111 protein-coding genes, 20 tRNA genes, 3 rRNA genes, 3 pseudogenes and 4 riboswitches (2 of these 141 cut by a window edge) are annotated in these 115,343 nt (G+C 38.2%); of the genes and pseudogenes, 102 read left to right on the top strand and 35 right to left on the bottom strand.

The genetic code is table 11. The features are described from left to right. From LZP85_RS17810 to LZP85_RS17700, 23 genes are all read left to right on the top strand, one after another. Positions 1 to 1,176, top strand: the 3' portion of a protein-coding gene (locus LZP85_RS17810) for an acetyl-CoA C-acetyltransferase (protein WP_061785066.1). 3 nt of this gene lie to the left of the window's left edge; the window shows 1,176 of its 1,179 coding nt (coding positions 4-1,179); its start codon lies off the left edge, out of view; it ends in the stop codon at positions 1,174 to 1,176. Between the two features lie 21 nt (positions 1,177 to 1,197). Next, positions 1,198 to 2,982, top strand: coding sequence for an acyl-CoA dehydrogenase family protein (locus LZP85_RS17805; protein WP_119543960.1), 1,785 nt, complete (start codon positions 1,198 to 1,200; stop codon positions 2,980 to 2,982). Between the two features lie 155 nt (positions 2,983 to 3,137). Beyond that, on the top strand, positions 3,138 to 3,494 hold the full coding sequence (locus LZP85_RS17800) for an arsenate reductase family protein (protein ID WP_119543959.1): 357 nt from the start codon (positions 3,138 to 3,140) through the stop codon (positions 3,492 to 3,494). 113 nt (positions 3,495 to 3,607) lie between these two features. After that, positions 3,608 to 3,991, top strand: coding sequence for a glycine cleavage system protein GcvH (gene gcvH, locus LZP85_RS17795; protein WP_076512334.1), 384 nt, complete (start codon positions 3,608 to 3,610; stop codon positions 3,989 to 3,991). Between the two features lie 108 nt (positions 3,992 to 4,099). Then, complete coding sequence (locus LZP85_RS17790) at positions 4,100 to 4,342, top strand: YusG family protein (RefSeq protein WP_119543958.1); 243 nt, start codon at positions 4,100 to 4,102, stop codon at positions 4,340 to 4,342. 230 nt (positions 4,343 to 4,572) lie between these two features. Further along, the gene (locus LZP85_RS17785; RefSeq protein WP_025909441.1) at positions 4,573 to 4,923 is read left to right on the top strand and encodes a toprim domain-containing protein; all 351 of its coding nucleotides are present in this window, start codon (positions 4,573 to 4,575) and stop codon (positions 4,921 to 4,923) included. A gap of 13 nt (positions 4,924 to 4,936) precedes the next feature. Next, complete coding sequence (locus LZP85_RS17780; RefSeq protein ID WP_061785062.1) at positions 4,937 to 5,236, top strand: thioredoxin family protein; 300 nt, start codon at positions 4,937 to 4,939, stop codon at positions 5,234 to 5,236. Between the two features lie 144 nt (positions 5,237 to 5,380). Then, positions 5,381 to 5,487: riboswitch (SAM riboswitch) on the top strand. Positions 5,488 to 5,597: 110 nt separating this feature from the next. After that, entirely contained in the window at positions 5,598 to 6,626 is a 1,029-nt protein-coding gene (locus LZP85_RS17775) for a methionine ABC transporter ATP-binding protein (protein ID WP_025909439.1), read from the top strand. Beyond that, complete coding sequence (locus LZP85_RS17770; RefSeq protein ID WP_025909438.1) at positions 6,616 to 7,284, top strand: methionine ABC transporter permease; 669 nt, start codon at positions 6,616 to 6,618, stop codon at positions 7,282 to 7,284. The genes LZP85_RS17775 and LZP85_RS17770 overlap by 11 nt, the downstream gene beginning before the upstream one ends. A 16-nt stretch (positions 7,285 to 7,300) precedes the next feature. Continuing rightward, entirely contained in the window at positions 7,301 to 8,143 is an 843-nt protein-coding gene (locus LZP85_RS17765; protein WP_119543957.1) for a MetQ/NlpA family ABC transporter substrate-binding protein, read from the top strand. A 124-nt stretch (positions 8,144 to 8,267) separates the two neighbouring features. Next, on the top strand, positions 8,268 to 8,633 hold the full coding sequence (locus LZP85_RS17760) for a carboxymuconolactone decarboxylase family protein (RefSeq protein WP_119543956.1): 366 nt from the start codon (positions 8,268 to 8,270) through the stop codon (positions 8,631 to 8,633). Between the two features lie 225 nt (positions 8,634 to 8,858). Further along, positions 8,859 to 9,644 (top strand): Fe-S cluster assembly ATPase SufC, encoded by a 786-nt coding sequence (gene sufC, locus LZP85_RS17755; RefSeq protein WP_025909435.1) that lies wholly within the window; start codon positions 8,859 to 8,861, stop codon positions 9,642 to 9,644. A 17-nt stretch (positions 9,645 to 9,661) separates the two neighbouring features. Beyond that, on the top strand, positions 9,662 to 10,969 hold the full coding sequence (gene sufD, locus LZP85_RS17750; protein ID WP_025909434.1) for a Fe-S cluster assembly protein SufD: 1,308 nt from the start codon (positions 9,662 to 9,664) through the stop codon (positions 10,967 to 10,969). Then, positions 10,969 to 12,189 carry a cysteine desulfurase gene (locus LZP85_RS17745; protein WP_025909433.1) on the top strand — a complete coding sequence of 407 codons (1,221 nt, stop codon included), beginning with the start codon at positions 10,969 to 10,971 and terminating at the stop codon, positions 12,187 to 12,189. Before sufD ends, LZP85_RS17745 begins: the two co-directional genes overlap by 1 nt. After that, positions 12,179 to 12,613, top strand: a complete 435-nt coding sequence (sufU, locus tag LZP85_RS17740; protein ID WP_061785058.1) for a Fe-S cluster assembly sulfur transfer protein SufU — start codon at positions 12,179 to 12,181, stop codon at positions 12,611 to 12,613. Before LZP85_RS17745 ends, sufU begins: the two co-directional genes overlap by 11 nt. Before the next feature lie 54 nt (positions 12,614 to 12,667). Then, the gene (gene sufB, locus LZP85_RS17735) at positions 12,668 to 14,065 is read left to right on the top strand and encodes a Fe-S cluster assembly protein SufB (RefSeq protein ID WP_025909431.1); all 1,398 of its coding nucleotides are present in this window, start codon (positions 12,668 to 12,670) and stop codon (positions 14,063 to 14,065) included. 102 nt (positions 14,066 to 14,167) lie between these two features. Continuing rightward, on the top strand, positions 14,168 to 15,016 hold the full coding sequence (locus LZP85_RS17730) for a DUF72 domain-containing protein (RefSeq protein ID WP_119543955.1): 849 nt from the start codon (positions 14,168 to 14,170) through the stop codon (positions 15,014 to 15,016). 148 nt (positions 15,017 to 15,164) lie between these two features. Further along, positions 15,165 to 15,467 (top strand): YunC family protein, encoded by a 303-nt coding sequence (locus tag LZP85_RS17725; protein ID WP_025909429.1) that lies wholly within the window; start codon positions 15,165 to 15,167, stop codon positions 15,465 to 15,467. Positions 15,468 to 15,582: 115 nt separating this feature from the next. Next, a complete protein-coding gene (locus tag LZP85_RS17720; protein ID WP_119543954.1) occupies positions 15,583 to 16,680 on the top strand; it encodes an HD-GYP domain-containing protein in 1,098 nt (365 codons plus the stop codon). A 69-nt stretch (positions 16,681 to 16,749) separates the two neighbouring features. Next, positions 16,750 to 17,505, top strand: a complete 756-nt coding sequence (gene yunB / locus LZP85_RS17715) for a sporulation protein YunB (RefSeq protein ID WP_078989126.1) — start codon at positions 16,750 to 16,752, stop codon at positions 17,503 to 17,505. 70 nt (positions 17,506 to 17,575) lie between these two features. Further along, positions 17,576 to 17,764, top strand: a riboswitch (Lysine riboswitch). Positions 17,765 to 17,888: 124 nt separating this feature from the next. Then, entirely contained in the window at positions 17,889 to 19,469 is a 1,581-nt protein-coding gene (locus LZP85_RS17710; protein WP_119543953.1) for a Na+/H+ antiporter NhaC family protein, read from the top strand. Positions 19,470 to 19,696: 227 nt separating this feature from the next. Next, a complete protein-coding gene (locus LZP85_RS17705) occupies positions 19,697 to 21,211 on the top strand; it encodes a sodium-dependent transporter (RefSeq protein WP_206782935.1) in 1,515 nt (504 codons plus the stop codon). Further along, a complete protein-coding gene (locus tag LZP85_RS17700; protein WP_076512338.1) occupies positions 21,201 to 21,311 on the top strand; it encodes a methionine/alanine import family NSS transporter small subunit in 111 nt (36 codons plus the stop codon). Before LZP85_RS17705 ends, LZP85_RS17700 begins: the two co-directional genes overlap by 11 nt. Positions 21,312 to 21,380: 69 nt before the next feature. Here the strand turns inward: LZP85_RS17700 and LZP85_RS17695 are convergent, their stop codons facing one another. Continuing rightward, the gene (locus tag LZP85_RS17695; protein WP_374955927.1) at positions 21,381 to 22,358 is read right to left on the bottom strand and encodes a M23 family metallopeptidase; all 978 of its coding nucleotides are present in this window, start codon (positions 22,356 to 22,358) and stop codon (positions 21,381 to 21,383) included. Positions 22,359 to 22,667: 309 nt separating this feature from the next. Between LZP85_RS17695 and lipA the strand changes: the two genes are divergently transcribed. Beyond that, a complete protein-coding gene (gene lipA, locus LZP85_RS17690; RefSeq protein WP_025909423.1) occupies positions 22,668 to 23,564 on the top strand; it encodes a lipoyl synthase in 897 nt (298 codons plus the stop codon). Positions 23,565 to 23,695: 131 nt separating this feature from the next. Here the strand turns inward: lipA and LZP85_RS17685 are convergent. Both LZP85_RS17685 and LZP85_RS17680 read right to left on the bottom strand, forming a co-directional pair. Continuing rightward, positions 23,696 to 25,068 (bottom strand): annotated as a pseudogene (locus tag LZP85_RS17685) (IS1182 family transposase); the annotation flags it as partial. A gap of 124 nt (positions 25,069 to 25,192) precedes the next feature. Then, positions 25,193 to 25,831, bottom strand: coding sequence for a YhcN/YlaJ family sporulation lipoprotein (locus LZP85_RS17680; protein ID WP_224840083.1), 639 nt, complete (start codon positions 25,829 to 25,831; stop codon positions 25,193 to 25,195). 147 nt (positions 25,832 to 25,978) lie between these two features. Here LZP85_RS17680 and LZP85_RS17675 point away from each other — a divergent pair, with 147 nt between their 5' ends. Continuing rightward, the gene (locus LZP85_RS17675) at positions 25,979 to 26,254 is read left to right on the top strand and encodes a YutD family protein (protein WP_025909421.1); all 276 of its coding nucleotides are present in this window, start codon (positions 25,979 to 25,981) and stop codon (positions 26,252 to 26,254) included. 44 nt (positions 26,255 to 26,298) lie between these two features. On the opposite strand, the gene LZP85_RS17670 is transcribed toward LZP85_RS17675, so the two are convergent. Further along, on the bottom strand, positions 26,299 to 26,565 hold the full coding sequence (locus tag LZP85_RS17670) for a DUF3055 domain-containing protein (protein WP_025909420.1): 267 nt from the start codon (positions 26,563 to 26,565) through the stop codon (positions 26,299 to 26,301). A 109-nt stretch (positions 26,566 to 26,674) separates the two neighbouring features. Between LZP85_RS17670 and LZP85_RS17665 the strand changes: the two genes are divergently transcribed. Together LZP85_RS17665 and LZP85_RS17660 are read left to right on the top strand one after the other, a co-directional pair. Continuing rightward, positions 26,675 to 27,112: a DUF86 domain-containing protein gene (locus LZP85_RS17665; protein ID WP_025909419.1), complete on the top strand. Its 438-nt coding sequence runs from the start codon at positions 26,675 to 26,677 to the stop codon at positions 27,110 to 27,112. A gap of 126 nt (positions 27,113 to 27,238) precedes the next feature. Further along, a complete protein-coding gene (locus LZP85_RS17660) occupies positions 27,239 to 28,009 on the top strand; it encodes a TIGR01457 family HAD-type hydrolase (RefSeq protein ID WP_025909418.1) in 771 nt (256 codons plus the stop codon). A 42-nt stretch (positions 28,010 to 28,051) separates the two neighbouring features. Here LZP85_RS17660 and LZP85_RS17655 read toward each other — a convergent pair whose 3' ends face one another. Continuing rightward, entirely contained in the window at positions 28,052 to 28,525 is a 474-nt protein-coding gene (locus LZP85_RS17655) for a phosphatidylglycerophosphatase A family protein (protein WP_076512354.1), read from the bottom strand. A 268-nt stretch (positions 28,526 to 28,793) separates the two neighbouring features. On the opposite strand from LZP85_RS17655, the gene yutH reads away from it, so the two are divergent. The 5 genes from yutH to thrB all read left to right on the top strand — a co-directional run bounded on the left by yutH (position 28,794) and on the right by thrB (position 34,397). Continuing rightward, positions 28,794 to 29,804, top strand: a complete 1,011-nt coding sequence (gene yutH, locus LZP85_RS17650; protein ID WP_119543950.1) for a spore coat putative kinase YutH — start codon at positions 28,794 to 28,796, stop codon at positions 29,802 to 29,804. Between the two features lie 108 nt (positions 29,805 to 29,912). Next, positions 29,913 to 30,899: a 2-hydroxyacid dehydrogenase gene (locus tag LZP85_RS17645; protein ID WP_025909415.1), complete on the top strand. Its 987-nt coding sequence runs from the start codon at positions 29,913 to 29,915 to the stop codon at positions 30,897 to 30,899. Between the two features lie 227 nt (positions 30,900 to 31,126). After that, positions 31,127 to 32,428, top strand: coding sequence for a homoserine dehydrogenase (locus LZP85_RS17640; RefSeq protein ID WP_025909414.1), 1,302 nt, complete (start codon positions 31,127 to 31,129; stop codon positions 32,426 to 32,428). After that, positions 32,428 to 33,489, top strand: coding sequence for a threonine synthase (thrC, locus tag LZP85_RS17635; RefSeq protein ID WP_025909413.1), 1,062 nt, complete (start codon positions 32,428 to 32,430; stop codon positions 33,487 to 33,489). Before LZP85_RS17640 ends, thrC begins: the two co-directional genes overlap by 1 nt. Continuing rightward, on the top strand, positions 33,483 to 34,397 hold the full coding sequence (gene thrB, locus LZP85_RS17630; RefSeq protein WP_119543949.1) for a homoserine kinase: 915 nt from the start codon (positions 33,483 to 33,485) through the stop codon (positions 34,395 to 34,397). Before thrC ends, thrB begins: the two co-directional genes overlap by 7 nt. A 48-nt stretch (positions 34,398 to 34,445) precedes the next feature. Here the strand turns inward: thrB and LZP85_RS17625 are convergent, their stop codons facing one another. Next, positions 34,446 to 34,682, bottom strand: a complete 237-nt coding sequence (locus LZP85_RS17625) for a NifU family protein (protein ID WP_025909412.1) — start codon at positions 34,680 to 34,682, stop codon at positions 34,446 to 34,448. A gap of 195 nt (positions 34,683 to 34,877) precedes the next feature. Between LZP85_RS17625 and LZP85_RS17620 the strand changes: the two genes are divergently transcribed. Beyond that, positions 34,878 to 35,207: a YuzD family protein gene (locus LZP85_RS17620; protein ID WP_025909411.1), complete on the top strand. Its 330-nt coding sequence runs from the start codon at positions 34,878 to 34,880 to the stop codon at positions 35,205 to 35,207. A 26-nt stretch (positions 35,208 to 35,233) separates the two neighbouring features. Here the strand turns inward: LZP85_RS17620 and LZP85_RS17615 are convergent, their stop codons facing one another. Next, positions 35,234 to 36,301 carry an NAD(P)/FAD-dependent oxidoreductase gene (locus LZP85_RS17615; protein ID WP_226639780.1) on the bottom strand — a complete coding sequence of 356 codons (1,068 nt, stop codon included), beginning with the start codon at positions 36,299 to 36,301 and terminating at the stop codon, positions 35,234 to 35,236. A 298-nt stretch (positions 36,302 to 36,599) separates the two neighbouring features. Between LZP85_RS17615 and LZP85_RS17610 the strand changes: the two genes are divergently transcribed. Continuing rightward, positions 36,600 to 36,839 (top strand): YuzB family protein, encoded by a 240-nt coding sequence (locus LZP85_RS17610; protein ID WP_025909409.1) that lies wholly within the window; start codon positions 36,600 to 36,602, stop codon positions 36,837 to 36,839. Between the two features lie 54 nt (positions 36,840 to 36,893). Here LZP85_RS17610 and LZP85_RS17605 read toward each other — a convergent pair whose 3' ends face one another. Continuing rightward, positions 36,894 to 37,571, bottom strand: coding sequence for a DUF2225 domain-containing protein (locus LZP85_RS17605; RefSeq protein WP_061785053.1), 678 nt, complete (start codon positions 37,569 to 37,571; stop codon positions 36,894 to 36,896). A gap of 212 nt (positions 37,572 to 37,783) precedes the next feature. Here LZP85_RS17605 and dapF point away from each other — a divergent pair, with 212 nt between their 5' ends. From dapF to LZP85_RS17590, 3 genes are all read left to right on the top strand, one after another. Then, entirely contained in the window at positions 37,784 to 38,638 is an 855-nt protein-coding gene (gene dapF / locus LZP85_RS17600) for a diaminopimelate epimerase (protein ID WP_025909408.1), read from the top strand. A gap of 73 nt (positions 38,639 to 38,711) precedes the next feature. Beyond that, positions 38,712 to 39,077 (top strand): HesB/IscA family protein, encoded by a 366-nt coding sequence (locus tag LZP85_RS17595; protein ID WP_119543948.1) that lies wholly within the window; start codon positions 38,712 to 38,714, stop codon positions 39,075 to 39,077. 349 nt (positions 39,078 to 39,426) lie between these two features. After that, positions 39,427 to 39,879 carry a hypothetical protein gene (locus tag LZP85_RS17590; protein ID WP_025908059.1) on the top strand — a complete coding sequence of 151 codons (453 nt, stop codon included), beginning with the start codon at positions 39,427 to 39,429 and terminating at the stop codon, positions 39,877 to 39,879. Positions 39,880 to 39,905: 26 nt separating this feature from the next. Here the strand turns inward: LZP85_RS17590 and LZP85_RS17585 are convergent, their stop codons facing one another. Continuing rightward, positions 39,906 to 40,898, bottom strand: coding sequence for an NAD(P)/FAD-dependent oxidoreductase (locus tag LZP85_RS17585; protein WP_078989144.1), 993 nt, complete (start codon positions 40,896 to 40,898; stop codon positions 39,906 to 39,908). A 466-nt stretch (positions 40,899 to 41,364) separates the two neighbouring features. Here LZP85_RS17585 and LZP85_RS17580 point away from each other — a divergent pair, with 466 nt between their 5' ends. Then, the gene (locus LZP85_RS17580) at positions 41,365 to 42,579 is read left to right on the top strand and encodes an NAD(P)/FAD-dependent oxidoreductase (RefSeq protein WP_078989145.1); all 1,215 of its coding nucleotides are present in this window, start codon (positions 41,365 to 41,367) and stop codon (positions 42,577 to 42,579) included. Between the two features lie 138 nt (positions 42,580 to 42,717). Here LZP85_RS17580 and LZP85_RS17575 read toward each other — a convergent pair. Beyond that, positions 42,718 to 44,090: pseudogene (locus LZP85_RS17575) on the bottom strand (IS1182 family transposase); the annotation flags it as partial. Positions 44,091 to 44,304: 214 nt separating this feature from the next. On the opposite strand from LZP85_RS17575, the gene LZP85_RS17570 reads away from it, so the two are divergent. From LZP85_RS17570 to LZP85_RS17555, 4 genes are all read left to right on the top strand, one after another. After that, positions 44,305 to 44,628 (top strand): YuiB family protein, encoded by a 324-nt coding sequence (locus tag LZP85_RS17570; protein ID WP_025908062.1) that lies wholly within the window; start codon positions 44,305 to 44,307, stop codon positions 44,626 to 44,628. 117 nt (positions 44,629 to 44,745) lie between these two features. Next, positions 44,746 to 45,363, top strand: a complete 618-nt coding sequence (locus tag LZP85_RS17565; RefSeq protein WP_119543947.1) for a 3D domain-containing protein — start codon at positions 44,746 to 44,748, stop codon at positions 45,361 to 45,363. Between the two features lie 148 nt (positions 45,364 to 45,511). Continuing rightward, positions 45,512 to 46,993, top strand: coding sequence for a leucyl aminopeptidase (locus LZP85_RS17560; protein WP_076512343.1), 1,482 nt, complete (start codon positions 45,512 to 45,514; stop codon positions 46,991 to 46,993). Positions 46,994 to 47,175: 182 nt separating this feature from the next. Next, positions 47,176 to 48,504: a Na+/H+ antiporter family protein gene (locus LZP85_RS17555; protein WP_119543946.1), complete on the top strand. Its 1,329-nt coding sequence runs from the start codon at positions 47,176 to 47,178 to the stop codon at positions 48,502 to 48,504. A gap of 41 nt (positions 48,505 to 48,545) precedes the next feature. On the opposite strand, the gene LZP85_RS17550 is transcribed toward LZP85_RS17555, so the two are convergent. Together LZP85_RS17550 and LZP85_RS17545 are read right to left on the bottom strand one after the other, a co-directional pair. Further along, positions 48,546 to 48,737, bottom strand: a complete 192-nt coding sequence (locus tag LZP85_RS17550; protein ID WP_025908066.1) for a hypothetical protein — start codon at positions 48,735 to 48,737, stop codon at positions 48,546 to 48,548. Between the two features lie 118 nt (positions 48,738 to 48,855). Further along, positions 48,856 to 49,392 (bottom strand): HD domain-containing protein, encoded by a 537-nt coding sequence (locus tag LZP85_RS17545; RefSeq protein WP_094911236.1) that lies wholly within the window; start codon positions 49,390 to 49,392, stop codon positions 48,856 to 48,858. 279 nt (positions 49,393 to 49,671) lie between these two features. Here LZP85_RS17545 and LZP85_RS17540 point away from each other — a divergent pair, with 279 nt between their 5' ends. Further along, positions 49,672 to 50,055, top strand: a complete 384-nt coding sequence (locus LZP85_RS17540; RefSeq protein ID WP_119543944.1) for a hotdog fold thioesterase — start codon at positions 49,672 to 49,674, stop codon at positions 50,053 to 50,055. 230 nt (positions 50,056 to 50,285) lie between these two features. Next, positions 50,286 to 50,900, top strand: a complete 615-nt coding sequence (kapD, locus tag LZP85_RS17535) for a 3'-5' exonuclease KapD (protein ID WP_025908069.1) — start codon at positions 50,286 to 50,288, stop codon at positions 50,898 to 50,900. Between the two features lie 35 nt (positions 50,901 to 50,935). Here the strand turns inward: kapD and LZP85_RS17530 are convergent, their stop codons facing one another. After that, positions 50,936 to 51,319 carry a kinase-associated lipoprotein KapB gene (locus tag LZP85_RS17530; protein ID WP_025908070.1) on the bottom strand — a complete coding sequence of 128 codons (384 nt, stop codon included), beginning with the start codon at positions 51,317 to 51,319 and terminating at the stop codon, positions 50,936 to 50,938. 72 nt (positions 51,320 to 51,391) lie between these two features. Between LZP85_RS17530 and LZP85_RS17525 the strand changes: the two genes are divergently transcribed. After that, positions 51,392 to 51,580 carry a hypothetical protein gene (locus tag LZP85_RS17525; protein WP_182840871.1) on the top strand — a complete coding sequence of 63 codons (189 nt, stop codon included), beginning with the start codon at positions 51,392 to 51,394 and terminating at the stop codon, positions 51,578 to 51,580. 98 nt (positions 51,581 to 51,678) lie between these two features. Beyond that, positions 51,679 to 52,209, top strand: a complete 531-nt coding sequence (locus LZP85_RS17520) for a superoxide dismutase family protein (RefSeq protein WP_061785393.1) — start codon at positions 51,679 to 51,681, stop codon at positions 52,207 to 52,209. A gap of 35 nt (positions 52,210 to 52,244) precedes the next feature. Here the strand turns inward: LZP85_RS17520 and LZP85_RS17515 are convergent, their stop codons facing one another. Together LZP85_RS17515 and LZP85_RS17510 are read right to left on the bottom strand one after the other, a co-directional pair. Continuing rightward, a complete protein-coding gene (locus LZP85_RS17515) occupies positions 52,245 to 53,417 on the bottom strand; it encodes a MalY/PatB family protein (RefSeq protein WP_119543942.1) in 1,173 nt (390 codons plus the stop codon). 196 nt (positions 53,418 to 53,613) lie between these two features. After that, positions 53,614 to 54,441, bottom strand: a complete 828-nt coding sequence (locus LZP85_RS17510) for an alpha/beta fold hydrolase (protein WP_061785392.1) — start codon at positions 54,439 to 54,441, stop codon at positions 53,614 to 53,616. A gap of 159 nt (positions 54,442 to 54,600) precedes the next feature. On the opposite strand from LZP85_RS17510, the gene LZP85_RS17505 reads away from it, so the two are divergent. The 3 genes from LZP85_RS17505 (at position 54,601) to yugI (ending at position 56,867) form a co-directional block, all read left to right on the top strand. Continuing rightward, positions 54,601 to 55,101, top strand: a complete 501-nt coding sequence (locus tag LZP85_RS17505) for an Lrp/AsnC family transcriptional regulator (RefSeq protein ID WP_061785391.1) — start codon at positions 54,601 to 54,603, stop codon at positions 55,099 to 55,101. Next, entirely contained in the window at positions 55,101 to 56,261 is a 1,161-nt protein-coding gene (locus LZP85_RS17500) for an aminotransferase (RefSeq protein ID WP_025908076.1), read from the top strand. The genes LZP85_RS17505 and LZP85_RS17500 overlap by 1 nt, the downstream gene beginning before the upstream one ends. 207 nt (positions 56,262 to 56,468) lie before the next feature. Beyond that, positions 56,469 to 56,867 carry a S1 domain-containing post-transcriptional regulator GSP13 gene (gene yugI / locus LZP85_RS17495; RefSeq protein WP_025908077.1) on the top strand — a complete coding sequence of 133 codons (399 nt, stop codon included), beginning with the start codon at positions 56,469 to 56,471 and terminating at the stop codon, positions 56,865 to 56,867. A gap of 44 nt (positions 56,868 to 56,911) precedes the next feature. Here the strand turns inward: yugI and LZP85_RS17490 are convergent, their stop codons facing one another. Further along, positions 56,912 to 57,142: a DUF378 domain-containing protein gene (locus LZP85_RS17490; RefSeq protein WP_094911201.1), complete on the bottom strand. Its 231-nt coding sequence runs from the start codon at positions 57,140 to 57,142 to the stop codon at positions 56,912 to 56,914. A 223-nt stretch (positions 57,143 to 57,365) separates the two neighbouring features. On the opposite strand from LZP85_RS17490, the gene LZP85_RS17485 reads away from it, so the two are divergent. Then, positions 57,366 to 58,529 (top strand): iron-containing alcohol dehydrogenase, encoded by a 1,164-nt coding sequence (locus LZP85_RS17485; protein WP_061785389.1) that lies wholly within the window; start codon positions 57,366 to 57,368, stop codon positions 58,527 to 58,529. Between the two features lie 39 nt (positions 58,530 to 58,568). Here the strand turns inward: LZP85_RS17485 and mnhG are convergent, their stop codons facing one another. Genes mnhG through LZP85_RS17450 form a run of 7 tightly spaced genes read right to left on the bottom strand, consistent with a single transcriptional unit; the run spans position 58,569 to position 64,323 of the window. Further along, entirely contained in the window at positions 58,569 to 58,928 is a 360-nt protein-coding gene (mnhG, locus tag LZP85_RS17480) for a monovalent cation/H(+) antiporter subunit G (RefSeq protein WP_119543940.1), read from the bottom strand. Continuing rightward, on the bottom strand, positions 58,912 to 59,196 hold the full coding sequence (locus tag LZP85_RS17475; protein WP_025908081.1) for a Na(+)/H(+) antiporter subunit F1: 285 nt from the start codon (positions 59,194 to 59,196) through the stop codon (positions 58,912 to 58,914). The genes mnhG and LZP85_RS17475 overlap by 17 nt, the downstream gene beginning before the upstream one ends. A 1-nt stretch (position 59,197) precedes the next feature. Next, a complete protein-coding gene (locus tag LZP85_RS17470; protein WP_119543939.1) occupies positions 59,198 to 59,674 on the bottom strand; it encodes a Na+/H+ antiporter subunit E in 477 nt (158 codons plus the stop codon). Between the two features lie 6 nt (positions 59,675 to 59,680). Next, positions 59,681 to 61,165, bottom strand: coding sequence for a Na+/H+ antiporter subunit D (locus tag LZP85_RS17465; protein ID WP_035320080.1), 1,485 nt, complete (start codon positions 61,163 to 61,165; stop codon positions 59,681 to 59,683). Continuing rightward, positions 61,155 to 61,496, bottom strand: a complete 342-nt coding sequence (locus tag LZP85_RS17460; RefSeq protein WP_025908084.1) for a Na(+)/H(+) antiporter subunit C — start codon at positions 61,494 to 61,496, stop codon at positions 61,155 to 61,157. The genes LZP85_RS17465 and LZP85_RS17460 overlap by 11 nt, the downstream gene beginning before the upstream one ends. After that, on the bottom strand, positions 61,496 to 61,918 hold the full coding sequence (locus LZP85_RS17455; RefSeq protein ID WP_025908085.1) for a Na(+)/H(+) antiporter subunit B: 423 nt from the start codon (positions 61,916 to 61,918) through the stop codon (positions 61,496 to 61,498). Before LZP85_RS17455 ends, LZP85_RS17460 begins: the two co-directional genes overlap by 1 nt. After that, positions 61,918 to 64,323, bottom strand: a complete 2,406-nt coding sequence (locus tag LZP85_RS17450) for a Na+/H+ antiporter subunit A (protein ID WP_119543937.1) — start codon at positions 64,321 to 64,323, stop codon at positions 61,918 to 61,920. The genes LZP85_RS17455 and LZP85_RS17450 overlap by 1 nt, the downstream gene beginning before the upstream one ends. Positions 64,324 to 64,601: 278 nt before the next feature. Here LZP85_RS17450 and LZP85_RS17445 point away from each other — a divergent pair, with 278 nt between their 5' ends. The 3 genes from LZP85_RS17445 (at position 64,602) to LZP85_RS17435 (ending at position 66,912) form a co-directional block, all read left to right on the top strand. Next, positions 64,602 to 64,808: a hypothetical protein gene (locus LZP85_RS17445; protein WP_152545157.1), complete on the top strand. Its 207-nt coding sequence runs from the start codon at positions 64,602 to 64,604 to the stop codon at positions 64,806 to 64,808. Positions 64,809 to 65,064: 256 nt separating this feature from the next. Further along, positions 65,065 to 66,414, top strand: coding sequence for a glucose-6-phosphate isomerase (locus tag LZP85_RS17440; protein ID WP_061785386.1), 1,350 nt, complete (start codon positions 65,065 to 65,067; stop codon positions 66,412 to 66,414). Between the two features lie 93 nt (positions 66,415 to 66,507). Further along, positions 66,508 to 66,912 carry a YugN-like family protein gene (locus tag LZP85_RS17435; protein WP_119543936.1) on the top strand — a complete coding sequence of 135 codons (405 nt, stop codon included), beginning with the start codon at positions 66,508 to 66,510 and terminating at the stop codon, positions 66,910 to 66,912. Positions 66,913 to 66,930: 18 nt separating this feature from the next. Here the strand turns inward: LZP85_RS17435 and LZP85_RS17430 are convergent, their stop codons facing one another. From LZP85_RS17430 to cdaS, 4 genes are all read right to left on the bottom strand, one after another. Beyond that, positions 66,931 to 67,707 carry an ion channel gene (locus LZP85_RS17430; protein WP_025908090.1) on the bottom strand — a complete coding sequence of 259 codons (777 nt, stop codon included), beginning with the start codon at positions 67,705 to 67,707 and terminating at the stop codon, positions 66,931 to 66,933. Between the two features lie 66 nt (positions 67,708 to 67,773). Beyond that, complete coding sequence (locus LZP85_RS17425) at positions 67,774 to 68,160, bottom strand: VOC family protein (RefSeq protein ID WP_061785384.1); 387 nt, start codon at positions 68,158 to 68,160, stop codon at positions 67,774 to 67,776. 95 nt (positions 68,161 to 68,255) lie between these two features. Further along, positions 68,256 to 69,686, bottom strand: coding sequence for an alanine/glycine:cation symporter family protein (locus LZP85_RS17420; protein ID WP_061785383.1), 1,431 nt, complete (start codon positions 69,684 to 69,686; stop codon positions 68,256 to 68,258). 210 nt (positions 69,687 to 69,896) lie between these two features. After that, on the bottom strand, positions 69,897 to 70,520 hold the full coding sequence (gene cdaS / locus LZP85_RS17415) for a sporulation-specific diadenylate cyclase CdaS (RefSeq protein ID WP_119543966.1): 624 nt from the start codon (positions 70,518 to 70,520) through the stop codon (positions 69,897 to 69,899). 222 nt (positions 70,521 to 70,742) lie between these two features. Further along, positions 70,743 to 70,849, top strand: a riboswitch (SAM riboswitch). A 104-nt stretch (positions 70,850 to 70,953) separates the two neighbouring features. Here cdaS and LZP85_RS17410 point away from each other — a divergent pair. The 8 genes from LZP85_RS17410 to LZP85_RS17375 all read left to right on the top strand — a co-directional run bounded on the left by LZP85_RS17410 (position 70,954) and on the right by LZP85_RS17375 (position 77,044). Continuing rightward, positions 70,954 to 71,097: a YezD family protein gene (locus LZP85_RS17410; RefSeq protein ID WP_076512348.1), complete on the top strand. Its 144-nt coding sequence runs from the start codon at positions 70,954 to 70,956 to the stop codon at positions 71,095 to 71,097. 95 nt (positions 71,098 to 71,192) lie between these two features. After that, the gene (locus LZP85_RS17405) at positions 71,193 to 71,903 is read left to right on the top strand and encodes a phosphoadenylyl-sulfate reductase (protein WP_025908094.1); all 711 of its coding nucleotides are present in this window, start codon (positions 71,193 to 71,195) and stop codon (positions 71,901 to 71,903) included. Between the two features lie 19 nt (positions 71,904 to 71,922). Further along, the gene (locus tag LZP85_RS17400; RefSeq protein ID WP_061785382.1) at positions 71,923 to 72,978 is read left to right on the top strand and encodes a sulfate permease; all 1,056 of its coding nucleotides are present in this window, start codon (positions 71,923 to 71,925) and stop codon (positions 72,976 to 72,978) included. A gap of 37 nt (positions 72,979 to 73,015) precedes the next feature. Beyond that, positions 73,016 to 74,164 (top strand): sulfate adenylyltransferase, encoded by a 1,149-nt coding sequence (gene sat, locus LZP85_RS17395; RefSeq protein WP_100346674.1) that lies wholly within the window; start codon positions 73,016 to 73,018, stop codon positions 74,162 to 74,164. 12 nt (positions 74,165 to 74,176) lie between these two features. Then, a complete protein-coding gene (gene cysC, locus LZP85_RS17390) occupies positions 74,177 to 74,776 on the top strand; it encodes an adenylyl-sulfate kinase (protein WP_025908097.1) in 600 nt (199 codons plus the stop codon). Positions 74,777 to 74,894: 118 nt separating this feature from the next. Continuing rightward, positions 74,895 to 75,674 carry a uroporphyrinogen-III C-methyltransferase gene (gene cobA, locus LZP85_RS17385; protein ID WP_078989152.1) on the top strand — a complete coding sequence of 260 codons (780 nt, stop codon included), beginning with the start codon at positions 74,895 to 74,897 and terminating at the stop codon, positions 75,672 to 75,674. Between the two features lie 16 nt (positions 75,675 to 75,690). Next, the gene (locus tag LZP85_RS17380; protein WP_100346676.1) at positions 75,691 to 76,458 is read left to right on the top strand and encodes a sirohydrochlorin chelatase; all 768 of its coding nucleotides are present in this window, start codon (positions 75,691 to 75,693) and stop codon (positions 76,456 to 76,458) included. Further along, entirely contained in the window at positions 76,430 to 77,044 is a 615-nt protein-coding gene (locus LZP85_RS17375; protein WP_119543934.1) for an NAD(P)-dependent oxidoreductase, read from the top strand. Before LZP85_RS17380 ends, LZP85_RS17375 begins: the two co-directional genes overlap by 29 nt. Before the next feature lie 16 nt (positions 77,045 to 77,060). Here LZP85_RS17375 and LZP85_RS17370 read toward each other — a convergent pair whose 3' ends face one another. Next, complete coding sequence (locus tag LZP85_RS17370; protein WP_025908101.1) at positions 77,061 to 77,738, bottom strand: MgtC/SapB family protein; 678 nt, start codon at positions 77,736 to 77,738, stop codon at positions 77,061 to 77,063. Positions 77,739 to 77,857: 119 nt separating this feature from the next. After that, entirely contained in the window at positions 77,858 to 79,438 is a 1,581-nt protein-coding gene (locus LZP85_RS17365; RefSeq protein WP_061785397.1) for an AMP-binding protein, read from the bottom strand. A gap of 687 nt (positions 79,439 to 80,125) precedes the next feature. Here LZP85_RS17365 and LZP85_RS17360 point away from each other — a divergent pair. The 29 genes and pseudogenes from LZP85_RS17360 to LZP85_RS17220 form a co-directional block, all read left to right on the top strand. Beyond that, a 16S ribosomal RNA gene (locus tag LZP85_RS17360) occupies positions 80,126 to 81,678 on the top strand. Positions 81,679 to 82,022: 344 nt separating this feature from the next. Then, a 23S ribosomal RNA gene (locus LZP85_RS17355) occupies positions 82,023 to 84,957 on the top strand. 105 nt (positions 84,958 to 85,062) lie between these two features. Continuing rightward, a 5S ribosomal RNA gene (rrf, locus tag LZP85_RS17350) occupies positions 85,063 to 85,178 on the top strand. The 16S, 23S and 5S rRNA genes sit together here with 20 tRNA genes alongside, the layout of an rRNA operon. Positions 85,179 to 85,190: 12 nt before the next feature. Beyond that, a tRNA-Val gene (locus LZP85_RS17345) sits at positions 85,191 to 85,266 on the top strand. Between the two features lie 10 nt (positions 85,267 to 85,276). Continuing rightward, positions 85,277 to 85,352: transfer RNA gene (locus tag LZP85_RS17340), tRNA-Thr, on the top strand. Between the two features lie 5 nt (positions 85,353 to 85,357). Continuing rightward, positions 85,358 to 85,433, top strand: a tRNA-Lys gene (locus LZP85_RS17335). Between the two features lie 16 nt (positions 85,434 to 85,449). Then, positions 85,450 to 85,535 (top strand) — tRNA-Leu (locus tag LZP85_RS17330). A 16-nt stretch (positions 85,536 to 85,551) separates the two neighbouring features. Further along, a tRNA-Gly gene (locus LZP85_RS17325) sits at positions 85,552 to 85,626 on the top strand. Between the two features lie 12 nt (positions 85,627 to 85,638). Further along, a tRNA-Leu gene (locus LZP85_RS17320) sits at positions 85,639 to 85,727 on the top strand. A gap of 9 nt (positions 85,728 to 85,736) precedes the next feature. Further along, positions 85,737 to 85,813 (top strand) — tRNA-Arg (locus LZP85_RS17315). A 4-nt stretch (positions 85,814 to 85,817) separates the two neighbouring features. After that, positions 85,818 to 85,894, top strand: a tRNA-Pro gene (locus LZP85_RS17310). 5 nt (positions 85,895 to 85,899) lie between these two features. Beyond that, positions 85,900 to 85,975: transfer RNA gene (locus tag LZP85_RS17305), tRNA-Ala, on the top strand. Positions 85,976 to 85,998: 23 nt separating this feature from the next. Then, a tRNA-Met gene (locus LZP85_RS17300) sits at positions 85,999 to 86,075 on the top strand. 12 nt (positions 86,076 to 86,087) lie between these two features. Beyond that, positions 86,088 to 86,180, top strand: a tRNA-Ser gene (locus LZP85_RS17295). A 20-nt stretch (positions 86,181 to 86,200) separates the two neighbouring features. Next, a tRNA-Met gene (locus LZP85_RS17290) sits at positions 86,201 to 86,277 on the top strand. Between the two features lie 4 nt (positions 86,278 to 86,281). Next, positions 86,282 to 86,357, top strand: a tRNA-Asp gene (locus tag LZP85_RS17285). A gap of 9 nt (positions 86,358 to 86,366) precedes the next feature. After that, positions 86,367 to 86,442, top strand: a tRNA-Phe gene (locus LZP85_RS17280). An 8-nt stretch (positions 86,443 to 86,450) separates the two neighbouring features. Further along, positions 86,451 to 86,526: transfer RNA gene (locus LZP85_RS17275), tRNA-His, on the top strand. 9 nt (positions 86,527 to 86,535) lie between these two features. Continuing rightward, positions 86,536 to 86,609, top strand: a tRNA-Gly gene (locus LZP85_RS17270). A gap of 4 nt (positions 86,610 to 86,613) precedes the next feature. Beyond that, positions 86,614 to 86,690 (top strand) — tRNA-Ile (locus LZP85_RS17265). An 8-nt stretch (positions 86,691 to 86,698) separates the two neighbouring features. Continuing rightward, a tRNA-Asn gene (locus LZP85_RS17260) sits at positions 86,699 to 86,773 on the top strand. Positions 86,774 to 86,780: 7 nt separating this feature from the next. Continuing rightward, a tRNA-Ser gene (locus tag LZP85_RS17255) sits at positions 86,781 to 86,871 on the top strand. Positions 86,872 to 86,886: 15 nt separating this feature from the next. Next, positions 86,887 to 86,958, top strand: a tRNA-Glu gene (locus LZP85_RS17250). 199 nt (positions 86,959 to 87,157) lie between these two features. Beyond that, complete coding sequence (gene glgB / locus LZP85_RS17245; RefSeq protein WP_061784903.1) at positions 87,158 to 89,092, top strand: 1,4-alpha-glucan branching enzyme; 1,935 nt, start codon at positions 87,158 to 87,160, stop codon at positions 89,090 to 89,092. After that, complete coding sequence (locus LZP85_RS17240) at positions 89,043 to 90,185, top strand: glucose-1-phosphate adenylyltransferase (RefSeq protein WP_025911884.1); 1,143 nt, start codon at positions 89,043 to 89,045, stop codon at positions 90,183 to 90,185. The genes glgB and LZP85_RS17240 overlap by 50 nt, the downstream gene beginning before the upstream one ends. Positions 90,186 to 90,216: 31 nt before the next feature. Further along, entirely contained in the window at positions 90,217 to 91,242 is a 1,026-nt protein-coding gene (locus LZP85_RS17235; protein WP_119543493.1) for a GlgC family sugar phosphate nucleotidyltransferase, read from the top strand. Continuing rightward, entirely contained in the window at positions 91,239 to 92,669 is a 1,431-nt protein-coding gene (gene glgA / locus LZP85_RS17230) for a glycogen synthase GlgA (RefSeq protein WP_119543492.1), read from the top strand. Before LZP85_RS17235 ends, glgA begins: the two co-directional genes overlap by 4 nt. Before the next feature lie 13 nt (positions 92,670 to 92,682). After that, on the top strand, positions 92,683 to 95,094 hold the full coding sequence (locus LZP85_RS17225; RefSeq protein WP_061784906.1) for a glycogen/starch/alpha-glucan phosphorylase: 2,412 nt from the start codon (positions 92,683 to 92,685) through the stop codon (positions 95,092 to 95,094). Between the two features lie 123 nt (positions 95,095 to 95,217). Further along, positions 95,218 to 96,590, top strand: a pseudogene (locus LZP85_RS17220) (IS1182 family transposase); the annotation flags it as partial. A 204-nt stretch (positions 96,591 to 96,794) separates the two neighbouring features. Here LZP85_RS17220 and LZP85_RS17215 read toward each other — a convergent pair. Further along, a complete protein-coding gene (locus LZP85_RS17215) occupies positions 96,795 to 97,538 on the bottom strand; it encodes a TraR/DksA C4-type zinc finger protein (protein WP_119543491.1) in 744 nt (247 codons plus the stop codon). Positions 97,539 to 97,906: 368 nt separating this feature from the next. Here LZP85_RS17215 and LZP85_RS17210 point away from each other — a divergent pair, with 368 nt between their 5' ends. The 8 genes from LZP85_RS17210 (at position 97,907) to LZP85_RS17175 (ending at position 109,383) form a co-directional block, all read left to right on the top strand. Then, positions 97,907 to 99,328 (top strand): isochorismate synthase, encoded by a 1,422-nt coding sequence (locus tag LZP85_RS17210; protein WP_144594113.1) that lies wholly within the window; start codon positions 97,907 to 97,909, stop codon positions 99,326 to 99,328. Further along, positions 99,315 to 101,063: a 2-succinyl-5-enolpyruvyl-6-hydroxy-3-cyclohexene-1-carboxylic-acid synthase gene (menD, locus tag LZP85_RS17205; protein ID WP_206782193.1), complete on the top strand. Its 1,749-nt coding sequence runs from the start codon at positions 99,315 to 99,317 to the stop codon at positions 101,061 to 101,063. Before LZP85_RS17210 ends, menD begins: the two co-directional genes overlap by 14 nt. 3 nt (positions 101,064 to 101,066) lie before the next feature. After that, positions 101,067 to 101,891, top strand: coding sequence for a 2-succinyl-6-hydroxy-2,4-cyclohexadiene-1-carboxylate synthase (menH, locus tag LZP85_RS17200; RefSeq protein ID WP_206782192.1), 825 nt, complete (start codon positions 101,067 to 101,069; stop codon positions 101,889 to 101,891). Further along, positions 101,888 to 102,706: a 1,4-dihydroxy-2-naphthoyl-CoA synthase gene (gene menB, locus LZP85_RS17195; protein ID WP_025911893.1), complete on the top strand. Its 819-nt coding sequence runs from the start codon at positions 101,888 to 101,890 to the stop codon at positions 102,704 to 102,706. Before menH ends, menB begins: the two co-directional genes overlap by 4 nt. A 62-nt stretch (positions 102,707 to 102,768) precedes the next feature. Beyond that, positions 102,769 to 104,238, top strand: coding sequence for an o-succinylbenzoate--CoA ligase (locus LZP85_RS17190; protein ID WP_226639851.1), 1,470 nt, complete (start codon positions 102,769 to 102,771; stop codon positions 104,236 to 104,238). Beyond that, positions 104,235 to 105,341: an o-succinylbenzoate synthase gene (gene menC / locus LZP85_RS17185; RefSeq protein WP_035321466.1), complete on the top strand. Its 1,107-nt coding sequence runs from the start codon at positions 104,235 to 104,237 to the stop codon at positions 105,339 to 105,341. Before LZP85_RS17190 ends, menC begins: the two co-directional genes overlap by 4 nt. Before the next feature lie 414 nt (positions 105,342 to 105,755). Continuing rightward, a riboswitch (cobalamin riboswitch) is annotated at positions 105,756 to 105,941 on the top strand. 182 nt (positions 105,942 to 106,123) lie between these two features. Then, complete coding sequence (locus tag LZP85_RS17180) at positions 106,124 to 108,319, top strand: ribonucleoside-diphosphate reductase subunit alpha (RefSeq protein WP_234562269.1); 2,196 nt, start codon at positions 106,124 to 106,126, stop codon at positions 108,317 to 108,319. A gap of 17 nt (positions 108,320 to 108,336) precedes the next feature. After that, on the top strand, positions 108,337 to 109,383 hold the full coding sequence (locus LZP85_RS17175; protein WP_025911899.1) for a ribonucleotide-diphosphate reductase subunit beta: 1,047 nt from the start codon (positions 108,337 to 108,339) through the stop codon (positions 109,381 to 109,383). A gap of 33 nt (positions 109,384 to 109,416) precedes the next feature. Here the strand turns inward: LZP85_RS17175 and LZP85_RS17170 are convergent, their stop codons facing one another. Next, on the bottom strand, positions 109,417 to 109,620 hold the full coding sequence (locus LZP85_RS17170; RefSeq protein ID WP_025911900.1) for a hypothetical protein: 204 nt from the start codon (positions 109,618 to 109,620) through the stop codon (positions 109,417 to 109,419). 100 nt (positions 109,621 to 109,720) lie between these two features. Further along, positions 109,721 to 109,879 (bottom strand): DUF1540 domain-containing protein, encoded by a 159-nt coding sequence (locus LZP85_RS17165; RefSeq protein WP_119543486.1) that lies wholly within the window; start codon positions 109,877 to 109,879, stop codon positions 109,721 to 109,723. A gap of 212 nt (positions 109,880 to 110,091) precedes the next feature. On the opposite strand from LZP85_RS17165, the gene LZP85_RS17160 reads away from it, so the two are divergent. The 3 genes from LZP85_RS17160 to LZP85_RS17150 are packed head-to-tail and all read left to right on the top strand — an operon-like array spanning position 110,092 to position 111,677. Beyond that, positions 110,092 to 110,373 (top strand): DUF2325 domain-containing protein, encoded by a 282-nt coding sequence (locus tag LZP85_RS17160; protein ID WP_025911901.1) that lies wholly within the window; start codon positions 110,092 to 110,094, stop codon positions 110,371 to 110,373. 41 nt (positions 110,374 to 110,414) lie between these two features. Continuing rightward, positions 110,415 to 111,182 carry a PD-(D/E)XK nuclease family protein gene (locus tag LZP85_RS17155; RefSeq protein ID WP_119543485.1) on the top strand — a complete coding sequence of 256 codons (768 nt, stop codon included), beginning with the start codon at positions 110,415 to 110,417 and terminating at the stop codon, positions 111,180 to 111,182. 33 nt (positions 111,183 to 111,215) lie between these two features. Further along, positions 111,216 to 111,677, top strand: a complete 462-nt coding sequence (locus LZP85_RS17150; RefSeq protein WP_206782190.1) for a flavodoxin — start codon at positions 111,216 to 111,218, stop codon at positions 111,675 to 111,677. Positions 111,678 to 111,698: 21 nt separating this feature from the next. Here the strand turns inward: LZP85_RS17150 and LZP85_RS17145 are convergent, their stop codons facing one another. Together LZP85_RS17145 and LZP85_RS17140 are read right to left on the bottom strand one after the other, a co-directional pair. Beyond that, positions 111,699 to 112,736 (bottom strand): cytochrome d ubiquinol oxidase subunit II, encoded by a 1,038-nt coding sequence (locus LZP85_RS17145; RefSeq protein WP_206782189.1) that lies wholly within the window; start codon positions 112,734 to 112,736, stop codon positions 111,699 to 111,701. Positions 112,737 to 112,753: 17 nt separating this feature from the next. After that, positions 112,754 to 114,082: a cytochrome ubiquinol oxidase subunit I gene (locus LZP85_RS17140; RefSeq protein WP_119543288.1), complete on the bottom strand. Its 1,329-nt coding sequence runs from the start codon at positions 114,080 to 114,082 to the stop codon at positions 112,754 to 112,756. 154 nt (positions 114,083 to 114,236) lie between these two features. Between LZP85_RS17140 and LZP85_RS17135 the strand changes: the two genes are divergently transcribed. After that, a complete protein-coding gene (locus tag LZP85_RS17135; protein ID WP_025911905.1) occupies positions 114,237 to 114,488 on the top strand; it encodes a type B 50S ribosomal protein L31 in 252 nt (83 codons plus the stop codon). Positions 114,489 to 114,521: 33 nt separating this feature from the next. Here LZP85_RS17135 and LZP85_RS17130 read toward each other — a convergent pair whose 3' ends face one another. Then, positions 114,522 to 115,343, bottom strand: partial view of a metal ABC transporter substrate-binding protein gene (locus LZP85_RS17130; RefSeq protein WP_206782187.1) — the 3' portion only. The gene runs 171 nt beyond the window's last position; 822 of the gene's 993 nt are visible here — the last part of the coding sequence; its start codon lies off the right edge, out of view; the stop codon is at positions 114,522 to 114,524.

Genomic DNA, 115,343 nt, shown 5'->3' with positions numbered 1-115,343 from the left:
AGAGAAGCGGTAATTGTAGCTGGTGCTAGAACACCGGTTGGAAAAGCGAAAAAAGGGACGCTTGCTACGGTTCGTCCTGATGATTTAGGTGCAATTACGGTAAAGGAAACGCTGAGAAGAGCAGGAGGCTATGAAGGACCAATTGACGATTTAATTATTGGCTGTGCCATGCCAGAAGCCGAACAAGGCTTGAACATGGCTCGTAATATCGGAGCGTTAGCGGGACTTCCATATACGGTTCCAGCGATTACAATTAATCGTTATTGCTCTTCAGGGTTACAGAGTATTGCCTATGGAGCAGAGCGCATTATGTTAGGGCAGGCCAAGACGGTATTGGCTGGAGGAGCCGAGTCTATGAGCATGGTTCCGATGTTTGGAAATGTGGCTCGCCCGAATGTACAGCTGGTAGAAAATGCACCTGAATATTACATGGGAATGGGGCATACAGCTGAGCAAGTTGCGCTGAAATATGGCATTTCACGTGAAGACCAAGATGCATTTGCTGTAAGAAGTCATCAAAAAGCAGCTAAAGCTCTTCAAGAAGGCAAGTTTAAAGATGAAATTGTACCTGTTGAAGTGACGATGAGAAGGTTAAATAGTCAAAATAAAATGGAAGAAAATAAGGTTGTTTTTTCACAAGATGAAGGAGTGCGTGAAGGGACAACAGCAGCAATTTTAAGCAAGTTACGACCTGCATTTTCTATGACGGGTTCGGTAACGGCAGGGAATTCATCGCAAACAAGTGATGGAGCTGCTACCGTAATGCTAATGGATCGTGAACAAGCAGATGCAGAAGGTTTGCGTCCGCTAGCAAAGTTTCGTTCGTTTGCAGTTGGTGGCGTTCCACCAGAAGTGATGGGGATTGGTCCAATAGCAGCTATTCCAAAAGCATTAAAGCTAGCGGGACTTGAACTTTCAGATATTGGACTATTTGAGTTAAACGAGGCCTTTGCATCTCAAGCGTTAGGGGTTATTCGTGAATTGAACATTGATGAAGATCGTGTGAATGTTAACGGTGGAGCAATTGCTCTGGGCCATCCACTTGGCTGCACCGGTACAAAATTAACGCTCAGTTTATTGCATGAAATGAAGAGAAGAAATGAACAATTTGGCGTTGTAACGATGTGTATTGGTGGCGGGATGGGCGCTGCTGGTGTATTTGAATTATTAGCTTAATGAAATAAGGGGGATATGGAGATGGCAAACCAAACGGAACAAACAATTAAAGGTGGTAGCTTTTTAATTAACGATCTTTCAGCAGAGCGAGTATATACACCAGAGGATTTCACAAGCGAACATAAAATGATTGCCAAAACAACGGATGAATACGTTGAGAACGAAGTAATACCGCAAGTAGAATTTTTAGAAAAGCATGAGTTTGATCGCTCAGTAAAGCTATTAAAGCAAGCCGGTGACCTTGGATTACTAGGAGCTGATGTTCCAGAAGAGTATGGAGGTCTTGGGTTAGATAAGGTTGCATCGGCATTAATTGCTGAAAAAATGTCGCGTGCAGGCGGATTTTCTATCACACACGGTGCACATGTTGGAATCGGTTCTCTTCCGATTGTGTTGTTCGGAACAGAGGAGCAAAAGCAAAAGTATCTACCAGATTTAGCAACTGGAGGTAAGATTGCCGCGTATGCGTTAACAGAGCCAGGATCAGGTTCAGATGCATTAGGAGCGAAAACGGTCGCTCGTCTAAATGCAGAAGGTACTCACTACGTGTTAAATGGTGAAAAACAATGGATTACAAACGCTGGTTTTGCTGATGTATTTGTTGTGTATGCGAAAATAGATGGAGAGCAGTTCTCAGCGTTTATCGTTGAACGTGACTATGCGGGTGTATCTGTTGGTCCTGAAGAAAAGAAAATGGGTATTAAGAGTTCTTCAACGCGTACCCTTATTTTAGAAGATGCACATGTACCAAAAGAAAACGTACTTGGACAAATTGGAAAAGGTCATATCATCGCGTTTAATATCTTAAATATCGGTCGCTATAAGCTAGGTGTAGGCGCAGTAGGAGCTGGTAAGCGTGCGATGGAATTAACTTCTGAATACGTGAATCAACGCCAACAGTTTAAGACACCGATTGCAAAATTTTCGTTAACACAAGAAAAGATTGCAACCATGGCATCGAAATTATATGCTTCTGAAAGCTCTGTTTATCGTACGGTTGGTCTCTTTGAAGACAGAATGGGTCAGCTATCGGAAGAGCAACAAAAAGATGGAAAAGAAATTGCTGCCTCAATTGCAGAGTATGCCATTGAGTGTTCGTTAAATAAAGTATTTGCAACGGAAGTGCTAGATTATTTGGTAGACGAGGGAGTTCAGCTTCATGGTGGCTATGGCTTTATGAGCGAATATGAAATTGAGCGCTTGTACCGTGATTCTCGAATCAACCGTATTTTTGAAGGAACAAATGAAATCAATCGTTTATTGGTGCCAGGAACGTACTTACGCAAAGCCTTAAAAGGTGAGCTTCCATTGTTACAAAAAGCTCAGTCACTACAGGAAGAGCTTATGATGCTAATGCCTGAAGAAGCTGGAGAAGGCGCATTAGATCAATCTAAACTATTAGTTCGTAATGGTAAAAAAATTGCGCTATTACTACTTGGTCTAGCAGCTCAAAAGTATGGTAAAAAACTTGAGGGTGAACAAGAGGTGTTAGTTAATATTTCTGACATGATCAGCAACGTATATGCAATGGAATCTGCTGTATTACGTACGGAAAAAGCAATTTTGAAAAATGGAGAAGAAAAAAATCAGCTTAAAGTCAACTATACAAAAGTATTCTGCCAAGAAGCATTTAATAAAATTGAAGCGGATGCAAAAGAAACGCTTATTGCTGTAGAAGAAGGAGATACGCTACGTATGATGCTCTCGTCATTACGAAAGCTAACTCGTCACACGCCGGTCAACGTTATTGTTGTTAAGCGAGAAATTGCAAAGGTTGTATTGGAAGAAGAGCGCTTTATTGTGTAATTTTAAAGTATGTAATAGAGAAGAGAGCTGTGTAAAGGGAAAGTATGAGTATGCTCCTTTACACAGCTTTTCTTTGTTTAACTGCAAACTAAAATAGGTAAATTAAATTTGGATGTGTTAAAATACGAAAAAGCGAAGAAAAAGGAGGCGAAATAATGAGCGTATTATTCTATTCATATCCTAAATGTGGTACATGTCGAAAAGCAAAACAATGGCTAGATCAAAATGGTGTGGCGTATGAAGAAATTCATATTATCGAAAATCCACCAACGAAAGAGCAGCTAACGAGCTATTATCAAAATAGTGGCTTGCCGCTAAAGAAATTCTTTAATACAAGCGGAAAGAAGTATCGTGAGCTAGGTCTGAAAGACAAAGTTGCAACAGCAAGTAATGAGGAATTACTTGAAATCCTTTCATCTGACGGGATGTTAATCAAGCGCCCGTTATTAACTGACGGTGATAAAGTAACGGTAGGATTTAAAGAAGAAGAATTTGACACAACGTGGAAATAAATTTAAAATTCCGTGCGGATTCAAATAGAAAAAACCTGTTGTTTACGTTACACTGATAAGAGGTAGTCGTTGCTATTCATTAGCGGCATACATAATTTATTGGAGGGATTAAGATGAGTACACCAAAAGAGTTGCGTTATTCAGAAGAGCATGAGTGGGTAAAAAGCGAAGGAGAAGTTTTCCGGGTAGGAATTACACACTTTGCACAATCTGAACTTGGTGACATTGTATTTGTTGAGCTTCCAGAAGTTGGCGATAAAGTTGAAGCAGACGAGCCGTTTGGTAGCGTAGAATCTGTGAAAACAGTATCAGAGCTATATGCACCAATTAGCGGTGAGGTTGTAGAAGTAAACGAAGAATTAAGCGATAATCCTGAGTTTGTAAACGAGTCTCCATATGAAAAAGCATGGATGGTTGTAATTAAGCCTGCTGATTCGGCAGATGTTGAGAAGCTTATGACAGCTGAACAATACGATGAAATGATTAACGAAGGTTAATTGACTTCATCTTAAGACATTTCACTTGGTATATCCATAATTTGTCTTCATGGACCTATAACAAAAAGGGCACTCTATTTAGTAAACAAGCTAAAGGGGTGTCTTTTTATGTTCGAACGTAAAAAAATTGACATAACGGATCGAATTACAGCAAAATTTCATGAAAATGGTATGCAATTGTATGTAGATAAACAATCAATTGGCCATGTGAATTATGGTGCAACGGGTAATCAATATAATTTAGAGTCAGGTTACACGCAAGAAAATAACAAGATTTATCAGTATGCTGACGTCCAGGCTGGAGCTACACAAAAGTATACGGACTGCGATTCAGAAGAGGGTTGGTGCTAAATTTAGCATGAAACCTCTGAGTGCGAGACTGATGGCGCCAACCACATAAGGTTTGGCGCCATCAGTCTAAGATGACCGAAAATAGTCTATTTTTTCAATAAAAACAATTCATATATGTTCTTTTTACAGCAAAATCTTTTAAAAAACAGGGGAACTGTGTTACATTAACGAATATTGTATAGCATAAAGGAATAACGTTACTATACAACTGATAATTATAGGTGATGACGATGCGTTTAATAGAAATTGAAAAAGTAATTATTGTAGAAGGTAAGTCTGACAAAAAGCGAATCGAAAGTATTATTAATGAACCGATTGAGATTATTTGTACAAATGGAACCATCAGCTTGTCAAAGCTAGATGAGATTATCGATTCCACGTATGATAAAGATGTGTATATCTTGGTTGACTCAGATGATTCCGGCAATAAATTACGGAAACAGTTTAAAAAAGAACTTCCGGAAGCGGAGCACCTTTATATCGATAAAATGTATCGTGAGGTAGCGGCGGCCCCAAGAAATCATATTGCTACGGTACTTTTAAGTGCTAATATAGATGTTAACGCAGAATTTTTAATATAGAAGGATGAGTAACATGGAAGAGTGGACAGAGGAACAGCTAGACGAAAAGCTAAATAAAGACGAGCGTACGGTTATTTTTTTCCATACACCCCTTTGTGGAACGTGCCAACTAGCTAAAAAAATGTTAACAGTAGTAGAAGCGATTATTCCAGACTTAACAATCGGAATGAGTAATTTAAACTATATGCCTGCTAAAGCGTCTTTGCTTGAAATTGAAAGTGTTCCATGCCTAATTGAATATGGAAATGGCGAAGTGAAGCAGAAGCTGTATGCTTTTCACTCTGTTGAATACGTAATGGAACGTCTTAGTTAAACAAACATTTGTTTAAGAGTGTGCATGGGATTATTATCCTATGCGCATTTTTTGTTGACACCCTTTCTGACACATGCTAGAATCACAAACATAAATGAATGAATATTTGATGAAAACAAAATAATTTCAATAATTTGTCGTTAACTCTTATCAAGAGAGGTGGAGGGACTGTGCCCTATGAAACCCGGCAACCGTCAGACTAACTGAAATGGTGCCAATTCCTGCAAAGCATAAGCTTTGAAAGATGAGAGAAAGGATTTTATCAAAAACCTTTCTGCTCACGTGTAGAAAGGTTTTTTTATTTTCTAAAAGCAAGGACACACTAAGCAGACAGAGCAAGTCAACAAAGAAGGTGAAGAAGATGATTACGTTACAAGATGTAACGAAAATATATGATGCTAAAAGTGGGAAAGTCACGGCCGTTGATCAGGTTAATTTATCAGTGGCAAAAGGCGAAATCTTCGGCATCATTGGATACAGTGGAGCAGGGAAAAGCTCTCTTATTCGCTTATTAAATGGTTTAGAAACACCTACTTCTGGAACAGTAGAAGTAGCAGGAAATCAAATTGGGAAAATTAAAGGTGCTAAGCTTAGACAAGCTCGCCAAGAAATTAGCATGATTTTTCAGCATTTTAATTTACTTTGGTCTCGTACCGTGCAGGAAAACATTGCGTTTCCACTTGAAATTGCCGGTGTTCCAAAAAACAAACGAGCAGAACGTGTAAACGAGCTCATTAAACTAGTTGGATTAGAAGGTAGAGAAAATGCCTACCCATCTCAGCTGAGTGGCGGGCAAAAACAGCGTGTAGGAATCGCAAGAGCGTTAGCTAATAACCCAAAAGTCTTATTATGTGACGAAGCAACATCGGCACTTGATCCACAAACAACAGATTCGATCTTGGATTTGCTAGTTGATATTAATGAAAAGCTAGGTTTAACGATTGTCTTAATCACGCATGAAATGCACGTAATCCGTAAAATTTGTCATCGCGTAGCTGTGATGGAAAATGGAAAAGTAGTCGAACAAGGAGAAGTACTTGAAGTATTCCGTAAACCACAGCAAAATATTACAAAGCGATTTGTACAGCAAATTTCAGAGCCAGAAGAAACGTTTGAGACAGTGGAGCAGGTGAAGGAACTTTATCCAAGCGGTCGAATTGTTCAGCTCACATTTGTAGGTGGAAAAGCGGAGCAACCGCTCATTACGAGCATTTTAAAAGCATTTGATGTCACGATTAACATCTTACAAGGGAAAGTTTCTTATACACAAACGGGCTCTTATGGAACCTTATTTATTCATTTAGATGGTGAAGAAGCAGAGGTTAATAAAGTAATTGAGTACATCCGTGAACAACAGGTAGAAATTGAGGTGATGACGGATGCTAACTGAATTATTCCCAAACGTAACGTATGATAAATTTAGTGCAGCAACGATTGAAACACTTTATATGACAAGTATCTCAGTTGTTGCCACGTTTATATTAGGAATTGTGCTAGGCTTACTTCTATTTTTAACAGGCAAAGGTCAGCTTTGGGAAAACCGCTTCGTTAATATTATTATAGGAGCTTTTGTAAACATCTTTCGATCCATTCCATTTATCATCTTACTAATTTTGCTCATTCCGTTTACAAAAGCAATTGTGGGAACAATGCTAGGAGCAGAAGCAGCTTTGCCAGCTCTTATTGTTGGAGCCGCACCATTTTACGCGCGTATGGTTGAAATCGGCCTTCGCGAAATCGATAAAGGTGTGATTGAAGCAGCAAAATCCATGGGAGCGAAAACAAGCACAATTATCTTTAAAGTGCTGCTTCCAGAATCAATGCCTGCTTTAATTTCTGGTTTGACGGTTACAGCAATCGCACTCATTGGCTATACAGCAATGGCTGGAGCGGTTGGAGCTGGTGGTTTAGGAAACTTAGCATATTTAGAAGGCTTCCAGCGAAATAATAGTGATGTAACCCTTGTTGCGACAGTTTTAATTTTAGTGATTGTATTTATTATCCAGTTTATTGGTGATTTTATCACGTCTAAAATTGATAAACGATAAGAGGAGGAAATATATTATGAAAAAATGGGTTTCAACATTTGCTTTATCATCTGCTTTAGTTTTAGGTTTAGCTGCTTGTGGTTCATCTGGAGGCAGTGGGTCAGATTCATCAGAAGACGAAAAGAAAATTGTGGTGGGGGCGTCAAACATTCCTCACGCTGAAATTTTAGAAGAAGCAAAGCCATTGTTAGAGGAAAAAGGAATTGAGTTAGACATTAAACCATTCCAAGATTATATTTTACCTAACACAGCACTAGATGGAAAAGAAATTGATGCGAACTACTTCCAACATATTCCTTATCTAGATTCTGTATTAGAAGAAAACCCAAATTATGATTTTGTAAGTGCAGGAGCTATTCATATCGAGCCAATCGGTATCTACTCTAAAAAGTACAAGTCATTAAAAGACCTTCCGAAAAACGGTACGGTAATTATGCGTGATGCAGTAGCAGAACAAGGTCGTATTCTTTCAATTTTTGAAAAAGAAGGCGTAATTAAGTTAAAAGAAGGCGTTAAAAAGCAAGATGCAACGCTTGATGATATTGTAGAAAACCCTAAAAACTTAACGTTTAAAGCAGACGTTGAAGGTGGTTTATTACCTCAAGTGTATAACAACAATGAAGGCGATGCGGTTGTTATTAACGCAAACTATGCGTTAGATGCTGGTTTAGACCCTGTTAAAGATCCAATCGCTGTAGAATCAAAAGAAAACAATCCATATGCAAACATTATCACAGTTCGTAAAGGTGATGAAAACAAAGAAGAAGTAAAAGCGTTAGTAGAAGTACTTCACTCAAAAGAAATTCAAGACTTCATCGAAGAGAAGTATAAAGGCGCAGTGCTTCCTGTAAACGAATAAACAGATTAAAATCGACTAGGTTTAGGCCTGGTCGATTTTTTCTATTTTTATCGTTAAGTATAACTCCGATTTGTATCATCCATACTAATGATGAAAACTATGACGAATGGAGTTGGCAAGAGGGATGCAACAAGAAACAAATCATTCAACAGAGCAGGCACTTCATAATTATAAGGTAGGAATTGGAACATTCAGTGAAAAGCTTCCACGATTGACTGAAACGTTCAACACTTTCACAGAGGCTTGTTTTGAAGAAGGGTCTATTTCTAAAAAAGACAAGCAGCTGATTGCATTAGGAATTAGCGTTGTAGCTCAAGATGAATATTGCATGATTTATCATACAAAAGGTTGCTTAGATAACGGAGCAACTGAGCAAGAGATTTTAGAAGCTTGTGGCGTTTCGGCAGCATTTGGTGGCGGAGCAGCGATGAGTCAATCTGTCACGTTAGTGCAGGAATGCATGCAGGAATTAAAACGTCAAACACACTAAAATAAATGATAAGCAGACGTTGCTTTAAAGGTTGGTTACGCCTATGAAAGCAACGTTTTTTATACGGGTAAAATATGTATACATATAAGAGAAAAGCGTTTATCTCAAAAGGTTGCTATAAGTTTTCATTTGTTATAAGATTGTAATGAGAATAAAATGAGAATAATTAAAAAGATATAGGTATATCTGATTTTAGTATATACATCTATAACTGGAGGTTTTAGTATGGCAGGTTCAACTTTAATCATTAAAGATCTTCATGTTTCAATTGAAGGCAAAGAGATTTTAAAAGGTGTTAACTTAGAAGTTAAAGGCGGAGAGATTCATGCAATCATGGGTCCAAATGGTACAGGTAAATCCACTTTATCTTCAGCAATTATGGGGCACCCTAAATATGAAGTAACACAAGGTAGCATTACACTTGATGGTGAAGACGTACTTGAAATGGAAGTGGACGAGCGTGCGCGTGCAGGTCTATTCCTTGCAATGCAATACCCAAGTGAAATTAGCGGCGTAACAAATGCAGACTTCTTACGTTCATCAATTAATGCGCGTCGTGAAGAAGGCGATGAAATTTCACTAATGAAGTTTATCCGTCAACTAGATAAAAACATGGACTTCTTAGAAATGGATCAAGATATGGCACAACGTTATTTAAATGAAGGTTTCTCTGGTGGAGAGAAAAAGCGTAACGAAATCCTTCAACTAATGATGTTAAAACCTGCTATTGCAATCCTTGATGAGATTGATTCAGGTTTAGATATCGATGCGTTAAAAGTAGTATCAAAAGGAATCAACGAGCTACGTGGTAGCGATTTTGGTTGCTTAATGATTACTCACTACCAACGTCTATTAAACTACATTACACCAGACCATGTTCACGTTATGATGCAAGGTCGCGTTGTGAAATCAGGCGGTCCTGAATTAGCTCAGCGCTTAGAAGCAGAAGGCTATGACTGGATTAAGAAAGAATTAGGTATTGAAGACGAAACTGTAGGGCAAGAAGCATAAGCATTAGGAGGATTTCTATGACTATTGATACAAAATTACCATTTGATCAAGCGTACGTTCGCAGTTTTTCTGAAAAAGCTGCTGAGCCGAAATGGTTGTTAGATCTTCGTTTACAAGCTCTTGCGAAAGCAGAAGATCTTCCACTACCAAAACCAGATAAAACAAATATTACAAAGTGGAACTTTACAGATTTCTCAAAGCATGATGCTGAAGCAAAAGCAATTTCTTCAATTGACGAGCTTCCTGAGTCTGTAAGAGCACTTATTGATACAGAAGCGGTTAAAAACTTATACGTTCAGCGTGACCAAACAGCTGCATATGCAACGTTAACAGATGAGTTAAAAGAGCAAGGAGTTATCTTTACTGATATCCAAACAGCTGCAAAAGACCACGAAGAGCTTGTACAAAAGTACTTCATGAAAGACGGTGTAAAAGTGGATGAGCATCGCTTAACGGCTCTTCACGCTGCACTGCTTAACGGTGGCGTATTTGTTTACGTTCCAAAAAACGTTGAAGTAAAAGAACCACTTCAAGCTGTTTTCGTACGTGAAGATGAAGAAGCAGCACTTTTCAACCATGTTATTGTGGTTGCAGAAGATAATAGCTCTGTTACGTATGTAGAAAACTACATTGCTACTTCTGAAGAGTCAAACGGTGTAGTAAACGTTGTGACAGAAGTATTTGCAAATAACAATGCAAAAGTAACGTTCGGTGCGGTAGACTACCTTGCCAAAGGAACAACTAGCTACGTAAATCGCCGTGGTGTTGCTGGTAAAGACGGTCGCATCGAGTGGGCATTAGGCTTAATGAGTGAAGGAAACACAGTTTCTGAAAACATCACATACCTAATGGGCGATGGTTCATACGGTGATACGAAAACAGTTACAGTAGGTCGCGGTGAGCAAAAGCAAAACTTAACGACGAGTATTATTCACTTCGGTAAGCATTCTGAAGGTTACATCTTAAAACATGGTGTAATGAAAGATAGCGCGTCTTCAATCTTTAACGGAATTGGTAAAATTGAACACGGTGCATCTAAATCAAATGCAGAGCAAGAGTCTCGCGTATTAATGCTAAGCGAAAAAGCTCGTGGAGATGCTAACCCAATCTTATTAATTGATGAAGATGATGTAACGGCAGGACATGCGGCTTCTGTAGGTCGCGTAGATCCATTACAGCTTTATTATTTAATGAGCCGTGGTATTCCACAAGTTGAAGCTGAGCGCTTAGTTATTCATGGGTTCTTAGCTCCAGTTGTAAATGAGCTTCCGGTTGAAACGGTGAAAAAACAGTTAACGGAGTTAATTGAAAGGAAAGTTCGATAATGAACGTTTCTGATATTCGCAAACAGTTTCCGATTTTAGACCAAGAAGTAAATGGACACCCGCTTGTTTACTTAGATAGCGCTGCTACTTCTCAAAAGCCAATCCAAGTGATTGAAGCACTGAATAAGTACTACAGAGAATACAACTCAAACGTACACCGAGGTGTTCATACACTAGGTACAATGGCTACGGATGGCTATGAAGGTGCTCGTGAAAAAGTAAGAAAGTTCATTAATGCGAAATCAACAGAAGAAATTATCTTTACGCGTGGAACAACTACAGCGTTAAATATTGTTGCTGCTAGCTACGGACGTGCCAACTTGCAGCCTGGTGATGAAATTGTGATTACGTATATGGAGCATCACAGTAACATCATTCCATGGCAGCAAGTTGCAAAAGCAACAGGAGCAACATTAAAATATATTGATCTTACAGAAGATCATGCTCTTTCATTAGAAACGGTTAAAGAAACGATTACGCCAGATACAAAAATTGTTTCGGTTATGCACGTTTCTAACGTATTGGGCGCAATCAATCCGGTAAAAGAAATTGCGAAAATTGCTCACCAACACGGAGCAATCATGGTTGTAGATGGTGCACAAAGTACGCCTCATATGAAAGTTGACGTACAGGACTTAGACTGCGACTTCTTTGCGTTTTCTGGTCATAAAATGTGCGGCCCAACAGGTATTGGCGTACTGTATGGAAAAAAAGAATTATTAGAAAAGATGGAGCCGGTTGAATTTGGAGGCGAAATGATTGATTTCGTTAACCTATACGATTCAACGTGGAAAGAGCTTCCTTGGAAATTCGAAGGTGGAACGCCTATTATTGCAGGTGCAATTGGATTAGGTGCCGCTATTGATTTTCTAGAGGAAGTGGGCTTGGATAATATTCTTGCTCATGAGCATAAATTAGCAAATTACGCACTAGACCGTCTTTCAGAAGTAGAAGGCATTACCATCTACGGACCAAAAGAGCGTGCTGGCGTCGTGACGTTTAATCTTGATGATGTTCATCCGCATGACGTAGCGACTGTTCTTGATGCTGAGGGAGTTGCTGTACGCGCAGGGCATCATTGTGCACAGCCGTTAATGAAATATTTAAATGTATCTTCAACTGCACGTGCAAGTTTCTACTTGTATAATACAGAAGAAGAAATCGATCAATTAGTGTCATCACTAATTAAAACGAAGGAGTATTTCACAAATGTCTTTTAACAATTTAGATACTCTTTATCGTCAAGTGATTATGGATCATTATAAAAACCCTCGAAATCGTGGGTCTTTAGAAGAAGATACGGTTCAAATTCAAATGAATAATCCAACGTGTGGTGACCGTATTGAACTATCACTTAAAGTAGAAGATGGCAAAGTAACGGATGCAAAGTTTGAAGGAGAAGGCTGTTCAATCTCTATGTCATCTGCTTCAATGATGACACAGGCAATTAAAGGGCAAGAGATTGAAACAGCTCTTGAACTTGCGAACATCTTCTCAGATATGATGCAAGGAAAAGAGTATGATGATAGTATAGACTTAGGAGACATTGAAGCACTTCAAGGTGTTTCAAAGTTTCCAGCACGTATTAAATGTGCAACATTAGCGTGGAAAGCGATGGAAAAAGGCCTAAAAGAACAGAATTAAGTCCTGTTAGGCCTTTGTTCATTCCCAATCCTATCAAGTAGGGGGTAATAACAAATGGCAAAAAAGATGCCGGAAATCGGCGATTATAAATACGGGTTCTCGGATAAGGACGTTTCTATTTTCCGTTCTGAAAGAGGATTAACAAAAGAAATTGTAGAAGAAATTTCTCGCATGAAAGACGAGCCACAGTGGATGCTTGACTTCCGCTTAAAATCACTTGAGCATTTTTACAGCATGCCAATGCCACAGTGGGGCGGCGATATGTCTAGCCTGAACTTTGATGAAATTACGTACTACGTAAAGCCTTCAGAGAAGTCAGAGCGCTCTTGGGATGAGGTTCCTGAAGAGATTAAACAAACGTTTGATAAGCTTGGTATTCCAGAAGCGGAGCAAAAATACCTAGCTGGTGTATCTGCTCAGTACGAATCTGAAGTTGTATATCACAACATGAAAGAAGACCTTGAAGCACAAGGAATCGTATTTAAAGACACAGATACTGCATTAAAAGAAAACGAAGAGATTTTCCGTGAGCACTGGGCGAAAGTAATTCCGCCAACTGACAACAAATTTGCTGCGTTAAACTCAGCTGTTTGGTCTGGTGGTTCATTTATCTACGTCCCAAAAGGTATCAAAGTAGATACGCCACTTCAAGCATACTTCCGTATTAACTCTGAGAACATGGGTCAATTCGAACGTACGCTAATCATCGTAGATGAAGGTGCACACGTACACTACGTAGAAGGCTGTACAGCGCCGGTTTATACAACAAACTCTCTGCACAGTGCTGTTGTAGAAATCATCATTAAAAAAGACGCATACTGCCGTTATACAACGATTCAAAACTGGGCGAATAACGTATACAACCTAGTAACGAAGCGAGCTGTATGTGAAGCGAATGCAACAATGGAATGGGTTGATGGAAACATCGGTTCTAAATTAACAATGAAATACCCAGCTGTTATCCTAAAAGGTGAAGGCGCACGTGGTATGACATTATCCATTGCATTAGCTGGTAAAGGCCAACACCAAGATGCGGGTGCGAAAATGATTCACTTAGCACCAAATACGTCTTCTACAATCGTTTCGAAATCTATTTCGAAGCAAGGCGGTAAAGTAACGTACCGTGGTATCGTTCACTTTGGTCGCAAAGCTGAAGGTGCTCGTTCAAACATCGAGTGTGATACGTTAATTATGGATAATCAATCAACATCTGATACAATTCCATACAACGAAATTTACAACGATAACATCTCTTTAGAGCACGAAGCGAAAGTTTCAAAAGTATCTGAAGAGCAGTTATTCTATCTAATGAGCCGCGGTATTTCTGAAGAAGAAGCAACAGAAATGATCGTAATGGGCTTCATCGAACCATTTACAAAAGAACTTCCAATGGAGTATGCGGTAGAAATGAACCGTCTAATCAAGTTCGAAATGGAAGGTTCTATTGGGTAATAAATGATTTTTTTAAACTCGCTTGTATATACAAGCGAGTTTTTTTGATGAGTTTGTATTAAAATAATAGGTGCACAGTTTGATACATATTGGAGGGATTTTGTGATATACGTAGGCGTAACAGGGTGGGGAGATCATTCATCTTTATATGAAACGGGCGTGCCTGCGCGAGATAAGCTCGCTGTATACGCAGGTCACTTTCCAACAGTTGAAGTAGATGCATCTTTTTATGCTATTCAGCCTAAAACAACGGTCGAAAAGTGGGTAGCAGATACCCCCGATTCGTTTCAATTCGTTGTCAAAGCTTATCAGGGTATGACAGGGCATATGCGGAATGAAATACCGTTTGATAGCAAAGACGAGATGTTTGATGCATTTATGGATTCTGTGACTCCTTACGTAAAAGCGAATAAACTTGCAATGATTTTGTTCCAAATGCCGCCCTGGTTTAATTGTACGAAAGAAAATGTTAATTATTTGCGATACAGCCGTGAAAAATTCGGTGATTTACCCGTTACGTTAGAGTTTCGTAACCAGTCTTGGTTTACGCCACAGTGGCATGATAAGACACTTATGTTTATGGAAAAAGAGAAATGGATTCACGGCATTTGTGATGAGCCACAAGCAAGTGAAGGGTCTGTGCCGACCGTTTTACATCCTACGAGTGCTGAGAAAACGCTGATTCGATTTCATGGTCGAAACGTTCACGGTTGGAATAAAAGTGGAGACCCTAACTGGCGTAAAATTCGCTTTTTGTATCGTTATAATCACCAAGAATTACTTGAATGGAAGCATCGTATTGAAGAATTAAAGCAGCAGACGAAAGATATTTACATCGTTTTTAACAACAATTCAGGCGGAGACGCGGTTGATAATGCTAAGGAATTAATTCATTTGCTTGACATTCGGTATACCGATTTGGCACCTAAACAGTTAAATTTATTTGATTGACTGCTAAAACAGATTGATGAGCGCATACCGTCTTAAACAATTAAGTTAGAAACAAAGTATGTGCTTTCTTGTATAATTATAAAAAAACGCCCTAAAGCTCACTCTTTTTGAAAATCATCATACCTTGATTAAGAAAGGAGTGGGGAATTTGATTACATTAGAACCTGTTGTTATTAATGGTCATACGTTCAATGCGGTTACCGTACTGCTTCCAAAAACAACGCTTTTAACAGTCTCTTCCGATAAAGGATATATTATGTGTGGAGCATTAGACGTTGGCCTTTTAAATGAAAAGCTGGTCAGTAGACAAATCATTGCCGGAAGAGCAGTCGGCGTTCGAACAATTGAAGATCTTTTAAATGCACCTTTAGAGTCTGTTACTGTGGAAGCAGAAAGTTTAGGCATTCATCCAGGTATGATAGGGCGCGAAGCTTTATTAAAAATGGTATAGTTAGGAATAAAGTCCTTTATATTCAAATTTTGTCTAAAAAGATTCAATGGAGAGGTAGTAAATGCTCTACCTCTTTTATAGCGATTATAAAATAATAGATAGTTAGGGAGTTACTATGAAATTAGTTGCAATTCAATCATTGAGCCCAGGTGCATGTTTAGCAAAACCAATATTAGATGAAGCAGGAAACACGCTAATTAATACAGGCATACCTTTGACAGAGACTATTATTAATCGTTTACAGCAGCGAGGTGTTACGTTTGTATACATAGGTGATAAACGAACAAATGATATTGTTGTAAATTCTACTTCTACTATCCCATTTTCACTTCGGAAAAAGGCAATGGAATCAGTGGAAGATGTCTTTCACTCTCTTCAAAAAAAGCATGAAAAAACGCGTGTTGCACTTTTAGAACAATCGGTTCGTGAAGTACATAAGGTTGGCAATCAATTAGTAGATGAGATTATGAATAATAATGATGTATTGTCATTGTTAACGGATGTATATATATACGATAACTATGTATTTTCTCATTCTGTGAACGTGACGCTTTATGCCCTTTCACTCGGAAAAGAAATAGGATTAACTCAGCCTGTTCTAGAGAAGCTAGGTGCAGGAGCTATGCTACATGATGTAGGGAAAATGTTAATTCCCCAAGATATTCTAAACAAGCCCGGAAGATTAACGGATGAAGAATTTAAGTTAATGAAAAAGCATACCACATATGGGTACGAATTATTGCGAAGTACTCCTAATGTCTCTGCGCTCTCCGCCTCTTGCGCATATCAGCATCATGAAAGATTGGATGGATCAGGGTATCCATTAGGAATTAAAGAAGAGCGAATTCATTTATTTAGTAAAATTATCGCAATTGCGGATGTGTACGATGCCGTGACGTCAAATCGCGTGTATAGAAGCGCTCTTCTCCCTCACGAGGGGCTAGAGATTTTGTATGCGGGTGCGGGAAGTCAGTTTGATAAAGATATGATTAGCGCTTTCAGAAGGGCAATTGCTGTTTATCCTATTGGTCTTTTTGTAACGCTGAATGACCAAAGAAAAGGCATAGTAAGCAAGCAAAATAAAGGCCTAAGTGATCGACCTTACATTCTTATTCAAGAAGAAGGAGGCAGGGTTTTAGATAAACCTTATGAAATTGATTTAAAAGAAAGTCCTACATTAATAATTATCAGCAGCGATTTAAAACAAACATAGAAAACTTTTAGAAAATAGCGTTAGCCCTCCTTGTTTATGCATACATATAGCTTGTAAGGAGGGATTTTTTTGATTAGGGTTCGCCGAAGAGTATTGAAAAAGGGACCTATACCATTTCGCTATGTTGTACTACTAACAATTGTTTTTTTTCTGCTTTCTACTGGAGCAGGAATATGGTTAATTAATAGAGGAATTGAACCAACCTTAATGAAATATGCAGAAGCCCAGACTAAAGAGATTGCAACGCTTGTTATTAATAAGGCCGTTAATAAACAAGTGGTAGACCAACTTGATGTGAACGATATTATTAAGACGGAAAGTACGCCGGATGGGCAGGTAGCCAAGATTGATACGGCAGTCGTAAATCGTATTAGAGCTCAAACGACATCTTTAGTCCAGGCTAATTTACGAGAAGCTGAAAAAGGAAATTTAGAAGAATTAGAGATTCCAACGGATATTAATATTGAACCAGATGAAAAGCTCAGGCAGCGAGGAATTGTCTATCAAGTTCCATTAGGGCAAGCTACAAACAATGCCTTACTAGGAAATCTAGGACCTTTAATCCCGGTTAAATTTCATGCAATTGGTGATGTGCAATCAGACGTTGTACGGAAAATAGAGGAATACGGAATTAACGGTGCTTTTTTAGAAATTTCAATTGAAGTTCAGGTTAACGTTCAGGTGATTATTCCCTTTGCTACAAAACAGACAACCGTTCAAGCGACAGTGCCTGTAGGAATGGCGATGATTCCAGGGAGCGTACCGGATTATTTTAACGGTGGCACTAACTCAGCCTCTCCATCTATTGAACTAAAGAAGAAATAGCCGGTTGATAACTTTATACTTTACCGATATAATGTACTAGATATAATTATATACCATCACCTTATCAGATCGATGAGGTAGAGGATGCAAAAAGTATGAGTATACTATGTGAGGATGACAACTGTGATCATAGTAAAAAGGATTTTTTGCCGAAGGAAAGAAAAAGAGTCAGCTTTTCTTTTCTGGGGTTACCTTGAAAAAGGGTAACACTGTCATTATGAAAATACGCTTGTTTTCATGATGGAGGGCTACTGATCGTGATGGAGGATAACATAACATTACAAAGAGTAATGATAGTTATTTTCTATCATTGCTCTTTTTTGCGTTTTTTTCTTTATAAGTAGTCCTCCTAGATTTAAACAGGCTTATATTAGGAGGATATCATGGAAGGAACTATTTTTTCGTTATTACCACCATTGATTGCCATATTAATGGTTGTTTTAACACGTAAAGTACTGCTTTCCCTAGGAGTAGGGATTTTAGCAGGTGGATTAGTGTTAACGGAGTTTTCAGTTGGAGAAACGATTCAAAAGATTTGGGGAAGCTTTGCTACAATTTTCTACGCGGACGGCGCACTTAATACTTCAAATCTATTTATTTTGCTTTTCCTTTTAATTTTAGGTGTTATTACGGCTTTTATCTCAATCATCGGAGGAAGTCGTGCTTTTGGAGAATGGGCTTTACAACGTATTAAAACGCGTCGTGGAGCTCATCTATTAACAGCTGTGTTAGGAATTATTATCTTTATTGATGATTATTTTAATGCACTAGCTGTTGGACAAGTAAGTCGCCCGGTAACAGATCGACAGCGGGTATCAAGAGCGAAGCTTGCTTATTTAATTGATTCAACTTCAGCTCCGGTATGTGTGATTGCACCGTTCTCAAGTTGGGGTGCCTATATTATTACGGTTGTAGGTTCAATTCTAGCTGCACACGGGATGAGTAATGTGTCAGCATTTTCAGCATTTGTACAGATGATACCGATGAATTTTTATGTATTTACCGCATTAATTATGGTATTCGTGGTGAGTGTTTTTGATATTAACATTGGACCAATGAAAAAACACGAAGAGCGTGCGATTCGTACTGGAGAAGTAACGGACCCAGAAAAAGGTGCAGTACCAGGAGAGTTAAAAGAAGATTTACCAGTTAGTGAAAATGGTCGTGTATTCGATTTGATCTTACCAATTATTGTATTGATGATTGGGACAATTGGTGCGATGTTATGGACAGGCTATCAAGCAACTGAAGGTCAAGCTACAATCTTTACAATGTTTGAGAATACGAATGTACCTAATTCATTAATGATTGGTGGTTTATCAGGCCTTGTTGTAACGCTAGTATTATTTATCGCACGTACGAGACAATCGAATGAACTGTCTAATTCGGTGCTTGGTAAGGGCATAGTAGCAGGAATCAAATCGATGCTACCCGCTATTTATATTTTGCTGCTTGCTTGGATGATTGGAGATTTGATTGGTCAGTTGAAATCAGGAGAATTCTTAGCAGGAATTGTGGAGAGTTCTAATTTAAATATTGCCTTCTTACCAGTGGTACTATTTATTATTGCTGGCATCATGGCGTTTTCAACAGGGACATCGTGGGGAACGTTTGGTATTATGCTTCCAATTGCAGGTGACATTGTAGGAAACATTGAACCAGAATTATTATTACCAGCTCTTGCGGCTGTATTAGCTGGTTCAGTTTGCGGAGATCACTGTTCACCAATTTCTGATACAACAATCTTGTCATCAACTGGAGCAGGAAGTCATCATATTGATCACGTAATGACACAGCTTCCTTATGCAATTATTTCAGCTGTGATTAGCATCATTGGTTATATTGTACTTGGTTTAACAGAAAGTACAGCTGCAGGATTTGGAACAGTAATGGTTTTATTAGTGGTATTTGTCTTAGTAACTCGTAAAAAGGGGAACATAACAGAGACATCATTAGAAAAATAGAAGAATAAAGATAGAGCAGATGCGTTTCACAACGTCTGCTCTATTTTTAATTGTTTAATTATCAAAATTTTCTATAAAAAATATTTTGACATACTATAGCATAATAGCTATAATTCTTCGTAAGATAGTTCTAAAGACAGACTATGCTAAATTGTCAGAAAGTTTAAATAACTTTCTAGGTTATGACAGAGATAAAAGAAAAGAGAGAGTGTAAGGGGGAAACTATGATGGAAAATCGTCCTCAATGGGGTACGAGAGCAGGTTTTATCATGGCAGCAGCAGGTTCTGCAATTGGATTAGGAAATATTTGGAGGTTTCCGGCGACTGCCTATGAAAACGGTGGAGGTGCATTTTTCTTACCATACTTATTTGCGTTATTAACAGCAGGTATTCCAATCTTAATCATGGAGTTTGCAATTGGACATAAGTATAGAGGATCATCGCCATTATCGCTAGCGAGACTAAATAAAAAAGCAGAATGGCTAGGCTGGTGGCAAGTTGGTATTTCATTTATTATTGCAGTTTACTATGCAGCGATTATTGCATGGGCCATGTCTTACTTTATCTTTTCGCTAAAGCTAAGCTGGGGTCAAGATACTGAAGGGTTTTTATTCGGTGACTATTTGAAATTAGCTGAGGTTCCTGGTCAAACGGGAAGCATTGTACCAGGTGTCCTAATACCGCTTATTTTAGTTTGGGTAATAGCTTTAGGTGTCTTACTAAAAGGTATTAAAAAAGGAATTGAAGCAGCAAACAAAATTTTCTTACCAACATTAATTGTTTTATTCTTTATCATTGTGCTTCGCGCTATTACATTAGATGGTGCAATGGAAGGGTTGAATGCATTCTTTAAGCCAGACTGGAGCGCTATTGCAAATGGAAAAGTTTGGGTGGCAGCTTATGGTCAAATCTTCTTCAGTTTATCTGTTGGTTTTGCCATTATGATTACTTATTCTAGCTATTTACCAAAGAAATCAGATTTAACAAATAATGCTTTTATCACTGGCTTTGGTAACTCAGCATTTGAATTACTAGCCGGTATTGGTGTATTTAGTGCTTTAGGGTTTATGGCAATGCAGCAAGGTGTGAGCATTGATGAAGTAGTAGCAGGTGGAGTAGGATTAGCATTTGTTGTATTCCCTCAAATTATTAACGAGTTTCCCGCGTTTAATCAGCTGTTCGGATTACTTTTCTTTGGATCGTTAACATTAGCTGGTTTAACATCACTTATTTCCATTATTGAAACATTTGTAGCGGGGGTACAAGATAAATTTAACGTATCTCGTACGAAATCTGTCTTAATGGGTGGGGGCTTAGCTTCTATCATTTCATTATTATTTGCTACTCAAGGAGGGTTATACTTCCTAGATGTAATGGATTATTTTATCAATAACTTTGGTGTTGCTTTAGCCGGTTTAGTTGAAGTTATCTTAGTGGCTTGGGTATTCCGTGAACTAAACAATCTACAAAAACATGCAAACAGCGTATCTGACATTATGCTTGGTGCTTGGTGGAAAATTTGCTTAAGCGTAATCACACCAGTTGTTCTTGGATACATGATGTTTGATAATGTGAGAACTAATATTTCAGAAAATTACGAAGGTTATGCGACGAGTTTCATTGTTCCATTTGGTTGGGGAGTTGCAGGTTTGGTGATTGTTGTTGGGATTCTATTATCGTTTAAAAGTTGGAAGAAAGAATCATTATCTTCTGTGAAGGAGGATACAACGTATGGAAAGTAATTCAGTAATTATGATGATTGCAGGAATGATTATCATCTGGGGCGGTTTAGCTGCAAGTATTATTCATGCAGTGAAGAAATCAAAGGAAAGTAAAGCGTAAAAAAGAGTGCTTAGAACATTGTTCTAAGCACTCTTTTTATATTAAATAAACGTTTGTTTAAATCGTACATTACTTTTTCTTTTGACGATCAATTCTTTCCCATGACCGAAGCTGCGGATAAGGGTCAAAAGACCATTCGTTTCGACCGTTATCTTTGTACATACCGTAATGTAAATGAGGTGGAAATTTCCCAGATGTGCCTGGAGGCCCGTATCCTGAACTACCAACACCACCGATGACCATACCTGGTTCTACAATCTGTCCCGTTTTTAAATCTTTAGCAAATCCACTTAAATGTGCTAGGTAGTGATAATTATTATTCAGGTCTCGAATTCCAATACGCCAGCCACCATATTTATTCCAACCTTTTAGTTCGATTATACCATAGCAAGGAGACTTGACTGGAACGCCATAGTCAGCGAAAATATCAGTTCCTTCATGAATTCTTCTTCCGCCCCATCCACGAGCGTCACCCCAAGTGCTGCGATAGCTATAGTTTGATCGAATCGGCACTGGAAACGAGGTTCCTTTTAAGTCAATACGACCATAGGTCTTAAAGAGCTTGGCGTTTCCAAGGATAATATCAACCGCTTTAGCTCGATGATAATAACTCCATAGCGCAATTTTAATATAATCCTCGCTTGTTCCAAAAGTTTGAATATAATTAGCCATTGTAAAAAGCATGTCTTCATCATTTAACTGATCAGCTTTCCCATCGCCGTTTCCGTCTTTTCCTAAACCACCTAATAACGAAATGGTTGAGGGGTTTTGGTCATTAAGCTTTGGATTTAAAGAACCCGCCCATTTTTCTGGAGAGTAATAAATAGCAATTGCACCTTTTTCTCTTGGAATATCCTTATGAGAGCGACGGACGTTTCGTTCATATTGATCAATTCCAGCAAAGTAATACCAAGGTATTGATGACACAGCCTCCATCTGCTGATATAATTCCATGCGCTTCGTATTTAAAGCTGCTTCATCTTCGGCAGAAAGTGGCGCAGCCTGAGATGAAATCGTACATGAAAAGCATAGTGAAAAAAATAACAGAAAAAGCACATATTTTTTCAATGGGCTTCCTCCTTCCTAATTAAGGTATAGTATTAGTTTGTGAAACGATGAAAAATTTAATAAATAATAATTAATGGAAATAAAATGATGTTAAGGTTATATGAACAATAAATAAAGCGCTATCATTTGCGGTTATTAAGGGATAAAGAGTAGAGATAAATAAGTGCAGAGCGCTTGTCGAATCGCTCTTTTGTATGATAAAGTGACATGTAGTGTATTTTTTATTTGACAATTTAACAATCAGCATATAGGTTACAGACATTTTCTAGATTGATGGAGTTGATACTAATGGCAACAAAGGAAGAGTATGTCCGCAAACCCGAGTGGCTAAAAATTAAGCTAAACACAAACGAGAACTACACGGACTTAAAGAAAATGATGCGTGAAAAAAATCTGAATACGGTATGTGAAGAAGCAAAATGTCCTAATATTCATGAGTGTTGGGCAGTTCGTCGTACGGCTACCTTTATGATTTTAGGTCAAGTTTGTACACGTGCGTGTCGCTTCTGTGCTGTGAAAACAGGCTTACCAACAGAGTTAGATTTGGAAGAGCCAGAACGCGTAGCAGATTCAGTTCAGCTAATGAACTTAAAGCACGCTGTTATTACGGTAGTTGCGCGTGACGATCTAAAAGACGGTGGAGCAGGTGTACTAGCAGAGACAATTCGCGCTATTCGCCGTAAAAATCCATTTACGACAATCGAAGTATTACCTTCAGATATGGGTGGAGTAGAAGAGAACCTCCGCATGGTAATGGATGCTCGCCCTGATATTTTAAACCATAACATTGAAACAGTACGCGAATTAACGCCTCGTGTGCGTGCAAGAGCTACATACGAGCGTTCATTAGAATTTTTACGTCGTGCAAAAGAAATGCAGCCAGATATTCCTACAAAATCGAGCATTATGATTGGGCTTGGAGAAACAAAAGAGCAAATCATTGAAACGATGGATGACCTGCGAGCAAATAATGTAGATATCATGACAATCGGTCAATATTTACAGCCGACAAAGAAACATATTAAAGTTCAGAAGTACTATCACCCAAGTGAATTCGAAGAGCTTAGAGAAATTGCTTTAACTAAAGGATTTAGCCACGTTGAAGCTGGTCCACTTGTGCGTTCTTCTTATCATGCGGATGAACAAGTAAATGCTGCTTCAAAGCAAAAGCAAAATAACGGGTAATGAAAAAGGCGATGTTTCCATCGCCTTTTTTCAGATTGACGAGAAACCTGTAAGGTTCTCGTCAATCTGAGGCTCTTTTCATTTTTTATAGTGAAACAAGTAAACATTTCACAAACAAATCGTCGTTTTCCATAAAAATCGCCCATTACCTGACCTGTTTTGGTCAGGTAATGGGCGATTTTTTTCATGTTTTGACAAGCTGCCGTCAGATACGCCTGCATCTGGACAGACTTCAGCCCTCGATACCGGGCATATCGATACCCATTTAGCTCTTTTGCGTCGGCAAAGCTACGCTCAATCGTCGTGCAACGCATACGATAAAGTTGTTTACCTGCTTTTGTGCGCTTGTTTAGACGCGCTTGTTCTTTGAATCTCTCCCAAATGTGACGTGTCACCACGCGTTGTTTTTGGGAAGCGGAAAAACACCCGTCTCTCATTGGACAAACGGCACAATCACTTGGATTTGATTTGTATGTACGATCTCCTGTGCGACTGGTAGTCGCATACGATAAAATGCACCCCATTGGACAAGCGAATACATCTTTTTCCTGTACGTAGTGAAACAGACGTTTTGGCACGTCTTTGTTTGACGATCCAAAACGCCGATAGCCCATCACCATAAAAATCCCTTTTTCAGAAAGGCGTTTACAAATATGGCTTGTAAAATACCCGGCATCTAATGCAACAGCTTCAACAGAAAAGCGAAACTTTTTTATTTGTATGTCAAGGCGGTCAAGATAAGGAACAGAGTCAGCCACATTGCCAGCTGTAATACAGGTATCTGTAATAATATTATGTTTGACATCCACCGTTCGATGATCTAAATAATGAAAGCCATCTGGCTTTCCATCTCTCATCATAAAACCACTATCGGGATCCGTTGTACTGATGCGGGTTTGTTTTTGTAAGGCAACGCCTTCCTTTCGAGGACTTAGTTCTTTTTTCCGTTTTCAAGACGATCTTCGTTGACGGCTGCTTCTAACTCTTCCATATACGCTTGTCGGCGGGACTTCTTTGGTTGTTTTTCATATTTATGTTTATTCGCATTCGCTTTGATATGAGTCGAGTCTGTCATTAAAGCACGTCCACCAACCATGCGATGTTCTATCGCCTGGCGAACAATTTCATCAAAAATGTCTTCAAAAATCGTCGTATCTAAAAAGCGTGTTCGGCGATTAAAACTAATCGTCGAATGGTGAGGAACGGCATCCGTTAACGATAAGCCTAAGAACCATCGATACGCCACATTCGTTTGAATTTCTTTGGCAAGTTGACGTTCGGAACGAACGCCATAAAAGTAGCCAATAAACATCATTTTGAATAGCGTAATGGGATGAATGGAAGGACGTCCATTGTCTTCACAATAATAAGGAAGAAGCTTTTCTTCAATAAAGCTAAAATCAATTGTCGCTTCAATTGTACGCAAAAAGTGATTGGCAGGAACTAAATCTTCTACAGAAACCATCACTTGTTCATCTCGATGATTTTTAAGTGCACCCATCATGTTTCATCAACTCCAGTCTTTTTTTATCAGTGTTACCACTGATAAAAAAAGACAGACATAAAAAAGCTGTTGAGAACAAAGTTTCTCAACAGCCTGGAAAAAGGCGATGTTTCCATCGCCTTTTTTATTTCATCTTTTCATCTGTTACATGTTCATTCAATTCGTTTTTTCCCTCGCCGTTTGCATTCTCACCATCGTTCATCTTACGACCTTGAGGAGATTTAAGCATTTCTTTAATGGTTAAATGAATGGACTCTTCCACAGACTTGTCTTTCGTATTTGCTTCACTGAAGCGTTCGATATCTTGAATGTGCTGTGGGTTATCTGATACGTATACGTGATAATAACGGGGCATAATAGACATTGCTGTCCGTTTTACTTGATCAGCGGTAGCATTTCGATCTTTTGCGTCTGTTTTATACGCGATTAGCACGTCTTCATCTGTCACAAGCGTAGCTACGTCATTCACATTTGGAATGGCTGAACTAAGTTTACTAATTGAATCAGCTGCTTCCTCACGGTCAAGTGTAGCAATGTTTTGTGCCTTTTCAGTATCGTTAGCAACAGGTGATTTTTGATAACGTACGTACCCATAATTGGTATCGTTATCCTTTTCTTTGTTATATAAATCGTTATGATCAGCCACATTAATAGCATTTGGATTATTAGGTGATAGTGCTTCATTATCTGTTTCGCCCCCTGCCTGACAACCTGATAATGCAACCATTGTTAACATGCCGCAATAAATTAAATATTTTTTCACTGTAAACGACCTCCCTATCTATAGGTTGCGGCGATTGGTTAAAAAATTGCCTGTAAATTGCTGGTTTTCATGTTTTTTAATCAAACGATTGTTTAGAAAAAAATTTCAAAATGTGGTATGGTAATTTTGAAGAGAAGAGGTGAAACAATGATTTGTGTTAATAATGTTTGCTATGAAGTAATCAAAGAAGAACGAGAAGGGTTTGATGAGGAAGCTTTTCGAAGTCGATATATTGATGTGCTTAGTCGCTACGACTATATATTAGGCGATTGGGGCTATAATCAGCTGCGTTTAAAAGGTTTTTTTGATGACCGTAATCAAAAAGCTACATATGATACAAAAATAAGTACAATTCAAGATTATTTACACGAATATTGTAATTTTGGCTGTGCGTATTTTGTACTGAAAAAAGTAAATAAATAAAAAAGGTCAGCAGAAGATGTACTTTCTTTCCGCTGCCTTTCTCATTAAATGACCTCGTATAAGAACTCTCTAAGTTCTTGACCATCTTCTTCTGAAAGCTTAAATATGTGCTCTAAATAATTTGGTTCCTCTAAATCATCTGAGCCAATAATAGCAAAGCGTCCCCCTTGAATATCTAAGACAAGATGCTTGCCATAATAGCGATCAGACTGAATGATAGCAAGGTCAAACCGTTGATTTTCACCCATAAAGCTAACAAATCGTGTTTTTGTATTCACTACATCATCATATAAATAAAAGCGTTCGCTCATTCTCTTGCTCCTTCCTTCTTTCCATACTTTTATCATATCAAATGAAAAAAGAAAAGTGGGGAGAAGCCTGCTAGAAAATTTTATAAGCGAAGCGTTAGGAGGAAACATCATGTACTTTGTAGATCGTCAAAAGATTGAACACATACTACGTTTTTATGAGCAGCACCTAGTTGTTTTTTCTGAACAATCTAAGTGGGAAAGTACTATCGAGAAAAAAGCGTTAGAAAGAGTTGTTCACCTCTTAATTGAAAACGTTTTAGATGTCGGTAATGCAATGATTGATGGATTCATTATGAGAGATCCTGGAAGCTATGATGATATCATTGATATTCTTATGGATGAGAAGGTAGTAGAAACTTCGGAAGAACAGGGCTTAAAAGCAGTAATTAATTTGCGAAAAGTCCTTGTACAAGATTATTTAGATGTTAAACATGATGAAGTGATACATGTTGTTCAAGAGAACAAAGAGGTTTTAAGTCAATTCCCAACTCGCATTCGTACATATCTAGAAAATGAATTAGGACCTGTTTCAGCTTTTCGTAATTAACGTGAAAGAACTGTGAGCTGATTTGTGATTTTAGGAAAAATAAGCTATTATCGCATTGTAACTCTATCTGCTTTCTTATAATAAAGAAGGCGTTTTTATTATTGAATGAATTAGTAGGAGGCAGCTATGAAGCAATATAAAGGCTATTTAATTGATTTAGATGGAACGATGTATAAAGGAACAGAATTAATTGCAGAAGCGCGTGATTTCGTCATTGCATTAAAAGAAAAAGGTATTCCGTATTTATTTGTTACGAATAATTCAACAAAAAGACCTGCTCAAGTAGCAGAAAAGCTTGAAAGCTTCGGAATTCCCACAACAGAAGATCAAGTGTTTACAACAAGCCAAGCAACGGCTAATTATTTGCATGACCGTAAACCCAACGGTACAGTATATGTAATTGGTGCAGAAGGGATTCGCCATGCGCTTACTGAAAAAGGGTTCACAATTCAAGATGAAGATACGGACTTTGTAGTCGTTGGCTTAGATCAAGAAATTACATATGAGAAGCTAGCAAAAGCTTGTTTAAACGTCCGTAACGGTGCATTTTTTGTGTCGACAAATGGCGATATTGCACTTCCAACAGAAAGAGGCTTACTTCCAGGAAACGGTTCTATAACGTCGGTTGTTTCGGTTTCTACTCAAACACAACCAGTCTTCATTGGAAAGCCAGAAAGTATTATTATGGAGCAAGCGTTAGAAGTAATTGGAACACCGAAAGAAGACACTCTTATGGTAGGCGATTATTATGATACAGATATTTTAGCTGGAATGAAAGCAGGATTAGATACTTTATTAGTTCATACTGGGGTAACAACAAAAGAGCTACTTAAGGGGTATGATAAGCAGCCAACTTATGCTGTTGATTCCCTAAAAGAATGGATGGATAAAATATAATGAATGAAAAGAGAGTGATTCAAATTGAACCACTCTCTTTTTTTATTCAACATTTTCAGCTCGATGTGCCAGACGACTCGAGGCAGCTGCAGCAATAGCACCAACAATATCATCAAGGAATGTGTGACATTTTCCAGACGATTTATCGTTTAATTCTTCCAGTATCCCTGGCTTTTGCTTATCAATATATCCATAGTTTGTAAAGCCGATTGAGCCATACACGTTTACGATGGATAGCGCTAAGATTTCATCTATGCCATACAAGCCTTCGTCCTTTTCTAAAATTGATAAGAGCGGCTCTTCAACCTGTTTCTTTTCCGTTAAAATATCTAGTTGAATACCTGTAAGAATTGCATTCTGTACTTCGCGTTTTGAGATGACGCGCTCGACATTGTACTCACATTCTTGAATGTTTAAATTGGGGTGGTATTTCTTTTGTAGATAAAAAACAAGATCAGCAATATCTCTTACTGTGACACCACGTTTTGTTAGCCACGCTCTTGCTGTTTTTTCCATTTCACTTTGCTGGTGTTTTTTCTCCAAGTATCATCACCTAATTTCTTTTTATTTTTTAATGCTTAAAGGAATACAGAAGCATATGTTTAGAAGTAAATCATGTACTTCACGATTTGGTGAGCATATCATTACATCTTCTAGTATGACTCACTCGGAGGAAATCATAATAAATTGTGTAATTCTAATCTATTCGATTGCGCATAAATATTATGACAAGTATTGAATTTCTTTATGGGAAAACTTTGATCAATGAAATGAGGGGATGTACGTGAAGCAAGCAATTTATGAAGGCTATGGTTTACACCCTGATGAATTGTTGACTTTGGGCGCTTATCAAGCCTTCCAATATCGAGACATCTTGTATACGATTATTCATTTAAATCAAGTGGAAGAAGATGAGCTGAACGAGTTGTATCAAATGAGTCAGTTTCTCATGAGCCAAGGTGACCGTTATATCTCTACATTTATGCCAAATCTAGAAGGAAATATGATTACAGAATCAGATGATTTAAAGTTTATGATTTGCCGATCGATAGCCGCACCGCGAAATGAACAGTTTGTCATTGGTTCAGAGCTAGCAGAATTTCATCAGCGCGGTCGAATGTTTCCTTATGAAGTTGAACATTCAAAACGGTTAGGTCAATGGAAATCATTGTGGGAAAAGCGGTTAGATCAAATGGAAGAGTTTTGGTATGGACGATTGAGAGCTTTGCCTAATCAAGAAATTGAAAAGAAATTTCTCGAAAGCTTTCCATACTATCTAGGGCTAGCAGAGAATGCCATTCAGTATTTAGTGGATACAGAAATTGATGATTTGCCAAGAGCAGTAGACTCAGCTACAATTTGTCATCACCGATTTGGACAGACGACTTGGGGAAGCCAGTATATCTATAAACTCCCAGTGGATTGGGTCTTTGATCATCCCAGCAGAGACTTAGCAGAGTATATTCGTGAACAATATTTATCATCCTATGAGCTAAATCCACATCAGTTGCATTACTTTTTAAGTGAATACGAACGTATTAACCCACTCTCATCATTTTCGTGGCGTCTTCTATATGCGAGACTGTTGTTCCCTGTGCATTATTTTGAAGTGGTAGAAGGATATTATAGTGTTCAAAGCGAAGAACAAAAGCAAGGCTATTATAAGCAGCTAGAAGCTGTCTTAGATCACTCATCCCATTATGAGCGATTTTTAAAGCAGTTTTATCAATCCGTTGGAATTTCTACTTCACGGTACCATATACCAGAAGTAGGGTGGTTATCAAGCGGTGTTTAAGTGGTATAAGTATAGTAAAGACATATAAAGATAATGCGACGTGACGCCTATTGCGGTAAACAATAAGGCGTCATGTTATGTAATTAAAAATCAATGAGGTGATAGATAATGGACAAGCCGTTTATTTTTATTACGAGGAATATACCGGAGAAGTTCGTGGAGCCACTACGCGTAGTGGCTGAAGTAGAGATGTGGCATTCAGAAGAAGACCCGGTACCTCATGATGTACTCACTGAAAAAGCAAAAAAAGCTCATGGGCTTTTAACGGTTTTATCTGATAGAGTAGATGAAGAATTATTAAAGGAAGCCACTAATTTAAAAGTAATTGCGAATCTAGCTGTGGGGTTTGATAATATTGATATCCAAGCAGCGACAAAGCGTCAAATCTATGTTTGTAATACGCCTGATGTGCTTTCAGATACCACAGCAGATTTAGCTATGACGCTTCTTATGACAACGGCTAGAAATATTTTAGAGGCTTCAGCACATATTAAAGAAAATAAGTGGACAAGCTGGAGCCCATATTTGTTAGCTGGTCGAGATATTCATCATAAAACGCTTGGAATTGTTGGAATGGGAAAGATTGGTGAAGTGCTAGCGAAGAGAGCAGCAGGTTTTGATATGAATATCCTTTATCACAATCGTTCTCGAAATGAACAAGCTGAAAGCAAGTTACCTGTTACATATGCATCAATGGATGATGTATTAGAGAAGTCTGACTTTGTTGTGTGCTTAACACCTTTAACAAAACAAACTGAAAACATGTTTAATGAGGAAGCATTCAAAAAGATGAAGAAATCTGCGATGTTTATTAACGTTTCTCGGGGTGATGTAGTGGACGAAGCCGCTTTGTTAAAAGCGTTGAATGAAGAGGAGATTGCAGCAGCAGGACTGGATGTCTTTGTGAATGAACCAATTGATGGTTCACACCCGTTAGCCATGCACCCAAAAGTAGTGGCACTACCTCACATTGGAAGTGCGACGGTAGAAACACGCACAAGTATGATTAAATTAGCGGTACAAAACATAGAAGCTGTTTTAGCAGGGCATTTCCCATCTACCATCATTAATAGAGAGCTTGTGCCTCAAGGTTAAAGAATAAAAGCATTTCTTTTATAGAAATGCTTTTTGTATGTTAAAAAACAAGAAAATACGTGTTATGATAAGGAAATGAAATATTTAAAAAATTTAAATTTGTCTTTTTATTCAACAAATAAAGAGATAAATTTAAAGTAAAGTCTTGTAAAAAAGAAAAATAGGGTCTATAATGTCCACTATAAGAAAACAAATGTATACGTGAAGAGAACATAGAGGTGAATAATATGACAAAAAGTATTTCAGTAGGATTATTAGGGTTAGGAACGGTTGGTAGTGGAGTAGTTAAAATTATTGAAAATCACCAGGATAAGTTAAGTCACCAAGTTGGCTGTCCGGTAACGGTTAAAAAAGTGGTAGTTAAAAATATTGATAAAGTTAGAGATGTAGAGATTAGTAGTGAGAAATTATCAACAAACGTAGAGGATGTCATTCATAATCCAGACGTAGATGTTGTTATTGAGGTTATGGGTGGCGTTGAGGAAACAAGAGACTATATTTTAACGGCTCTTCGTAATAAAAAGCACGTTGTAACAGCAAATAAAGATTTGATGGCAGTTTACGGTTCTGAGTTATTAACGGTTGCATCAGAAAATGGCTGCGATTTATTTTATGAAGCAAGTGTTGCTGGAGGAATTCCGATTCTTCGTGGACTTGCAGATGGTTTAGCTTCAGATCGTATTACAAAAATGATGGGAATTGTAAATGGTACAACAAACTTTATCTTAACAAAGATGACAAAAGAAGGAAGCGCATATGAAGAAGTGCTAAAAGAAGCACAAGAACTAGGTTATGCAGAAGCAGACCCTACTTCTGATGTTGGAGGCTTGGATGCAGCAAGAAAAATGGCGATTCTAGCTACGCTTGGTTTCTCAATGAAAATTGACCTTGATGATGTGCAGGTTCAAGGTATTACGGAAGTAACGGAAGAAGATTTACAATATAGTAAACAATTAGGATATACAGTGAAATTAATTGGATACGCGCATCGAGACGGAGACAACGTCGAAGTAAGTGTTCAGCCAACGTTATTAGCGGATACACATCCATTAGCATCAGTTAGCGATGAGTACAATGCGGTTTATGTGTATGGAGAAGCGGTTGGAGAAACAATGTTTTATGGTCCTGGAGCGGGTAGTTTACCGACAGCAACTGCAGTTGTATCGGATCTTGTGGGCGTGATGAAAAACTTGAGATTAGGGGTCAATGGAAAGAGTGCCGTAACGCCTCAATTCCCAAAACAGTTGAAAACAGAAGACCAAAAGTTTTCTAAACACTTCTTACGTATTCACGTAAAAGATCAGGTAGGCGCATTTGCTAAATTAACAACATTATTTTCTGAACGCGGCGTAAGCTTTGAAAAAATTATTCAATTACCGGTTACAGGAAGCGAACTTGCAGAGATCGTTGTTGTAACACATAAAACATCTCAAAAAGACTATGAAGAAATTTTACAACAATTAAGAGACTTACCAATCGTTGAAAACGTAAAAAGCAGTTATCGAGTAGAGGGAGTTGGCATCGTATAATGTGGAAAGGTTTATTACACCAATATAAAGAGTTCTTGCCAGTAACAGAAGAAACACCAATGTTAACACTACATGAAGGAAATACGCCGCTTATTCATCTTCCATATTTATCGGAAGAACTTGGCATTAACTTGCATGTAAAAGTAGAAGGTCTAAACCCTACAGGTTCATTTAAAGACCGAGGTATGGTCATGGCCGTTGCAAAAGCAAAAGAAGAAGGAAGTAACACAGTCATTTGTGCATCTACTGGTAATACGTCTGCAGCAGCAGCAGCTTATGCGTCACGTGCAGGCATGCGCTGTATCGTTGTTATTCCAAACGGAAAAATTGCAATGGGTAAGCTTGCTCAGGCTGTTATGTACGGAGCAGAAATTGTAGCAATTGAAGGAAACTTTGATCAAGCACTTTCAATGGTTCGAAAGCTTAGTGAAACAGCACCTGTATCTCTTGTAAACTCTGTGAACCCTTACCGAATTGAGGGGCAAAAAACCGCAGCTTTTGAAATCTGTGAACAGTTAGGAAAGGCACCTGACGTTTTAGCAATTCCTGTTGGAAACGCCGGGAATATTACAGCATATTGGAAAGGTTTCAAAGAGTATAATGAGCGTAATCAGAGCGGTCTGCCTCTTATGCACGGTTTTGAAGCTGAAGGAGCAGCAGCAATCGTTCGAAACGAAGTAATTGAAAATCCAGAGACAATTGCAACAGCAATTCGTATCGGTAATCCAGCAAGCTGGGATTATGCGGTAAATGCAGCTAATGAATCAAAAGGCAAAATTGATGAAGTGACGGATGAGCAAATTTTAGATGCATATCGCTTAATTGCTAGAAGAGAAGGTGTTTTTGCAGAGCCTGGGTCTTGTGCATCAATCGCTGGTGTAATAAAAGACGTAAAATCAGGGAAAATTGCCAAAGGTTCAACAGTAGTAGCAGTGCTAACTGGAAATGGATTAAAAGATCCGAACGTAGCAATTGACGCACATGATGTTAAGCCAGTTGTATTGCCAAATGAAGAAGAAAAAGTGTTTGAATATATTGAAGGTGTTGTCGCTTCATGTTAACTTTTGACCGCTTTAAAATCACAGTGCCAGCGAGCTCTGCTAATTTAGGGCCCGGGTTTGATTCCATTGGAATCGCTCTTGGGCGCTACTTGATTTTAACAGTGGAGCCAGCTGAACAGTGGGTATTTGTACCAAAGACAGCTGATGTTGAAGGAATACCAACAGGCAAGGACAACTTAGTGTATCAGGTTGCCGAAGATGTAGCAAAGCAATATGAAGTAACTCTTCCAGCAGCAAAAGTGTATGTCTCAAGCGATATACCGTTAGCTAGGGGGCTTGGAAGCAGTGCTTCTGCAATTGTTGCAGGTATTGAACTTGCTAATCAGCTTGCTAAGCTTAATTTATCGCAAAAAGACAAGCTGCGAATTAGCAGCCTAATGGAAGGTCACCCGGATAACGTAAGTCCTTCTATTTATGGAGGCGTCGTGATTGGATATCATCATGAAGATGAAACGTATATCAATCATATTCCCAACTTACAAGCTGAAGTAATAATGATTATTCCGAGATACGAATTAAAAACAGCTGATGCCCGTAATGCTTTGCCGAAGGTAATTGATTATCGAACAGCAGTAGAAGCCGGAGCAATTGGGAATATGCTTGTGTCTGCACTGATGAATCGTGATTTTGAAGCGGTAGGAACATTTATGGAAAAAGATTTATACCATGAGCTTTATCGAACAAAATTGGTACCAGAGCTAGCCATTGCGAGAGTAGAAGCTAAAAGGTTAGGAGCTTACGGAACAGCGCTGAGCGGAGCGGGGCCAAGTGTATTATGCTTAGCACCTATTGGAAAAGGAAAAGACATTGCTAAGCATTTAGCTATAAAATTATCTCATTGTGAAGTTGACGTAGTAGGTATTGATACAAAAGGTGTATATGTAGACGCTCAGGTTGTAACAAACTAAAGCAAAAACCCTCAAGCATCGCTTGAGGGTTTGTTATATAAGGGATCATTAGAAAACTTGTTCAACTTCTACAACACCAGGTACTTCTTCTAAAAGAGCACGTTCAATACCTGCTTTTAGCGTGATTGTTGAACTTGGGCAGCTGCCACAAGCGCCTAGAAGACGTAATTTTACAATGCCATCTTCAACGTCGACTAATTCACAATCTCCACCATCGCGAAGTAAAAATGGACGAAGCTTATCTAATACTTCTTGTACTTGTTCATGCATTTCCATTTCAGCCATGATTATCGACTCCTTTCCTTCTCTAGTTACATTATAAACGCTCTTACATAAAAAATCTATTCAAGAATCTTTGATTACGTTCGTTCAACTTGAAAAACGATGTTCTTTAAATAGTTTTTGTGTACAATAAAGATAAGATAGAGTGGAAGCTTTCTTTATTGAAAGAGCCATAGCATGGGAATAGGGGGAACAAATATGGAAAAAAACAACGTTGAGATTTGTGTATATGGAGCAGAAATTATTTGTGCAAGCTGCGTGAATTTACCATCTTCAAAAGACACACAGGAGTGGCTTGAGGCGGCGCTTAGTCGAAAATACCCGAATGAATCATTTAACATACGTTATATCGATATTTATAACCCACCTGTGGATGAAAAAGAGAAACAGGAGTTCTCGCAAAAAGTAATTGATGAAGATTTGTTTTATCCAGTTATTCTAATTAACAATGAGATTGTTGGAGAAGGGAATCCAAAGCTAAAGCGTATTTTTGAAGAATTAGAGAAATATGGATTTGTGTCTGCATAAAAAAACGCCTTTTAGGCGTTTTTTTATTAACCGTTATGGTATTTATACATCCATAAAATACCTGACTTTAATAAGCGAGCAACTCGACCCGTAATTGCGCGATCGTTTACTAATCCGAATCCGTGTTTTTTTCCTAAAGAGCCTAATACGCCTTTAAGTTTAATCGTTGGTAACTCAGTAGGTAGCTCTTCATTCTTCCATCGTGCTGTTAACACTTGAACAATCTGCTCTGCTTGCCCCTCAGCTAGTTGAGCACTAGGAGCATGTGGTAAGCTAGCACAGTCTCCCAATACATAGACATTCTCATTGTTAGGCAGATTATGATATTTTGTTAAGACTACGCGACCCTGAGTGTCTTTCTCAACGTTTAAATCCCTAACGACCTTGTTTGGTTGAATGCCGGCTGTCCACACAATCGCATCGCTTTTAATTGGTTCATCATGATTGTATAGAGTATTCTTTTCTACTCTCGTGATATTGGCGTTGTTCACAATTTCAATACCGTTAGAAGTGAACCAGTCTTGAACATAATTGCTCAAACGTTCTGGGAATGAAGATAAAATTAATTTTCCTCTATCGAATAGCATGATATTTAAATCAGAACGGCTTTCTTTTAACTCACTAGCTAATTCAACACCGCTAAGACCAGCTCCGACAATCGATACGGTTGCATGAGCAGGTAAATTGTTTAACGCTTGATATGTAGCGCGAGAAGCGTCGATTGTTTGAATGCTGTATGTATGCTCCGGTGCGCCCGGCACGCCGTGATATTTATCTTCACACCCTAGTCCGATAATTAGATCATCATAATGGAGGACTTCGTTGTCTTCAAGGTGAACTTGGTTATTTTCAAGATCAATGTTTGTAATGAAGCCATAGCGAATAGATAAACGAGGATGCTCTGGGAAAGAAACGCGAACGTGCTGATCTGAAATGGTTCCAGCCGCTAACGCGTAGAATTCAGTCTTTAATGAGTGATAAGGTGCTTTATCAACCAATGTTACATGTACATCCTCTGGCAGTTGATTTGGAAAAAGTCGCTGTAGGACACGCATACCACCATATCCTCCACCGAGTATCACAAGGTTCTTCATCTGGATTTCCCCTTTACGTTTAGACATTTTATTCTCTCTATACTAATTGAATTGCTTAAAACATATAGGCATACAAAACGAAACCGATACGTCAATCGCATTCGATTTTGCATAGCATATTTTACTTAAATAATAATTTAATATAACCTGTTTTGTTTGTATTCACATAAAAGTATAACTAAATTGAATAAAAACCACAATATGTTTCAACATAATTTCCTTATCAGCATGCAGTTTGGATATTTGACGTCTTTTTAAAAACAAGGTAGGATAAACAATTAGTAGAGAGGTGAGAATAGTGATTCAACCAATTATTGAATTTTGTATCAGCAATTTAGCTAGCGGTTCTCAGCTTGCGTTGGAAGAGTTAGAAAAAGATCCGAATTTAGATATTGTTGAGTATGGATGTTTGGGTTATTGTGGAAAATGTGCACGGTCTCCTTTTGCTTTAGTAAACGGGGATGTTGTAGCTGCTGACACACCAGAAGAATTAGTAGCAGCTATCTACACACATTTGGAAGAGAACCCAATGTTTTAATATAGAGTAAAAGTAGAAGCGGTAATGCCTATAGGCATTACCGCTTCTGTTTTGCTATGATATGCTACGAATCTCATGCCATCTTTCTTTAGTTCGCTCAAATGTTTTGCGATCGGGATGATTTTTATGTTTATAGATAATTTCTGAAAAATAGAGAAGCGCCTGCTGCTGAAACCCGAGCCGATAGTTTAGTTCTCCTATAATATATAACAATCGAACTTCGTTACTGTTAGAAGGGAATGTTTCTTCTAAATATGCTGTGGTGTAGCACTTTAATGCATGTAAAGCGAAAGCTCTCTCTTGTTGGATGTCATCAAGCAGTCGGTATAGCCAGCTTACTCGTAGCGTGAGGCTTGCGAGTACAGATGACTTTTCTTTTTTTATGTTGGCACAATAAATAGCCAGCTTGTAAGCATTTATTGCTTGTTGCAACGTTCGTTCTTGATCATATGGCTGGTAGCTCCAATTTTTTGTGACCTTTTCCTTAACTTGGTTTGCACTACCTGGAGGAAAAAGTCTTGAGAATTGTTCTGTACTCGCATATCCACACTTTGGACAGATTACGACATCATATATGATAGGGTGCAGCTTTGGGTTTTCATAATAAATAAAAAAATCAGTATCGTATCTTTGAGCCTTTAAAAAGCGAGATCGGACTTTTTTAGAATAAAAGCTGTGGCTACACAAAGCACAAGCGATTTTTTTATCATAAAGAGGATGTAGGGTTTCCAATTCATTTCCTCCTTTTGAAGTTTAATGATTCTTTATAACTATATTATACACTTTTTGTTTCGTTTTTTGGGTCTTTTGTAATGTTTGTGATAGAAAAATAAAAACTCCTTAACCATTTTGGCTAAAGAGTTTGGAAACGGGGGATGTTCTTATTGTTTCCTACATTGAATGATTTTATACTAAGACCATACTAAAAAATAATGGGTGATTAAATGAAAAAATTTGCTTTTACAAAAATGCACGCGCTTGGAAATAATTATATCTACGTCAATCTATTTGAAGAGCATATTGCGGAAGAAGATTTAGCTTCTGTTGCTATTAAGGTATCAAACGTCTATACGGGCATCGGGTCAGATGGGATGATTCTAATTTGTCCTTCTACTAAAGGGAATGTTAAAATGCGCGTATTTAACAACGATGGTTCAGAAGCAAAAAATTGTGGGAATGGCTTAAGATGTGTAGCTAAGTATGCATATGAGCATAATTTAGTAGAAACAGAAGAGTTTACAATTGAAACATTATCAGGTCTTGTCCATGCGACTGTTCATTTGCAGGATAAAAAAGTAAATGAAGTAACAATTGATATGGGGAAACCAAAATTAAAGCCAGCTGAAGTTCCAATGCTTGGATTTGAAGGTAACAGCATCGTGTCAGAGAAAATGGAGTTCGGTGGCGAAGAGCTTATAGGTACAGCTGTATCGATGGGAAATCCTCACGTTGTATTTTATGTAGAAAATATTGAAAAAGCACCTCTTCATACATTAGGACCAGTGGTTGAAAAGGATCCACGTTTTCCGGAAGGTGTAAATGTTGAATTTGTAGAGATTATGAATGAATCAGAAATGCATTTCCGCGTTTGGGAAAGAGGTTCAGGTGTAACGCAAGCTTGTGGAACCGGTGCATGTGCAGCAGTTGTTTCTTCTGTTTTAAATAATCTTACGCAAAAAAATACTCCCACAATTGTTCACTTAGCGGGTGGAGACTTAACCATTACATGGAAAGAAAATAACCATGTACTAATGAAAGGTCCAGCAGTTGTTATTTGTGATGGCGTTTATTACTATTAAGAACTGAAAGCAGAGTAGTTGTTCATCATGTACTCACAGCGTATACTTATAGGTAAAAGGAGGTCATCTAACTATGAGTCAAGATATCCTAGAAATTACAGAAGCGGCTAGCTTTCAAATAAAAGATATGATGAAAGAACATGAAGAAGAGAATGCTTACCTTCGCGTAACGATTAACGGAGGAGGCTGTTCAGGTTTATCATACGGAATGGGCTTCGCACACGAAGTTAGTGAAGACGATATGCAGTTTGAGCAACATGGCATTCAAATTCTTGTTGATAAAGAAAGTATGCCGATTTTAAAAGGAGTTAAGATTGATTATAAGCAGTCTATGCTTGGTGGAGGATTTACAATTGATAATCCAAATGCCATTGCATCATGCGGCTGTGGATCTTCATTCCGCACGGCAGCGAACGCTGGTACACCGGAAGAGTGTTAATAAGGTGCTAAAAGCAGCTCTATTCTAATAAATAGAGCTGCTTTTTATTTGGGTATTTTGGCTTTGCATAAATAACATCATCTTATCTATTTCAATTTTTAACGTAAGATTTATGATTTGACCTTATCATATATATAAAAGGGTTCGTTTTCTATATGATTGTTAGAAGTTCTGACACATTATATGAAAAGCAACAAGTATATTTACAATGAATAAGGTATAAAATGAAATGAATGTGACAAAACATAACTTGATATGTTATTTTAATTGACTTAATTATCAGAATTATTTATAATTTTACATATAAAATCCGATTTTATTTAGACTGGCTTTTAAGGAGGTGCGAAGTTTGGTAGAAGAAAACAATACACTACGAACAAATGCTTATAGCTACGGGGCTTTTTTTAGAAAAAATCGCTTAATGCAAATGATTCAACAACTAACTGCATGGTTTATTCCGATGAAATCTCAGAAGCAAGATAAAATTGAATCAATGATTTTTATCCAACATATCCCCACATCATTGCCAATAAAGACTACACCCCTACTTTTAGATTCCAACAAACAGTTAGCAATTCTATATTCAGATACTCAAGAACAAGAAGCGGCACAGCTGATTTTTCAAAGTGTGGGATCGCCGTTTAACCTGTTGCCGTATCACGATTATATAAGCAGGTTGAAGAACTATGAGGTATCAACAAATCTAATTCATCCAGAAGAGTTTAAATATGAGGTTAAGTTAAAGACGAAAGATAAAAAAGGACTACATGTACTAGCGGAAGCCCTAAAAAAAAGCGAATGACCATTCAATGGTCATTCGCTTTTTTATTAAGAAAACATTGATGTACTATGCATTGGCTGTAGGCGAGCTTTTGGATCAATGTATGCTTTTGCATTGTTAACGGCCGTAGGGCCTTCGCCGAATCCAGCAACAATTAGTTTCACCTTTCCTTCATATGTACAAATATCTCCAGCTGCATAAATTCCAGGAATATTTGTTTCTTGCTTGGAGTTAACGACAATTGTATTCTTTTCTAATTCTAACTCCCATTCTTTAATTGGACCTAGCGATGAAACAAAGCCAAAGTTCACAATGACGTCATCAACATCTACCACAATTTTTTCTTCACCTTTGGTATTTTCAAGAACGACTTGTGTAATTCGATCTTCACCAATAAATTCTACTGGGATGTATGGTGTTTTAATATCCACTTTGGAGTTTTTTAATTGTTCTACGCTGTGCTCGTGCGCACGGAATTTATCACGTCTGTGTGTCAGAGTAACTTGCTCTGCAATTGGTTCAAGCATTAATGACCAATCTACTGCAGAATCACCGCCGCCACATACTAATACCTTGCGTCCTTTAAACACATTCATATCATCAACGAAATAATGTAAGTTTGCTTTCTCAAATTGCTCTGCATTCTCTAGCTCGATTTTACGAGGTTTAAAAGCACCGTTTCCAGCTGTGATAATAATTGTTTTTGAATAATGAACTTCTGAATTAGTCGTCAATCGAAAAACACCGTCTGCTTGCTTTTCTACTTTTTCAACTGCTTGTTCTAACGCAACAGTTGGGTTAAACTGCTTCATTTGTTCTTTTAAATTATTAACAAGCTCTTGTGCACGAATTTTTGGGAATCCAGCAACATCATAAATATATTTTTCAGGGTATAAAGCGGAAAGTTGGCCTCCTAATTGAGGTAGGCTCTCAATAATTTTTACACTAGCTTGGCGCATTCCACCGTAAAATGCAGTAAATAGGCCTGTAGGACCGCCACCAATAATGGTGATATCGTATACTTGTTTATCTTCTTTCATGATTTAGTCACCTCATTCGTTAATTTAGGTTAAAGAAGTCTACTGTTATGATAGCACAATTAAAAGATAAAAATTTATTATAAAGTACTGACGAAGAAAGAAAACTTTTTAACCCTTTTCATACATATGGAAAAAGAAGAAAACAATTTAATAAAATTTCCATTATAGTGAAGAGAGTGAAAATTAAAAAGCTTATAAATCAATGAATAGGTATTGAAAAATAGCTTAAAAAAGCATAATATGTTTCTAGATATAATATCGTTTCAGTAAGGTTTTAGTATGTCATCTTACGTGAAATAATTCACAAACTATATGGAATACAATAAGGTAAAACCGGGAAAAGAAATGGATAGTAACAGCTTTTCTTGTTTACACTAACATAAAAAAGTAGACCTTATTTATAACTTTATGACTTTTAACACAAATATTTGATAACTATAAACTAAAAAAGGTGGATGACCATTCAATGAAAAAGCCAAAAATTGTTGTCTTAGGTGCTGGCTACGGTGGGATTATGACAACCGTTCATTTACAAAAGAAATTAGGTACCAACGACGCGGAGATTACGCTCGTTAATAAAAATGATTACCATTATGAAACAACATGGTTACATGAGGTTTCAGCAGGTACATTACATCACGATCGTTCAAGGTTTCCAGTGAAAAGTTTAATTAATACGGGAAAAGTAAACTTTGTAAAAGACACTGTAATGGACATTAATACTGCAGAAAAACGTGTTATTTTAGAAAACAGTGAACTCGAGTATGATTATCTAGTTGTTGGATTAGGGTATGAATCTGAAACCTTCGGAATTAAAGGGTTAAAAGAATATGCATTCTCAATTGCTAATATTAATGCTGCACGTCAAATTCGCGAACATATTGATTACGTATTTGCAACGTACAATAATGAACCTGTAAAGCGCGATGAGTTATTAACAATCGTTGTTGGCGGTGCAGGATTTACTGGAATTGAGTTTGTTGGTGAGTTGGCAAACCGCGTTCCTCAGCTATGTAAAGAATTTGATATTCCACGCGAAAAAGTCCGCATTATCTGTGTAGAAGCTGCACCAACGGCTTTACCAGGTTTTGATCCAGAACTGGTTGAATATGCGGTGACACAACTTGAGAGAAAAGGTGTCGAATTCAAAATCGGTACAGCAATCAAGGAATGTACAGAAGAAGGCATCTTAGTTGAAAAAGATGATCAAGTTGAAGAAATTAAATCAGCAACCGTTGTATGGGCAGCTGGAGTTCGAGGAAGTCATATTATTGAAAAAGCAGGGTTTGAAAATAACCGTTGTCGCGTTAAGGTAAGCAACTCTCTGTTAGCGCCAGGCCATGAGGATGTATTTATCGTAGGAGACTGCTCGTTTATGATCAATCCTGAAAACGACCGTCCTTACCCACCAACAGCTCAGGTAGCTATGCAGCAGGGTGAGACATGTGCGGAAAATATCGCACGCTTAATTCGTGGCGAAAAAGAGCTTAAAGAATTTAAAGCAGATCTAAAAGGTACGGTATGTTCTTTAGGACATGATGATGCAATTGGAGTTGTGTATGGCCGTAAATTATTTGGTTCAAGCGCATCATTTATGAAAAAAGTTGTTGATAACCGCTCTTTATTCCTACAGGGTGGAGCAGGTTTAGTTCTTAAAAAAGGGAAATTTAATTTCTTCTAATAAATTGGTGAAAGGAGATTCTGGCGAATCTCCTTTTTCAGATTGACGAGAAACCTGTAAGGTTCTCGTCAATCTGAGGCTCTTTTCATTTTTTATAGTGAAACAAGTAAACATTTCACAAACAAATCGTCGTTTTCCATAAAAATCGCCCATTACCTGACCTGTTTTGGTCAGGTAATGGGCGATTTTTTTCATGTTTTGACAAGCTGCCGTCAGATACGCCTGCATCTGGACAGACTTCAGCCCTCGATACCGGGCATATCGATACCCATTTAGCTCTTTTGCGTCGGCAAAGCTACGCTCAATCGTCGTGCAACGCATACGATAAAGTTGTTTACCTGCTTTTGTGCGCTTGTTTAGACGCGCTTGTTCTTTGAATCTCTCCCAAATGTGACGTGTCACCACGCGTTGTTTTTGGGAAGCGGAAAAACACCCGTCTCTCATTGGACAAACGGCACAATCACTTGGATTTGATTTGTATGTACGATCTCCTGTGCGACTGGTAGTCGCATACGATAAAATGCACCCCATTGGACAAGCGAATACATCTTTTTCCTGTACGTAGTGAAACAGACGTTTTGGCACGTCTTTGTTTGACGATCCAAAACGCCGATAGCCCATCACCATAAAAATCCCTTTTTCAGAAAGGCGTTTACAAATATGGCTTGTAAAATACCCGGCATCTAATGCAACAGCTTCAACAGAAAAGCGAAACTTTTTTATTTGTATGTCAAGGCGGTCAAGATAAGGAACAGAGTCAGCCACATTGCCAGCTGTAATACAGGTATCTGTAATAATATTATGTTTGACATCCACCGTTCGATGATCTAAATAATGAAAGCCATCTGGCTTTCCATCTCTCATCATAAAACCACTATCGGGATCCGTTGTACTGATGCGGGTTTGTTTTTGTAAGGCAACGCCTTCCTTTCGAGGACTTAGTTCTTTTTTCCGTTTTCAAGACGATCTTCGTTGACGGCTGCTTCTAACTCTTCCATATACGCTTGTCGGCGGGACTTCTTTGGTTGTTTTTCATATTTATGTTTATTCGCATTCGCTTTGATATGAGTCGAGTCTGTCATTAAAGCACGTCCACCAACCATGCGATGTTCTATCGCCTGGCGAACAATTTCATCAAAAATGTCTTCAAAAATCGTCGTATCTAAAAAGCGTGTTCGGCGATTAAAACTAATCGTCGAATGGTGAGGAACGGCATCCGTTAACGATAAGCCTAAGAACCATCGATACGCCACATTCGTTTGAATTTCTTTGGCAAGTTGACGTTCGGAACGAACGCCATAAAAGTAGCCAATAAACATCATTTTGAATAGCGTAATGGGATGAATGGAAGGACGTCCATTGTCTTCACAATAATAAGGAAGAAGCTTTTCTTCAATAAAGCTAAAATCAATTGTCGCTTCAATTGTACGCAAAAAGTGATTGGCAGGAACTAAATCTTCTACAGAAACCATCACTTGTTCATCTCGATGATTTTTAAGTGCACCCATCATGTTTCATCAACTCCAGTCTTTTTTTATCAGTGTTACCACTGATAAAAAAAGACAGACATAAAAAAGCTGTTGAGAACAAAGTTTCTCAACAGCCTGTGAAAGGAGATTCTGGCGAATCTCCTTTTTTATGTGTAATAAACGAAAAATTCTGTTATTGACGCTGTTTGTGGACTTAAGTACACTTAAAGAAAGAAGGACGGGGAGATGGGTCAAAATGGCAATGAGTGTACCAGAATTAATTATTTCGATGCTGTTATTTTTTGTTTTGTTTTTTGGAATCGGTTTCTTATTGAATATGCTCTTAAGAATGTCGTGGATTATGGCAATTACGTACCCAATTATTGTGATTTTGATTGTGGATGAAGTACGAGCAGCCAAATATGTCCAAGAGCCGTTAGCATCAGTGGCTCAGCTAGGTGAACGATTTCTGTCATTAGCAACTGCAGATATCGTGATTTTGCTATCTGGTTTTCTAGGTGCTCTTATGGCAGGGGTAGCAATCAAAATGCTTAGAGTAAGAGGATACCAAATGTTTTAAGCATGTATTATTGAAAGAACTCCTTCTCATGAGAAAGGGGGTTTTTGCTCTTTCTACGCATAATTTGACTTTCCTTTGGAAACAAATAGATTCGTGGGAGGAGTTGGAAAGAGTCAAATGATTAAAACACTAATAAAGCGTATTGTCATGTCTTTACTTGTTGTAGGGGCATTGCTGACAACCTATGAAGCTGTCACAGGAGTACCCGTTACCGTCTTGTTTAAAAGTCTGTTATGGGCTGATTCTACAACTGTTAATCATAGTCTTCGAGTGAATGCTTCTGAGAAGGAACCATTAGAAATTGAAGAAGCTTTTGATTGGTCAGCTTACCCAAGTCATATCGTATTAGCGACAGGGTATACAGCAGGATATGAATCAACAGGTAAAAATCCTACAGATCCAAGTTACGGAATCACATATTCAGGTGTAAAAGTAAAACGAGACTTATATTCGACAATCGCTGCAGACTTATCAATATTTCCAATTGGTACGATTTTATTTATTCCTGGATACGGATATGGTGTCGTAGCGGATAAAGGTGGAGCAATTAAAGGTAATCATTTAGATTTATATTTTGAAACAGTAGATGATGTTTACGAGATGTGGGGTAAAAAGGAGCTTAGCGTGTACGTAGTTGAAAAAGGGAAGGGAACCTTGTCTGAACAACAGTTAACCGCGCTTAATGAAAACAAATCGATGCAGGTATTTAGGCAAAAAGTTAATTCAGTTCGCTAACACCCATATGTTATGGGTGTTTTATTTTGGTTGCTATAAATTAGACATAAATGAATGTACTCGTTATTTTTATTTTTTCATGAGACAATGTTACATATAAAGAGCTCTGTAGCTTTTAAGAGATTCGAACATGAAAGGATGATTATAGATGTTTCAGTTACATACTAATCTAAATTTAGAAAGGGAAACAGAAGCGCTAGTAGTAGGTGTTTTTCATAAAAATGATTCATTTGAAGGACCTCTAGAAGAAATCAATGGGATGTTTGATGGCTATCTTTCACAGCTTGTAAAAGCAGGGGACATCAACGTTAATGAAAAGCAGGTTTCAGTTATTCCAACGTTTAACAAGATAGGAGCGAAGCGTCTAATCTTTATCGGCTTAGGTAGAAACAGCGGACTGACAGAGGAAACCTTAAAAGAAGCATATGGAAAGCTCTTTCAACGTATTAAGGTAAGTCAGTTAACAGAAGTGACTATTGCACTTTCTACTTTTACAACCTCTGTTATTAGTGAAGAAATGTCTGCACGCTTATTAGGTGAAATGAGTCAGCTATCTACATATGAATTTGAACATTATAAGAAGCGCTCGAATCTACCAAGCGTTCAGCTTGAAAAAATAAATATCATTGCTTCTAATAATATCGAGAGTGCTTTTGAGCGCGGTTATGTGTATGGTAAAGCTACAAATTCAGCCCGTACGCTCGTAAATTTACCAAGTAATATGCTAACGGCAACAGATTTAGCTGATTATGCTCAAAAATTAGCCGATAAGTATGGGTTTGAATGCGAAATTCTTGAAAAAGAAGAGATGGAAACGTTAGGGATGGGAGCTTTACTCGCCGTTAACCAAGGATCTACTGAACCTCCTAAAATGATTACATTAAAATATCAAGGGAAAAGTGAGTGGAAGGATGTTATCGGCCTAGTAGGAAAAGGTATTACCTTCGATACAGGTGGCTACTCAATCAAGTCAAAATCCGGGATTGTTGGGATGAAGACGGATATGGGCGGAGCAGCATCGGTGTTAGGAGCAATGGAAGTGATTGGTGAAACAAAACCAAAGCAAAACGTTGTAATGGTCATTCCATCTACGGATAACGTAATTAGCGCAACGGCATTTAAGCCAGATGATGTGATTACAGCTATGAGCGGAAAAACTATTGAAGTATTGAATACAGATGCGGAAGGACGACTGGCTCTAGCAGATGCCATAACGTATGCTAAACACCATGGAGCTTCCTATTTAGTTGATGTAGCAACGTTAACAGGTGGTGTTATTGTAGCTTTAGGAACACATACAACAGGTGCAATGACGAATGATTCCGCTTTTTATGAGAAGCTAAAGGATGCAAGTCAACAGACTGGTGAGATGATTTGGCAACTGCCTATCGCAGAAAAAGATAAAAAGAAGGTGAGAAGCAGTAAAGTAGCGGATTTGAACAACTCACCAGGACGAGAAGGACATGCGATTATGGCAGGAACCTTCCTATTAGAATTTGCGGAAAACACCCCTTGGATTCACTTGGACATTGCTGGAACGGCTACAACAAACGGCGCTAGTTCGTATGGTCCTTCTGGTGCAACAGGCGTTATGGTACGTACATTAGCTCAATTAATTCATGATTTTTAAACAATATTATAGTGGATAATAAAAGCGTGGATGATTCATTCATCCATGCTTTTTGTATAAGAAAACGGTTTAATCAAACGTTTGTTTAGATTTCCCATTGACATTTGAGTGTGAGGTATTATAATGAGTGTATTGTTTTAATTCTCTAATTGTTTAATACACTAAAGTACGGAGGTTTCAAAATGAATGCAGTTTTAGTAGCTGTAGCTGTTATGCTTGTGCTGAGTTTACTTCGTATTAACGTTGTTTTCTCTCTAGCTATCGGTGCTCTCATCGGAGGACTTGTTGGAGGAATTAGCTTAACAGATACAGTCAATATATATACAGAAGGTTTAGGAAATAGTGCATCTGTAGCTTTAAGCTATGGACTGCTCGGAGCGTTTGCTGTTGTAATTTCAAGAACAGGTCTTCCCAACGCAGTAGTAGCAGTTGCACTAAAGATTGTTGGACGCGAAGGAGATACAAAAAGAAAAGCACTTTCTAAAGTACTTATTTTATTAATTATCTTGATTATTTCATGCTTTTCACAAAACGTAATTCCTGTACACATTGCGTTTATTCCATTGCTAATTCCACCGTTGTTAACAGTATTTAATCAACTCGAAATCGATCGTCGTCTTGTTGCAACTGTCATCACGTTTGGATTAGTGACACCATACATGTTTCTACCAGCAGGGTTTGGGAAAATCTATCATGATATTCTTGCAACAAACGTACAAGAGAATGGTTTAGTTGTACACGACGGTGATATCGTTAAAGCAATGGCGTTGCCTGCGTTAGGAATGGTTATTGGCTTGCTTGTAGCGGTCTTTATTTCATATCGTAAGCCCCGTGTTTATAAAGATAGTAAGCTAACAGTGAACGAAGAAACTAGCGATAATGGACTTTCGTATACAAGAAAAGGTATTATCATTTCATTAATAGCTATTTTTGTTGCATTAGCTGTGCAAATTCCATTAGACTCCATGATTTTTGGTTCACTTGCAGGCATTATCGTAGTATACCTAAGCGGTGTTGTGAAATGGAACGAAGCGGATACGGTTTTAACTGATGGTATGCGTATGATGGCATTTATTGGATTTGTTATGCTGTCAGCTTCAGGTTTCGCTAAAGTGATTCAAGAAACGGGAGACGTAGAAACTCTTGTTCAAGGTTCTGTTAATTTAATCGGGGGCAATCAAGTACTAGGAATTTTGTTAATGCTTGTAATTGGTTTATTGGTTACGATGGGGATCGGCTCATCATTTTCAACGATTCCAATCATTGCTACAATTTTCGTGCCACTTTGTTTAGAATTAGGTCTCAGTCCGTTGGCAACTATTGCAATTATTGGAACAGCGGGTGCGTTGGGGGATGCAGGTTCTCCTGCTTCAGATAGCACGTTAGGGCCGACTTCAGGTTTATCCGTAGACCGTCAGCATAATCACATTTGGGATACATGTGTGCCAACTTTTTTACACTATAACATTCCGTTAATTATTTTTGGATGGATTGCTGCACTTGTACTATAAAGAAAGAAGGGGTTGAGTGATTACTCAACCCCTTCTTTTATTTAAACTTGTGATAGTGTTGAAGCTGTTGAATCACATTGACCTAATGCAGCTTCAACAGCCTGTAAAGACTGCTCAATACGCTCACGATTTGAACCTTTTTCAACAGTTTGAAGAGCTTGCTCTAGGCTAGTCTTAGCAGCTGTTAATGATGTGCATGAATCTTGCACAAATCCTCTAGCATTTTTTTGCATGGTATGTACCTCCTTTGTAATTTAGAATCCTTATGTAGTATTTGCGAATATATGGGAATTATAAGTTTTATTTTTGTACATAAAAAAGGATTAACTTTTAATAAAGAAGTTAATCCTTTTAGCCTAATTGCTTAAATTGTTCTGATCCAAGAATTCGTTCCACGTTTTGGTCAAGTTCTTCAATTTTCTTAACAGCTAAAGCATAATCCATTTGGCGATAATGGTGCTTTCCACCTGGCTCTTCGTCTGCTTCATCAGCTAATTTGACTACTTTTTGTAGCGGACGTTGATGAATGGTTCCTTCAGGTAAGTAAGAATCAGTGTGAAGTAAAATAGCTAAAGCAATTTCTTTTGCTGCTTGAGGCTCTTCCCCAAGACGTATTAATAATTTGTGGGCGCGCTCAGCTCCCTTGATTGCATGAATATCATTCTTTTTATATTTTTCATAGTCCCACTGACCATTTGTATACCATTCATAGTGACCAATATCGTGAAGTAGGGCCGCTTTAGTTGCTAAATCTGGGTTGACGTTGTACTGAGTGGATAAACGAAAAGCATGATACGCCACAGAAACTGCGTGAGCAACTCCAGATCTTGTTAAATATTTTTTAGCAATTGGGTGTGTGAAGATGTCTAGCAAAGTAACATGTCTCATCATATAATCCCTCCTAAAAAAAGACAGTAAAAAATTATTTCTAACAACAATAGCATATTTGAATAGAAAAAACAACGATAATGTTAGATGAATAAACATAGAAAATCCGTTGTATATTAGTTTATTCATATCGTGAAAACATGTACTTAATATTTTATTAAAATAGAAAAATGGACAAGCGCTACCAGTTGAGATGAAAGGGTTTTAAACCTTTTGTGAAGAAGATAACCATTGTAAAATAAAAAGTATGCAGAAAAAATGATATAGCGGAGGGATAAGATGAATACTGATAATACGTTATTAAGTACGCTAGGCATCGAAGTAATTCACGCTAGCAAAGATTATGTAGAAGCGACCATGCCGGTAGATGAACGAACAAAGCAACCTTTTGGTTTACTACATGGCGGAGCATCTGTCGCATTAGCAGAGACAGTTGCTAGCTTGGGAGGGTTTTTAAGTATTGATCAAGAGCAGGAAATATGCGTAGGCTTAGAAATTAATGCAAATCATATTAAAGGAAAAAGAGATGGCGTAGTGACAGCTGTTGGTAAACCAATTCATAAAGGAAAAAAAACAGCTATCTGGGAAGTGAAGATTGTAGATGAGAAAGATGATCTAATTTGTATTTCCCGCTGTACGTTAGCAATACTGCCAAAAAAATAGCAAAAAGACAGGCTGTAAAAGTAAAAAAATTATAAAAGATATGGCGGATATCCTAATCATAGAGACATGCTTTGGAATATAGTAATAACAAAGCATTCTTTTTTTATTGTCCAAAAGAATATTCATAATATTATAAAATATCAATAGAAATAAACCTATCTTTTGCATAAGCGTGCTATAATTATAATAGCAGTCTCGTAGGCAGGTTTATTTAAAAAGGGGTGATAAAGATGAACAATTATGAACACTATGTCTTTATTGACTTTGAATTTACAATGCCCGAATACAAAGGGTATCCCAAAGGCTTTTTTCCTGAAATTATTGAAGTAGGGTTAGTTGCTGTAAGAAACCAAGAAATACAAGACCGCTTTTCTTCGTATGTTAAACCCACTAGTTTTCCAAAGTTAACGGATCGCTGTAAAAGTTTTCTGCACATTCAGCAGAAACACGTAGATGATGGAATTACATTCGAACAGCTAATTCAGCAGTTAGGTCAGTATGAAAGCAGTACAATTATCACTTGGGGAAACATGGATATGAAAGTGCTCAAGCAAAATTGTCAAAAGCAAGGCTTGAAGTTTCCTTTAAAAGGAAAAGAAGTAGATTTGTCTATGGAATATAAGCGTTTCTTTGGAGATCAAAATCAAACAGGTTTATGGAAAGCTGTTCAAGAATATGGAAAAGAAGGAACGGGTAAGCATCACTGTGCGCTTGATGACGCTATGACTACATTTAATATTTTTAAGTTGGTAGAACAAGACAAACGCTATTTACAAAAGCCTGAACCTACTACAATTGGTGATCGGGTCGACTTTTCAAAGTTATTAAACAAATTTGCATTATAAAAGCCAAGTCACCGTAATGTGAATTGGCTTTTTGTTTAAAGCTTATAATCTTTTTGCAGTTGTTCGAGGCATTCAATACTTCTTGTTGCATAAGAATTATCTTTTAAAGAGAGCTCATGTATCAGTGCTGTTAAAGCATTCTCTAATGAATCTTTATATTGTGGAATCTCAGTTGTATATGCTTTAACCATTGGTTTTGGAATATTAGCTTGCTCGTTAAAAGCTAATGCACGGCGTTCATGAAAGAATGGAACATCTACTTGTTGAGGGTTATGTAAATCTCCTTGTTGAGGATGTTTGATAACCGCTTTTACTCGTACTACATAATGCTGGTCGCGTACTTGTGTAATTTCTCCAATGTATTTTCCAGTTTTGTATAAAGCAGTTACAGAATCACCAATTTCTAAACTCATATTTATCTCTCCTTTAAGTAATGTTCTATTTATTATTATAAGTCATTATAGTTTAAAGTTCATAGAGAAAGGGTGAAAATGATGCAAGCGCTAATCATGAATCTATATCTTTATTTTCCAGAAGATAAAACAGAGTATATTCCAGCATTTATATGGATGTTTGTGTTTTTTATAGGAGCATTTCTGACATGGAGGTTTGTTATTAAAGTTTCCAAAAAAGAAGAAGAGAAAATAAAAGAGCTAGAGCGAAAACATTCAGCAGAGTGACCGTTTGTTCAGATAATAATGAAAGCGTTTAAAAATGAAAGTTGCTGGACAATCTATGGGAAGGTGAACCATAAGGGAATCTAAGATTGGAGGGCAACATGAAGAAGTTACTACTAATTGGCTGCATACCATTAGTAATGTTAGTGGGCTGTGGTGAAAAAGACATTTCGAATAAAGAAGTGAAAGTATATAACGCTGATGGAGATAGCTTAGGTAATATAAAGCTAAAAGAAGTATCTGACGGCGTAGAGATTACGTATCAATTAAAAGGGCTACCTCCTGGTGAACACGGTGTACATATACATGAAAAAGGCGTGTGCAAAGCTCCTACGTTTAAAACAGCAGGTAATCATTTAAATCCAGATGATAAAAAGCATGGATTACTTCACCCGGATGGTCCAGAGGCTGGTGACTTAAAGAACATTATCGTAAAAGACGATGGGACTTTTGATGGGACAGATATGGCGCCTGAAGTGACATTAAAAGAGGGGAAAGGCTCCCTCATTAAAACGATGGAAGGCTCTTCTATCATTATTACAGAAAATAAAGATGATGGTATGTCTCAACCATCTGGAGATTCTGGTACGCGAATTGCTTGCGGTGTTATTACGAAAAAACAAGAAAAATAAACCAAAAGGACGCCCAAAAGCGTCCTTTTTTTAGGTTAAGACAGAGCAGCTTTTAGCTTCTTTAAACCTTCTTTTAGCTGTTCTCGAGGGCAGCCGATGTTCAATCGAATAAAGCCTTTCCCTTCAGCTTCCCCGTATTTCACACCGCTTTCAACAGCGATTTTCCCTTTTGTTAATAGCAAGTTATGCAAATCTTCATCAGACATATTTAAAGCTCGGCAATCGATCCATAATAAGTAAGTCCCTTCAGGATTAATCACTTTGAGGGAAGGTAGGTTTTTTTTAATAAAGCTTCTAGTAAAGTCAATGTTCTCTTGTAAATATGCTAGCAGTTCGTTCAGCCAAATTTCTCCATGTGTATAAGCAGCCTCTAGGCCAATCGTACCAAATGTGTTTAATGCGAAAAAGCCTTGTTTGTGCTGCTGTTGTTGATATTTTTCGCGTAATTCATTATTTGGGATGATAATTGCTGAAGCTTGTAAGCCAGGAACATTAAAGGTTTTGCTTGGTGCTATGCACGTAATGGTACGATTTTCAGCATCTTCATTAAGAGAGCTAATTGGAATATGAACAGACGGTTTATATACTAAGTCCGAATGAATTTCATCAGATAAAATTAATACATCATACTTTTTACAAAGCTCTGCAATTTTCTCTAGCTCACCGCGTTTCCATACTCTACCTATAGGGTTATGTGGGCTACATAAAATAAACATTTTCACCCCAGAAGCAAGCTGCTTTTCAAAAGATGAAAAATCAATTGAATAGCGATCCCCCTTTAAGTGTAGAGGACTTTCTATCAATTTACGCTCGTTTACTTTTACCATTTCAAAGAACGGCGTGTATACGGGCGGTTGAATCAAGATTGAATCACCTTTTTGTGTATAAGCCTGTATGGCCATACTAATGGCAAAAACAATTCCTGGGCTGTATGTAATCCAATCTGCTTCAATGTTCCACTCATGTCGCTTTTGGACCCAAGAACGAACAGATTCATTCGTTGACTCAGTTGGGGTTGTGTATCCAAAAACACCGTGATCTACACGCTTAGCAATTTCCTTAACGACCTCTTCTGGAGCTGCAAAATCCATATCAGCTACCCAAAAAGGTAACAGGTCTTTTTTTCCAAAAAGATTTTCCATCCGGTCCCATTTCACAGAATTCGTGTTTATGCGATTAATCTTATTATTAAAGAAATCTTTCTTCATAATATGAGCCTCCATTTTAGGTGATTTTTAAATCTATCAAAGAGATTTAAATGACGATACGATGTCTTTATTCTGAATGCTTTGTCTTGAAAAAGTCAAAGAAGTTGCTGTCGAATGCTTAAGAGAAAAAACGCAATGCTTTTTAAATAAATGATAATAGCCCTGTCTTGTTGACAGGACTATATCTTTTTTAGTATTAGCTTGATAAGAAATCAACCATATAATTTCGGATATCGTCCGGGCACTCTTCCGGTAACAAATGTCCCGTGTCTTTTAACGAAATAAAAGTAGAGCTTGGCAAATCTTGTTGAAGCTTCTTACCTAAATGAAGAGGAACTACCCTGTCTTCTTCTCCCCATATCAACAAACTTGGTTTGTTAATTTTACGCAGATCTTTTTCTGATAAGTCTCCTTCTCGATCACGAATCATCTTTGATAATGACATGAAGATACGGTCGTCTAAAAACGGAGCGGTATACCCTTCAATCATTTCTTCATCAATAAGATCGTGGTTAAAAACGACATTTTGAAGGTTAGCTTTAACACCTTTGCGAGCTAGCCAAGTCTTGACCCATAAATAAAAAAATGGTAAATGCGACGACATAACGAGACCAGAATGCAATCGTCCTAGATAGGCAGAGCTACAAAGTAAAACTAGCTTGGATACGTATTGTGGCTGTAACTTAGCGATGTTTAAGCAAATTTGACCACCCATTGAGTGACCAGATAAAATCACTTGTTCTAACTTTAAATGCTCAATGATTTCTAAAACAGTTTTTGCTAAATTTTCATACGAATAGTGAAAAGTTAGTGATTTTTCACTTCGACCAAATGGTGGTAAGTCTATTGCAACAATTGAGAATTTCTGTTTCAATAATGGAATGAGTCTTCTAAAGCTAAAGCTAGATGATAGAAATCCGTGTATGAATACAATTGTTGGCTTTTTAGGGTCAAAATGATGTAATTCATAATATACGTGTACATTGTTAAATGAACGATAGTGTGCTGTCTCCGTTTGGATCATTTGTTTCTTCACTCCAGCTATCTTTTTTAACAGTTTGCCCAGCTATCTTATTTAGTTACATGCAAAATATAGAAGACGAACGTCAAATCTCAATGACTTATGAAATTTGTTATAATGTAAAAAGTGGGAATATTTGATTATTTTCAGGAGGTTATTTACATGTTTTTAGATGAGAAAGAATTAGAAATACTTGAGATTTTAGAAAGAAATAGTCGAATTTCAATAGATACAATTGCTAAGATGGTTGACCTACCCCTAGATGAAGCGACGCTGATTGTAAAAAAATTAGAACGTGAAAAAGTAATTGTTCAATATTCTACCGATATCAACTGGCGCCGAGTGGATGGGCATGAAGGCGTAACGGCTATGATTGACGTTAAGGTAGCTCCTAAAAGAGGCGTGGGGTTTGATGAGATTGCTGAAAGAATTTATCGATTCCAAGAAGTTAAGTCTGTTTATTTGATGTCTGGAGCTTATGATTTATCTGTTATTATCGAAGGGAAATCAATGTCTGAAGTAGCATTCTTTGTTTCGGAAAAACTTTCAACATTAGATTCGGTATTGTCCACAACGACGCATTTTATTTTAAAAAAATACAAACATGACGGAACGATTTATGAACAAGGTGATGAAGACCGTAGAATCGTGGTGTCTCCGTAATGAAAGAACGCTTGTCTAAGACAGTACAGAGCTTACAACCATCAGGAATTAGACGTTTTTTCGATTTAGCAGCGAGTATGGATAATGTTATCTCTCTTGGTGTTGGGGAGCCAGATTTTGTTACATCGTGGTCCGTACGCGAAGCCAGTATTTTATCACTTGAAAGAGGCTATACATCCTATACAGCGAATGCAGGTTTACTTGAGCTTCGTCAAGAACTAATGAATTATATGAAAAAGCAGTTTGGCGTTTCATATGATTATCAAAATGAAATTTTAGTTACGGTTGGAGGTAGCCAAGCATTAGACGTGGCAATGCGTGCTATTATTAATCCTGGTGATGAGATCATTGTTGTAGAGCCAAACTTTGTTTCATATAGTCCACTCATAACGTTAGCTGGAGGTGTTCCAGTTCCTGTTGAAACAACGGCAGACACGGAATTTAAACTGCAGCCAGAACAGATTGAAGCGGTTATTACAAAACAGACAAAAGCGCTCTTGCTTTGTTCTCCCAATAACCCAACAGGTAGTTCATTAACTAAGGCGGAACTTGAAGCAATTGCTGATATTGTCATAAAATATGATTTATTGGTTATTACAGATGAAATTTATGCAGAGCTAACCTACGACGAACCATTTACATCGATTGCTTCCATTGGTGCAATGAGAGATAGAACCATCATTGTCTCCGGCTTTTCAAAAGGTTTTGCAATGACAGGCTGGAGATTGGGATATATTTGCGCACCAGTAGATCTGTTACAAGCCATGTTGAAAATTCATCAATATACTATGATGTGTGCACCAACAATGGCCCAATACGGAGCAATTGAAGCGCTGAAAAACGGGTCACACGATGTAGAAGAAATGAGAAAAAGTTATCGACGAAGACGGAATTATATGGTCAAATCATTAAATGAAATTCAGCTTTCGTGCCATACACCAGGAGGGGCTTTTTATGTGTTTCCATCCATAAAAAAAACCGGCTTAACTTCTGAGCAATTTGCTGAACAGCTTCTCTTAGAAGAAAGAGTGGCAGTGGTGCCAGGTAGTGTTTTTGGGCTAGGAGGAGAGGGACACGTACGCTGTTCTTATGCTTCTTCCATGGAATCCTTAGAAGAAGCTATAAAACGTATTGGCCGTTTCATGCAAAATAAGTTATAATAGAAGAACCATGCTAATGAGCCATGTCAAAAGTTAGCATGGTTTATTTTTTGCGGATAGAATCAATTTTCTATTTATAATTTAAGGGAAATATGGGAAATAATAAAGTATAATAAATATAACTAGTTTTTGATTCAAAACGTGAACTGTGCTATAATTTTAAATTGGCTATAATGATGAAAATAAAAGGTATTTAGGAGTGTTCATATGTCAAAATTTGAAATCGGTACTGTTACAAAAGGAAAAGTAACGGGCATTCAACCATACGGTGCATTTGTTGCATTAGATGAAGAAACACAAGGTCTAGTTCATATCTCAGAAGTTAAACATGGCTTCGTAAAAGATATCAACGAGCACCTATCAGTTGGTGACGAAGTAAACGTGAAAGTTTTATCAGTAGATGAAGCAACTGGTAAAATTGGTTTATCAATTCGTGCTACAGAGCCAGCTCCAGAAAAAACAGAAGCAGCGCCTAAAAAGCAAGCAGCTAAAAAGCGTCAAGCAACTGTACAACACACTGAGTCTACTCAAGGATTCAACACATTAAAAGAAAAATTAGAAGAGTGGATTGAGCAATCAAACCGCGAAGATCTAATTAAAAAATAATGTTTAAAAAGCGCACTGCAGTCCAACTGCAGTGCGCTTTTTTCTTAATGGGTTGTTCTTGGTTCAGTACGCTCTACCTCTGCAGATGGTTTAAATAATAAGCCTAAGTTAATTAAACCAGCGATTCCCACTAATCCGTATACAATGCGAGAAAGGGCAGCAGATTGTCCACCGAAAATAGCTGCTACTAAATCGAATTGAAAAAATCCAATAAGTCCCCAGTTAATTGCTCCAATAATCGTTAATACTAACGCAAATCGTTGAACACCACTCATCTATTCTCCTCCTTTCTTTTTGTATTCACTCATTAGCTTTAGACGTTTAAGAAAAAATATTCGTGGAAAGAAACAATGGAAAGAAACAAAGGAGAACATAGGCAAAAACGTTAGATAAATGCAGAGTGAAAAGAAGGGTTTTCGGAAATAATCTGTGAGAAGTCACTTTGCTTTACATCTTATTTATCGTTGTTCATAATGATGATTATCAGGAGGTTTTCTTATGAAAAATTTCACTTTTTATAATCCAACAAAATTAATTTTTGGTAAAGGCCAATTAGAACAATTAAAAACAGAAGCAGCTCGCTTCGGTAAAAAAATATTAGTTGTATACGGTGGGGGAAGCATTAAGCGAAACGGTTTATACGACCAAGTAATGAATGAGTTAAAAGAAATCAATGCAGAAGTATATGAGTTAGCGGGTGTTGAGCCCAACCCTCGTTTAACAACAGTAAGACGCGGAATTGAACTTTGCAAAGAACATGATATTGAGTTCTTGTTAGCAGTAGGTGGAGGAAGCGTAATTGATTGTACAAAAGCAATCGCTGCAGGCGCTAAATATGATGGCGATGTGTGGGATATTATTAATCGTGACGCTGTAGCGAAAGAAGCTCTTCCTTTTGGAACAGTTTTAACTCTAGCAGCAACAGGTTCAGAAATGAATGCAGGTTCTGTTATTACAAATTGGGAAACAAATGAAAAATACGGTTGGGGAAGCCCTGCTACATTCCCACAGTTTTCTATTTTAGATCCTGTTAACACATTTACAGTACCACAAAATCAAACTGTTTACGGTATGGTTGATATGATGAGCCATGTGTTTGAACAGTATTTTCATGATGCAACAAATACACCGCTTCAAGACCGCATGTGTGAAGGGGTTTTACGAACTGTTATTGAAACAGGTCCTAAATTAATAAATGATCTGGAAAATTATGAACTTCGCGAAACAATTCTATATAACGGTACAATTGCTCTAAACGGCATGTTACAAATGGGTCACCAAGGTGACTGGGCAAGTCATAACATCGAGCATGCAGTATCAGCTGTCTATGATATTCCTCATGCAGGTGGTTTGGCTATCTTATTCCCAAATTGGATGAAGCATGTTATGGATGAAAACGTAGAACGCTTCAAGCAAATGGCTGTACGCGTATTCGACGTCAAGACAGAAGGTAAAACAGATAAAGAAGTCGCTCTAGAAGGTGTTGAAAAGCTTCGTGAATTCTGGACAAGCTTAGGTGCTCCAACGCGCTTAGCTGATTATGAAATCGGTGAAGACAAATTAGACCTTATGGCTGATCGTGCAATGGCTAAAGGCGAATTTGGTCGTTTTAAAAAGCTAAACCGCGATGATGTAATGGCGATATTACGCGCTTCTCTATAATAAAAAAATGCTCTGTGCTAACCAGCACAGGGCATTTTTTTATTCAGACATACTTCGTTTTTTTTGCTTTTCTTTTAGATCGTCTTGAACAGTACCTTTCCAAAGGGGAGATCCGCTGTAATAAGCAGCTCTTCCTAATAGATGTCCGGCAACTGGTGATGTAATAAATACAAACACAATGCCTAATAGCAACTGTCCGTTAATGGAACCATCTCTAATCCAGAAAAACAGTAAACATCCTACTAGGATAAGTAGCACACCAAGCGTGGCGCTTTTAGAAGCGGCATGGCTTCGTGTATAGGTGTCGGGTAGCCTAATGAGGCCAATCATTGTAACAACGGTTAACAGAGCGCCCATTAGAATAATAATACCGATAATTAAATCACTGATCGCGGTCATATTCAATAATCGCTCCTTTTTCTAAAAACTTACCAAACGCAACAGTACCAACAAAAGCGATAATTCCAATTAAAAGAATTACTTCTACAAATGATGTTGTGCGTAGCATAATAGATAGGATGGCCGTAACAGCTATAATGTTAATGCCAATCGCATCTAAAGCCATAGCGCGGTCACCCGTGGTAGGCCCTTTGATGATGCGATATACAAATCCAATCGTCGAAATTGAAATTAACAGCAGCGATAGATTAAGTAACATGTCTAGCATATTAGCGGCTCACCTCCATAATGGCTTTTTCAAATGAATGTTGAATATCCTTAATTACCTCGTCAATATCATCCACGTTCATGGCGTGAATATAAAGAGTGGAGTTATCATCTGACACATCAATTACCACCGTTCCAGGTGTTAAGGTAATGAGTAGTGAAAGAGTCGTAATCTCCCAATCTTTTTCAAGCTTCGTTGGCATCGCAAAAATTGCAGGCTTTATGTTTAACTTTGGACGCAACACATCTTGAATAACCGCGATATTTGCTTTAAACAGCTCAACAAGAAAGATAAGAAGCAGTTTAATGACCGCAAATACTTTTTCTAAATAAAATCTTTGAGGAAAGAAGCGTCGAAAGACAAACAGCATAACTGCTCCCCAAAAGAAACCAATAAGAAAAGAGGGTCCGGTCCAAATACCTCTTAAAAACATCCATGTAACAGCAATTACTACGTTTAATAATAGTTGAAATGACATGCAGATCTACTCCTTTAACACCGATTCGATATAAATAGAAGGGTCCATGAGTGTTTCAGCTGCCATTGAAATATAAGGGAATACAACCTCCGCACCTAATCCTAAGAATATTGAGATCGCAAGTAGAATAGCTGATGGATACAGCATTCCTTTTGTAGACCCTTTCTCTTGCTCCTCGGTTAATTTTGGTGCGCGCCAGAAGCAGTTCATAAAAATCTTCATCGCGGAATATAACACCATTAAGCTTGATACAAGCAATACAATAACAAATGTATAGCTCTGTGACTCTAATCCACCTTGGACAAGAAGAAATTTACCAACAAATCCACTTAGCGGAGGTATACCAGCTAGCGAGACAACAGCGACGAAAAACATCCAGCCCAATTGAGGGTGACGCTGAATTAATCCGCCCATCTCTTTTAGCTTAGACGTCCCTGTAATAGCAATGATAGCTCCGCCTAGTAAGAACAGTGCGGCTTTAATAATCATATCGTGAATTAAGTAATAAATTGCACCTTCAATTCCTGCCGGTGTTGTTAAGGTGATACCGTATACGATAACACCCACTGCAATGACAATATTATAGATTAAAATCTTATTCATATCGTTATAAGCAATAGCGCCAACTGTACCAATGACAATCGTTAATAGTGCCGTATAGCCAATAAGTTGATGTGTCACCTCAGGCTGATGATAAAAAATCAGCGTGAACGTACGGAAGATAGAATAGATTCCAACTTTCGTTAGTAATGCACCAAAAAGAGCTGTGACAACGGGAGGAGGTGCATTATAGGCGCTTGGCAACCAGAAGTACATTGGGAAAAGAGCGGCTTTTAGACCGAATACAATGAAAAATAAAACCCCAATGGTCGTTAAAATCCCTGGTTGATTTACTTCAGCAACCCTTTGTGATAAGTCCGCCATATTGAGAGTACCAGTAACCGAATACAAGTAAGCTACAGTTATAACAAAAAGAGCGGAGGAAATCACGTTTACTAGTATATATTTAAGTGACTCTCGTAGCTGCGCTCTGGTGCCTCCAATAACAATTAGAGCATATGAAGACATTAACATTACTTCGAAGAAAACGAATAAGTTGAAAATATCTCCAGTTAAAAAGGCGCCAAATACTCCAACCATTAAGAAATGAACGAGTGGATAGAAGTAGAATCGTTCTCGTTTTTCTCCAATGGAGCGAAAAGCAAATAGTATACAGCAAAGTGCAACAATGCTTGCCGTTAATACAAGCAAAGCAGCAAGCATATCAGCTACTAAAATAATTCCAAACGGAGGGTCCCAGTTCCCAAGCTTATGAGTTAGGATACCCTCTTTATATACAAGTTGTACTAAATAAGCTGCAAATCCAGTTGTAGCAATTAACGATATCGTACTGATTATTCGTTGAAGTTTAATATTATCTTTGAAAAATATAAGCACAACACCTACAACAAACGGGATAAGCAGCGGAATGATTACAAAGTTATTCATCATGTTCATGTCCCCTTAACTTGTCCATATCGTCTGTTCCGAGTTCTTGATAAGCTCTGTAAGCTAATACAAGGAAAAAGGAAGTAACACCAAAGCTAATAACAATTGCAGTTAAAATTAATGCTTGAGGTAGGGGGTCAGTATAAGAGGGAGCATTTTCCCCTAACAAAGGTACTGTTCCACCTTTTAATCCACCCATTGTGAGTATTAATAAGTGTGCTCCGTGACTTAGTATACCTGTTCCAATAATAATTCGTAGTAGACTACGAGATAACATTAAATAAACTGCTACTGTGAACAAAATTCCGGCTACAATTGACATTAATATTTCCATTATTCACTCTCTCCAATCGTTTGAATAATGGTCATCGTAACACCAACAACTACTAGATATACACCAAGGTCAAACAACACAACAGTTGCAAGTGCAGTTTTTCCTAGTATAGGAAGGTAAAAATAATCAAATGTGTGTGTGAGGAATGGAACTTTAAAAACAAAAGCTCCAAGTCCCGTTAATAAAGCTAATAATAATCCGGAGGCCGCTACTTTTTTGTGATCAAAAGGAATGACTTTTGATACGGTTTTAATATCAAAAGCCAATAACAATAACACAAGAGCGGAAGCGGTGGTAAGACCGCCTACAAACCCTCCACCTGGTGTGTAATGACCTGCAAAGAAAAGGTGAATGGCAAAAATGATAATGATAAACGTTACGACTTTAGTGGTCGTTTGTAAAATTAAATCGTTCTTTTTCATTATCTATTCTCCTCCTTTGCTAATCTTAATCGAATCATGCTGTAAATTCCGAGTGCAGCAATGCATAGCACAGCTATTTCAAACAGCGTATCAAATCCACGGAAGTCAACGAGAATAACGTTTACCATGTTTTCTCCACCTGCTTCTTTATAACTGTTCTCAATAAAGTATTGTGAAATCGAATCAAATAGTTTTGTACTGCTAGATGCAATACCGACAAGTGTTACTGTAACTCCTACAAGTAAAGCGATAATAAAGTTTGGTAGGTGAAATTTAACTCGTACTTTTTTCGCTTTAAATTCTGGAAGGTGATAGAAGCACAGTAAGAATAGTGCAACAGATACGGTTTCAATTACTAACTGTGTTAAGGCTAAATCAGGTGCTCTAAATAAGACAAAGAACAGAGCTAGGGTGTAACCCACGACGCCTAACGAAATGATAGCTGTTAAGCGTGACTTGGCAAAAACAGTAGTAATGGCTCCAAGGACCATAATTACAGCTAGAATTGCTTCGTAGATTCCAATATCAGCCATGTTAGAGGTATCTACTTTAAATCCACCTTGTGTAAACAAGGTAATTAAAACAGCTGTACCGATAAAGGCAAAGATAATTAAGAGGTAATCACGAATAAAGCCTGTCATCATAAATTTCATGATGCCACTCGAACCTTTTTCCATACCCGCTAATCCATTGTTGTACGCGTTATTTAGCGTAATAGACTCAGGGAACAAGCGATAAACTTTTGTCCACTTATTTAATGTTAAGAATAGTAAGATACCCATAGCGATGACACCAATTGTCATAAATAGCTCGGGCGTAAAGCCATGCCAAAACGTAATGTGAACATGGAACTGCTCACCGGCATCTAATAAACTTGGTGCAATTGAAGCCATGGTTGGTTCAATAATGCTAGATTCTAATATATTTGGGAATAAACCAAAGATAACAACAAGTGAAGCTAAAATAACAGGTGAAATTAGCATACCTATCGGAGCTTCATGTGGCTTTTTCTCTAGCTTCTCAGGTTGATACTTACCAGTAAATGTTTTGAATACCAAAATCATGCTATAAACAAACGTGAATATACTTGCAATCCAAGCAATAACTGGGAACAGCATTCCCCATGTTTCCATGTTATAGATATTCATCTTCGTTACGTTGACCATTCCCGTAAAGAACATTTCTTTACTTAAGAATCCGTTGAAAGGTGGAAGACCAGCCATTGCAAATCCACCAATTACTGTAATTGTGAATGTTACCGGCATAAGAGTCATTAGCCCGCCTAGTTTACGAATATCACGCGTTCCCGTTTCATGGTCTACAATACCAACAACCATAAATAAACTACCTTTAAATGTAGCATGGTTAATAAGGTGGAATACAGCTGCCGTAATTGCGACAACATAAATGTTATCGTCTAAAAATTCATAGTGTAACGCTGCACTTCCTACACCAAGTAAAGACATAATCATTCCAAGCTGACTGATTGTTGAGAAAGCTAAGATTCCCTTTAAGTCTGTCTGCTTCACGGCTGAGAAAGACCCCCAGAAAAGGGTTATAATCCCAACGGTTGAGACCAGCGTAAACCACACTGCGTGGTCTGCAAAAACCGGACTTAAGCGTGCAACTAGATAAATACCAGCTTTAACCATTGTTGCAGAGTGCAGATAAGCACTAACTGGTGTTGGTGCTTCCATTGCATCTGGTAGCCAGATGTGGAATGGGAATTGTGCAGATTTTGTAAATGCACCAAGCAAAACAAGAATCATTGCGGGGATAAAGAGTGAACTTGATGTGACAACATCTAAGTTTGCGACAATCTCTCTAATGCTAAATGTACCGCTTGGAATTGATAGTAATACGATTCCTGCTAATAAAGCCAAACCACCAAAAACCGTGATAAGCATCGACTTTTGAGCTCCATAGCGTGACTTCTCTCGTTGATACCAATAGCCAATAAGTAGGAAAGACGAAAGACTTGTTAGCTCCCAAAAGCTATAAAGAACAATTAGGTTATCAGACAAGACTACTCCAAGCATAGCTCCCATAAACATTAAGAGATACACATAAAAAGTATGAAGTGACTCTTTCGTTTTTGATAGATAGTAGATGGAATACAGGATTACTAGCGTTCCAATTCCTGTAATTAGCAAAGCAAATAATAAGCCCAGTCCATCAATATAAGCATCAAAATTAATCCCTAAGCTAGGTATCCATTTCAATGAATATAAATACGAATTTCCGTTCGCAACTCCGCTTATATACTTCGTAAAGTAAATGAACAGCACAAGCGGCAATGGCAACACAAACCACCCTGTATGAATCTGTTTAAATGATTTATACAGAAGTGGAATAAGAAATGCTAATAAGAATGGTGAGATGATCACCAGATGTAACCAAGACAAAACACAAACCTCCTTGTGACATCCAATAGATTAGATTTTCTATGAATGATTATATAATACTTTAACAGTGCGTGCATCCTTGCTACTCAGTAGTATCAACGTTTTTCACCTGTCTTATTAAATAAATAGAAACTCGTCTACACAACCTCAAAAAAAAAATTTTTTTTTGAATAAAAACCGTCGATTTTTGTCACCCTAATAGTGAGGTGATAAATGTGTATCTCAGACAAATTATAGCGAGTGGATCAATATTTGGAGTTCTAGTTACTGGAGGATATATGGTGGATAGTCACCTAACTGCTAAAGAACAGCAAAAGTTCAACATGTCTCCAATTCAATATGAACAAATGTCTACATCTGCTGACACTGCCATTATTGAAAGGCCTGTTGAACTCCCGACTTATAAGCCAAGAGAATATGTAAAGATTGGCGCAACCAATTATGTCATTTCTGAAGGGAAATCCATTCTTGAAGAAAATGAATAAATATTAAATAGCGAAGAATTGAAAACGGTTTTAAGAATACGCTCTTTAAACCGTTTTTTATTGTTATGAAAAATCATATTGTGAAAAGCAAAAATCTCCTATTAGAAGGTTGTTTTATGAAAGAGAAAAAGTGTATAGTGAAAAAGAATTTGTAAAAGACTAGGATAACAACATTTGTATTAATGTCTTTTACTTGAATTCATTGCATCCTTTCGATAAAGTGAAAGGAAAGAACAATTTAATGGAGGAACAGAATATGACACATGTTCGTTTTGATTATTCAAATGCGTTATCTTTCTTTGGTGAGCACGAACTTACATACCTTCGCGATGCTGTTAAAGTAGCGCATCATTCAATTCATGAAAAAACAGGGGCAGGTAACGACTTTCTAGGATGGGTAGACCTACCAACTGACTATGACAAAGAAGAATTTGCTCGTATTCAAAAAAGTGCAGAAAAAATTAAAAGTGATTCAGATGTTTTAATTGTAATTGGGATTGGTGGTTCTTATCTAGGAGCACGTGCTGCAATTGAAATGTTACAACATTCATTCTACAACACGTTATCAAAAGAACAGCGTAAAACGCCACAAGTAATCTTTGCTGGAAATAATATTAGCTCGACATACATGAAAGACTTAATGGATGTATTGCAAGACAAAGATTTCTCTATTAATGTTATTTCAAAATCAGGTACTACTACAGAGCCTGCTATCGCTTTCCGTATTTTCCGTAAATTGTTAGAAGAGAAATATGGTAAGGAAGAAGCGCGTGGTCGTATTTACGCTACAACAGATAAAGCGCGTGGAGCATTAAAAACGCTAGCAGATGAAGAAGGCTATGAAACATTTGTTATTCCTGATGATGTTGGGGGCCGTTATTCTGTGTTAACAGCGGTAGGGCTTTTACCGATTGCAGCTGCTGGTTTAAAAATTGAAGACATGATGAAAGGTGCAGCAGCAGCACAAAATGATTTTGCAGCTTCTGAGCTTGAGCAAAACCCTGCGTACCAATATGCAGTTGCTCGAAACGTCCTTTACAATAAAGGTAAAACAATTGAGATGCTAATTAACTATGAGCCAGCTCTTCAATACTTTGCAGAGTGGTGGAAACAACTGTTTGGTGAAAGTGAAGGAAAAGACCAAAAAGGTATCTATCCTTCTTCAGCGAACTTCTCTACTGATCTTCACTCATTAGGTCAATATGTACAAGAAGGTCGCCGTGACTTATTTGAAACAATTGTGCAAGTAGAAAAGTCACGCCATGAATTAACAATTGAGTCAGATGCAGCAGATTTAGACGGCTTAAACTATTTAGCTGGTGAAACAGTTGATTTTGTAAATAAAAAGGCATTCCAAGGCACGATGCTTGCTCATACTGATGGTGGTGTGCCAAACTTAGTTGTAAGCATTCCAGCTTTAGATGAGTATACCTTTGGTTATTTAGTATACTTCTTCGAGAAAGCTTGTGCGATGAGTGGTTACCTATTAGGTGTTAACCCATTTGATCAGCCTGGTGTAGAAGCATATAAGGTAAATATGTTTGCGCTTCTTGGTAAACCAGGGTTTGAAGAGAAAAAAGCAGAATTAGAAAAACGTTTAAAATAAGATATCAAGTAGAAGTGCGGAATTTGTTTCCGCACTTTTTTTATGGATAATTTATAGTGAAAAGGAGATGTTAACAAAAGAGGAGGCGAGGTAATGATTGAATTAGCTTCAAAATTAGAAGGTGAACTATTTAAGCTATATGTATTAGAGCAGACATTAAAGCCACTAGGATACGTTATAGGAGGGAACTGGGATTACGACCACGGTTTTTTCGATTATAAGATAAATGATGAAGTTGGATACCAGTTTTTACGAATTCCTTTTCAGGCTATGGATGGTCAGCTGGATTCACAAGGAACAACAGTTCAAATTGGAAAGCCCTATTTGCTTTCACACAAATATCAAATTGGGCTAGATGATAATGTTCATGTAGGTAATGTTAATGCATCGTTTAATCAATTTGCAGAGCCTCAAGATCCTGATGCACAATTTCCTGAAGAATACCTTTCGTTAGGAAAAGAATTGTTAAAAGAAGCAGAAGAAGCGTTACAAAGCTAAAAGAAGGCAGAGGGATTGTTACTCTTTTAGCTTTGTAACAAAAATATTTTCATGCATTAATTGGCTAATCAGTTCATTCGTTTTAATGATTTCATTAATTCCAATTGTTTCTGCATTTCGGATATGCTTTTCAGTTAAAAGCTCAGCAATGAGATAGGCAGAAGGATTAGCGCCCCTAATCGCTACTAGTGTCACAATTGTTTGCATATCAGCTTGTTCTTCTGTTGTATGTTGATCAGCAGTTATTAATACCTTTTTCGCTTTTGAAAGGTTCGCTAATGATAACGTATTAGAATCGGAAGCGCTGCCTTTAATGAAGTGTAATCGATCACAAATCATTGGATTTTTCTTTAGGCTACTGTCAATTAAGACAATAACCTCTTCGTGAAAAGCCTTTTTATATTCTTCAATAACCAGTCTGGCTCTTTCATTCCAACCAATAATAATAAGGTGACCTTCGCCTAAAAACTTTAAATTTCCTTCTAGATAGGCATTTTCTTTTGACACGGCAATTGTAGCCAGTGAAACAAAGTAAGTAGTAATAAAACCTGTGCCAATTAAAATTAAAAGCATAGCAATTAGCTTACCTATAACGGTGTCTGGCACAAAATCTCCATAGCCAATTGTTGAAATGGTAATAACTACCCACCAAATCCCATCAAAAATTGTAAAAAAAGTTTGTGGTTCAGCTATGTGCATAATAGTTCCAAATAAAATAACTAAAAACGTAATAATAAATAGTAAACGCGTTATGACAGAGCGTCGGAAAAAGCGAAACAGAAGCCAATCGACCATAAAAAAACCTCCTAGCATAAGGGTCTAGTTATTAGTATGACCAACTTATGAAAGAGGTATAAGAACTTATCTCGTTTTTACTTCCATATATTCAATCCATTCACCGTCAGGGCCATAAAAGAATAAATATTTTGCTCCGTTAGGCAACGTTACGATTTCTTCGTCTACAAAAGAAACGTTGAGATTCTTTAAACGTGAACGTTCTTCTTCGATATTGTCTACTGTAAGCGCAAAGTGATGAACTTTCCCTTCTGAAGGTAGTGAAGGGTTGTATCCTTCAATTAATTCAACAATGATATTGTTGTCTATTCCTAAGAAAGCTAGCTTCAAGGACGGGTCTGTATGTGGAAACGTTTCTAGTAATTCTAACCCAACAATTTCTGTATAAAATGTTATTGACTCTTGAATGTTTTTTACCTGAATACCTACGTGCCCAAATCCTAGAATTGCCATAATTATCACCTTTTCTGAATTAGTTTCTGTATAATAGTTTAAATTTTCGGTCAAATACAGTCAAATAAAAAAGCAGCATAATAGCTGCTCCTTTATTATTTATCAATTTCTCGAGAGCGTTCCCAGAAATCTAAATTCTCTAAGCCTTTAACAGAATCTTTGTAGAAAACAGGATCTTTTCCTGCTTTACGCTGAGACAAGTAATCGTTTAAGACTGCAATTGCAACTTTTCCTAGTAAAACAATTGCAATTAGGTTTGTAATTGCCATTAGGGCCATAAATAAGTCTGCAAGTCCCCAAACAACGCCTAAGCTTGCAACTGAACCAAACAATACCATTAAGATAACCCCGAATCGATAAAGGTTTAACCAGATTTTGTTTGATGTTAAAAATTCAATGTTTGTTTCTCCATAATAATAGTTAGCTACTAATGAGCTAAATGCAAACATAAATAAAATGATAGCAATGAATTGAACAGCCCATCCACCGATATGTGTACTTAACGCAACTTGAGTCAATTGAATTCCTTCAAGTCCAGGCGTTGCATACGCACCAGATAATAACACGATAAATGCAGTACAACTACAGATGATTAGCGTATCGTTAAAGACAGCCAGAGCTTGAATGAAACCTTGCTTAGCTGGGTGACTGACAGATGCCGCTGCGGCTGCGTTAGGTGCACTACCCATACCAGCTTCGTTGGAGAATAATCCGCGTTTGATACCATTCATGATGGCAGCACCGATGGCACCGGCAAATGCTTCTTCAAATCCAAAAGCGCTTTTTATAATTAATGCGATCATATGTGGAATTTCTGTAATATTAATAGCTAAAACAACTAATGCTAGTCCAATATATACAACTGCCATTACTACTACAATTAACTCTGATGCTTTGGCTACTCGTTTAATACCACCAAAAATGAGAACACCCACAATGGCTGTAACAACAACACCAACAATTAAGCGATTAACGCCAAAAGCTTCTTCAAAAGCAAGTGAAATAGTATTAGCTTGTACAGAGTTAAATACTAATCCGAATGAGATTGTAATTAAGATGGAAAATAAAACACCCATCCAGCGTTTGTTTAAACCTTTTTCCATGTAGTAAGCAGGACCACCACGAAAACCGTCTTTGTCTTTTACTTTATATACTTGAGCAAGGGTGCTTTCAATAAAAGCTGATGCTGATCCAACTAAAGCAACAACCCACATCCAAAACACTGCTCCAGGTCCCCCAAGAGCAATTGCAGAAGCAACACCAGCAAGGTTCCCAGTACCTACACGAGCTGCTGTACTAATAGCAAAAGCCTGAAAGGAGGTAATTCCTTTTTTATCGCTTCCGTCTGTTTTAGCGCCTTCACCTAACAAGCGAACCATTTCTTTGAACTGACTAAACTGAACGAATTTTGTACGAATTGTAAAATATAATCCAACTAATAAAAGAAGCGCAATTAATATGTAAGTCCATAAAAAATTATTGGCTTCATCCACAAAGCTGCTGAATAGAGTCGATATGGTTTCCATCCTAAAAGTTCTCTCCCTTAATTAATGATTAACCTTAGCTGTTCATAAAAAGAGTCATTTTAATGATGCTTTTTTAAAATGTGTAAGGTTTTCTGACATTAGTGATTATAGCGCGTTAGACGTATAAAAGGCAACCTGTAATAAGTTTTTTTTATCGTGTAATCTCTTTTTTTATAACTATAAGGTATGATGTCAGACAGGTGTAGTCGCTTACAGGATGTTTTTGCTGGAATGGATTGGATATAAGCTACCGTCTAAAGCAAAAGATATTCGACCGCTTTCTTCTGATACAACTAAAATAAGTGCGTCGCACTGTTCAGACATACCAAGAGCTGCACGGTGGCGTGTTCCAAGCTTCTTTTGCAGTACTTTTGTGGACAGTGGTAAAACATTAGCAGCCGAAATAATTTGATTGTTTCTAATCACAATGGCACCATCATGTAATGGATTTCCAGGATAAAAAACTGTTTCAACGAGCGTAGACGTAACGGGAGCGTGAATAGGAATTCCTTTTTGAATTAAGTGCTCCACTGAGTCATTTCTCTCAATAACCATTAAAGCTCCATGATGTTTCTCAGATAAATTATGTATCGCGAGTGAAAGAGCTGCGTATTCGTGGGTGTAAGGAGACAAGTAATGTCTTAAATAATAGGATGCAGCTGTGGACTGTACGCTTTGAAATAATTTTCTTAAGTCTTCAAAATCACATAAAACACAGTGGTCACTGCTTTCTAGATGTTGCTGAATTTTGGTTGCTTCCGCTGCTATTTGACTTAAATGATTTTGTAAACTTTGTTTAATTACATCATCTAATTGAAAAGAGTGACTTTCCATCATTGAACATAGCTCCAATCTAAAATAATTATTATGTTTTAATGTGTACGAAAGACATAAATCTATACTATAACGGTGTGAATTAAGAGTGACGCCCAAAAAAATTGCGCATATAATGAAAAAATAATAGATATTTCTGTTAATTTAAAGTATAGTTTTCTTATCGGATAAATTATTTTTGCTGTTGACAAATATTCTAAATATGCTAAAATTTTTAAAAAATACTTATCCAGAGTGGTGGAGGGAACTGGCCCTTTGAAACCCAGCAACCTGCATGTTGTGCAAGGTGCTAACTCCAACAAAATGATTTTCATTTTGAAAGATAAGGTGAATTTGTTGCCTAATCAGTCTTTCAGATGTGGAAGACTTTTTATTTTCCATGAAAAAACAGAAGCCTGTTGAATATATTGTTAACAAATAAGGAGGGACTGTGATGGCACAAAACTCTGACTTAAATTCTGTTTTTGCAAGCGTAGAAAAAATGTTAAGCGACATGAAGTTTGGCTCAATCACGCTTGTGGTTCAAGATGGGAAAGTAGTTCAACTCGAGAAAAATGAAAAAGTAAGAATTAAATAAATAGCTGACTAGACAAACTAGAGGCGGTTTTATCCTTCATTATGGGGGTAAAACCGTCTTTTTTGATTGGATAACAAAGTATTGGAGTGAAAATCATGAGTGTATATACGTATGAAAATTGGCCAAATCAATTTCCGACTTTTGATGAGCAAGATGAAACAAAGGGAGCTTTAAAGGCGTTAGAGTGGGCATATAACCATTATGGTGATTCTCTTATTTACGCATCTAGCTTTGGAATTGAAGGAATTGTATTAATTGATTTAATTTCAAAAGTGAAAAAAGATGCTCACATTGTTTTTTTAGACACAGGTGTTCATTTTAAAGAGACGTACGAAGTCATTGAAGCAATTAAAGAGAGGTTTCCAGATTTACGTATCCAAATGAAAAAGCCTAACCTATCGCTAAAAGAGCAAGCTGAAAAGCATGGAGATGAACTTTGGAAAACTGAGCCTAACCTATGCTGTCAAATTCGCAAGATTATTCCTTTAAAAGAATCACTTGCTCCGTATGATGCTTGGATTTCAGGGTTAAGAAGAGAACAATCTGAATCAAGAAGTAAAACAGAGTTTTTTAATAAGGACGAGAAATTCAAAAAGATTAAAGTTTGCCCATTAATTCATTGGTCTTGGAAAGAAATTTGGCGATATGTATATAAGCATAACTTGCCGTATAACAAACTTCACGATCAAGGGTATCCAAGCATTGGATGTGAGCCCTGTACGCTACCTGCCTATAACATGGAAGATTTACGATCTGGAAGATGGGCAGGTACTAAGAAAGTGGAATGTGGCTTACATGAATCTTAAATGAAAGAGCTGAAAATTTATGCTTGTTTACATTGCTTTTGCAATCGCCCTCTTTTTTGCGATGAATATTGGCGCAAGTGGTGCAGCTGCTGCTATGGGAGTCTCTTACGGTTCAGGTGCCATTAAGCATCGCAAAGTGGCATTAGCTATATGTGCACTAGGTATTTTACTAGGTGCTGTTATCGGTGGAGGAGAAGTTGTTAAAACCATTGGTTCTGGTATTATCCCAGAAAGTATTCTAACGGTGGAGCTAGTTATTATTATTTTAGCTTCTGCAACTCTATCATTATTCTTTGCTAATTTAATTGGAATACCACTATCAACTAGTGAAGTGACAGTAGGATCAGTTGTAGGTGTTGGGATTGCCTATCAATCTGTTTATATACAAAAGCTATTAATTGTTATGAGCTTTTGGGTTATTGTACCGATTATTTCGTTTGTAATTGCCTTTGTATGTGGGTGGTTATTAAAAAAGAAAAAAACGCCTACTCAGCAAAAGTGGAAAAAGCCACTTGCAGTTTTAGTAATAGCTACCGGTTTTTTTGAAGCTTTTTCAGCCGGTATGAACAACGTAGCAAACGCCGTAGGCCCGCTTGTTGGAGCTGGTATGATCAGTACATCAACTGGCGTTATAGCAGGTGGGTTAGCCGTTGCGGTTGGTGCATTACTTTTAGGAGATCGAGTAATTGAGACAAATGGGAAGAAAATCACGGATTTCACGGTGGGTGAAGGGTGTATTATTTCTGGAACAGGTGCGTCGCTTGTTACCGCAGCTTCCGTATTTGGACTCCCTGTCCCTTTAACGCAGGTTACAACATCTTCTATCATTGGAATAGGGGCAGCTAAATCTGGTTTTACATCTGATCAAAGACAGGTCATTGTTCAGATGCTAAAGGTATGGGTTGTATCGCCGGTTTTTTCTCTCGTTATCTCTTACGGTTTAGTGAAATTAGTGGTTGAAACAGATTTTTATGCGTTTGTGGTATTGATAAGCGGTTGTATTGCAACTTATGGCATTCTTAGTTTAATTAAAACAACAAAACAAAAACAAGAAAACCAAAAGATGACTGCTTAAAGATAAATATTAGTTATTCATTGAGGAGGAGTTTAGAATGAGTTCGATTCAAGCACATGGTGGAGAGTTAGTTAATTTATATCAACCTGATTATGATTATACAGGTGTTACGAAAGAGATTGAATTAGATAATATTGCATTAAGTGATTTAGAGTTAATTGGAATTGGTGGATACAGCCCTATTACAGGCTTCTTAGGACAGCGTGATTATGAAGCTGTTGTGGAAGGAATGAGGTTAGCTGACGGGACAGTATGGAGTATTCCAATTACTCTTCCTGTTACAGAAGAAAAAGCACATGAGCTACAAGTAGGAGATCAAGTTAAGCTTGTTCAAGATGGTGTGGTTTACGGTGTTTTAACAGTATCTGAGACGTATAAGCCTAATAAGGAAAAAGAAGCAGAGCATGTTTACCGTACGGCAGAGCTAGCTCATCCGGGAGTGCGTAAATTATTTGAACGTCCAAATGTATATGTGGCAGGTCCAATTGTACTTGTAAATCGTACGCAAAAAGATAAATTTGAAACATATTATTTAGATCCAGCACAAACAAGAGAGGTTTTTAAAGAACGTAACTGGAAGAAAGTTGTAGGTTTTCAAACTCGTAATCCTGTTCATCGTGCTCATGAATACATTCAAAAATCAGCTTTAGAAATTGTTGATGGATTGTTTCTAAATCCACTTGTAGGAGAAACAAAATCTGATGATATTCCAGCGGATATTCGTATGGAAAGCTATGAGGTATTGTTGAAAAACTATTATCCAAAAAATCGCGTATTCTTAGCTGTTTTCCCAGCAGCAATGAGATATGCTGGCCCTCGAGAAGCTATCTTCCATGCATTAGTACGTAAAAACTTTGGATGCACGCATTTTATTGTAGGTCGCGATCATGCTGGTGTAGGTGACTACTATGGCACATACGATGCGCAGCTAATCTTTAATAACTTTACAGAAGATGAACTTGGTATTACGCCATTATTCTTTGAACACAGCTTCTACTGCAAGAAGTGTGAAGGAATGGCTTCAACTAAAACATGTCCACATGAAAAAGAAGACCATGTCATTTTATCAGGAACAAAAGTACGTGAAATGCTTCGAAATGGTGAAGTTCCACCAAGTACGTTTAGCCGAAAAGAAGTAATTGAAGTGTTAATAAAAGGATTACAGCAAACAGTAACTTCAAATTAAGGGGCGGTTGAATTGAGTAAATCAACAAATATTACATGGCACGAATCAGGCATTAATAAAGAAGCAAGAAGACAACAAAACGGACATTATAGCTTTGTATTATGGTTTACTGGTTTATCGGGTTCAGGCAAGTCAACCGTTGCAAACGCAGTAGCACAAGCATTGTTTGAAAAAAACATTCGCAACTATGTATTAGATGGGGATAATATTCGCTTTGGTTTAAATAAAAATTTAGGCTTTTCTGCTGAAGATCGTACTGAGAACATTCGTCGTATCGGAGAAGTTTCGAAGCTGTTTGTTGACAGTGGGCAAGTTGTCTTAACAGCCTTTATTTCACCATTTAAAGAAGATCGTACGCAGGTAAGAGAGCTATTAGAAGCGGATGAATTTGTAGAAGTGTACGTAGAGTGCCCGCTTGAAGAGTGTGAAAAACGAGATCCAAAAGGGCTTTACAAGAAAGCGAGAAGTGGTGAAATTCGTGACTTTACAGGTATCGATTCACCTTATGAAGCTCCAGAAAATGCTGAACTGGTCGTAAATACATTTAATCAAACTGTTGAAGAGTGCGTTGAAACAGTTTTAGCATACTTAACAAATAAAAAATTTATTTAAAAGATATAAATAAAGGCCCTCACATCGCAAGAGCAAAGCTGTGCTTTGCATCGTGAGGGCCTTTGCTTTATTCATCAATAAGAGTAGATTAATAATATTGAGAGGGTGAAATAGAAAAATGGGGAAAGTGTATTTGGTTGGGGCAGGTCCAGGAGATCCAGAGTTAGTTACGATTAAAGCAATAAAAGCTATTCAAAAAGCAGATGTAATTTTATATGATCGCTTGGTGAATAAAGAGTTATTAGAGTATGCTAAAGCAGAAGTGAATATCATTTACTGTGGTAAGTTGCCTAATTATCACACGTTGAAACAAGAAACAATTAATAGCTTTCTAGTGAAGTTTGCTAAAAAAGGTAAAGTTGTCGTGCGCTTAAAAGGGGGAGACCCTTTTGTATTTGGACGAGGAGGGGAAGAGGCAGAAGCTCTTGTAGAGAATAATATTGACTTTGAGATTATTCCTGGGGTTACATCGGGAATTGCTGCAGCTTCATATGCGGGAATACCTGTTACACATCGTGACTATAGTGCAAGCGTAGCTTTTATAACAGGGCATCGTCAAGACGAGCCTCGTAAAGCCATTAAGTGGGAGCAGTTAACAACAGCTGTTGATACATTGGTGATTTACATGGGTGTTAAAAACCTACCTTATATTTGTGAATCGCTTATGGAGCACGGAAAATCAAAAGATACGCCTATTGCACTCGTTAATTGGGGAACGTATGCTGAACAGCAGCGCACGGTTAGTGGTACGCTAGATACAATTGTTAATATCGTAAACAAAGAGAAGGTAGGAAATCCAAGTATAATTATTGTAGGCGAGGTTGTTCGCTTTCATGAAAAGCTAAATTGGTTTGAAAAATTAGCTTTTACACAATATGCTTGTGTTGAAGAGGCTTAGTAAAGAGGTGAATGGTATGGATGCAGTATTGTATATTTGTCACGGTAGCCGAGTAAAAAAGGGCTGTGATCAAGCCATTGAATTTATTGAAAGAAGCAAATCGAAGATTGATGTTCCCATTCAAGAAGTATGTTTTCTCGAATTAGCAGAACCTACAATTGAACAAGGTTTTAAGAGGTGTGTGGAGCAAGGAGCTACTAGAATCGCAATTGTCCCTATCTTATTGTTAACAGCTGGTCATGCTAAAGTAGATATTCCGGAAGAAATACACAAAGTTTATCAACACTATCCACATATCAAAGTTGTTTATGGTACCCCGTTTGGTGTTGACAATCAAATTGTGGATATCTTGATAGAGAGAATTAAGGAGACTGAAGTTACCATTAAAAAAGACGCAATGGTACTATTAGTAGGTCGTGGAAGTAGTGATCCTGAAGTCAAAAAGGATTTTCATGAAATTGCTCAACGCTTGGCACATAAAGGTGGGTTTCAGCATGTAGATACTTGTTATTTGGCTGCCACAACACCAAAGCTTTTAGATGGCTTAAAACAGGCAAGTGAATCAAACTATTCACAAGTGTTTGTGTTGCCATATCTCTTATTTACAGGGATTTTGATGAACGAAATTCGAACAGAGTTAAAAAAATGGAATAAAGCTGAACAAGAGTTTATCTTAGCAAATTATTTAGGCTACCATGATAGGTTAAGTAATATCTTACAAAATCAAGTGAACAAATTATTAAACAGTCAAGGCAATGAATATGATGTTTACCGTTACTCTTAATTTAGAAGGTAAAACCATTTTAATTGTTGGCGGAGGAAAAGTAGCGGTTAGGCGTATACGCAAGCTGTTGGAACATAAAGCAGAGATCATAGTTGTTTCTCCACATGTGGATGATGAAATTCATGAATGGGACAAGCAAGGGAAAATAAAGGTGAAAAAGCGCTGCTTAGAAAAGAAAGACTTAACTCACGTATTTCTTGTTGTAGTAGCTACTAATCAACTTGACGCTTTAGATATAGTAGAGAAAGAAAAGAGTGAACACCAGCTTATTAATATGGCTAGTGCTCACACAAAAGGAAATGTCTATATACCTGCGAGCTTTTCAAGAGGAGATCTATCAGTTGCCGTATCCACAAATGGCGCAAGTCCTTTGTTGACAAAGAAGCTTATTAGTGAGTTAAAGGTTCAGTTTGACGATAGTTATACACAATACACGTCTTTTTTAAAGCAGTGTAGAGAAATTATTCACAGCATGAATCTACCACATGTGGAAAAGTATAAGTTATTAACAGAAGCGACAGAGGAGGAGCTTCGATTATCAGAAAGATCCCAGGAACAATTTTTAAAGAAATTAAAAAATGTCTAAAAGGCATTATAGCCTTTTAGACATTTTCAATTTCAATGCTTCGAATGCCTGAAATCTTCTGTATTTCGTAATAAACTTCAGTGGTAGGGCGTTTTTGGTGAACGGACACCTTCATTCGAATATATAGTTGCCCCGTATCTAAATCTTTAATACGGATATTCTTTATTGTAATATCTTTTTCTTTAATGCTAGCTGTTGTCTCAACAATATTATGTTTATTAGCAAGTTTCAGTTGAAGGATAAGCTCCTTTTCACGTAGCTGTTTTGGTCCGAAAACCGTAATTAAAAATGGAAGCAGTTCGACGCTAATAATGAGCAAAATAACCCCTATAAATGCTTCCGTATAAAAGCCAGCTCCTACAGCGATACCTATACCAGCAGCTCCCCATATAATGGCAGCCGTTGTTAACCCCGAGATACTGTCATTTTCTTTGCGTAAAATAACTCCCGCACCAAGAAATCCAATACCAGATACAATTTGCGCTGCTAAACGCAGTGGATCCATAGTAATGTTATCACCATCGTTAAAAATGTGAGAGGACTCAATTGAGACAATGGTTAATAAGCAGCTAATAATTGAAATGACAAGCGACGTCTTTAAGCCTACAGGCTTACGCTTTAATTCTCTCTCCAATCCGATAATAAGTCCTAATAGAGCAGATATGCCAAGTTTCAATAACATTTGATGATCCATCTAATTCACCTATTTCACTAAACTGTGTTGTTTTATATCTGTATGATAAAATCAGGACAGATATGTATAGTTAGTATAGTAAACCATTTTTAGTGTTTAGAGATGAAAAATATCATTTTTTATGAAAAATTTTGAAGTTGTTCTCGTAGTTTATATTTTTGGATTTTTCCAGATGCGGTCATCGGAAATGCTTCTACGAAATAGATAGACTCAGGTATTTTAAAGTGTGAAAGTTTGTTTTTGCAATACTCTTTAATTTCAGATGCTGTTGCTTCTACACCTGGCTTTAATTTAATGCAAGCCACCACTGTTTCTCCGTAATGTTTATCGGGAACACCAATCACTTGAATATCTTCAATTTTTGGATGAAGGTATAAAAATTCTTCGATTTCGCGAGGATAGATATTTTCCCCGCCTCTAATAATCATATCTTTTAAGCGACCGGTAATTTTAATATATCCCTCATTATCAATGACGGCTAAATCACCAGTATGAAGCCACCCGTCAGAGTCAATGGCCCTGGCTGTTTCTTCAGGCATTTTGTAATATCCCTTCATAATTAAGTAGCCTTTTGCGCAAAGTTCCCCTTGAACACCTATTGGTAATACGTGTCCGTTTATCGGATCGATGATTTTGACCTGTACGTGAGGATGAGCTTTTCCAACGGTTGTTACCCGTCTTTCTAGGGAGTCGGTAGTTGTTGTTTGAGTAATAACAGGTGAGCTTTCAGTTTGTCCATAGGCAATGGTGATTTCGTTAATTCCCATGTCATTCATTACGCGTTTCATTACTTCGGTAGGACAATTCGATCCAGCCATAATTCCCGTTCGTAAACTTGATAAATCGTAATCATGGAAATTTGGAAGATTTAGTTCAGCAATAAACATAGTGGGTACGCCGTGTAAAGCAGTGCACTTTTCTTTTTCAACAGTTTCAAGTACAACGGTAGGATTGAATTCAACGATGGGCACCATGGTCGCTCCAACACATACGGATGCTAATAATCCCATAACACAACCAAAACAATGAAAGAAAGGTACAGGGATACAAAGTTTGTCTTGGTGAGATAGCTTCATTGCATTAGCTACTAAAAGAGCGTTATTTACTATATTATTGTGACTAAGCATAACGCCTTTGGGAAACCCGGTAGTGCCAGAAGTATATTGCATGTTAATTACTTCTTCAGGGTATACGTTTTGTTCAGCGAGAGTTAGTGCTTCATCTGAAATGTTCATACTATATAGTAGAAATTGATTCCAATTCATTTTTTGGTTTTTATTATCGATACTAATTAGATGTTGTAGTCTAGGAAGTTTATGAACAATAGATGCAATGATTGATGAATATGAAGTCGTTTTAAAGGAATCAATATAGAAAAGGGCAGTTGTATCTGAGTGATTTAAAAGATATTCTACTTCGGCTTCTTGATAACTTGTATTTACTGTAACTAGTACGGCACCAATTCGAGCAGAAGCGAGTTGAAGTAAAATCCATTCCAAGCGATTGGTAGACCAAACTGCAATATGGTCTCCTTTTTTAATTCCTAATCCTAGTAGAGCTTTTGCAACTTTTCCCGTTTCGTTATACAATTCGTTATACGTATAGTGAATATTCTCTTGGGAGTAAATAGTCGCTGGGTGATTTTTAAATGCAGTGCTTGTTTCTTTTAATAATTGGCCAATTGTTAAATTCTTTAGCATCAATCTTAGTTCCCCCCTACTTAATGATTGCGCTTTCATTTAATATTGTACCAGCACTCTCTTTATGTTTCATAAAAAAACTTCGACAACCTGTCAGAGGGAATTTGTCGAAGTGTAGAGAAATTTGTTAATAGAGTAATTGATAAAAGTAAGAAGTTAAAAGTGTAAAAAACAAACTTAAGGACGATAGAAAAACGAAAGGAATTCCTTTTACCTTTCCTTCAGAGTTCATTAAGCGCAAAGATTCGAAATATGCTTGAGAAATTAAAAAGATGGACATAATAAAGGATACGTACAGAGCGATTGAAATCCATAGGTTCATGACATCAACTTCCTATCTATTCAATGTTATTACTAGAAGATATGTGAGAATGAAAAGTTCTATTCCTATAAAAGGTCAGTCATCTAGTAAAATGATTTTTTTACTATAGTTAACTTTTTAAAAAAATATCAAAAAAGCAGTTGCTATATAAATAAAATAATGATATATTATTAAATGTCGCTGAGATAACACAGCAGACACGCTGAAAAAAAGCGAAAAATTATTTTAAAAAAGTTATTGACTTTACGGTAGTAACTTGGTAATATTAAAAAGTCGCTTCCGAGCGACGTTGAACTTTGAAAACTGAACAAAGCGACAAACGTCAACGTTAATTTTTTTAAACTTTTATGAGCAAGTCAAACATTTCTTCGGAGAGTTTGATCCTGGCTCAGGATGAACGCTGGCGGCGTGCCTAATACATGCAAGTCGAGCGAACTGATTAGAAGCTTGCTTCTATGACGTTAGCGGCGGACGGGTGAGTAACACGTGGGCAACCTGCCTGTAAGACTGGGATAACTCCGGGAAACCGGAGCTAATACCGGATAACATTTTTTCTTGCATAAGAGAAAATTGAAAGATGGTTTCGGCTATCACTTACAGATGGGCCCGCGGTGCATTAGCTAGTTGGTGAGGTAACGGCTCACCAAGGCAACGATGCATAGCCGACCTGAGAGGGTGATCGGCCACACTGGGACTGAGACACGGCCCAGACTCCTACGGGAGGCAGCAGTAGGGAATCTTCCGCAATGGACGAAAGTCTGACGGAGCAACGCCGCGTGAGTGATGAAGGCTTTCGGGTCGTAAAACTCTGTTGTTAGGGAAGAACAAGTACAAGAGTAACTACTTGTACCTTGACGGTACCTAACCAGAAAGCCACGGCTAACTACGTGCCAGCAGCCGCGGTAATACGTAGGTGGCAAGCGTTATCCGGAATTATTGGGCGTAAAGCGCGCGCAGGCGGTTTCTTAAGTCTGATGTGAAAGCCCACGGCTCAACCGTGGAGGGTCATTGGAAACTGGGGAACTTGAGTGCAGAAGAGAAAAGCGGAATTCCACGTGTAGCGGTGAAATGCGTAGAGATGTGGAGGAACACCAGTGGCGAAGGCGGCTTTTTGGTCTGTAACTGACGCTGAGGCGCGAAAGCGTGGGGAGCAAACAGGATTAGATACCCTGGTAGTCCACGCCGTAAACGATGAGTGCTAAGTGTTAGAGGGTTTCCGCCCTTTAGTGCTGCAGCTAACGCATTAAGCACTCCGCCTGGGGAGTACGGTCGCAAGACTGAAACTCAAAGGAATTGACGGGGGCCCGCACAAGCGGTGGAGCATGTGGTTTAATTCGAAGCAACGCGAAGAACCTTACCAGGTCTTGACATCCTCTGACAACTCTAGAGATAGAGCGTTCCCCTTCGGGGGACAGAGTGACAGGTGGTGCATGGTTGTCGTCAGCTCGTGTCGTGAGATGTTGGGTTAAGTCCCGCAACGAGCGCAACCCTTGATCTTAGTTGCCAGCATTTAGTTGGGCACTCTAAGGTGACTGCCGGTGACAAACCGGAGGAAGGTGGGGATGACGTCAAATCATCATGCCCCTTATGACCTGGGCTACACACGTGCTACAATGGATGGTACAAAGGGCTGCAAGACCGCGAGGTCAAGCCAATCCCATAAAACCATTCTCAGTTCGGATTGTAGGCTGCAACTCGCCTACATGAAGCTGGAATCGCTAGTAATCGCGGATCAGCATGCCGCGGTGAATACGTTCCCGGGCCTTGTACACACCGCCCGTCACACCACGAGAGTTTGTAACACCCGAAGTCGGTGGGGTAACCTTTATGGAGCCAGCCGCCTAAGGTGGGACAGATGATTGGGGTGAAGTCGTAACAAGGTAGCCGTATCGGAAGGTGCGGCTGGATCACCTCCTTTCTAAGGATTTTTACATGAAAAGCGAAGGCGATTGTTTAGTCATGAAAAGCGTTGGATCTTTTGACAGGGAAACCGTTATTTGGTTTCGTTGACAAAAGTGAAACGATTGAATGACTAGGAGCCGTAGCTAGACAAGACGTACGTTTTGAAGCTTTGTTCAGTTTTGAGAGTTCAATCTCTCATTTAATAGAAAGTACATCACTTTCTTCTTATCTAATAAGAAGAATTTTGAGTGCGATTGTTCTTTGAAAACTAGATAACAGTAATAGCTGAGGAAAAGTGAAACTTTTCTTTAATCAAACCAATAAATAACGCAACGCAAGTTGCACCATTTATTCGCTAATGGTTAAGTTAGAAAGGGCGCACGGTGAATGCCTTGGCACTAGGAGCCGATGAAGGACGGGACTAACACCGATATGCTTCGGGGAGCTGTAAGTAAGCTTTGATCCGGAGATTTCCGAATGGGGAAACCCACTGTTCGTAATGGAGCAGTATCTTTATCTGAATACATAGGATATTGAAGGCAGACCCGGGGAACTGAAACATCTAAGTACCCGGAGGAAGAGAAAGCAAATGCGATTTCCTGAGTAGCGGCGAGCGAAACGGAATTAGCCCAAACCAAGAGGCTTGCCTCTTGGGGTTGTAGGACACTCTATACGGAGTTACAAAGGAACGAGGTAAATGAAGAGGTCTGGAAAGGCCCGTCAAAGAAGGTAACAACCCTGTAGTTGAAACTTCGTTCCCTCTTGAGTGGATCCTGAGTACGGCGGAACACGTGAAATTCCGTCGGAAGCTGGGAGGACCATCTCCCAAGGCTAAATACTCCCTAGTGACCGATAGTGAACCAGTACCGTGAGGGAAAGGTGAAAAGCACCCCGGAAGGGGAGTGAAAGAGAACCTGAAACCGTGTGCCTACAAGTAGTCAGAGCCCGTTAATGGGTGATGGCGTGCCTTTTGTAGAATGAACCGGCGAGTTACGATCCCATGCAAGGTTAAGTTGAAGAGACGGAGCCGTAGCGAAAGCGAGTCTGAATAGGGCGTTTAGTATGTGGTTGTAGACCCGAAACCAGGTGATCTACCCATGTCCAGGGTGAAGTTCAGGTAACACTGAATGGAGGCCCGAACCCACGCACGTTGAAAAGTGCGGGGATGAGGTGTGGGTAGCGGAGAAATTCCAATCGAACCTGGAGATAGCTGGTTCTCTCCGAAATAGCTTTAGGGCTAGCCTCACGTTGTGAGAGTCTTGGAGGTAGAGCACTGATTGGACTAGGGGCCCCCAACGGGTTACCGAATTCAGTCAAACTCCGAATGCCAAAGACTTATCCGTGGGAGTCAGACTGCGAGTGATAAGATCCGTAGTCAAAAGGGAAACAGCCCAGACCACCAGCTAAGGTCCCCAAGTATACGTTAAGTGGAAAAGGATGTGGAGTTGCTTAGACAACCAGGATGTTGGCTTAGAAGCAGCCACCATTTAAAGAGTGCGTAATAGCTCACTGGTCGAGTGACTCTGCGCCGAAAATGTACCGGGGCTAAACGTATCACCGAAGCTGTGGATTGACATCTTAGATGTCAGTGGTAGGAGAGCGTTCTAAGTGCTGCGAAGCTAGACCGTAAGGACTGGTGGAGCGCTTAGAAGTGAGAATGCCGGTATGAGTAGCGAAAGACAAGTGAGAATCTTGTCCACCGAATGCCTAAGGTTTCCTGAGGAAGGCTCGTCCGCTCAGGGTTAGTCGGGACCTAAGCCGAGGCTGAAAAGCGTAGGCGATGGCCAACAGGTTGATATTCCTGTACCACCTCCCCGCCGTTTGAGTAATGGGGGGACGCAGGAGGATAGAGTAAGCGCGCTGCTGGATATGCGCGTTCAAGCAGTTAGGCTGATGAGTAGGCAAATCCGCTCATCATAAGGCTGAGCTGTGATGACGAGGGAAATATAGTACCGAAGTTCTTGATTCCACACTGCCAAGAAAAGCCTCTAGCGAGGCGGGAGGTGCCCGTACCGCAAACCGACACAGGTAGGCGAGGAGAGAATCCTAAGGTGATCGAGAGAACTCTCGTTAAGGAACTCGGCAAAATGACCCCGTAACTTCGGGAGAAGGGGTGCTCTGGTAGGGTGTATAGCCCGAGAGAGCCGCAGTGAATAGGCCCAGGCGACTGTTTAGCAAAAACACAGGTCTCTGCGAAGCCGCAAGGCGAAGTATAGGGGCTGACGCCTGCCCGGTGCTGGAAGGTTAAGAGGAGGGGTTATCCTTTGGGAGAAGCTCTGAATCGAAGCCCCAGTAAACGGCGGCCGTAACTATAACGGTCCTAAGGTAGCGAAATTCCTTGTCGGGTAAGTTCCGACCCGCACGAAAGGCGTAACGATCTGGGCACTGTCTCAACGAGAGACTCGGTGAAATTATAGTACCTGTGAAGATGCAGGTTACCCGCGACAGGACGGAAAGACCCCGTGGAGCTTTACTGTAGCCTGATATTGAATTTTGGTACAGCTTGTACAGGATAGGTAGGAGCCTGAGAAGCCGGAGCGCTAGCTTCGGTGGAGGCGTCGGTGGGATACTACCCTGGTTGTATTGAAATTCTAACCCACAGCCCTGATCGGGCTGGGAGACAGTGTCAGGTGGGCAGTTTGACTGGGGCGGTCGCCTCCTAAAGAGTAACGGAGGCGCCCAAAGGTTCCCTCAGAATGGTTGGAAATCATTCGTAGAGTGTAAAGGCACAAGGGAGCTTGACTGCGAGACCTACAAGTCGAGCAGGGACGAAAGTCGGGCTTAGTGATCCGGTGGTTCCGCATGGAAGGGCCATCGCTCAACGGATAAAAGCTACCCCGGGGATAACAGGCTTATCTCCCCCAAGAGTCCACATCGACGGGGAGGTTTGGCACCTCGATGTCGGCTCATCGCATCCTGGGGCTGTAGTCGGTCCCAAGGGTTGGGCTGTTCGCCCATTAAAGCGGTACGCGAGCTGGGTTCAGAACGTCGTGAGACAGTTCGGTCCCTATCCGTCGTGGGCGTAGGAAATTTGAGAGGAGCTGTCCTTAGTACGAGAGGACCGGGATGGACACACCGCTGGTGTACCAGTTGTCTTGCCAAAGGCATCGCTGGGTAGCTATGTGTGGACGGGATAAGTGCTGAAAGCATCTAAGCATGAAGCCCCCCTCAAGATGAGATTTCCCATAGCGCAAGCTAGTAAGATCCCTGAAAGATGATCAGGTTGATAGGTCAGAGGTGGAAGCACGGCGACGTGTGTAGCTGACTGATACTAATCGATCGAGGACTTAACCAAAATGATAGTACACGAAGTACTCAGCGAAATGTTATCTAGTTTTGAGAGAATAAAAACTTAAAAAGAGTCTTGATTTCTTTCAAAAATGTTGTATAATGTAATATGTCTGGTGGCGATAGCAGAGAGGTCACACCCGTTCCCATGCCGAACACGGAAGTTAAGTTCTCTAGCGCCGATGGTAGTTGGGACTTTGTCCCTGTGAGAGTAGGACGTTGCCAGGCTGTTATATCAATGGAGGATTAGCTCAGCTGGGAGAGCACCTGCCTTACAAGCAGGGGGTCGGCGGTTCGATCCCGTCATCCTCCACCATGAATATGTTGCCGGTGTAGCTCAACTGGTAGAGCAACTGACTTGTAATCAGTAGGTTGGGGGTTCAAGTCCTCTTGCCGGCACCACTTTCGAGCCATTAGCTCAGTTGGTAGAGCATCTGACTTTTAATCAGAGGGTCGAAGGTTCGAGTCCTTCATGGCTCACCATTTTAAATACACACATGCGGGTGTGGCGGAATTGGCAGACGCGCTAGACTTAGGATCTAGTGTCTTTACGACGTGGGGGTTCAAGTCCCTTCACCCGCACCATTTAATTTCATAATGCGCGGAAGTAGTTCAGTGGTAGAACACCACCTTGCCAAGGTGGGGGTCGCGAGTTCGAACCTCGTCTTCCGCTCCACAAATAAGTCCTGCCGGGGTGGTGGAATTGGCAGACACACAGGACTTAAAATCCTGCGGTAGGTGACTACCGTGCCGGTTCAAGTCCGGCCCTCGGCACCATTTTAATAAGCGCCCGTAGCTCAATTGGATAGAGCGTTTGACTACGGATCAAAAGGTTAGGGGTTCGACTCCTCTCGGGCGCGCCATAAACGGGAAGTAGCTCAGCTTGGTAGAGCACTTGGTTTGGGACCAAGGGGTCGCAGGTTCGAATCCTGTCTTCCCGACCATTTCTGGGGCCTTAGCTCAGCTGGGAGAGCGCCTGCCTTGCACGCAGGAGGTCAGCGGTTCGATCCCGCTAGGCTCCACCAATTTAATACATTTATGATAATATGGCGGTGTAGCTCAGCTGGCTAGAGCGTACGGTTCATACCCGTGAGGTCGGGGGTTCGATCCCCTCCGCCGCTACCATATATAATATACGGAGGAATACCCAAGTCCGGCTGAAGGGATCGGTCTTGAAAACCGACAGGGGTGTTAAAGCCCGCGGGGGTTCGAATCCCTCTTCCTCCGCCATTATATTATTATCAAATTATCGCGGGGTGGAGCAGTCTGGTAGCTCGTCGGGCTCATAACCCGAAGGTCGCAGGTTCAAATCCTGTCCCCGCAACCAAAGTGGTCCCGTGGTGTAGCGGTTAACATGCCTGCCTGTCACGCAGGAGATCGCGGGTTCGATTCCCGTCGGGACCGCCATTATAAAAAGGCTCGGTAGCTCAGTTGGTAGAGCAAAGGACTGAAAATCCTTGTGTCGGCGGTTCGATTCCGTCCCGAGCCACCATCTATATGGCGATTGTGGCGAAGTGGTTAACGCATCGGATTGTGGTTCCGACATTCGTGGGTTCGATTCCCATCAGTCGCCCCATATAATTAAGCGGGTGTAGTTTAATGGTAAAACCTCAGCCTTCCAAGCTGATGTCGTGAGTTCGATTCTCATCACCCGCTCCATAATGGGCCTATAGCTCAGCTGGTTAGAGCGCACGCCTGATAAGCGTGAGGTCGGTGGTTCGAGTCCACTTAGGCCCACCATTTATTATTCCACAGTAGCTCAGTGGTAGAGCAATCGGCTGTTAACCGATCGGTCGTAGGTTCGAGTCCTACCTGTGGAGCCATTATATTGGGGAAGTACTCAAGAGGCTGAAGAGGCGCCCCTGCTAAGGGTGTAGGTCGCGTAAGCGGCGCGAGGGTTCAAATCCCTCCTTCTCCGCCAGTCGATTTTAATAATGGCCCGTTGGTCAAGTGGTTAAGACACCGCCCTTTCACGGCGGTAACACGGGTTCGAATCCCGTACGGGTCATATCTAAAAAGGTTTGCATTTATGCAAACCTTTTTTATTTATTTGAAAACCGTCTAATAAATAGATGGTTTTTTTATTTTCATAAAAATATTCAGAAAAGAAGGAAAAAACAGCTGCTTTATGGAATGTAAATTAGATAATAGAAATGATAGAAGAAAGGTTTATTTACTAGGTTAATTGTTATCAAGGAGGGGTATTTTTGAATTCGACTGTTCAACCTACTGATTTTGACATCCATCTTTATCACGAAGGAAATTTATTTCATAGTTATAAGCTTTTTGGGGCACATAAGTTAACAATAAACAGCACAGAGGGAGTACGTTTTTCTGTCTGGGCTCCTAATGCTTCTGCAGTAAGTATTGTGGGTGATTTTAATGAATGGAACGGTTTGAATCATCGGCTAGAGCGATTAAATTCTGAAGGGATATGGACAATATTCATTCCGTATCTTGAAGAGAATATGATTTATAAATATGAAATTACAACTCGTGATGGAACAAAACTACTAAAAGCTGATCCTTATGCTTTTCATAGTGAAGTAAGACCCGATACTGCTTCTAAAATTTATTATTTAGAAGGGTATAAGTGGGGAGATCAGTATTGGAAACGTAAGAAGAAACAACAAACTATTTATGAAAAGCCTATGTGTATTTACGAATTACACGCTGGTTCATGGAAAGTTCATGAGGATGGTGAACTATATACGTATCGTGAGTTAGCTGAAGAGTTAATTCCTTATGTAATAGAACAAGGGTTTACTCATATCGAACTATTACCTCTGGTTGAGCATCCGCTCGATAAATCTTGGGGGTACCAAGGAACTGGTTATTTTTCTGCAACCAGTCGATACGGTTCACCACATGATTTAATGTATTTTATTGACCAGTGTCATCAAAGCAGCATAGGTGTTCTTTTAGATTGGGTTCCAGGGCATTTTTGTAAAGATGCGCATGGATTATATATGTTTGATGGTTCACCCACGTATGAATATAAAAACGAATTAGATCGCGAAAACTATACATGGGGCACGGCTAATTTTGACTTAGGTAAACCGGAAGTACAAAGTTTCTTAATATCAAATGCACTTTTTTGGTTAGAATACTTTCACATTGATGGTTTTCGAGTCGATGCTGTTGCTAATATGTTATATTGGCCAAATTCTCATGAATTGGTTGAGAATCAATATGCTGTTCAATTCTTAAGAAAGCTGAATGAGGCGGTTTTTGCTTATGATTCGACTATCTTAATGATGGCTGAAGATTCAACGGATTGGCCATTAGTTACGGCTCCTACATATGACGGTGGGCTAGGTTTTAATTATAAATGGAACATGGGCTGGATGAACGATGTTTTAACTTATATGGAAGCCGACATTCATCAAAGAGCAAATCTTCATGAAAAAATGACTTTCTCCTTAATGTATGCCTTTAATGAAAACTTTATTTTACCATTCTCTCATGATGAAGTAGTTCATGGAAAGAAATCATTGTTAAATAAAATGCCTGGAGACTATTGGAGAAAATTTGCACAGCTTCGGTTATTATACGGTTATTTTATTGCTCATCCTGGCAAAAAATTGCTATTTATGGGCGGAGAATTTGGTCAGTTTGATGAGTGGAAAGACGCAAGTGATTTAGATTGGCAGCTATATGACTTTGATATGCACCAAAGTTTAAATAGCTATTTCAAAGAACTTCTTAAGATTTATAAACGAAGTAAACCACTTTATGAATTAGATCATCAAGAAGAGGGTTTCTCTTGGATTGATGTGAATAATCGAGAACAAAAAATCTTTTCATTTATTCGAACATCAACAAATAGTCAAGATAAGCTTGTTGTGGTATGTAACTTCTCAGATGTTCCATATCATGCATATAAAGTAGGTGTTCCTCTAAACACAGAATATGTTGAGGTCATCAATAGTGATCATGTTGATTTTGGAGGTTCTGGAGTTGTTAACCCAAAACCTTTAAAAGTAATCGAAGAAGGATTTCATGGTCTACCATTTCATATTGAAATGGATGTACCACCCTTTGGGATTAGCATCATGAGAACAAAGAAAAAACGGGGGGAGAGAAGAAACAATGTTAAAAAAGAAGTGCGTAGCGATGTTGTTGGCAGGAGGAAAAGGTAGTCGATTAAGTTCGCTTACAAAAAATTTAGCAAAGCCAGCTGTTCCATTTGGTGGGAAGTATCGAATTATTGATTTTGCGCTAAGCAATTGCTCCAACTCTGGAATTGAAACAGTTGGAATTTTAACGCAGTACCAGCCTTTACTCTTACACTCTTACATTGGTATTGGAAGCGCTTGGGACTTAGATAGAAGAGACGGAGGCGTTACTGTATTACCTCCTTATTCAGAGTCATCAGGGGTAAAGTGGTATAAAGGAACTGCCAGCGCTATTTATGAAAACCTAAACTACCTATGCCAGTATGAGCCTGAGTATGTGTTAATTTTATCAGGAGACCATATTTACAAAATGAATTATGAAAGTATGCTAGATTATCATATTGAAAAAGAAGCAGATGTATCTATCTCAGTAATTGAAGTTCCTTGGGATGAAGCAAGTAGGTTTGGAATTTTAAATACAAATGAAGCCTTAGAAGTTCAAGAATTTGATGAAAAGCCACAGTATCCAAAAAATAACTTGGCATCTATGGGTATTTATATTTTTAAATGGAATATTCTTAAAGAATATTTAGAAATGGATGCACGTAACCCTTATTCTAGTCATGACTTCGGAAAAGATGTCATTCCGCTATTGTTAGAAGAGAAAAAGCGTTTAATGGCATATCCATTTAAAGGATATTGGAAGGATGTAGGAACGGTTAAGAGCCTATGGGAAGCAAATATGGATTTATTAGATGAAAGTGATGAGCTCAATTTATTTGACTCTTCGTGGAAGGTCTATTCCGTAAATCCGAGTCAACCCCCTCAATACATTGCTCCAACAGCATGCGTCGTAGAATCATTAGTCAATGAAGGCTGCGTAGTTGAAGGTAGTATTGAACGTTCCGTGTTATTTCCAGGTGTACAAATTGGTAGTGGTTCAGAAGTAAAGCGAAGCGTTGTGATGCCATCAGCAAAGGTTGGCGTAAACGTATATATTGAAAATGCTATTATTCCGTCAGACGTAATTATTCCAGATGGAACAATTATTAAGCCAACCAAGGGAAAAGAAGAAGTTATTTTAGTGACGAATGAACTGTTAGAGTCCATTTCATAACGCATTTAATTAACAGAGAGGATGAACTACATTGAATAATCAAATGCTAGGCATTATTGATGCTTGCACAACTACGAGCTCCTTACAACCATTAACTTTTTATCGTTCAATTGCGGCTGTTCCATTTGCAGGACGCTACCGATTAATTGATTTTATGCTATCAAATATGGTTAATTCTGGTGTGCAAAGCGTAGCTATATTTCCGAAAGATCGCTATCGTGCTCTTACCGACCATATTGGTTCAGGCAAGGAGTGGGATTTAGACCGAAAAAGAGATGGTCTATTCATTTTTCCACCTGTAAAAAACGATTTAAAATTAGAAGACCCATCGCTAATTGCTCAATTCCGCTATCATATTGATTATTTCCTTCGAAGTAAACAAGATTACGTTATTATTGCAAACAGCTATACCATTTGTACCATTGATTTTAACCAAGTATTAAAGCGTCATGTAGCTCAAGGTGCAGTTGTAACGTCAGTAGTGAGCGGTAATACACCTCTAAATATATACATTATTAATAAAAAAGCGTTACTTGATATCCTACAAAATGAAACCCAAGACTTTGATACGATTACAGAGCTCGTACACTATCTTTCTTCGTCCTCGAAAGTGATCACGTATGAGCAAAATGGGTACCTTTCTCAAGTAGATTCGCTAGAAGCCTATTATAAAGCTAGTATGGATATTTTATCTGCAGAAACGTGGAAGCAGCTATTTTTAAGAACTCGTCCAGTCTATACAAAAACAAAAGATGAACCTCCAACACGCTATGCAAAAACAGCTGTCGTGAAAAATTCAATGATTGCTAACGGTTGCGTTATTGAAGGGCATGTGGAAAATAGTATTATTTTCCGAGGAGTAAAGATAGGAAAAGGTGCAGTTGTTAAAAATAGTATCGTGATGCAAAAAGGAGCTATTCTTGAGAATAGTGTATTAAACTATGTTGTTTTAGATAAAGATGTAAAAATAGGTAGTCATGAAGAGTTGAATGGTGAACCTAATCTACCAAGAGTATTAGCAAAAGGAACAGTTCAAGGAGCGTTGATGAATTCGTGAATGTATTATTTGCAGTGTCAGAATGTGTACCCTTTATTAAAACAGGGGGATTAGCAGACGTAGCTGGTGCTTTGCCTAAAGAATTGAAGCAGTTGGGTACTAACGTGTCCGTGATTATGCCTAAGTATAGCTTGATTTCTGAGAAGTACAGTGAGCAGATGACTCTAGAAAAAGTGATCTACGTCCAAGTTGGCTGGAGAAGACAATATTGTGGGATTTATACGCTAGAAATGAATGGTACTCAGTACATTTTTATCGATAATGAATACTATTTTAAAAGAGATAGTCTGTACGGTCATTATGATGATGCGGAGCGCTTTGCTTTTTTCTCCAAAGCGGTACTAGAGGCTATTCCAACTCTAGTAAATGAGCCAGATATTATTCATTGTCATGACTGGCATACAGCCATGATTCCGTTTCTATTAAGAGCACAATATAGTATGTATGACCATATTGAGACAGTATTCACCATTCATAACTTACAATTTCAGGGTATCTTTCCAAAGCAGAATTTATATGAGCTATTAAACTTAAATGAGTATCATTTTACGTCCAACCAGTTAGAGTTTTATGGCAATTTAAATTTTATGAAAGGCGGCATTGTCTCTGCGGATAAAATTACGACAGTGAGCCCAACTTATCGAAATGAAATCCAAATGCCTTATTATGGTGAAAAGTTAGATGGGTTACTAAGACAACGAGACCAGGATTTGATAGGGATTGTAAATGGTATTGATGACCAAGCCTATAATCCAGAAAATGATGAATTAATTGCATTTAACTACTCAGCTCAAGATTTAGCAGGTAAGTATAAGAATAAAGAAGATTTACAAGCATACCTTGGATTAGATGTGAGAAATGATGTTCCACTTGTTTCAATGGTCACGCGATTAACAAAGCAAAAAGGGTTAGATCTTGTAAAGCATGTTTTTCATGAAATAATTCGTTTAGATGCGCAGGTTGTTATACTGGGAACAGGTGAAGCAGAATTTGAATCATTTTTTAAAGAGATGGAATCTCATTATCCCAATCAGGTAAAAGCAATTATTGGTTTTAATGAAGCGCTAGCGCATAAAGTGTATGCAGGATCAGATTTATTTTTAATGCCTTCAAAGTTTGAGCCATGTGGATTAGGTCAATTAATTGCGTTACGCTATGGTGCAATACCCATCGTTAGAGAAACAGGTGGGCTAAACGATACGGTCCTTTCGTATAATGAGTATACCTACGAAGGAAACGGATTTACTTTTGCAAACTATAACGCTCACGATATGCTTTACACAATTGAAAGGGCAATTTCCTTTTACAATGATAAGGACGTATGGGAGAAATTAATGCGAGACGCTATGAGTCAAGATTATAGCTGGGCGCAATCAGCATTTAAATACAATCAACTATATGCGAACTTAACATCTATTTCATCTTGAAAGGGTGATAAGCTTGTTCTCTAATAAAGAAAGCTTTCAAAAAGTATTTTTAAAAAAGTTAGAAATGACTTATGGGAAAAGCTTCAAAGAATCGACGGTACAAGATCAATACCATACGTTAGGAAATATGGTGAGAGAGTATATTAGTAGTGATTGGATTGCTACTAATGAGGCTCAGAGATCAAATCACTCAAAACAAGTGTATTATCTATCGATTGAATTTCTATTAGGCAGGCTATTAGGACAAAACTTACTTAATCTTGGAATAAAAGAAGTAGTTGAAGAAGGGTTAAAGGATTTAAATATTTCACTAGAAGAGATTGAGGAAATTGAAGCAGATGCTGGGTTAGGGAATGGTGGATTGGGCCGGTTAGCTGCTTGCTTTTTAGATTCTTTAGCCTCTTTAAATTTACCAGGGCATGGATGTGGAATTCGATATAAGCATGGGTTATTCGATCAAAAGATTGTGGATGGCTTTCAAGTAGAGTTACCTGAACAATGGCTTCGCCACGGTAACTCTTGGGAAGTGAGGAAAGTTGATCAATCCATTGAAGTGAACTTCTGGGGAGACGTTGAATATTACAGTGATAATGGCAAACTAGCATTTCGACATATTAACGGAGAGTCTATTTTAGCTGTGCCGTACGACATTCCTGTAGTAGGTTATGACACGACTACAGTGAATACGCTTCGACTTTGGAATGCAGAACCTGCCTCATTTCCAGTACATAAAGACGTAATGCAGTATAAAAGAGAAACGGAAGCAGTCTCTGAATTTTTATATCCAGATGACACCCATGAAGATGGTAAAATTTTAAGGTTAAAGCAGCAATATTTTCTTGTATCAGCTAGTTTGCAAAGTATTGTTCGTTCACATCGTATCGTATACGGGACGCTTGCCAATCTACATGAAAAAGTAGCTATTCATATTAATGACACTCACCCTGTATTAGCTATACCAGAGCTTATGCGCATTCTATTAGATGAGGAAAAGCTTAGCTGGGATGATGCTTGGCATATTACTACACAGACAATCTCATATACGAATCATACAACGTTATCTGAAGCTTTAGAAAAATGGCCAATTCATTTATTTAAGCCACTTCTTCCTCGCATTTATATGATTGTGGAAGAAATTAACCAGCGCTTTTGTGAAGAGTTGTGGAAACGATATCCTTATCAATGGAAAAGAATTGAGGATATGGCAATTATCGCACATGATATGGTGAAAATGGCTCATTTAGCTATTGTAGGCAGCCATAAAGTAAACGGTGTAGCTAAAATACACACCGATATTTTGAAAAAGCGAGAAATGAAAAACTTCTTTGATTTCTATCCACAGAAATTTATTAATAAAACAAATGGTATTACTCATAGACGATGGCTGTTAAAGGCGAATCCAGAATTATCAATACTTCTCAATGAAACCATTGGTGATGAATGGGTGAAAAACCCTTACGCATTAAAACAGTTGGAACCTTATGCTCAAGATAAAAATTTTAAAGACCAATTAAAAAAAGTAAAGCAACAGCGAAAAGATATTTTAAGCGAAGTTATCAAAAAGCAAACTGGTATTGAAATAAATCCACAATCAATCTTTGATGTGCAGGTGAAGAGACTGCATGCTTATAAGCGACAGTTGCTAAATGTACTTCATATTATGTACCTGTACAATCGTTTAAAAGAGGATTCTAACTTTAAAATTGTACCGAGAACGTTCATCTTTGGGGCAAAAGCTTCCCCAGGATATTATTATGCTAAGAAGGTTATTAAGTTAATTAACTCAGTGGCTGATGTAGTAAATAGTGATCCCGTCACATCGCCGTTTTTAAAAGTTGTTTTTCTCGAAAACTACCGTGTTTCTTTAGCTGAAGATGTGTTTACAGCAGCGGATGTTAGTGAACAAATCTCAACTGCTAGTAAAGAAGCATCAGGAACAGGGAATATGAAATTCATGATGAACGGTGCTTTAACCGTTGGAACAATGGATGGAGCAAACGTAGAAATTGCGGAAGTTGTTGGAGAAAATAATATGTTTATCTTTGGCTTATCATCCGAGGAAGTTCTACACTATCAACAAAACGGTGGGTATCGTTCATTTGATTATTACCATCATGATCAACGAATCAAAAAAGTGTTAGAGCAGCTTATAAACGGCTTTTTTAAGAATACTTATGATTTATTTGAGCCAATTTATGATTCTTTGTTAATGCAAAATGATGAATACTATGTACTGAGAGACTTTGCGTCCTACGTTCAAGCACAGGAAAAAGTAAATCAAGCATATGGTGACAAAGACAAGTGGTTTGAAATGAGTGCGTTAAATATTGCTCAATCAGGTTATTTCTCTAGTGATCGCACAATATCAGAATATGCAAAGGAAATTTGGGAGATTAATTCATCAAAACAAATATTATCATACTAAAAAAGGAGCCTTTAGGCTCCTTTTTATCAGGCTGTTGAGAAACTTTGTTCTCAACAGCTTTTTTATGTCTGTCTTTTTTTATCAGTGGTAACACTGATAAAAAAAGACTGGAGTTGATGAAACATGATGGGTGCACTTAAAAATCATCGAGATGAACAAGTGATGGTTTCTGTAGAAGATTTAGTTCCTGCCAATCACTTTTTGCGTACAATTGAAGCGACAATTGATTTTAGCTTTATTGAAGAAAAGCTTCTTCCTTATTATTGTGAAGACAATGGACGTCCTTCCATTCATCCCATTACGCTATTCAAAATGATGTTTATTGGCTACTTTTATGGCGTTCGTTCCGAACGTCAACTTGCCAAAGAAATTCAAACGAATGTGGCGTATCGATGGTTCTTAGGCTTATCGTTAACGGATGCCGTTCCTCACCATTCGACGATTAGTTTTAATCGCCGAACACGCTTTTTAGATACGACGATTTTTGAAGACATTTTTGATGAAATTGTTCGCCAGGCGATAGAACATCGCATGGTTGGTGGACGTGCTTTAATGACAGACTCGACTCATATCAAAGCGAATGCGAATAAACATAAATATGAAAAACAACCAAAGAAGTCCCGCCGACAAGCGTATATGGAAGAGTTAGAAGCAGCCGTCAACGAAGATCGTCTTGAAAACGGAAAAAAGAACTAAGTCCTCGAAAGGAAGGCGTTTCCTTACAAAAACAAACCCGCATCAGTACAACGGATCCCGATAGTGGTTTTATGATGAGAGATGGAAAGCCAGATGGCTTTCATTATTTAGATCATCGAACGGTGGATGTCAAACATAATATTATTACAGATACCTGTATTACAGCTGGCAATGTGGCTGACTCTGTTCCTTATCTTGACCGCCTTGACATACAAATAAAAAAGTTTCGCTTTTCTGTTGAAGCTGTTGCATTAGATGCCGGGTATTTTACAAGCCATATTTGTAAACGCCTTTCTGAAAAAGGGATTTTTATGGTGATGGGCTATCGGCGTTTTGGATCGTCAAACAAAGACGTGCCAAAACGTCTGTTTCACTACGTACAGGAAAAAGATGTATTCGCTTGTCCAATGGGGTGCATTTTATCGTATGCGACTACCAGTCGCACAGGAGATCGTACATACAAATCAAATCCAAGTGATTGTGCCGTTTGTCCAATGAGAGACGGGTGTTTTTCCGCTTCCCAAAAACAACGCGTGGTGACACGTCACATTTGGGAGAGATTCAAAGAACAAGCGCGTCTAAACAAGCGCACAAAAGCAGGTAAACAACTTTATCGTATGCGTTGCACGACGATTGAGCGTAGCTTTGCCGACGCAAAAGAGCTAAATGGGTATCGATATGCCCGGTATCGAGGGCTGAAGTCTGTCCAGATGCAGGCGTATCTGACGGCAGCTTGTCAAAACATGAAAAAAATCGCCCATTACCTGACCAAAACAGGTCAGGTAATGGGCGATTTTTATGGAAAACGACGATTTGTTTGTGAAATGTTTACTTGTTTCACTATAAAAAATGAAAAGAGCCTCAGATTGACGAGAACCTTACAGGTTTCTCGTCAATCTGTAAAAAAGGAGCCTTTAGGCTCCTTTTTATCTATTGTCACCACTTAAGAAATTCCCTTAAAGGTATATTCAACATAAAAAAACAGGAGTATTACGCTACTCCTGTTAATCTGTATAATGTTCTTTCTCGTGAGAAGGGAGGTCACCAAAAGTGGTCATGATGCCTTCTTCATCTAAGCTTTGCTCATACTCTTCATGCTGCTTGGACGGATAGACAACAATTTCTTTTCCATATAAATCAGTACCTACAAAGTTCTCATAGTCTTCTACATAACCGACGTTTTCGTCATGCTCAATATATGTGTCGTTATAAGAAGAAATATCTCCTTCAAAATCAGATGGGGATTCAGACGTTCCATACCTCTCTACGTCTTGCCAAGAATCTTCTGCGTCATATTCAGTTGCTCCGGAAGTGTCCAGGTCGTATTGTCCAAATGGATGACGAAGATTTAATTCTTCGATAGGTCTTTGGCGTGATGTTTCCTGAGATGGACTATGCTCTTTACAATACAACGTGGTAGGAACTGCTTCTAGTCGTTCAAAGCTAATATCCTTCCCACATGTTTTACATTTTCCATATGTGGTTGCCTCCATCGCATTTAAAGCAGTCTTAATTTCCTCTAGCTCTTCCCGTGTATGTTCATATAATGCAATGTCTTTTTCCCGTTCATAAATTTCACTCGCCATATCTCCAGGGTGGTTATCATAACTTGATAACTCCCCTGTTGAATCATGTAAACTTTGGGATGTTAATCCAAAATCATTATTATCTTTTAACTGGTGTAGTAAGTTTTCCTGCTCAGTTAATAATACGTCCCTTAATTGGTTTAGCTGCTTGTTGGAAATCATAAAAATTCTCTCCCTTTTCCCTTGAATTACTCAATTCCACATTATTATGTGTTAAATGATTTAAAAAAATTAAGCTCTATCGTGTTTCACATGTGAAATGATTGGCATTTATGATGAAATGTGTAATGACTTCTTCCATTAGTTATGGAAAAACTAGGTGGTAGATACTTTCAATGATGAAGGAGAGTTGATACTTTCCGTAGTTATATCACGTAACGCAGAAACCAAGAGCACAAACTCGTTAACTTCTGGTGAGATATGATACAATCTTATCAAAGGAATTCAGTTGTCAAACTAGATTTTTTTACAACGAAAGTTTATAATAAATTGGTTAAAGACTTACGAGATTATAAACGGGGGGACGTAGTGTGATTGCAATAACTGAACAGTTAATACATGATCATTTATCAAAGGCAATTGAATGTGCCAGAAATGAAAGTAATACAAAACTTGTCAGCGTAGTCAAAAAAGTAAGACCTATTGACCCCCTTATTTTTTATGCAAACGGCTATAGACAGTTTTGTAAAGAACGTTTCTTTTGGAGAGATCCGAACCAACAGTACACGTTCGTTGGGTTAGGAAGAGCTTATACGCTGTCTTCCAAAGAAGGGTCTGCGCGTTTTTTTGATACAGAAAAACAATGGAAGCGCTTTAAAAAAGATATTTTATATACAAATAACGTAGAATTTCCAAATGGTACAGGTCCTCTGCTTTTTGGAGGATTCTCATTTGATCCTTATCAAAAAAAGGACAGCTATTGGACGGATTTTTCCAATAGTAAATTTGTAATTCCTTCTGTTCTGTATACAGAGGCAGATGGAAATGGGTATCTAAGTATAAACATTAAAGTAAGTGGTGAAGACAATATACAAGATCACCTTAAGCACATTGAAGAGCTTGAAGGATTGTTAATAAATCAAGAGTATGATGGCAGTAGCTACTCATCACCTTTACTATTAACAAAAGAAGAAATTGATGTACAAAGGTTTACAAAAAATGTTCAAAATGCTACTTCCTTAATTCAACAAGAAAAAATTGAAAAAGTCGTGCTAGCTCGACAGTTAAAAGCAACATTTACTGAAGCAATTTCGACAGAGTACGTTATTCAGCGTTTACTGAGAGAGCAGCCTACAAGCTACACCTTCATTTTTGAGAATGAAAACCAACATTTTGTTGGTGCATCTCCAGAGCGTTTGGTGCAGAAAGAAGGAGACTATGTTTTTTCAACTTGTTTAGCGGGTTCCATTAAGCGAGGGAAAACACGTAAAGAAGATGCGCTTCTAGGTGATGAGCTTTTAAATGACCAAAAAAATTTAATTGAGCATGACGTGGTCGTGCATATGATTAAAGAAGCAATGGACGCCTATTGTATGGAAGTAGAAATACCTATGCAGCCAACATTGTATAAAACGAAGCATATTCAACATCTCTATACACCTGTACGAGGTAAAATCAAGAAAGATGTGACATTGTTTTCTCTGTTGAAAGAGCTCCACCCAACACCTGCTCTAGGAGGATATCCGCAAAAAGAATCCTTGTCCATTATTCGAAAGTTAGAGCCGTTCGATCGTGGATGGTATGCAGCTCCAATTGGGTGGATTGATATTAACGGTAACGGAGAGTTTATTGTTGGGATTCGTTCAGGTGTAATTGAACGACAACAAGCGATGCTTTTTGCAGGGTGTGGGATTGTAGCAGATTCGACACCTGAGAGTGAATACGAAGAAACAACGATTAAATTTAATCCAATGCTATCAGCTTTAGGGGGTATAGCAAGTGGACCATACTGATCAGTTAACTGCTTACGTAGCAGCTTTTGTAGACGAACTAGCTAAATTAGGTGTAAATCATGTTGTGGTAAGCCCTGGTTCTCGCTCAACACCGATTGCTATGTTAATGTCTGAGCATGAAAAGATAAAAGTTCATTTAAATATTGATGAGCGCTCGGCTGGATTTTTTGCTTTAGGTATGGCAAAAGCAAAAAATCAGCCTGTTGCGCTTGTTTGTACATCTGGAACAGCTGCTGCAAATTATTTTCCAGCAGTTGTCGAAGCACATCACTCAAGGGTTCCTCTACTTGTCATTACGGCAGATCGTCCGCATGAACTGCGTGAGGTAGGAGCTCCACAGGCAATTAATCAACAATACTTATTTAGTCATTATGCAAAGTGGTTTGTGGATACAGCTTTACCAGAAGCTGCGGAAGAGGCAATTCGTTATATTCGAACTTTGGCTGGAAGAGCTGTTAGCGTTTCAGCTGGTGCTCCAAAAGGTCCTGTTCATATTAACATGCCGCTTCGTGAACCAATTGTTCCAAATCTTTCTTTAGAAAATTTATGGAGCTTACATGAGCGTGACAACTCGTACGTTTCGTTTAATAAGGGAAATCCAATGCTTTCTAGTCAAGCTTTTGCGCATATTGGTCAGTTCATAAAAGACGAAACAAAAGGTTTGATCATATGTGGAGATCAGCTAAATGGGGAAGATAAACAGGCTATTGTAGAGTTAGCAAATTATCTTCAATTTCCAATTATTGCGGATCCACTCTCGCAGATGAGAAGCGGTGATCATGCTAAAAATCTCGTTATCGATACGTACGATTCTTTTTTGAAAAAAGAAGGAATTCAACCGCTATTGAAGCCAGAAGTTGTCATTCGGTTTGGTGCCATGCCTGTATCAAAGGGTTTGACTTTATTTTTAAAAGCGTATGAGCCAAAAGCTGTTTTTGTAGTAGATGAAAGTAATGGATGGCGAGATCCTACACTTCGCTCAACGCATATGATTCAGTGCAACGAAGGGCTATTCGCTCGTGAATTACCAAAGTATATAGGAAGTAAGAAATCTTCTAATTCATGGAGTGAAAAGTGGATTGAATTAAATAAGCAGGTTAAGGATTCGTTAAAAATCAACTTACAAGATAAGTGGTTTGAAGGTAGCATTGTACAGGAACTATCAAAGCTTTTACCAGCTAATTCGGCTTTGTTTATTGGCAACTCAATGCCAATAAGAGATGTAGATTCGTTTTTCTTTGCGACAGATAAACCAATTCACTTATTTGCAAATCGCGGTGCTAATGGCATTGATGGTGTTGTTTCATCAGCTTTAGGTGTTAGCACGGAATATGAACATACTGTACTTTTAATTGGGGACTTATCTTTTTACCATGATTTAAACGGCTTGCTCGCTGCTAAAATGCATAATCTTAACTTAACAGTCGTGCTCATTAACAATGATGGCGGGGGAATCTTTTCATTCTTACCTCAGTCAAAAGAAGAGAAGCATTTTGAGTTTTTATTCGGTACGCCAACAGGTCTACAGTTTGAACATGCTGCAAAGTTATATGAGGGTACATTTAGTAGAGCCTATACAGCAGATGAGCTTCACTGCGCATTAAAAGCTTCGTTTAAAGAGGGTGGCTTGCACATTATTGAAGTGCCAACAGCTCGCAAAGAAAATGTCGAAATGCATCGTGAAATCTGGAGTGACGTTTCCCAGGTAATAAATTTGTCTGAATTTGAGGAATAAGAGATGTATTATAGATATGAAGATGTTTCGTACCATGTTGAAGTACAAGGGAAAGGAACTCCCCTTTTGTTATTGCATGGCTTTACAGGTTCCTCTCAAACTTGGAGTACATTTACGAAGTCTTGGGCACGTTATTATCAGGTTATTACAATTGATATTATTGGACATGGAAAGACAGATTCCCCTAGCGATGTAGCTCCATATAAAATGACTCAGATGATGAACGTTATTGTAAGTCTTCTAGATAGGCTCCGAATTGAAAAGGCCTTTGTTCTTGGCTATTCAATGGGAGCGCGTCTAGCGTTGGCATTTTCCATTCATTATCCAGAACGAGTGAAAGCGCTCATTCTAGAGAGTGGATCACCGGGCTTAAAAACACAGCCGGAGCGAATGGCAAGGCAAGCTGCTGATGAAAAATTAGCTGCGTTCATTAGGGAGCAAGGTGTGTTGAAGTTTGTGGACTACTGGGAAAGCATCCCCATGTTTAAAACTCAAAAGCGCATGCCTGAAAAAGATCAAGCACTAGTTCGTCAAGAGAGGTTGGCTCAATGTAAGCTCGGGTTAGCAAATAGTCTAATTGGTATGGGAACTGGAGCTCAACAATCTTATTGGGAGAAGTTACATACCTTGTTGCTTCCTGTCCTGTTAATTACAGGTGAACTTGATCAGAAGTTTTGTGAAATCGCAAAAGACATGTCTAATCAGCTCAAATTTTGTAGGTATAAAGTTGTTTTAAACACTGGCCATGCAATTCATGTGGAACAACCAAGAATTTTTGGTAAAATAGTAAGTGAGTTTTTATCACAACATGAGGAGGAAGAAAGATGACAGTTGAATGGGTATCTCAACGTAATTATGAAGATATTTTGTATGAAACATATAATGGAATTGCAAAAATTACAATTAATCGTCCAGAAGTACGAAATGCTTTCCGTCCAAAAACGGTAATGGAATTAATTAATGCTTTTGCATATGCGCGTGATGATTCAAGCGTTGGTGTAATTGTGCTAGCTGGTGCTGGAGACAAAGCATTTTGTTCTGGTGGAGACCAAAAAGTACGCGGGCATGGTGGTTATGTAGGGGAAGACGAAATTCCTCGCTTAAACGTATTAGACTTACAGCGATTAATTCGCGTTATTCCAAAACCAGTTGTTGCGATGGTTTCAGGCTATGCAATCGGTGGAGGTCATGTTTTACATATCGTATGTGACTTAACAATTGCTGCAGATAATGCAATTTTTGGCCAAACGGGTCCAAAAGTTGGAAGCTTTGACGCTGGATATGGTTCAGGCTATTTAGCGCGTATTGTTGGTCATAAAAAAGCGCGTGAAATTTGGTATCTATGCCGTCAATACAATGCGCAAGAGGCACTTGAAATGGGACTTGTTAACACTGTTGTACCATTAGAAGAGCTAGAAGCAGAAACAATTAAATGGTGTGAAGAAATGTTAGAAAAGAGCCCAACAGCTCTACGTTTCTTAAAAGCTGCATTTAATGCTGATACAGATGGATTAGCTGGTATACAGCAATTTGCTGGAGACGCTACGCTTTTATATTACACAACTGATGAAGCAAAAGAGGGTCGTGACGCATTCAAAGAAAAGCGCAACCCAGACTTCAAACAGTTCCCACGTTTCCCATAATGCTCAAAACAGCTTGATGACATTCATCAAGCTGTTTTTTCTATGGAAAGGAGAATAGAAGCATGAATTTGTTACCTAATTGGTTAAGTCAACGAGCGAAAGTAACACCTAACCGAGTTGCGGTGGACTTAGCAGCGGAATCGATTACATTTTTACAGCTGCATAAACGAGTGGTGAAGCGAGCTTTTCAATTAGCGAGCTATGGGATAAAAAAAGGTCACACAGTTGCTATATATATGAAGAACCGAATAGAATATATTGAATTAATTCATGCTTTAGCTTATATAGGAGCAAAAGCACTATTACTCAATACGCGTTTAAAGCAGCAAGAGATTCAGTATCAATGTAGCGATGCAAAAGCGAACTTTCTTGTTGTGGATGAGAGTTATGAAGAAACCATACTGCTTTCAGGAACAGAACTAATTCAGCTACAAGACCTTATCTATCGACACGAAAAAGAAATTGTGCTTCAATCTCAGTATGATTTAAATGATACGTATACAATTATGTATACGTCAGGTACTACAGGTAACCCAAAAGGAGTTATGCAGTCTTATGGGAATCACTGGTGGAGTGCTACTGGGTCATCGCTAAACCTTGGACTTCAGACAAATGACTGCTGGCTCGTTGCTGTGCCTTTGTTTCATATTAGCGGTTTTTCTATTTTAATGAGAAATGTTATTTATGGGATGAGAATTGTATTACACTCAAAGTTTGAAGCTATACAAGCAAACGCTGCTATTGAAACAAAAGGTGTGACCATTATGTCGGTCGTAACTTCGATGCTGACCCAAATGTTAAAGGAACTAGGTGGCAGAAAATATCCTGAATCATTTCGCTGCATGTTAGCAGGAGGAGGTCCCGTGCCAAGAGTTCTCTTGGACGACTGTATAGAGAAAGGAATCCCTGTCTACCAGACGTATGGCATGACAGAGACTTCTTCTCAGTTTGTAACGTTAGCTCCAGAAGATAGTATTCAAAAACTTGGATCTGCAGGAAAGCCCCTGATGCCTTGCCAGCTTAAGATTGTAAATACTAACGGTGAGGAAGTAATGAATGGTATAGAAGGTGAAATTGCTGTGAAAGGCCCTAACGTAACGTCTGGGTACCTTAATAAACCAGAAGAAACAGACAAAGCAATAAAAAATGGTTGGTTTTATACAGGAGATATCGGCAAACTTGATGAAGATGGATTTTTATACGTATTAGATAGAAGATCAGATTTAATTATTTCAGGTGGAGAAAATATCTATCCAGCAGAAATTGAGAGCACTCTATTAAAGCACCCACTTATTGCAGAAGCCGGGGTTACAGGGCTGCCTCATAAACAGTGGGGACAAGTTCCAGCAGCTTTTTTAGTAGTTACATCCCCAATAAAAAAAGAAGAGTTACAGGCATATTGTCAGTCGATGTTAGCCAATTATAAAGTACCAAAGTATTATTTTATTGTTGATGATCTACCAAGAACCGCTTCCAATAAAATTATTAGACGAAAATTACCTCAGCGTATAGAACAGGGGCGTCAACTATGATTGAAATCCATAAAGCAACCATTCATGCTATTGAATTGAACCTATTATCACCGTTTTCAACTAGTTATGGAACTGTGACAAATCGAGAACTGCTTCTTTTAGAAGTAGAAGATATAAGCGGTGAAGCAGGCTGGGGAGAAGTGGTAGCATTTTCAACTCCTTGGTACACAGAAGAAACCATCCAAACGTGCTTTCATATGCTCAATGATTTTTTACTTCCGGCTTTAATCGGAAAGCGATTAACGACGCCTTTAGACCTACAGGAAATATTTAATCCGATTAAGCGAAACCATATGAGTAAAGCAGCAATAGATTGTGCGGTGTGGGATTTGTTTGCTAAGAAGAACAACAAGTCTCTATCTCAAGCTCTTGGTGGCACAAAAGAAGCTGTAGAAGCTGGTGTAGTAGTTGGACTCGATGATATTCATAAGATGGTTCATAAAATAGATGAACACTTGAAAGCTGGATATAAACGTTTTAAAGTAAAGATTAAGCCTGGAGCTGATTATGACCTTATTAAGCAAATTAGAAATCATTATCCAAAACTGCCGCTGATGGTAGATGCAAACTCTGCTTACTCCTTAAATGATTTGAATTTGCTTCAAAAGCTAGATGAATTTGACCTTATGATGATTGAACAGCCATTAGATTCTAGTGATATTATTGATCACCGTCATTTACAACAGCAGCTACGCACGCCCGTTTGCTTAGATGAAAGCATTGTGTCTTATGATGATGCTAGAAAAGCAATTGAGTTAGGGAGCTGTCAAGTTATTAATGTAAAAGTTGGACGGGTAGGCGGCTTAACAGAAGCAAAACGAATTCATGACTTGTGCCAGAAAAGTAATGTTCGACTATGGGTAGGGGGAATGCTGGAATCGGGTATATCAAGAGCTCATAATATTGCATTAGCTTCATTAGAGAATTTCACGATACCTGGAGACATTTCAGCTTCTTCACGCTATTGGAACAAAGATGTCATTCTTCCAGAAGTAGAAGTGGATGATGGGTTAATTCATGTGCCAAAAGAACCAGGCATTGGCTATCGGGTGGATAGGATATTTTTAAATAAAGTTTCCACATATCAAAAAACATATGCATAATGTAAATCCACTTTAAAAGTGGATTTTTTATTGTGAGTTCGTTTTTTTAAAAAATTTTCTTTTTATTTATATAGAAGCTGTCTAGTCATGTGAAAAAAAGTTTGATTAAATTTCATAAATCAAATAGTACAACCAATCCGAGAAAACATGTTATGATGGAATAGTTTGATGAAAAATAAGACTGTTTGTAGTAGCTAGTTGCTAATACCTAACAAAACTTTAAAAAATTTCTTTTTTTACATATGTGTAGGAAACCTTACTTAACAAAGGCGTAGATCAGTATGTTAAGTAAGGGTGGGGTAAATGTGCGGGAATTTATTTTGAAAAAGATATTGTAGTTCTGTAAGTTGTCCCTTATAATGTGTTTATAACACAACATCTTGTTTTTGATTAAAACTTCATATACTATATTTTGTGTTTTCCAGTAGAAAAGGTGTCTGAAAAAAGACTTAAAAGGGAATTTGGTGTAAATCCAAAACTGTCCCCGCAACTGTGAATGCTGATGAAATAAGGAATAGCCACTGTGAGTAACGATCATGGGAAGGCCTTAGAGTAAAGCGAAGCATAAGTCAGGAGACCTGCCTTTTTTATGACGTTTTATCTTCTTCGGGAGGTGAGAGGATAGAGCGAGGATTGAGAAAAGACATTTTGTCTTCTTTTATCTTCGTTCTATTCGCTCACTGCGTCAGGTGAGCGATTTTTTTATGCTGGAGAAAAAGGAGGAACTTATTTTTATGATTAATACAACAGATTTAAATAAACTTGAAAAAGTAAATTATGATATGAAACTACTTGGTGAAAAATTTCCACAACTTGATTTTTCATGGTATGAGGAAAAGGTAGTAGAAACAGTTGCTGCGAAAGAGAATATGACGGACGAAAAAATAGCAAATGTTTTTATTTTAGCAGCACTTGAGCGAATTTCAATGGATGAGCCAGATTGGACATATGTAGCAGCTCATATCTATTTACAAGAGCTATACCGCAAAGCTGCCGCCAATAGAAAATACGTTCAAGCTGAAAGGTACGGCTCATTTTATCAGCTTATTACAGAGCTTACAGATATGGGGATTTATAGTACACAGCTTTTGGATACATACTCTGTGGAAGAGATTAATGAGCTAGGCTTAGCCATTGATTATACAAAAGATAGCCTATTTACGTATATTGGCCTGTTGACATTAGCTGATCGCTATTTAGCAACATCACATGATAAGCGTGTATACGAGCTACCGCAGGAACGCTTTTTAATTATTGCTATGACACTCATGGCAAATGAAAAGAAAGAAGAGCGTTTAGCGCTGGTAAAAGAGTCATATTGGGCACTTTCAAACCTTTACATGACAGTGGCAACGCCGACATTAGCGAACGCAGGAAAAAGCTATGGACAGCTATCAAGCTGCTTTATTGATACGGTTGATGATAGTTTACGAGGTATCTATGATAGCAATACGGACTTAGCTACGCTAAGTAAAAACGGTGGTGGAATTGGCGTATATCTAGGTCATATCCGTAGCCGAGGTAGCGATATAAAAGGGTTTAAGGGCGTATCATCAGGAACAATTCCTTGGATGAAACAGCTTAATAACACAGCAGTTAGTGTTGATCAACTGGGTCAACGTCAAGGAGCAATTGCTGTATATCTAGACGTATGGCATAAGGATATTTTTTCTTTCTTAGATGCACGTTTAAACAATGGAGACGAGCGTCAGCGTACGCATGACTTATTTACTGGCGTTTGCTTGCCGGATTTATTCATGGAAGCTGTTGAAAAACGTGAAGACTGGTACTTGTTTGATCCTCATGAAGTTCGTACGGTAATGGGTTACTCGCTAGAAGATTTCTATGATGAAGAGGAAGGCAGCGGCTCCTTTAGAAATCGTTATCGTGAATGTATTGAAAATGAATCCCTATCAAGAGAAAAAGTGCCTGCGATTGAAATTTTTAAACGAATTATGATTTCACAATTAGAAACAGGAACACCATATATGTTCTACCGTGATACAGTGAACCGTGCTAACCAAAACCGTCATGAGGGCATGATTTATTGCAGTAACTTATGTACAGAAATTACGCAAAATCAAAGCATGACAACAGTGGTTGAAGAAATCACAGAAGATGGAAAAATCGTCATTACAAAGCAACCAGGTGACTTTGTCGTTTGCAATCTATCGTCTATCAACTTAGCACGTGCAGTAACGGAAGATGTACTTGAACGCCTTGTGCCTATTCAAGTTCGTATGCTAGATAACGTAATTGAACTGAATAACCTTCCAGTTCTACAGGCAAAACTAACAAACCAACGCTATCGTGCTATCGGTTTAGGTACGTTTGGTTGGAACCATTTATTAGCTCTACAAAAGATCGCTTGGGAAACAGAAGAAGCTGTTCAGTATTGCGATGAGTTATATGAAAAAATTGCTTACCTAACGATTCAATCAAGCATGGAGCTTGCAGAAGAAAAAGGAGCATACCCTCTATTTGAAGGGTCCGATTGGGAAACAGGAGCTTATTTTGCAGCACGCGGTTACGAAAGTAATCAGTGGAATGAGCTACAGGCGCTTGTGAAAGAAAAGGGAATTCGAAACGGATATTTAATGGCCGTTGCGCCGAATTCATCTACTTCCATCATTGCTGGGTCTACGGCTAGTATTGATCCGATTTTCCGTAAGTTCTATTCAGAAGAGAAGAAAAACTATAAAATTCCAGTTACTGCTCCAGATTTGTCACCGGAAACGAATTGGTATTATAAGTCTGTTTATTTAATCGACCAACATTGGAGCATTAAGCAAAATGCAAAGCGTCAGCGTCATATTGACCAATCTATCTCGTTTAACATTTATGTTCAAAATGATATTCGTGCAAAAGATTTACTAGATTTACACATGACTGCATGGAAAGAAAAGCTAAAAACAACGTATTATGTTCGCTCTACGTCTAGCGAAGTAATTGATGAGTGTGAAAGCTGCCATAGCTAAGAAAGGAGTCGATTTTGTTGACGAACAGTCTAAAGAAACGTGAGATTATGAATGAAAATGCCCCGAACCGCTCAACGGGAATTATTAATGGTGAAACCTCAAATATTTTAAACTGGGATGATGTACGATTTTCTTGGGCGTTTCCAAAGTATAAGCGCATGCTAGCTAATTTCTGGACACCGTTTGAAATTAATATGGGACAGGACATCAAACAGTTTCCACAGCTTACAGCGGATGAACAGGAGAGCTTTTTAAAGATTATTGGTTTGTTGGCTTTATTGGACAGCATCCAGTCAGATTATGCGAGCAAAGTTGCTGATTATGTTACGGATTCTTCAATCAATGCGCTGATGATTATTTTAGCTCAGCAGGAAGTTGTTCATAATCACTCTTATTCATATGTATTATCAAGCTTAGTGCCAAAAGCTAAGCAAGATGAAGTATTTGAATATTGGCGTACGGATGAAAAGCTTCGTGCACGCAATGACTTTGTGACAAATGGTTATAAAGCATTCGCTGAAGAGGCAACAGTTGAAAACTTTTTAAAGTCCATTGTATATGATGTTATTTTAGAAGGTCTGTTCTTCTATAGTGGGTTTGCGTTTTTCTACAACTTAGCACGCAATCAAAAAATGGTTGCCACATCCACGATGATTAACTATATTAATCGTGATGAGCAGCTTCATGTGGGGTTATTTGAAAAAATCTTTAAAGAAGTGCTAAATGAAAATCCAGAACAGCGTACGGCTGAGCTTGAAGAGTTTGTTACTTCAACATTCCGACAAGCTGCCCAGCTTGAAATTGAATGGGCTGAGTCAGTCATTGGTGAGAAGTTTGATGGAATTACGATGAAAGATATTCGTCAATACATCGAATATATGGCAAATAAACGCTGTAATCAAATGGGATTTGGGCGCGTAGCGTTTCCTGATGCACCAATTGAAAATCCGCTGCGTTGGATTGTTGCGTATCAAGAAGTTGACCTTGGTAAGACAGACTTCTTTGAGCAAAAGTCAAGACAATATACAAAAGCATCAGATGTAAATGGATTTGATGATTTGTAAAATAAAATAGCTGACTAAATGGCTACAACAGTTTTAGTCAGCTACCTGTGTTGAAATAAGGCCTAGTTCAATAGCACGAGTAGTGATAAGTAGGTCAATTTCAGGTGGAATGGTTTCTAATGTTCCACATTCATACTGCCATAAATGAGCAAATGATTGCACATAAATGGGGAACGTTTGTTTATTGGCTTTAACAGCTTCTGCTTTGAAAAAATGAACAAGTTGATTGGTATTCATATATTACCTTCACTTTCGTTGATATGAAAAAGGACAACCCGCGTGGTTGTCCTTTTTTATTAATTAGGAATAGAACAAAGTTTGTTTTAGGATAACCGATTTAAAGATCTTCAGGTTTAAATGTTTTACAATCTGTTTCGCGGCTATTAGAAGCCTTTTTACCAGCATGGCTGACTACGTAAATTTCGTCTGCTCCACAGTGGTTGCCTTGCTTCCAATAATGACAGTTATTCACTTCACAAAGAACGTTTTGTGACATATATTCCCCTCCTTTATACGCGTGATATATGTAGTATGGTCAATTTTCATTATTGTTATAATCGAGAGATTAGAAAATTAATTGAGAATTTTTATCAATTAACAATTGACAAAGAGAATCATTCTCAATTATTCTATGTATATAGCAAACAAGATTAAATCATCGTTAAGATTTTAAATAAACTTAATTTTATCGTATAGGAGGAGAAATACATGTCATCAGTTATGGTTGTTGGAGGAGATCGTTTAAAGCATATTACAGATCGGTTAGCAGGTGAGGGGTTTAACGAAGTTATTCATCTTGATGGAAGAAAAAGTAATATGGTGAAGCGGGAAATTCCGGATCATATTGGTTTTGTACTTGTGATTACAGATTTTATTAACCACAACATGGCAAAGGTCATTAAAGAAAAAGCGAAAAAGCAGCAAAAGCCAATTTATTTTGTTAAGCATTCATGGAGCGCAATTCGCAAAGTAATTGAACAAGTATCATAAAGGATAAAGCAACAGGTGATTTTATAAAGCGTGGTGACAGGATGCAATTAAAAGTTCAAATCAAAACCTTGGCTAGTCATCATATTGAAGAGTTTATTCAATGCCCTTATAAATTTTATCAGAGGCAGCTTAAAGCTCGTAAACATCAACTGGTTGATTGGCGAAGTCTCGTCAGCGTAACCATTCATAAGGTTGTCAAAGAATATTATGCAAAAGCGCCATATGAAAGATCTGCATATTTTATTTTACAATTAATTGAAAGGTATTGGTCCAAGCTCTCACCGGAACTTTTCCAATCGAAAATTCATTACTATGAAGTCCTAGCATCGGTGAGTGATCATTTGTTAACGTTTCTTATGAGTGAATTGCAAGATGATACGCCACTATTTGTTTATGAAAAATATGGAGTATACGTTCCTGAATTAGAAACAAATATTTCACTGTTAATTGATGCAGCATATTGGTCGGATTCTTCTTATGAAGTAACAAAGTTTCTAATTGATGATCAATCAGAAGTAAAAGAAATGCTGACAGCCTTTATGATGGTTTTTACCAAGCATGCATTCAATAGAATGCCAAAAGCTATTCATTTCTATTCACTTCTAACAGGGAAGAGAGAGACTGTTGAAATTGTATCTGAAAATTATTTAGAGTCAGTTAATAAACTGAAAATGATGAAAGATGTACTAGAAGAGCCAAAGTTTTTTCAAAAGACAAGTTCATTACAAGAGTGCAAAAATTGTCCACTCCGATTTGAGTGCAGCACAGATTCAACTATTCAAGCTGAGAAACTAACAATGTTTATGTGAAAATAGTATGCAAAAAGGTAGGTAGTGTTGAGAGTGAACAAAGTATTATTAGCTTATGCAAGTATGTCAGGTAATACAGAAGCGATAGCAGATGTGATTGAAGAAGTATTAGTAGAAGAGAAATTAACTGTAAATCGTCTCGAAGTATTCGACTTAACGCCAGAAGATATAAGAGATTTTGATTACATCATTTTGGGATCATATACATGGGGAGACGGTGAGCTGCCAGATGAGTTTTTAGATTTCTATGATGAAATGGACGATATTGATTTTTCTCAAAAGAAGGTAGCTATATTCGGTTCAGGTGATATGGCTTATGATATCTTCTGCGGAGCAGTAGATTTATTAGAAGAGAAAGTGCAAAGTCAAGGTGGCACCTTAATGACAGAAGGCTTAAAAGTAGAGCTTGCTCCATATGGAGAAGATGTAGAAAAGTGTAAAGCGTATGCGCTTAATATTGCAGCAAACATAATAAAAGAAGTAAAGAACAGATAAATCGTTCTTTACTTCTTTAGTTTAATACGGCTTCTTTCCAACATACTTTCGGTTGTCTTTCATAAACAAGCGCCAGAAATAGTAGAATCCAGGGAATAAAATAGCAAATCCTACAATGTACGTGATGAATAATGAGCGAAAAGCATCAGGATGAGTAAATCCTGTTTCGATGGTTACATTCGGATAAATAACATATGGTAAATGACCTTTTCCATATACATAGCTCGCTAAAAAATACTGAAGAACAATCGCAACAACTGCTAGTCTAGGCATTCCTTTTCCTTTTGATGATGGAAGTAAAAGAGCTCCGCCTGCTACTAGGAATAAAAACAAGGAAATAAATAAGATGGGTTTGTCTTCCATCATGTTATTATAAAGCCAAGTGGCTTCCATACGCAGTGTCAGCATAATGAGAATGGCCATGACAAGTGATATAGGACCTGTGATGAGCGCATCTCTTCTATATACCTCATATGCTTCCATTTCATCTGAGGACTTGGAATAATCAGCTAAAAGCAATGAGGATAGAAATAACGAAGAGCTGACAGCAAATCCTATAAAAGCATATACGTTTGGACTGGTAAATACTTTGAGTAAGTTTAGTTTTTCAACTCCATCAATGGTATCGATGTAACCGCCTTGGCTAATTGGTAAAACAGCAATTAAAAACGCTGGAATCAACACGCCTGATAGACCAGAAATATAAACGAGAGCCTTTTGATGGCGAGCTCCCTTAGTATAATTTGAAAATACAAGGAAACCACTTCTAAGTGCTAAAAGCAATAGAATAATACTTCCTGGAATTAATAGAACAGTTCCAAGCGTAAACGTAGCTCCAGGAAAGAAGCTAAATAAACCAACTACAATTGCAACGATAAATACATTCGTTACTTCCCAAGTTGGAGAGAGATAGCGGTTAGCGATGTTTGTAGCATTGGTTTTTTCACGATTAATGTAAACCATTGACCAAAATCCCGCTCCAAAATCCATTGTTCCCATAACAGCATAAATAAAAATAAATCCCCAAATGACCGTGATGGCAAGTAGTGAATCACCCATATTAATTCCACATCCTTTTAGTTCATATCTGCAAGCTCTTTCTCCAATGGATTACGCTTGAAGTAATAAATAAGAACAAGTGAAACAGCAACAACGAGTATAGCGTATACAATTAAAAATAGAGCAAATAAAAATTCTAAATTAGCAGAGGTTGTAACGGATTCAGAGGTCTTCATAATTCGGTAAATTACCCAAGGTTGTCGACCTGTACATGCGAAAACCCAGCCGAATTCTACTGATAGGATGGCCAAAGGACCAGAAATAACAAATGCCCACATTAACCACTTTGGAAAACCACGCTTTTTCATAAATTTATACCAAACAATTCCTAGGATAGATAGTAGAATAAGCAGTGATCCAATCCCTACCATACCGTTAAAAAGAGTATGGATGAAAAGAGGGGGCCAGTATTCTTCTGGAAAATCATTGAGTCCTGCAACAACCGTATCAAAGCGATCATCTGCTAGAAAGCTTAGTGCCCATGGAATTTCAATTCCCCATTTGACGGTTTGAGTTTCACGATCTGTAAATCCCCCAATAGTGAGCGGTGCATAGTCGGTCGTTTCAAATAAACCTTCTGCTCCTGCAAGCTTTTCTGGCTGATATTCATAAAGAAGCTGCGCAGATTCATGCCCATTTAGAGCTGTTAAAAATGAAAATATCCCTCCAACGATTAGCCCCATCATTAGTGCTTTTTGGTGAAAACGATAAAGTCTAGGCTCTTTACGAGAGCGAAGCATCTTAAATGCAGCGATGGATGCAATAACGAAGGCACCCGTCGCATAAGCAGATACAGCAACGTGTCCAGCTGTTGTGATAAAGCTTGGGTTAAAGAAAGCTCCCCACGGATCGACATCTGTAATTTCGCCATTTACAATTCGAAAGCCGGCCGGAGTTCCTTCAAAAGCATGGACGTTTGTAATCAACACAGCTGAAGCTACAGCTCCAATAGCTACAAGTATAAGGCTTACAATTCGCATTGTTCGCGAAATTCGATCAGCTGCATACACGTAGATAGACAAAAAGAGTGCTTCAATAAAAAACGCATAGATTTCAATTTGAAAAGGTAATGACATAACTTTCCCAACAACTTCCATGAAACCTGGCCATAGTAAGGCTAGCTGTACTCCAGCAATAGTTCCTGTTGGGATAGCAACGCCTAGTAAAATTGCTGCGCCTTTTGTCCAACGCTTTGCCATTAGCTCATAATCTTTGTCTTTTGTGCGCTGATAGAGAAGTTCTGCTAATAAAATCATTAAAGGAATTCCTACGCCTAACGTAGCAAAAATAATGTGAACTCCCATGGTCATACCAAACATCGAACGAGCAGTTACTAAATGTTCCATTGAAATACAACCTTTCCAATCAAGTATTGATAAGCCTTATTGTCCACTTTTTACCACGATTTATTCATCAATAAATTTTTGAAACAGAATACTTGAAAATAAGAATCATTACGATATAATAGATGTATATCTTATTAAAGGAGAGGATTATAAGATGAAACCAAATATTCATCCAGACTACCGAAAAGTAGTGTTTATGGATACAAATAGCGGATTTAAATTTCTATCAGGTTCTACAATGCACTCTTCAGAGACAACGGAATGGGAAGATGGTCAAACATATCCATTAATTAAAGTGGAGGTAAGTTCTGATACACACCCATTTTATACTGGTAGACAGAAGTTTGCTGATAAAGGCGGACGTGCAGAGCGCTTCATGCAAAAATACAATATGAAACAAAAATAACTAGCCAATGGGCTAGTTATTTTTTGTTTGTATTTAGTTTAACGCTTTTTGAAGTGTTTCAATGTTTTTATCCATAATTGAGAAGTAATCTTCCTTGTTTGCTACATCATCTTTTGTTGCAGACTCCAGGTTATGAAGGGTAAGCGCTTCTGCACCTACTTCTTTTTGAACAAGCTTAGATACTTTAGGCTCTAAGTTTTGATCGAAAATAAAGTATTTAATGTTATGCTCATTTGCTTCTTTAATAATAGACTGTAGCTGCTTTTGTGACGGCTCATTTGTTGGAGATAAGCCGGCCACACTAATTTGAGTTAAGCCATAACGTTTTTCCCAGTATCCATATGCAGCGTGGGAAACTAAAATTTCTTTGTGCTTTCCTTCAGAAATAGTTGTTTCTAGCTTTTGATCAAGTTCCTCTAGCTGAGCCTTTAAGTCTTCATAATTTTTTTCAAACTCTTCTTTTGCTTCTGGTTTTAGTTCTATTAATTCATTCTTAATGTTTTCAGCTAATTGAATTGATAAGACTGGGTCTAACCAGATGTGTGGGTCCGTATCTCCGTGATCATGAGCGTGTTCATCTTCATGAGCGTGTTCGTCTTCATGAGCGTGTTCATCTTCATGAGCATGTTCATCTTCATCAGAATGCGTACTTTCAGCTAACTCAATACCTTTAGCTGCTTCTACCATAGCCACATCTTCATTTTTTAAGGTATCTTGCGCTTTATCAGCAAAGCCTTCTAATCCAATGCCGGAATAAATGAAAGCATCACCTTTAGCGATTTCTACCATATCCTTTGTTGTTGGTTCGTAAGAGTGAGCATCTACTCCAGGAGGAAGTACACTCTCAACATTTAC

Origin of the sequence: Priestia flexa (genome assembly GCF_021441905.1) — a bacterium.
In the GTDB taxonomy this organism is placed as follows: Bacteria; Bacillota; Bacilli; order Bacillales; family Bacillaceae_H; genus Priestia; species Priestia flexa.
The sequence above is the reverse complement of the archived record's forward strand: the minus strand, read 5'-3'. Positions and strand labels throughout refer to the sequence as shown.

Coding starts and splice junctions, on each gene's coding strand:
- LZP85_RS17770 (WP_025909438.1), top strand. CDS start 6,616: ATGCTAACTGAATTATTCCCAAACGTAACGTATGATAAATTTAGTGCA.
- LZP85_RS17500 (WP_025908076.1), top strand. CDS start 55,101: ATGAAAGAACGCTTGTCTAAGACAGTACAGAGCTTACAACCATCAGGA.
- LZP85_RS17425 (WP_061785384.1), bottom strand. CDS start 68,160: ATGGCAATTCTAGGATTTGGGCACGTAGGTATTCAGGTAAAAAACATT.
- LZP85_RS17700 (WP_076512338.1), top strand. CDS start 21,201: ATGGAAAGTAATTCAGTAATTATGATGATTGCAGGAATGATTATCATC.
- LZP85_RS17515 (WP_119543942.1), bottom strand. CDS start 53,417: ATGAAGAAAGATTTCTTTAATAATAAGATTAATCGCATAAACACGAAT.
- LZP85_RS17660 (WP_025909418.1), top strand. CDS start 27,239: ATGAAGCAATATAAAGGCTATTTAATTGATTTAGATGGAACGATGTAT.
- sufD (WP_025909434.1), top strand. CDS start 9,662: ATGACTATTGATACAAAATTACCATTTGATCAAGCGTACGTTCGCAGT.
- LZP85_RS17585 (WP_078989144.1), bottom strand. CDS start 40,898: ATGAAAGAAGATAAACAAGTATACGATATCACCATTATTGGTGGCGGT.
- LZP85_RS17470 (WP_119543939.1), bottom strand. CDS start 59,674: ATGTCATTTCAACTATTATTAAACGTAGTAATTGCTGTTACATGGATG.
- LZP85_RS17435 (WP_119543936.1), top strand. CDS start 66,508: ATGATTGAATTAGCTTCAAAATTAGAAGGTGAACTATTTAAGCTATAT.
- LZP85_RS17460 (WP_025908084.1), bottom strand. CDS start 61,496: ATGGAAATATTAATGTCAATTGTAGCCGGAATTTTGTTCACAGTAGCA.
- LZP85_RS17760 (WP_119543956.1), top strand. CDS start 8,268: ATGCAACAAGAAACAAATCATTCAACAGAGCAGGCACTTCATAATTAT.
- gcvH (WP_076512334.1), top strand. CDS start 3,608: ATGAGTACACCAAAAGAGTTGCGTTATTCAGAAGAGCATGAGTGGGTA.
- LZP85_RS17380 (WP_100346676.1), top strand. CDS start 75,691: ATGGATGCAGTATTGTATATTTGTCACGGTAGCCGAGTAAAAAAGGGC.
- menC (WP_035321466.1), top strand. CDS start 104,235: ATGATTGAAATCCATAAAGCAACCATTCATGCTATTGAATTGAACCTA.
- LZP85_RS17625 (WP_025909412.1), bottom strand. CDS start 34,682: ATGGCTGAAATGGAAATGCATGAACAAGTACAAGAAGTATTAGATAAG.
- LZP85_RS17645 (WP_025909415.1), top strand. CDS start 29,913: ATGGACAAGCCGTTTATTTTTATTACGAGGAATATACCGGAGAAGTTC.
- LZP85_RS17665 (WP_025909419.1), top strand. CDS start 26,675: ATGTACTTTGTAGATCGTCAAAAGATTGAACACATACTACGTTTTTAT.
- LZP85_RS17400 (WP_061785382.1), top strand. CDS start 71,923: ATGCTTGTTTACATTGCTTTTGCAATCGCCCTCTTTTTTGCGATGAAT.
- thrB (WP_119543949.1), top strand. CDS start 33,483: ATGTTAACTTTTGACCGCTTTAAAATCACAGTGCCAGCGAGCTCTGCT.
- menB (WP_025911893.1), top strand. CDS start 101,888: ATGACAGTTGAATGGGTATCTCAACGTAATTATGAAGATATTTTGTAT.
- LZP85_RS17565 (WP_119543947.1), top strand. CDS start 44,746: ATGATTAAAACACTAATAAAGCGTATTGTCATGTCTTTACTTGTTGTA.
- thrC (WP_025909413.1), top strand. CDS start 32,428: ATGTGGAAAGGTTTATTACACCAATATAAAGAGTTCTTGCCAGTAACA.
- LZP85_RS17545 (WP_094911236.1), bottom strand. CDS start 49,392: ATGAGACATGTTACTTTGCTAGACATCTTCACACACCCAATTGCTAAA.
- LZP85_RS17420 (WP_061785383.1), bottom strand. CDS start 69,686: ATGGAAACCATATCGACTCTATTCAGCAGCTTTGTGGATGAAGCCAAT.
- LZP85_RS17510 (WP_061785392.1), bottom strand. CDS start 54,441: ATGATCCAAACGGAGACAGCACACTATCGTTCATTTAACAATGTACAC.
- LZP85_RS17215 (WP_119543491.1), bottom strand. CDS start 97,538: ATGATTTCCAACAAGCAGCTAAACCAATTAAGGGACGTATTATTAACT.
- LZP85_RS17785 (WP_025909441.1), top strand. CDS start 4,573: ATGCGTTTAATAGAAATTGAAAAAGTAATTATTGTAGAAGGTAAGTCT.
- LZP85_RS17190 (WP_226639851.1), top strand. CDS start 102,769: ATGAATTTGTTACCTAATTGGTTAAGTCAACGAGCGAAAGTAACACCT.
- LZP85_RS17670 (WP_025909420.1), bottom strand. CDS start 26,565: ATGAGCGAACGCTTTTATTTATATGATGATGTAGTGAATACAAAAACA.
- cobA (WP_078989152.1), top strand. CDS start 74,895: ATGGGGAAAGTGTATTTGGTTGGGGCAGGTCCAGGAGATCCAGAGTTA.
- LZP85_RS17720 (WP_119543954.1), top strand. CDS start 15,583: ATGAAATTAGTTGCAATTCAATCATTGAGCCCAGGTGCATGTTTAGCA.
- LZP85_RS17410 (WP_076512348.1), top strand. CDS start 70,954: ATGGCACAAAACTCTGACTTAAATTCTGTTTTTGCAAGCGTAGAAAAA.
- dapF (WP_025909408.1), top strand. CDS start 37,784: ATGAAAAAATTTGCTTTTACAAAAATGCACGCGCTTGGAAATAATTAT.
- LZP85_RS17525 (WP_182840871.1), top strand. CDS start 51,392: ATGATGCAAGCGCTAATCATGAATCTATATCTTTATTTTCCAGAAGAT.
- LZP85_RS17145 (WP_206782189.1), bottom strand. CDS start 112,736: ATGGGTGATTCACTACTTGCCATCACGGTCATTTGGGGATTTATTTTT.
- LZP85_RS17800 (WP_119543959.1), top strand. CDS start 3,138: ATGAGCGTATTATTCTATTCATATCCTAAATGTGGTACATGTCGAAAA.
- LZP85_RS17135 (WP_025911905.1), top strand. CDS start 114,237: ATGAAACCAAATATTCATCCAGACTACCGAAAAGTAGTGTTTATGGAT.
- LZP85_RS17560 (WP_076512343.1), top strand. CDS start 45,512: ATGTTTCAGTTACATACTAATCTAAATTTAGAAAGGGAAACAGAAGCG.
- LZP85_RS17375 (WP_119543934.1), top strand. CDS start 76,430: ATGAATATGATGTTTACCGTTACTCTTAATTTAGAAGGTAAAACCATT.
- LZP85_RS17445 (WP_152545157.1), top strand. CDS start 64,602: ATGGTGGATAGTCACCTAACTGCTAAAGAACAGCAAAAGTTCAACATG.
- LZP85_RS17465 (WP_035320080.1), bottom strand. CDS start 61,165: ATGATGAATAACTTTGTAATCATTCCGCTGCTTATCCCGTTTGTTGTA.
- LZP85_RS17745 (WP_025909433.1), top strand. CDS start 10,969: ATGAACGTTTCTGATATTCGCAAACAGTTTCCGATTTTAGACCAAGAA.
- yugI (WP_025908077.1), top strand. CDS start 56,469: ATGTCAAAATTTGAAATCGGTACTGTTACAAAAGGAAAAGTAACGGGC.
- kapD (WP_025908069.1), top strand. CDS start 50,286: ATGAACAATTATGAACACTATGTCTTTATTGACTTTGAATTTACAATG.
- LZP85_RS17705 (WP_206782935.1), top strand. CDS start 19,697: ATGGAAAATCGTCCTCAATGGGGTACGAGAGCAGGTTTTATCATGGCA.
- LZP85_RS17555 (WP_119543946.1), top strand. CDS start 47,176: ATGAATGCAGTTTTAGTAGCTGTAGCTGTTATGCTTGTGCTGAGTTTA.
- menH (WP_206782192.1), top strand. CDS start 101,067: ATGTATTATAGATATGAAGATGTTTCGTACCATGTTGAAGTACAAGGG.
- sufB (WP_025909431.1), top strand. CDS start 12,668: ATGGCAAAAAAGATGCCGGAAATCGGCGATTATAAATACGGGTTCTCG.
- LZP85_RS17440 (WP_061785386.1), top strand. CDS start 65,065: ATGACACATGTTCGTTTTGATTATTCAAATGCGTTATCTTTCTTTGGT.
- LZP85_RS17595 (WP_119543948.1), top strand. CDS start 38,712: ATGAGTCAAGATATCCTAGAAATTACAGAAGCGGCTAGCTTTCAAATA.
- sufU (WP_061785058.1), top strand. CDS start 12,179: ATGTCTTTTAACAATTTAGATACTCTTTATCGTCAAGTGATTATGGAT.
- LZP85_RS17640 (WP_025909414.1), top strand. CDS start 31,127: ATGACAAAAAGTATTTCAGTAGGATTATTAGGGTTAGGAACGGTTGGT.
- LZP85_RS17780 (WP_061785062.1), top strand. CDS start 4,937: ATGGAAGAGTGGACAGAGGAACAGCTAGACGAAAAGCTAAATAAAGAC.
- LZP85_RS17675 (WP_025909421.1), top strand. CDS start 25,979: ATGATTTGTGTTAATAATGTTTGCTATGAAGTAATCAAAGAAGAACGA.
- LZP85_RS17160 (WP_025911901.1), top strand. CDS start 110,092: ATGTCATCAGTTATGGTTGTTGGAGGAGATCGTTTAAAGCATATTACA.
- LZP85_RS17710 (WP_119543953.1), top strand. CDS start 17,889: ATGGAAGGAACTATTTTTTCGTTATTACCACCATTGATTGCCATATTA.
- LZP85_RS17655 (WP_076512354.1), bottom strand. CDS start 28,525: ATGGAAAAAACAGCAAGAGCGTGGCTAACAAAACGTGGTGTCACAGTA.
- LZP85_RS17485 (WP_061785389.1), top strand. CDS start 57,366: ATGAAAAATTTCACTTTTTATAATCCAACAAAATTAATTTTTGGTAAA.
- lipA (WP_025909423.1), top strand. CDS start 22,668: ATGGCAACAAAGGAAGAGTATGTCCGCAAACCCGAGTGGCTAAAAATT.
- LZP85_RS17170 (WP_025911900.1), bottom strand. CDS start 109,620: ATGAATACCAATCAACTTGTTCATTTTTTCAAAGCAGAAGCTGTTAAA.
- sufC (WP_025909435.1), top strand. CDS start 8,859: ATGGCAGGTTCAACTTTAATCATTAAAGATCTTCATGTTTCAATTGAA.
- LZP85_RS17365 (WP_061785397.1), bottom strand. CDS start 79,438: ATGCTAAAGAATTTAACAATTGGCCAATTATTAAAAGAAACAAGCACT.
- LZP85_RS17140 (WP_119543288.1), bottom strand. CDS start 114,082: ATGGAACATTTAGTAACTGCTCGTTCGATGTTTGGTATGACCATGGGA.
- LZP85_RS17620 (WP_025909411.1), top strand. CDS start 34,878: ATGGAAAAAAACAACGTTGAGATTTGTGTATATGGAGCAGAAATTATT.
- LZP85_RS17455 (WP_025908085.1), bottom strand. CDS start 61,918: ATGAAAAAGAACGATTTAATTTTACAAACGACCACTAAAGTCGTAACG.
- mnhG (WP_119543940.1), bottom strand. CDS start 58,928: ATGACCGCGATCAGTGATTTAATTATCGGTATTATTATTCTAATGGGC.
- LZP85_RS17475 (WP_025908081.1), bottom strand. CDS start 59,196: ATGCTAGACATGTTACTTAATCTATCGCTGCTGTTAATTTCAATTTCG.
- LZP85_RS17570 (WP_025908062.1), top strand. CDS start 44,305: ATGGCAATGAGTGTACCAGAATTAATTATTTCGATGCTGTTATTTTTT.
- LZP85_RS17240 (WP_025911884.1), top strand. CDS start 89,043: ATGTTAAAAAAGAAGTGCGTAGCGATGTTGTTGGCAGGAGGAAAAGGT.
- LZP85_RS17430 (WP_025908090.1), bottom strand. CDS start 67,707: ATGGTCGATTGGCTTCTGTTTCGCTTTTTCCGACGCTCTGTCATAACG.
- LZP85_RS17765 (WP_119543957.1), top strand. CDS start 7,301: ATGAAAAAATGGGTTTCAACATTTGCTTTATCATCTGCTTTAGTTTTA.
- LZP85_RS17615 (WP_226639780.1), bottom strand. CDS start 36,301: ATGAAGAACCTTGTGATACTCGGTGGAGGATATGGTGGTATGCGTGTC.
- LZP85_RS17370 (WP_025908101.1), bottom strand. CDS start 77,738: ATGGATCATCAAATGTTATTGAAACTTGGCATATCTGCTCTATTAGGA.
- sat (WP_100346674.1), top strand. CDS start 73,016: ATGAGTTCGATTCAAGCACATGGTGGAGAGTTAGTTAATTTATATCAA.
- LZP85_RS17155 (WP_119543485.1), top strand. CDS start 110,415: ATGCAATTAAAAGTTCAAATCAAAACCTTGGCTAGTCATCATATTGAA.
- LZP85_RS17805 (WP_119543960.1), top strand. CDS start 1,198: ATGGCAAACCAAACGGAACAAACAATTAAAGGTGGTAGCTTTTTAATT.
- LZP85_RS17490 (WP_094911201.1), bottom strand. CDS start 57,142: ATGAGTGGTGTTCAACGATTTGCGTTAGTATTAACGATTATTGGAGCA.
- LZP85_RS17580 (WP_078989145.1), top strand. CDS start 41,365: ATGAAAAAGCCAAAAATTGTTGTCTTAGGTGCTGGCTACGGTGGGATT.
- LZP85_RS17520 (WP_061785393.1), top strand. CDS start 51,679: ATGAAGAAGTTACTACTAATTGGCTGCATACCATTAGTAATGTTAGTG.
- LZP85_RS17180 (WP_234562269.1), top strand. CDS start 106,124: ATGAAACTACTTGGTGAAAAATTTCCACAACTTGATTTTTCATGGTAT.
- LZP85_RS17790 (WP_119543958.1), top strand. CDS start 4,100: ATGTTCGAACGTAAAAAAATTGACATAACGGATCGAATTACAGCAAAA.
- LZP85_RS17775 (WP_025909439.1), top strand. CDS start 5,598: ATGATTACGTTACAAGATGTAACGAAAATATATGATGCTAAAAGTGGG.
- cdaS (WP_119543966.1), bottom strand. CDS start 70,520: ATGGAAAGTCACTCTTTTCAATTAGATGATGTAATTAAACAAAGTTTA.
- LZP85_RS17550 (WP_025908066.1), bottom strand. CDS start 48,737: ATGCAAAAAAATGCTAGAGGATTTGTGCAAGATTCATGCACATCATTA.
- LZP85_RS17405 (WP_025908094.1), top strand. CDS start 71,193: ATGAGTGTATATACGTATGAAAATTGGCCAAATCAATTTCCGACTTTT.
- LZP85_RS17165 (WP_119543486.1), bottom strand. CDS start 109,879: ATGTCACAAAACGTTCTTTGTGAAGTGAATAACTGTCATTATTGGAAG.
- LZP85_RS17505 (WP_061785391.1), top strand. CDS start 54,601: ATGTTTTTAGATGAGAAAGAATTAGAAATACTTGAGATTTTAGAAAGA.
- LZP85_RS17540 (WP_119543944.1), top strand. CDS start 49,672: ATGAATACTGATAATACGTTATTAAGTACGCTAGGCATCGAAGTAATT.